We start from the raw sequence: 114,361 nt of genomic DNA, 5'->3' as shown, positions 1-114,361 counted from the left end.
GCCTCGGCGGCACCCCGAAGCCCGTCGGCTTCCCGCTGCGGGTGCAGGACCCGGTGGAGTACGCCCCGCGCGGCTCCGCCACCGTCACGGACGGCCGCGTGTCGGTGACCCTGGACGGCGTCCGGCACACCTTCGACCTCGCCGCTCTGCCGGACGGCACCTGGCTGGGCCGGGACGGCGACGCCTGGCACGTGCGCGACCACGACCCGGTCGCCGCGTCCCTCACCGGGGCCGCGCACTCCGGCGCCGACTCCCTCACCGCGCCGATGCCGGGGACGGTGACGGTGGTGAAGGTCGCCGTCGGGGACGAAGTGGCCGCCGGGCAGAGCCTGCTGGTCGTCGAGGCGATGAAGATGGAGCACGTCATCTCCGCCCCGCACGCCGGCACGGTCGCCGAACTGGACGTCACACCCGGTACCACCGTCGCCATGGACCAGGTCCTGGCGGTCATCACCCCGGTGAGCGACCCCGCACAGGAGGAGCGATGACACTGCCCATGGTCGTGCCGGCGCCGGGTCTGCCCGCCCGCGTCCGCATCCACGAGGTCGGGGCCCGCGACGGCCTGCAGAACGAGAAGTCGACCGTGCCGACCGAGATCAAGGCGGAGTTCGTGCGCCGCCTGGCGGAGGCGGGGCTGACGACGATCGAGGCCACCAGCTTCGTCCACCCCAAGTGGGTGCCCCAACTGGCCGACGCGGAAGAGCTGTTCCCGCTCGTCAGCGACCTCCCGGTGGCGCTCCCCGTCCTGGTCCCGAACAACCGCGGCCTGGACCGCGCCCTGGCCCTCGGCGCCCGCCGGGTCGCCGTCTTCGCCAGCGCCACGGAGTCCTTCGCCAAGGCCAACCTCAACCGGACGCTCGACGAGTCACTGGCGGTCTTCGAGCCGGTCGTGGCCCGAGCCAAGGACGAGGACATCCATGTCCGCGGCTATGTCTCCATGTGCTTCGGCGACCCCTGGGAGGGCGCGGTCCCGATCCACCAGGTGGTCCGCGTGTGCAGGGCGCTGCGCGACATGGGCTGCGACGAGCTCAGCCTGGGCGACACGATCGGCGTCGCCACGCCCGGCCATGTGCTGGAACTCCTCTCCGTGCTGGGCGAGGAGGGCGTGCCCACGAACGTCATCGGCGTCCACTTCCACGACACCTACGGCCAGGCACTGGCCAACACGTACGCCGCGCTCGAACACGGCGTCACCACCGTCGACGCCTCCGCAGGCGGCCTCGGCGGCTGCCCCTACGCCAAGTCCGCCACCGGCAACCTCGCCACCGAAGACCTCGTGTGGATGCTGCAGGGTCTCGGCATCGACACCGGAGTCGACCTCGACCGCCTAGTCGCCACGAGCGCGTGGATGGCCGAGCAACTGGGCCGACCCAGCCCGTCCCGCACCGTACGAGCCCTGTCCCACAAGGAGCAGTGAACAGCCATGGACCACCGTCTCTCCCCCGAACTGGAGGAACTCCGCCGCACGGTGGAGGCGTTCGCCCACGATGTCGTGGCGCCCAAGATCGGCGACTTCTACGAGCGCCATGAGTTCCCGTACGAGATAGTGCGGGAGATGGGCCGCATGGGCCTGTTCGGCCTGCCGTTCCCCGAGGAGTACGGCGGTATGGGCGGCGACTATCTGGCGCTTGGCATCGCGCTGGAGGAGCTGGCCCGCGTGGACTCCTCGGTGGCCATCACCCTCGAAGCGGGCGTCTCTCTCGGCGCGATGCCGATCCACCTCTTCGGCACCGACGCCCAGAAGCGGGAGTGGCTCCCCCGCCTGTGCTCCGGCGAGATGCTCGGCGCCTTCGGCCTGACCGAGCCCGACGGCGGCTCGGACGCGGGCGCGACGCGCACCACGGCCCGCCTGGACGAGTCGACGGACGAGTGGGTGATCAACGGCACCAAGTGCTTCATCACCAACTCCGGTACGGACGTCACCGGCCTGGTCACGGTCACGGCGGTGACGGGCCGCAAGCCGGACGGCAAGCCGCTCATCTCGTCCATCATCGTCCCGTCCGGCACCCCGGGCTTCACGGTCGCGGCGCCGTACTCCAAGGTCGGCTGGAACGCCTCCGACACCCGTGAGCTGTCCTTCGCGGACGTCCGCGTCCCGGCGGCCAACCTCCTGGGCGAGGAGGGCCGCGGGTACGCCCAGTTCCTGCGCATCCTGGACGAGGGCCGCATCGCCATCGCGGCACTGGCGACGGGCCTGGCGCAGGGCTGTGTGGACGAGTCGGTGAAGTACGCGAAGGAACGTCACGCCTTCGGCCGCCCCATCGGCGCCAACCAGGCCATCCAGTTCAAGATCGCCGACATGGAGATGAAGGCCCATACGGCCCGCCTTGCCTGGCGCGACGCGGCCTCCCGCCTGGTGTCCGGGGAACCCTTCAAGAAGGAGGCGGCGCTGGCCAAGCTCTACTCCTCCACGATCGCGGTCGACAACGCCCGCGACGCGACACAGGTCCACGGCGGCTACGGCTTCATGAACGAGTACCCGGTGGCCCGGATGTGGCGGGACTCCAAGATCCTGGAGATCGGCGAGGGCACGAGCGAGGTGCAGCGGATGCTGATCGCGCGGGAGTTGGGGCTGGTGGGCTGAGTCCCACGGCCGGGCGGGCCCGCTGTCCCGGGAGCCTCAGCTCTCTTCGACGATTCGGCGGGCCCCGCCCGGGGACGGTGCCGACGGCGTGCCGGGAAGCCGGACCGTGACGAGGAGTCCGCCGGCGGGGCGGGGGACGAGGTCGAGGGTCCCCTCGTGGGCGCGGACGATGCTGTGCACGATGGCCAGCCCGAGGCCGACCCCGGCGTGCTCGTCGGCGCGTACGCGTTCCGTGCCGCGCTGGAAGGGCTCGGTGAGGGTCGGCAGCAGCTCCGGCGGGAGCGTACGGCCCGTGTTCTCGACCCGCAGCACGCTCGTGTCGCCGTGGGTCCCGGTGTGGACCGTCACGGTGCCGCCGGCGGGGAGGTTGTGGACGATGGCGTTCTGGACGAGGTTCGTCGCCATCCTCAGCAGGAGCTCCGCGGAGCCGCCGGTCCGGGTCGCCCCGCCGGTGACGTCGAGCGTGATCCCGCGCTGTTCGGCGAGGGGAAGCAGGGTTTCGGCGGCCTCTTCGGCGACGAGGGAGAGGTCGACGCTCTCGCGGCTGACGTGCCCGCGGTCGCTGCGGCTGAGCAGCAGAAGGGCCTCGGTGAGGTCGATCGCGCGCGTATTGGCAGCCTGTAGGCGTTCGATGAGTTCGCCCCGGTCCCGCGTCGGGTCCTTGCGGGCGACGTCGAGGAGCGTCCGCGAGATGGCCAGCGGGGTGCGCAGTTCATGGGAGGCGTTCGCGGCGAATCTCTGCTGTTCGGCGACATGGGACTCGAGTTGACGGAGCATCGAGTCGAACGTGTCGGAGAGTTCACGGAACTCGTCCTGGCGGCCCTTCATGCGGATCCGGTGGGACAGCGACCCGTTCCCGGCCCTCCGCGCCGCGTCCGTGATCTGCGTGAGCGGTGCGAGCATCCGTCCGGCGAGGATCCATCCGCCCAGGAGGCCGAACACGAGGAGGAGGGCCAGGGCTGCGGCCGCGGCGGGAGCGAAGCCGCGCAGGAGCTCGGAGCGGTTGGGCCCGACGATGATCACGGGGCCGAACGTCTTCTGGAGGGCCCTCGGGTCGTTGGCCGGCAGCCAGCGCAGCACGAACACCCACATGACGGCCAGCAGGAGAGTGCCGGCGACGAAGAGGAATCCGGCATAGCTGAGGGTGAGCTTCAGCCGGACGCTGCACCCTGGTCGTCTATTCATGCGTGCCGCCGGGGTGGGTGGTGTCCGTGCCGGTGTCGATCCGGTAGCCGACGCCGGGCACCGTGGCGATGATCCATGGTTCGCCGAGCCGTTTGCGCAGTGCGGAGACGGTGATGCGCACGGCGTTGGTGAGGGGGTCGGCGTTCTCGTCCCAGGCCCGTTCGAGCAGCTCTTCGGCGCTGACGACCCCGCCCTCGGCGGCGACGAGCACTTCGAGGACGGCGAACTGTTTGCGGGTCAGCGCGACGTAGCGTCCGTCGCGGAAGACCTCCCGGCGGAAGGGGTCGACCCGTAGGCCCGCGATCTCGCGGACCGGGGGCCGGACGTACGCCCGCCTGCGGTCGAGCGCCCGCAGCCGCAGCACGAGCTCCCGCAGCTCGAACGGTTTGGTGAGGTAGTCGTCGGCGCCGATCTCGAACCCGGAGGCCTTGTCGTCGATCCGGTCGGCAGCGGTGAGCATGAGGATCGGAATGCCGCTGCCGGAGGCGACGATGCGCCGGGCGACCTCGTCGCCGGAGGGGCCGGGGATGTCACGGTCGAGGACCGCGAGGTCGTAGGAGTTGACGCCGAGCAGCTCCAGGGCGGTGTCGCCGTCGCCTGCGATGTCGGCGGCGATCGCCTCCAGCCGTAGACCGTCACGGACGGCTTCGGCCAGGTAGGGCTCGTCCTCCACGATCAGTACGCGCATGGCTGGAGCCTAAGCAGCGGAACGTATCGCGGACGTATGCAAGGACATGTGCAAAGACCTGTGCACACCGGACACGCGCCTCAGCCCGTCGGAACCGGCGCGGGGCGAGGCCGGTCCGACGGCGCGTCCGCCGTGGTGCGCCACCAGCGGCGCGATGCCAGCGCGGCCAGCACGGCGCCGGCGGCGTTGACCAACACGTCGTCCACGGACGACACCCGGTCGAGGCGCAGCACGTACTGTGCGGTTTCGACCAGGACCGAGCAGCCCGTCCCGAGCGCCAGGATCCGCGGCACGGACGCCAGCGCCGCGAACCGCATCGGGGCGAAGAACCCCAAGGACGCGAAGACCAGCAGGTTGCCGACGATCCCGAGCGGCCCCATCGTGACCAGGTCCCGCAGCGGCACCAGGCTCACCCGGGCGGGGGCGATGCCGGGCAGGGCGCCCGGCATCATGGTCAGCCACAGGAACGGCACCGTCCCGTGGACCATGCCCACCTCGGCCAGCGACGTCCGCCACGCCGACGGGACCCCGGCGCCACGCCGACGCCGTGCAAGCGCCCACGCGACCAGCACGGCCAAGGGCAGCGCGACCAACGTCATGAGCACCACCCCGTTGAAGGTGTCGAAGCAGCCGTGCCACCGCCCCGCCATGCACCTCGGAGCCGACATCATGAGCGGCCCCCGCACGACGAACAGGGCGCTCGCGATGCCGAGGACCGCCGGACCGAGGAGCACGATCCTGCGGGTGTGGCGGGGCGGTGCCGACTGGGATGCGTTGGGGTTCATGCCCCCATTGGAGACGGAGGGTCCGTTGCCGCGGCGTATGCGATTTTCGATACGCCCGCGATACGCGCGAAGAGCGCCAACAAGCCCTCAATGCAAGGGCGTTGAACCTTGTTGGTTCAGGTACACATCTCTCAGGTCACGCACAGCTTCGATCACAAGGGACCCACCCCTGGGAGATCAGCTCAGGTTAGGCTAACCTACCTTCGAATTGTCCGGCCGGTGATCAGCCCTGTTCGAAAGCAGCGTACCCATGTCCAACGCAAGAGCCACCCACCTCACCCGTCGCGGCATCCTCGCCGCGGGCGGCGCCCTCGGCCTCGGCGCCGTGCTCGCAGCCTGCGGGGACGACGACGCGAAAAACGGTGGCTCGGACGACGCCACGACCGCTGCCAAGTCCGGTCCCTGGACGTTCAAGGACGACCGCGGCACCACCGTGAAGCTCGACAAGGTCCCCACGAAGATCGTGGCCTTCGTCGGTGTCGCCGCCGCCCTCCACGACTACGGCATCGAGGTCAAGGGCGTCTTCGGCCCGACCAAGACGCAGGACGGCAAGGCCGACGTCCAGGCCGGCGACATGGACATCAGCAAGCTGACCGTCTTCGGCAACGTCTGGGACCAGTTCAACGTCGAGAAGTACGCGGCGTTCGCCCCCGAGGTCCTCATCTCCACGACCTTCGACAGCGCGGGCACCCTCTGGTACGTCCCGGAGGCCTCCAAGGACAAGATCGCCAAGCTCGCCCCGAGCGCCGCGGTCTCCGTCTACGACCGCCAGATCACCCAGCCGCTGCAGAAGATGTGGGAGCTGGCGGAGTCCCTCGGCGCGGACATGAAGGCCGGCAAGGTCGCCCAGTCCAAGAAGGAATTCGAGGCCGCGGCCGAGCGTCTGCGCAAGGCCGCCAAGGCCCGCCCCGAGATCAAGGTGATGGCCGGTTCCGCGAGCCAGGACATCTTCTACGTCTCCGGCACGAACCTCTCCATCGACCTTGAGTACTTCAAGGCCCTCGGCGTGAACTTCGTCGAGCCGCCGGAGAGCGCCAAGAAGGAGGGCGGCGGCTGGTTCGAGAGCCTCAGCTGGGAGAACGTCGACAAGTACCCGGCCGACATCATCATGATGGACGACCGCTCCTCGACGATCCAGCCGGCCGACATCACCGAGGCCACCTGGAAGAAGCTGCCCGCGGTGAAGGCGGGGCAGGTCATCGGCCGCTCCCCCGAGCCGATCCTGTCCTACGACAAGTGCACGCCGCTGCTGACGAGCCTGGCCGAGGCGATCGAGAAGGCCAAGAAGGTCGCGTAGGCGCTCCGCTGGGAGAGCCGGTTCATCGCCGTAGACCCACCGCACCGTGGTGAACTGCGAGTCCGCCGTGGCTGGTCGCGCAGTTCCCCGCGCCCCTTTGGGGCGCGTCACCTCAGGAGCACATATGACGACCGCCGTAGCCGCCCCGTTCCGCTTCTTTTCCCTTCAGGTCGTACGGACGCGGCGGCTCGGGCCGTCCCTGGTCCGGGTGACCTTCGCCGGGACCGATCTGCACGCCTTCCACTCCGACGGGTGTGACCAGAGCCTGTCGGTCTTCCTGCCGCACCCCGGCCAGACCGAGCCCCAGGTCCCCCTCGAACTCGGTGACGGCTGGTGGCAGGGATGGCGTGAACTCCCTGACGACGTCCGCGCCGTGATGCGGTCGTACACGCTCCGCGCCCTGCGCCGGAACCCCGACGAGATCGACATCGACTTCGTCCTGCACGAACCCGCCGGGCCCGCCTCGCACTGGGCCTCCCGCGCCGCCGCCGGTGACCGGGTCCTGCTGCTCGGTCCGGCCGTCGCCGACAACCGGGCGATCCGGTTCCGGCCGCCGCAGGACACCGACCTCGTGGTGATCTGGGGCGACGACACCGCCGTGCCCGCCGTCTCCGCCATCCTCGAAACCCTGCCCGCCGGGACCCGCGCCCGGGTGTGGCTGGAGGTGCACGACGCCGGGGACGTCCAGGACCTGGTGACCGAGGCCGATGCCGAGATCACCTGGCTGGTCGAGGAGGACGGCCTCGATGCCGTCCGCACCGCCGAACTGCCGCCCGCCGAGCGTCCGTACGTCTGGATCGCCGGTGAGTCCGGCCGTGTGAAGGCGTTGCGCCGGCACTTCGTCGGTGAGCGCGGGATCGACCGGCGCCGGGTGACGTTCGTCGGCTACTGGCGCCGGGGGATGACCGAAGAACAGCTGCGCGCCGCCGAGTAGTTACCGCTGGGAGCCACGTGATCACAGTCACGGCCGAGGCTGCCCTGAATTCGCGTCACTTAGGTTAGGCTAACCTAAGTTGACGCACGCCCCCGCACCCCGCACCACACGGCCCGTCCCCACCGGAGGACCTCCCCATGCGCTCGCACCTGCTCAATGACACGACCGCGGAGCGGTACCGCAGCTCCGTGACCGAAGGTATAGAGCGGGTGGCAGCCAAACTCGCCGCCACCGACCGTCCGTTCACCGGTGTCACCGTCGACGCCCTCGCCCCGGCCATCGACGCGATCGACCTCGACCAGCCGCTGCACGACACCGCCGCGGTCCTCGACGAGCTGGAGGACGTCTACCTCCGGGACGCGATCTACTTCCACCACCCCCGCTACCTCGCCCACCTCAACTGCCCGGTCGTCATCCCGGCCGTGCTCGGCGAGGCGATCCTCTCCGCCGTCAACTCCTCCCTGGACACCTGGGACCAGTCGGCCGGCGGCACGCTCATCGAGCGCAAGCTCATCGACTGGACCACGGACCGAATAGGTCTCGGCGAGAACGCCGACGGTGTCTTCACCTCGGGGGGCTCACAGTCCAACCTCCAGGCGCTGCTGCTGGCCCGCGAGGAGGCCAAGTCCGACAGCCTGGCGAAACTGCGTATCTTCGCCTCCGAGGTCAGCCACTTCAGCGTGAAGAAGTCCGCGAAGCTCCTCGGGCTCGGCCAGGACGCCGTCGTCTCCATCCCCGTCGACCACGACAAGCGCATGCAGACCGTCGCGCTCGCCCATGAGCTGGAGCGCTGCAAGAAGGACGGCCTGGTCCCCATGGCCGTCGTCGCCACCGCCGGCACCACCGACTTCGGCTCCATCGACCCGCTGCCCGAGATCGCCGAGCTGTGCGAGCAGTTCGGCACCTGGATGCACGTCGACGCCGCATACGGCTGCGGGCTGCTCGCCTCCGTGAAGTACCGGGGCCGCATCAACGGCATCGAGCGCGCCGACTCCGTCACCGTCGACTACCACAAGTCCTTCTTCCAGCCGGTGAGTTCGTCGGCCGTGCTGGTCCGCGACGCCTCGACGCTGCGCCACGCGACCTACCACGCGGAGTACCTCAACCCGCGCCGCATGGTCACCGAGCGCATCCCCAACCAGGTCGACAAGTCCCTCCAGACGACCCGCCGCTTCGACGCCCTCAAGCTGTGGATGACCCTGCGCACGATGGGCGCCGACGGCATCGGGCAGCTCTTCGACGAGGTCTGCGACCTGGCGGTGGAGGGCTGGAAGCTGCTGGCCGCCGACCCGCGCTTCGACGTCGTGGTCGAGCCGTCCCTGTCCACCCTGGTCTACCGCTACATCCCGGCGGCCGTCACCGACCCCGCCGAGATCGACCGCGCCAACCTGTACGCCCGCAAGGCCCTGTTCGCCTCCGGCGACGCGGTGGTCGCGGGCACCAAGGTGGGCGGCCGCCACTACCTGAAGTTCACCCTGCTCAACCCCGAGACGACGACCGAAGACATCGCCGCCGTCCTCGACCTGATCGCCGGCCACGCCGAGCAGTACCTGGGAGAGTCCCTTGACCGCGCGTCCTGAAAACCCGACCAAAACCCATGACTTCGTGGGGATCGGGCTCGGCCCGTTCAACCTCGGCCTCGCCTGCCTGACCGAGCCGATCGACGAGCTCGACGGCGTCTTCCTGGAGTCGAAGCCGGACTTCGAGTGGCACGCGGGCATGTTCCTGGACGGTGCCCACCTCCAGACCCCGTTCATGTCGGACCTGGTCACCCTGGCCGACCCGACCTCGCCGTACTCCTTCCTGAACTACCTGAAGGAGAAGGGCCGCCTGTACTCGTTCTACATCCGGGAGAACTTCTACCCGCTGCGGGTCGAGTACGACGACTACTGCCGCTGGGCCGCGAACAAGCTGAGCAGCATCCGCTTCGGCACGACGGTCGCCGAGGTGACGTACGAGGACGAGCTGTACGTCGTGACGACGACCGCCGGTGACACCTACCGCGCCCGTCACCTGGTCCTCGGCACCGGCACCCCGCCCTTCATACCCGAGGCCTGCCAGGGCCTGGGCGGCGACTTCATCCACAACTCCCGCTATCTGCAGAACAAGGCGGAGCTGCAGAAGAAGGAGTCGATCACGCTGGTCGGCTCCGGGCAGTCCGCGGCGGAGATCTACTACGACCTGCTCAGCGAGATCGACGTCCACGGCTACCGGCTGAACTGGGTCACCCGCTCCCCACGCTTCTTCCCCCTGGAGTACACCAAGCTCACGCTGGAGATGACGTCGCCGGAGTACGTCGACTACTTCCGCGAGCTGCCGGAGGCGACCCGCTACCGCCTCACGGCCGAGCAGAAGGGCCTGTTCAAGGGCATCGACGGCGACCTGATCAACGAGATCTTCGACCTGCTCTACCAGAAGAACCTCGGCGGCCCGGTCCCGACCCGACTGCTCACCAACTCCTCGCTGAACGGGGCGACGTACGAGAACGGTACGTACACCCTGTCCTTCCGCCAGGAGGAGCAGCAGAAGGACTTCGACCTCGACTCGCAGGGCCTGGTGCTGGCCACCGGTTACAAGTACGCCGAGCCGGAGTTCCTCGCGCCCGTCAAGGACCGGCTGGTCTACGACTCCCAGGGCAACTTCGACGTCGCCCGCAACTACGCCGTCGACGTCACCGGCCGCGGCGTCTTCCTCCAGAACGCCGGCGTCCACACGCACAGCATCACCAGCCCGGACCTGGGCATGGGGCCGTACCGGAACGCGTACATCATCCGCGAGCTGCTCGGCACCGAGTACTACCCGGTCGAGAAGACCATCGCGTTCCAGGAGTTCTCCGTATGAGCATCGGCACTTTCACCGTCCGCGCCCTCGATCCCCTGAAGGACGCCGAGCTGCTGCACGGCTGGGTCACCGACCCCAAGGCGGCCTTCTGGATGATGCAGGACGCCAAACTCCAGGACGTCGAGCGCGAGTACATGCGCATCGCGGCCCACGAGCACCACCACGCGTACCTGGGCCTGCACGACGGCGAACCGGCGTTCCTGATGGAGAGGTACGACCCCCGGTACGTCGAGCTGGTCGGCCTGTACGAGCCCGAGCCCGGCGATGTCGGCATGCACTTCCTGGTCGCCCCCACCGACCGGCCCATCAGCGGCTTCACCCGCGCCGTCATCACCGCCGTGATGGACGAGCTGTTCGCCGACCCGCGCACCCGCCGGGTCGTCGTGGAGCCCGACGTGGGCAACAAGGCCGTACACGCGCTGAACGAGGCCGTCGGCTTCGTGCCCGACCGTGAGATCGACAAGCCGGAGAAGCGCGCGCTGCTGAGCTTCTGCACGCGCGATCAGTTCTTGTCCGCCCGAGGAGTAGCTGTATGACCCTGTCCGACGCCGTAGCGCATCTGTCCCCCCACCGCTGGGCGCGGGCCAACCGCCTCCTGATCCGCAAAGCCCTCGCCGAGTTCGCGCACGAGCGGCTCATCACGCCGGAGGCCACCGGCGCCGGCGAGTACGCCGTCCGCAGCGACGACGGTCTGACGCGGTACACCTTCAAGGCGGTGATCCGGGCCCTCGACCACTGGCAGGTCGACGCCGACTCGATCACCCGCCACCGGGACGGCGCCGAACTCCCGCTCGCCGCCCTGGACTTCTTCATCGAGCTGCAGAAGTCCCTGGGCCTGAGCGAAGAGGTCCTGCCGGTCTACCTGGAGGAGATCTCCTCCACCCTCTCCGGCACCTGCTACAAGCTCACCAAGCCGCAGGTCCCGGTCGCCGAGCTCGTGAAGGCCGGCTTCCAGGCCATCGAGACCGGCATGACCGAGGGCCACCCCTGCTTCGTCGCGAACAACGGGCGGCTCGGCTTCGGCATCCACGAGTACCTGTCGTACGCCCCCGAGACCGCGAGCCCGGTCCGCCTGGTGTGGCTCGCGGCCCACCGCTCGCGTGCCGCGTTCACGGCCGGCGTCGGCATCGACTACGAGTCCTTCGTACGGCAGGAGCTGGGCGAGGAGACCGTCGAGCGCTTCAACGGCGTCCTGCGCGACCAGGACCTCGACCCCGCCGACTACCTCCTCATCCCCGTCCACCCCTGGCAGTGGTGGAACAAGCTCACCGTCACCTTCGCCGCCGAGGTCGCCCGGGGGCACCTCGTCTGCGTCGGCGAGGGCGACGACGAGTACCTGGCCCAGCAGTCCATCCGGACCTTCTTCAACCGGTCCAGCCCCGAGAAGCACTACGTGAAGACGGCCCTGTCCGTCATCAACATGGGCTTCATGCGCGGCCTCTCGGCGGCGTACATGGAGGCCACCCCGGCCATCAACGACTGGCTCGCCCAGCTCATCGACAACGACCCGGTACTGCGGGACACCGGCCTGTCGATCATCCGCGAGCGCGCCGCCGTCGGCTACCGGCACCTGGAGTACGAGGCGGCCACGGACCGCTACTCGCCGTACCGCAAGATGCTGGCCGCGCTCTGGCGCGAGAGCCCCGTCGCCTCCCTCCAGGAGGGCGAGTCGCTGGCCACCATGGCCTCCCTCGTCCACGTCGACGACGAGGGCGCGTCCTTCGCGGGCGCGCTGATCGAGCAGTCGGGGCTGACGCCGGTGGAGTGGCTGCGCCGCTACCTGAAGGCGTACTACACCCCGCTGCTGCACAGCTTCTACGCCTACGACCTCGTCTACATGCCGCACGGCGAGAACGTCATCCTGGCCCTGAGGGACGGAGTCGTCGAGCGCGCGATCTACAAGGACATCGCCGAGGAGATCGCGGTCATGGACCCGGACGCGGTGCTGCCGCCGACGGTCGAGCGGCTGCGCGTGGACGTCCCCGAGGACAAGAAGCTCCTGTCCATCTTCACGGACGTCTTCGACTGCTTCTTCCGCTTCCTCGCCGCGAACCTCGCCGCCGAGGGAATCCTGGCGGAGGACGACTTCTGGCGCACGGTCGCCGAGGTCACCCGGGACTACCAGCACTCGGTGCCCGAACTCGCCGACAAGTTCAAGCAGTACGACATGTTCGCCCCCGAGTTCGCCCTGTCCTGCCTCAACCGCCTCCAGCTGCGCAACAACAAGCAGATGGTCGACCTCGCGGACCCGGCGGGCGCCCTCCAGCTGGTCGGCAACCTGAAGAACCCCATCGCGGGGCTGTAGTCCACGGCCCCCACAAGACAGGCGTGCACCCCCGGAGTACGGTCCTCCGGGGGTGCACGTCTATACGACCGGGGCGTGCGCGCCCTTTGCTTTCAGGGGCGCGGGGAACTGCGCGACCAGCCCCCACCGGCCCGCAGACGACGAATCACCAAGGAACCTGCGGCGACCGATAGAAGTTGATCCCCAACGCCTCCCACCGCGGCCCCTGCGAAGCCAGCCGGACCTTGTAGGCATCCCAGTCATGCGTGGCAGCCGGCGACCACCCGAGCTCGGCCACACCCGCCAGCCTCGGGAACGCCATGTACTCGATGTCGTCCGACTTGGTGATCGTCTCCGTCCACAGCGGAGCCTCCACCCCCCGGATTGCCGAGGCGGGGGCACCCGGGAGGTACGCGGCCGGATCCCAGTCGTACGACCGCTTCACCTCGACCAGACCGGCCCAGTCCAGCCCCAGCGGCGTGTCCGCCGTGTACTTCATGTCGAGGTAGATCCGGTCGGCCGGGGACAGCACGATCCCCGTCCCGTTCTGCGCGGCCTTGGCGACCTGCGCCTTCTCCTCGGCACTCGTACCGTCCAGCCCCCAGTACTGGGCGATCGCCCCCTTCGCCGGAGTCGCTCCGGTCAGCTGATGCCAGCCCACCACCGTCTTGCCGTACTTGGCGACGAGCGGCTGCACGCGGTCCATGAACTTCACATAGTCCTCGTGGCTGGTCGAGTGCGCCTCGTCCCCGCCGATGTGGAGGTACTTGCCCGGCGTGAGCGCGGCGAGCTCCCGGATCACGTCGTCCACGAAGTCGTACGTGATCTCCTTGTTGACGCACAGCGAGCTGAAGCCGACCTCGGTGCCGGTGTAGAGCGGGGGCGCGACGCCGTCGCAGTTCAGCTCGGCGTAGGACGCGAGGGCGGCGTTGGTGTGGCCGGGCATGTCGATCTCGGGGACGACCTCCAGATAGCGGGAGGACGCGTACCGGACGATCTCCTTGTAGTCGGCCTTGGTGTAGTATCCGCCGGGACCGCCGCCGACCTGGGTCGAGCCGCCGTACGTCGCCAGACGCGGCCAGGAGTCGATGGCGATGCGCCAGCCCTGGTCGTCGCTGAGGTGCAGATGCAGCTTGTTGATCTTGTAGAGGGCGAGCTGGTCGATGTAGCGCTTGACCTGGTCGACGCTGAAGAAGTGCCGGGAGACGTCGAGCATGGCGCCGCGCCAGCCGTAGCGCGGGGTGTCCTTGACCGTGCCGCCCGCGACCAGCCAGGGGCCCCGCTGGACGGAGTCCTTCTCGACGGCCGCCGGCAGCAGCTGGCGCAGGGTCTGGACGCCGTGGAAGAGCCCGGCGGGCCGGGCCGCGGTGATGGTGACGCCCTTGCGGCCGCTGTCGAGGCGGTAGCCCTCGTCGCCGTACGAGCCCTTCGCCAGGCGCAGTTGGATGCCGCCGCCACCGTGGGCGGTGACGGGGAGGCGGTAGCCCGTGGAGGGGCGCAGGACGGCCGCGAGGTAGTCGCCGACGCGGCGGGCCTCGCGGGAGTCGTCGACGCGTATGTGTGTGTCGCGGGTGATGCGGTAGGGGGATCCGCTCGGGGCGACCGAGGCGGGCGCGGGGACCACCCGGTCGAGCGGGGTGGTCGATGCCGCCGGTGCGGGGGCCGCCCCTGTCACGGAGACGCCCATCGCGACGAGGAGCAGGGAACCGAGAAGGCGAAACGATCTGTGGCGCTGTCTCACAAGGCCGTCCCTTCCATGGGCCAAGAGGTCTGGACCACTCTCTCGTGAGACTGGTGGAACAATCCACCCCATGGCGGAAATCATCCAGAAGGACGGCACGTGGGTCTTCGACGGCGACGCACTACGGCTGACTCCCGGGCGGGACAAGAACGTCAGCCTGTTCCGCAAGACGCTGGGTGAACTGGTCCTCCCCCTGGGGGCGTTGGCGGGGGTCTCCTTCGAGCAGGGCAAGAAGGCCGGGCGGCTGCGACTGCGGCTGCGGGACGGCGCCGACCCGCTGCTGCACGCCACCGGCGGCCGGCTCACCGAGCCCAACGACCCGTATCAGCTGATCGTCGAGTCCGACCGCTACGGCGTCGCCGAGTACTTCGTGGACGAGGTGCGAAACGCCCTGCTGCTCGACCAGGTCCCGGCCGACCCGGTCGACGCGTACCTGCTGCCGGGCCCCTCGGTGCCCCTGTCGGTCTCCGCCGGGGACGGCACCGCGACCTTCGACGGCGAGAACATCCGCCTGGAGTGGAACTGGAAGACGGAGGACGCCAAGGCCGCCGCCGGCAGCCGCTCCCTCACGGTCACCGACCTCACGGCCGTGGAGTGGCATCCGGCGGCGGGCCTGGAGAACGGCCACCTCCGCTTCACCGTCAGGAACGCGCCCACCAAGGCCCCGCCCAAGTACGACCCGAATTCGGTGGAGCTGTGGGGCTTCAAGAAGGACCCGCTGATGGCCCTGGTCGCGGCGGCGGTCCAGGCCCGCCTCCCGCATCCGGCCAGGGCCACCGGTACGGACGTGGCGGACGCGCGACCGGAGCTGCCTTCCCCTCCGGCCGCGGCCGCCGAGGACGACCACGACGCCCTCCTGCGCCGCCTGCGCGAACTCGGCGAGCTCCATCACACGGGCGTGCTGACGGACGAGGAGTTCACCTTGGCCAAGCAGGCGGTCCTCAAGCGGATGTAGCGCACTTGCCGGGCCCTGCGTGGACCTACTTGGCCCGGCGGGCCACCGTGAAGTGGTCGATCCGGTCACCGGTCTCGGCGATGCCCTGGACCTTCAGGGTGGCGTAGCGGCCCCGCGAGGCGGGCTGGACGTCCACCCGCAGGAACGAGTAGTTGAGGTAGCGCACCCGGGACCAGGCGACCGTCTCGTTCTGCTTGCCGTCCTTGAGATTGACGAAGGAGGCCACGGAGTCGACCTCGTTCTCGTGCCCCTCGTAGGAGTCCGGGGCGCTGAACGCGTACAGGCTGCGGCCCGCCGCACCCGCGGTCACGTACACCACGCCCTCGGTCTCGGGGTACGCCGTGCCGCCGATCTCCAGCTTCTTCGTGACCTTGTCGCCCTTGATCACGTCCGTGCGCTCGTACTGGTGGTTGTGGCCGTTGATGACCAGGTCCACCTGGTACTTCTCGAACAGCGGCACCCACTCCTGGCGCACACCCCCCTCCGAGGCGTGCGCGGTGGAGGTGCAGTACGCGCAGTGGTGGAAGAACACGACGACGAAGTCGATGTCGTGGGCCGCCCGGAACTTCTTCAGCTGCGCCTCGAACCACTTGGTCTGCGTGCCGCCGGAGATGCCGAGGTTGGCGGGGATCTCGTACGACACGTCGTTCGGGTCGAGCGAGATGACCGCGGTGTTGCCGTGGACGAAGGAGTAGACGCCCGGCAGGTTCTTCCGGTCCGGCCCGTTGTCGGGGAGCGTGAAGCGGGCCTCCTCGCCGCCGTAGCCGTTGGGCGAGTACCAGGCCTCCATGTCGTGGTTGCCGTAACTCACCATCCACGGCACCGACTTGGCGACGGACTCGGTCTGGGCCAGGAACTGGTCCCACACCCGCGAGTCGAAGCCGGTGTCGGCGGACTTGCCCTGGCCGGCCGGGTCGGCGTACGCGATGTCACCGGCGTGCAGGTGGAACGCCGGGTTCTGGCCGAGAAGCAGGCTGTCGTTGGCGAGGCCGTGGTAGCTGACGCCCTGGTCGCCGAAGGCCGTGAAGGTGAACGGCTCCTTGTGTCCGGGCGCGGTGGTGAAGGTGCCGAGGGTGCCGAGCAGGTGCGACTCGGCGGGGTCGAAGCCCTGGTGGCCGACGCCGTAGTAGTACGTCCGGCCCGGGCGCAGGTGGCTGAGCTTGGCGTGGACGTAGTACTGGGTGTGGTCGGCACTCGCCCCGACGCCGGCCGGGGTGTGGAGGGTGCGGACCTCGGCCTCGATCTTGCGGGAGAGGTCCCAGGGGTGGGCGCCGATCCGCACGAACGGCTTCTTCACGGCGACCGGGACCTGCCACGAGACGGTCATCTCGGTGCGCGCGTCGTTGCCGTAGGCGAGGTGGCGGCCGAAGGGGGCGACGAGGGCGCCGTCGACGGTCTCGGTGTGCGGGGCCGTCCGCGTCGGCACGGCGGCCTGTGCGGTGGCGCCTGGTACGAAGGTGCCGCCCGCGACGGCGCCCAGCGTGACGGCGCCGCCTCTGATCATCGTGCGCCGCGAGAACTTGGCGCGCAGGTACTCGTGCTGCTCGGCCATGCTCATGCGCTCGGCCAGCTGCTGGGGTACTCCCATGCGAGGAATGTCCATGGCGTCCGAAACTCGTCCCCTCAGGCAACGGGATACGGGCCACGGTATGGACGGCTCCGGAACAGGCTCCCATGAGACCCTCAATGTTCTTCCAAGGAGTTTCAACAGCCCATTGCCAGCCGATTACCAGGCAGCTGCCCGAAATCGGGCAGGATTCTTGCGAAGCGCCCCCTCATACCCCAGGATCTACCGAGTGCACGACGACCTTGTTGATCACCTGACCCGCAGCACGCCCCTCAGCCGGGGCGAGGCACTGCGGGTGATCCAGGACGTGCTCGCCTACTTCGACGAGACGACCGAGGAGGTCGTCCGTCGCCGCCACCGCGAGCTCCAGGCCCAGGGCCTGGTGAACGCGGAGATCTTCGAACGGATCGAGGCGGACCTGAAATACCGGGCGGTGGCACCACCGGAGCTCACGCTCCGCCAGCTGCGCCGCATCGTCTACGGCTAGGGATACCTATATATATGTGCGGAATCGTCGGATACATCGGGAAGCGTGACGTGGCGCCCCTGCTGCTGGAGGGCCTGCAGCGCCTGGAGTACCGCGGCTACGACTCGGCCGGCGTGGTCGTCTCCTCCCCGAAGTCGCCCGCCCTGAAGATGGTCAAGGCCAAGGGCCGGGTGCGCGACCTGGAGGCCAAGGTCCCGGCGCGCTTCAAGGGCACGACCGGCATCGCCCACACCCGCTGGGCCACCCACGGCGCCCCCTCCGACGTGAACGCCCACCCGCACCTGGACGCCGAGGGCAAGGTCGCCGTCGTCCACAACGGCATCATCGACAACGCCTCCGACCTGCGCCGCAAGCTGGAGGCGGACGGCGTCGAGTTCCTCTCCGAGACCGACACCGAGGTCCTCGTCCACCTCATCTCCCGCTCGCAGGCGGAGAAGCTGGAGGACAAGGTCCGCGAGACGCTGCGGCTCATCGAGGGCACGTACGGCATCGCGGTCCTGCACGCCGACTTCCCGGACCGTATCGTCGTCGCCCGCAACGGCTCCCCGGTCGTCCTCGGCATCGGCGAGAAGGAGATGTACGTCGCCTCGGACATCGCGGCCCTGGTCGCCCACACCCGGCAGATAGTGACGCTGGACGACGGCGAGATGGCCACCCTCAAGGCCGACGACTTCCGCACCTACACGACCGAGGGCACCCGTACGACGGCCGAGCCCACGACCGTCGAGTGGGAGGCCGCGTCGTACGACATGGGCGGCCACGACACGTACATGCACAAGGAGATCCACGAGCAGGCCGAGGCCGTGGACCGCGTCCTGCGCGGCCGCATCGACGACCGCTTCTCCACCGTGCACCTCGGCGGCCTCAACCTGGACGCCCGCGAGGCCCGCAAGATCCGCCGCGTGAAGATCCTGGGCTGCGGCACCTCGTACCACGCGGGCATGATCGGCGGCCAGATGATCGAGGAGCTGGCCCGCATCCCCGCGGACGCCGAGCCGGCGTCGGAGTTCCGCTACCGCAACGCGGTCGTCGACCCCGACACCCTGTACATCGCGGTCTCCCAGTCCGGTGAGACGTACGACGTCCTCGCCGCCGTCCAGGAGCTGAAGCGCAAGGGCGCGCGGGTCCTGGGCATCGTGAACGTGGTCGGCTCCGCGATCGCCCGCGAGGCCGACGGCGGCATCTACGTGCACGCCGGCCCCGAGGTCTGCGTGGTCTCGACGAAGTGCTTCACCAACACGACGGTCGCTTTCGCCCTGTTGGCGCTGCACCTGGGCCGCACCCGCGACCTCTCGGTCCGCGACGGCAAGCGCATCATCGAGGGCCTGCGCAAGCTGCCCGCCCAGATCGCCGAGATCATGGAGCAGGAGGGTGAGATCGAGAAGCTGGCCCAGAGCTACGCCGAGGCCCGCTCGATGCTCTTCATCGGCCGTGTCCGCGGCTACCCGGTCGCCCGCGAGGCATCCCTCAAGCTCAAGGAGGTCTCCTACATCCACGCCGAGGCCTACCCGGCCTCCGAGCTCAAGCACGGCCCGCTGGCCCTGATCGAGCCGGCCCTCCCCACGGTCGCGATCGTCCCCGACGACGACCTCCTGGAGAAGAACCGCGCCGCCATGGAGGAGATCAAGGCCCGCAGCGGCAAGATCCTCGCAGTGGCCCACCAGCCCCAGGAAAAGGCCGACCAGACGATCATCGTCCCCAAGAACGAGGACGAACTCGACCCCATCCTGATGGGCATCCCCCTCCAACTCCTCGCCTACCACACGGCCCTGACCCTGGGCCGAGACATCGACAAGCCCCGCAACCTCGCCAAGTCGGTAACGGTCGAGTAGAGGCTTTGGCTTTTAGGCTTTTAGCTTTTAGGGGCGCGGGGAACTGCGCGAGCAACCCCCACAAACCCGCACAGGCCAACGAAACAGGAACGGACCCCCACGTGATGCCACCATGCACGGGGGGTCCGTTCTGATCGCCGGGGAGCCGCCCAACCCCCCAGCCGGCGCAGCTAACCGGTGGCCGTCACCCCCCGGCCCGCAGCGCGTCGCGGAAGTGCGGTGGGCCAGTGCGCGAGAGCCGCCGTCGCGGCGTACCAGGCCACCGCACCCGCGGCGACGGCGAACCAGCCGCCCACCTTGGTGAGCCCGTCGTTGTCCGCGAAGCCGGCGATGGCCATGAGCAGCAGGGACACGAAGAACAACCCGTACGCGGCCTGACCGAGTTGGTCGCCCCCCGCGAGGGTCAGCGTCAGCGCCACGAGGGCGAACAGCAGCAGGAACAACCCGGCCGCGTTGGCGGACACCTGGTTGTCGGCGGAGACGGCCCAGGTGAACCACAGGGCGCCGAGCGCCACGAACGCGGTCCCGTTCGCGGCGTCATGGTCGCGCAGGGCCATCAGGCCGGCGACGAAGAGGGCAATGCCGCCCACGTACTGGGCGATTGATACGGCGTCAGCAGCTGACACGCCGTCGATCACATCGGCGTACCCCAGCCCGAAGGCCAACAGGGTGACACCGAGGGCGAGTCGGCCGACCACGGTGGTTATTCCGCTTCCCGCAGAGACGTCGTTGTCCACGGCGGGCTCCCTTCATGCATGTGCACTTGTGCAGTGAGCGATATATGCCCTTCACAAAGGCACAAACACCTCTACGCGCGAGTAAGTTCACGTATCGCAAGAAGGGGGGCGGCGTCCCGGACGGCTCATCTCACCTGGGACAACGGCGAGTTACGGAATGACAACGACGGGACGCTTGGCCCGCTTGGCGAGCCGCCCGGCGACGGAGCCGAAGATCCGTCCGACGATGCCGTGCGTGGAACCGACGACGATCGCGTCCGCCTCGTACTCCCGCCCGACCTCTTCGAGTTCGTGGCAGATGTCTCCGCCGCGCTCGACGAGGATCCAGGGCACCTCGGCGAGATACTCCGCGCAGGCGAGTTCGAGGCCGAGCACCTCGGTGCGGTGGTCCGGCACGTCGACGAAGACCGGCGGCTCACAGCCCGCCCACACCGTGGTGGGCAGCCGGTTGGCGACGTGGACGATGATCAGGCCCGACCCGGAGCGATGAGCCATACCGATGGCGTACGCCAGGGCGCGCTCACTGGAGGTGGAGCCGTCGAAGCCGACGACGACGCCGTGCTTGAAAGCGGGGTCGCAGGAATGGCGTGGCTGTTCCGCCGCCAGGGGCTCGGCCGCCGTGGGGTCGGCGACGGGCCGCTTGCGGTCCGCGGGTTCGAAGAATTCGTGACCGGCCATGGCTGTCTCGGCGTATTGATCCTTTATGGGTGGGTCCGCGAGCGGAGCTCGCTGACGGATCCAGCAGTCTGCGGCGGAGCTGTGTCCGGGAATGGTCTTCCCAACCCCATACCCCAAGGGTACGGCGGCACGCCTCCTTAACCCAGATCCCCGCTCTCGGTCGTTGCGGGTTCCAGGGAGCATGCACGAGGGGGCGCCCGTCACGCAATGGTTGCTGCGGTGTACAGGCGGTTTGCACAGGGTTCACCCGCGTCGGGAGGTCATGACGGCCGCGCACCAGTGACCGACCGCACGAACATGCGTTGATCACCACGAGCCACCGCCCAGGGAGCCCAGGGAGCACGCACCCAATGTCCGCACCGCGCACACCCACCGAGGACAGCGTCACCGACGTGGTCCGCTGGGCGGCCTTCAGCTGCGTCCTCGTCCCCGTGGTGCTCCTCTGGTACGGCACCTCGCTCGCCGGCGCCGCCGGCACCGCCTTCGGGCTGGCCGCCGTGACGGGCGTGTGCCGCCTGCTGCTGCGCCAGTCGGAACGCGGCGCGGCACGCCTGAAGGCCGGGGAGCAGTTCGGCCCGACGCCCCGGCGCCGCGGACGTCATCACAGGACCGGAACAGGCGCCCATAGAGGCGGACGTCACACTGGGGGAAATACACCGGTCGGTTGACCGGTTTCCGCGCAGGGGCACGCTGCTTTTCAGCCAACTTCTGGCGCGCATGCATCCCCCACCCAGAACACCCCCCAACCCCCGTTCCACCTGCACGGAAAGGGCCTCAGGGGCCCTGCGCACCCTACGTGGATTGGCCACTGCGACAAGGCGCACTTCCCTGCACGGCCCGTGAGTGCAACGCTTCGTGATCGAATGCTTCACGCCAAGTTGCCAAGTCGACAATCTACCGAGTGCCGAACCGGCCACTCAGGCGTGACGCGACACAGTAGATTCGATCTTGACTGTCTACGGCGGGGGACTCGTGCAGGACCAAGGGGAAACGTGCAGGAGCGACACAACCGAGGAGCCGCGACCACCGAGGGGGGCTTAGCAGTATGAGCCACGACTCCACTGCCGCGCCGGAAGCCGCGGCCCGGAAGCTTTCCGGGCGACGCCGCAAGGAGATCGTCGCGGTGCTGCTGTTCAGCGGCGGCCCCATCTTCGAGAGTTCCATACCACTGTCGGTGTTCGGCATAGACCGCCAGGACGCCGGCGTGCCGCGCTACCGCTTGCTCGTGTGCGGCGGCGAGGAAGGCCCTCTGCGGACCACAGGGGGCCTGGAACTCACCGCACCACATGGCCTGGAGGCGATCTCAAGGGCGGGCACGGTCGTAGTACCGGCCTGGCGCTCGATCACTTCGCCACCGCCCGAGGATGCGCTCGACGCTCTGCGCCGGGCGCACGAGGAAGGCGCCCGCATAGTCGGACTGTGCACCGGCGCCTTCGTCCTCGCCGCGGCGGGCCTGCTGGACGGCCGTCCCGCGACGACACACTGGATGTACGCACCGACGCTGGCCAAGCGCTATCCGTCGGTGCATGTTGATCCGCGAGAACTCTTCGTGGACGACGGCGACGTACTGACATCGGCCGGCACCGCGGCCGGAATCGATCTCTGTCTCCACATCGTGCGGACGGACCACGGCAACGAGGCGGCCGGGGCTCTGGCCCGCCGCCTGGTGGTCCCGCCGCGCCGGACCGGCGGTCAGGAGCGCTACCTCGATCGATCTTTACCAGAGGAGATCGGCGCCGACCCGCTGGCCGAGGTCGTCGCCTGGGCGCTGGAGCACCTGCACGAGCAGTTCGACGTCGAGACGCTGGCGGCACGCGCGTACATGAGCCGCCGCACCTTCGACCGCCGCTTCCGCTCTCTCACCGGGAGCGCGCCGCTGCAGTGGCTGATCACCCAGCGGGTGCTGCAGGCGCAGCGGCTGCTGGAGACGTCGGACTACTCGGTGGACGAGGTGGCGGGCCGCTGCGGCTTCCGCTCCCCGGTGGCACTGCGCGGCCACTTCCGCCGGCAGCTCGGCTCGTCGCCGGCCGCGTACCGGGCGGCGTACCGTGCGCGCCGTCCGCAGGGCGACCGGCCGACGGAAGCGGAGCCCACGGCCGGTCCGGGGGCGGTGCCCTCGGGTCCCCCGCCCAGCCCGTACGCGGAGGGCGGCCCGGTCCCGCCCCAGACCCGCCGCACCCCGGCACCCGTAGGCCCGCCCGCGCCCTCGGAGAACGGGCGGGAGCTGTACATCGGAGGCCGGGCGACCCTGCCGGGGCAGCGCAGCGGAGCGTGACCTCATGAACGCCGGGCGGGCGTCTCAGCCCGCCCGGCGTTCGTGCACACCCACTGCGACGCGGGGCACCCAAAGACGGACGTCAGCCTTAGGGTGGTCGCATGAACGATCGCATGGTGTGGATCGACTGCGAGATGACCGGCCTCTCGCTGTCCGACGACGCGCTCATCGAGGTTGCCGCCCTCGTCACCGACTCCGAGCTGAACGTCCTCGGCGAGGGCGTGGACATCGTCATCCGTCCGCCGGACGCGGCGCTGGAGACGATGCCGGAGGTGGTGCGTCAGATGCACACCGCGTCCGGACTGCTCGACGAACTCGCCGCCGGCACGACGCTGGCGGAGGCCGAGGAGCAGGTCCTGACGTATGTACGCGAGCACGTGAAGGAACCCGGCAAGGCCCCGCTGTGCGGCAACTCCGTCGGCACCGACCGCGGCTTCCTGCTGCGTGACATGCCGACGCTGGAGGACTACCTCCACTACCGCATCGTCGACGTCTCGTCGGTCAAGGAGCTGGCCCGCCGCTGGTACCCGCGCGCCTACTTCAACAGCCCCGAGAAGAACGGCAACCACCGCGCCCTCGCCGACATCCGCGAGTCGATCGCCGAACTCCGCTACTACCGCGAGGCCGTCTTCGTACCGCAGCCCGGCCCGGACTCGGACACCGCGAAGTCGATCGCCGCGAAGCACGTTCTGCCTGCTCAGTAGCGGTCCGGGAGGGGTGCGAGGGGGTGGCTCGAGGCCACCGCGAAAAGCTGTGCGCGAGCACCCCTTCGGACCCTGTACACTTTTTCTCGGCCGGTCGGGGATTCCACGGAAGACATCGCCGGTCATGGTGGGTGTAGCTCAGCTGGTAGAGCACCTGGTTGTGGTCCAGGATGCCGCGGGTTCGAGTCCCGTCACTCACCCTGAGCAGTCAGCCGGTGACCTCGACACAGAGGTCACCGGCTGATCGCGTTCTGCGGCACCGACAGGACCCGGCACGCTGAGGCGAGTTGAGAGGACCCCCCGTGCTGACCGAACCCATCCGCACGCCACGCATGGATCTCCTCCCCCTCCGGGCCGACCACGCGGCGGAAATGACCCCGGCCCTGTCCGACCCGGCCCTGCACACCTTCATCGGCGGCTCGCCGCTGTCCGCCGAAGCCCTGCGGACCCGGTACGAACGCCTGGTCGCCGGCTCCCCGGACCCGTCCGTCACGTGGTGCAACTGGGTCCTGCGCCTGCGCACGGACTCCCGCCTCATCGGCACGGTCCAGGCCACGATCAGCGATACGACCGCGGAGATCGCCTGGGTGGTGGGCACCCGGTGGCAGGGGCGCGGATACGCCCGCGAGGCGGCGCAAGGGCTGGTGGCATGGCTACGGCAGCGGGCCGCCGTGCGTTTTGCGCATGCCGCCCTGCCTCCGGTCCGCACCGTCGTGGCCCACATCCACCCCGACCACCTCGCCTCCGCCGCCGTGGCCAGGGCCGCGGGGCTGCTCCCGACGGACGAGGAGCAGGACGGCGAGACCAGGTGGCGACGGGTGCTACGCCCCTGACGTCACCACGCCGGCGACTTCACCGCGTACCCGACGCCCGCTACGACGACGCCCGCTCCACCAGCTCCGTGGCCAGCACCACCTGTCTCCTCTCCAACCCCCGTGACACCGCCGGCCGGCGGTCCGCGATCTCGGTGAGGAGCAGGTCGATCATGCGGCGGCCCATCTCCTCGATGGGCTGGCGGACGCTGGTGAGGGGCGGGTCCATGTGGCGGGCGATGGCGGAGTCGTCGTAGCCGACGAGGGCCACGTCGTCGGGGATACGGCGGCCCACCTCGCGCAGGGCCTGACGGGCGCCCGCCGCCGTCACGTCCGACGCCGCGAAGACCGCGTCCAGGTCGGGGCAGCGCGCGAGAAGGGCCTCCATCGCGCGCCGGCCGCCCTCCTCCGTGAAGTCCCCCGGCTCGATCAGCTGCTCGTCCACGCCGGACCCCACGTCCCGCAGGGCGTCGCGGTAGCCGTCGACACGGCGCTGGGCGCCGTAGACGTCGACCCGGCCGGTGATGTGGGCGATCCGGGTGCGGCCGTGGGCCACCAGGTGCTCGACGGCCGAGCGGGCACCGCCGTAGTTGTCCGAGTCCACCGACGTCAGGGTCTCGGCGGCCGAGCGCGGGCCGCTGATCACCGCCGGGATCTCCAGCTGGGCCAGCAGGTCCGGCAGCGGGTCGTCCGCGTGGACCGAGACCAGCAGGACGCCGTCGACGCGGTGTGCCGCCAGGTACTGGGCCAGGCGGCGGCGCTCCTTGTCGCTGCCCGCGAAGATCAGCAGCAACTGCATCTCGGTGTCGGAGAGTTCGGCGCCGACGCCCTTCAGCATGTCCGAGAAGTACGGTTCCGCGAAGAAGCGTGTCTCCGGCTCGGGCACGACCAGGGCGATCGCGTCCGTGCGGTTCGCGGCCAGGGCACGGGCCGCCGTGTTGGGGACGTAGCCGAGTTCCGCCACCGCCGCTTCCACCACCGCGCGGGTCGCGTCACTGACCCGGGGCGAGCCGTTGATCACCCGGGAGACGGTGCCGCGGCCCACCCCTGCGCGGGCCGCCACCTCTTCGAGGGTGGGCCGCCCGCCGCTCCGGCCCCGCGCTCCGTGGGTTGCCATGGGCTCCGCCTTCCCGCGTTGTCTTTGCGCCGGCCTGGAATTTAACAGTCCTGCCAGGAAGAGTGACCGTTGCTGGAGGCCGCCGCCCCCAGCCCCCCGCTTCGGCCCCGAAAGGGCCCCGTCCTCCATCGCCGGACGGGCTCAACTTGGTCCAGTTAACGGCCCGATAACTGAACGCAGAACTCCGCGTCCGCTCCCTTGACACCCCCGCCCGGACCGACGACCCTTCAACACATCACTTGTGGGAGCGCTCCCACAGTACCTGACACATACACATCCCGCACGTTCCCCGCCCGAGCCGCAGCGATGCAAGATGACGAACTAACGGGCCCAACAATGCCGTTGGCCGGGGGGTCGGCACGTCAGGCAACAGGAGGACGCAATGCGCACGAGTACCCGCGGGTCCCGCCGGCTGATGACCCTCGCGGTCGCGGCCGCGCTGACGACAGGGCTGCTCGCCGGCTGCGCCGAGGACTCGGACGACGGCTCTTCGGGCGAAGGCGGAGGCAACGGCGGGGGCGGCAAGACCACGCTCACCATCGGCACCTTCGGTGTCTTCGGCTACAAGCAGGCCGGCCTCTACGACGAGTACATGAAGCTCAACCCCGACATCACCATCAAGGAGAACGTCACCACCCGTACCGACGTCTACTGGCCCAAGACCCTGACGCGCCTCCAGGCCGGTTCCGGCACCGACGACATTCAGGCGATCGAGGTCGGCAACATCACCGAGGCCGTGCAGACGCAGGCCGACAAGTTCGTCGACCTCGGCAAGGAGGCCGACAAGTCCCAGTGGCTGGACTGGAAGAACGCCCAGGCCACCACCAAGGACGGCAAGCTGATCGGGCTCGGGACGGACATCGGGCCCATGGCGATCTGCTACCGCAAGGACCTGTTCGAGAAGGCCGGTCTGGAGACCGACCGCGCCAAGCTCGCCGAGCAGTGGAAGGGCGACTGGGGCAAGTACGTCGACCTCGGCAAGGAGTACATGAAGAAGGCGCCCAGCGGCACCAAGTTCGTGGACTCCGCCTCCTCCGTCTACAACGCGGCCCTGGGCGGCGAGGTCGAGCGGTACTACGACAAGGACGGCAACGTCGTCTGGGACAAGTCCGCGGGTGTGAAGAAGGCCTGGAACGTCGCCATGGAGGTCGCGACCAGCGACATGTCGGCGAAGCTGAAGCAGTTCGACAAGCCGTGGGACCAGGGTTACGCCAACGGCACGTTCGCCACCGTGGCCTGCCCGGCCTGGATGATCGGCTACATCCAGGAGAAGTCCGGTGACTCGGGCAAGGGCAAGTGGGACGTGGCGGCGGCGCCGACCGCGGCCAACTGGGGCGGTTCGTTCGTCGGCGTGCCGACGGCGAGCAAGAACCAGAAGGAGGCCATCAAGCTGGCGAAGTGGCTGACCGCGCCCGAGCAGCAGGCGAAGGTCTTCGCCAAGCAGGCCAGCTTCCCGTCGACCCCGTCGGCGTACTCCGGTCTGAAGCCGGCGACCGCGACGCAGGCGTACTTCTCGAACGCCCCGATCACCGAGATCTTCTCCGCCTCCGCCGAGACCATCCCGACCCAGTACCTGGGCACGAAGGACCAGCCGATCGGCACCGCGATCACCGACATCGGCATCCTCCAGGTCGAGCAGAAGGGCAAGTCCGCCGACCAGGGCTGGGACGCCGCCACCCAGGAGATCAAGGACGTGCTCGGCCAGTGACCAGCTCCAAAGAGGCCCTCGCGCACCCTGCGTCGAGCGCCGACGCCGCGCCCGGTGACCAGCCGGGCGCGGCCGGCCGCGCGCACGGTCGCGGTACGCCGCCGCCGGGGAGCAGTTCCTGGCGGAGCCGGCTGTACCGCTGGGACATGAAGGCGTCGCCGTACGCGTTCATCGCCCCCTTCTTCATCGTCTTCGGGGCGTTCTCGCTGATCCCGCTCCTCTACACGGCCTGGTATTCGCTGCACAACGTGCAGCTGGCGAACCTGGACGGCCAGACCTGGACCGGCCTGGACAACTACCAGAACCTGCTGTCCTCGGACTTCTTCTGGAACGCGCTGTGGAACACCTTCACCATCGGCGTGATCTCCACGGTGCCCCAGCTGCTGATGGCGATCGGGCTGGCGCACCTGCTCAACTACAGGCTGCGCGGCTCGACCATGTGGCGGGTCGTGATGCTCACCCCGTACGCCACGTCGGTGGCGGCGGCGACGCTGGTGTTCGTACTGCTGTACTCCTGGGACGGCGGCATGATCAACTGGCTGCTGGAGTTCGTCGGCATCGATCCGGTCAACTGGCGTGAGTCCGACTGGGGTTCGCAGTTCGCGGTCTCGTCGATCGTGATCTGGCGCTGGACCGGCTACAACGCGCTGATCTACCTCGCCGCCATGCAGGCGATCCCGGCCGACCTGTACGAGTCGGCCGCCATCGACGGCGCCAACCGCTGGCAGCAGTTCATCCATGTGACGATCCCGCAGCTGCGGCCGACGATCCTGTTCACGGTCGTCGTCTCGACGATCGGCGCGACCCAGCTCTTCGGCGAGCCCCTGCTGTTCGGCGGGGTGAGCGGCTCGAAGGGCGGCTCCGAGCACCAGTACCAGACGCTCGGCCTGTACATGTACGACCAGGGCTGGATCATCGGCAACCTCGGCAAGGCGTCCGCGATCGCCTGGTCGATGTTCCTGATCCTGCTGATCGTCGCCGTGATCCAACTGCTGGTGTCCCGACGGCTGAGGAAGTCCCAATGACAACAAGTGAACTGACGACTCCTCAGGTCTCGACCCAGAAGGTACGGCAGCCCCGGCGCCCTCGCGTGATGGGCGCGGGCAAGCAGCTGCACGCCGGCCCGCTCACCTATGTCGTCCTGGCCGTTTTCGCACTCGTCTCGCTGGCCCCGCTGGTGTGGACGGCGATCGCGGCCTCGCGCACGGACCGACGGCTCGCGGAGACTCCGCCGCCGCTGTGGTTCGGCGGGAACCTGTTCAAGAACATGGACCGGGCGTGGGAGGAGGCCGGGCTCGGAAAGGCGATGTTCAACACCATGTTCGTCGCGGGCACGATCACCATCAGCACGGTGCTGTTCGCGACGCTGGCCGGGTTCGCCTTCGCCAAGCTCCGCTTCCGGTTCTCCGGGGTCCTGCTGCTGCTGACGATCGGCACGATGATGATCCCGCCGCAGCTGGCGGTCGTACCGCTGTATCTGTGGATGGCGGACCTCGGCTGGTCGAATCAGCTGCAGACGGTCATCCTGCCGACGCTGTGCACGGCCTTCGGTACGTTCTTCATGCGGCAGTACCTGGTGCAGGCGCTGCCGAGCGAGCTGATCGAGGCGGCACGGGTGGACGGCGCGAGCAGCCTGCGGGTCGTCTGGCATGTGGTGTTCCCGGCCGCCCGGCCCGCGATGGCCGTCCTCGGCCTGCTGACCTTCGTGTTCGCCTGGAACGACTTCCTGTGGCCGATCATCGCCCTGAACCAGGAGAACCCGACCGTGCAGGTCGCCCTCAACTCGCTCGGCACCGGTTACGTTCCCGACCAGGCGGTGATCATGGCGGGCGCCCTGCTCGGCACGCTGCCGCTGCTGATCGCCTTCCTGCTGTTCGGGAAGCAGATCGTGGGCGGCATCATGCAGGGCGCGATCAAGGGCTGACCTGCGGTCATATCGCCCTTCCAGTACGTCTCTCGGGGCCGGGTCATTGCCGCCTCGGCCCCTCATCCCCTCGGCCCTCTCCCCCTACTCCCCTCCTACCCGTCGGTCTCCACGACCCCCTATGGGAGCGCTTCCATGCCTGAGCCCATGACCTCCGTGTCGTTTCCGCCCGCCTTCCTCTGGGGCGCCGCGACGTCCGCGTACCAGATCGAGGGGGCGGTGCGCGAGGACGGCCGTACCCCGTCGATCTGGGACACCTTCAGCCACACGCCGGGGCGCACCACCGGCGGTGAGCACGGTGACATCGCTGTCGACCACTACCACCGCTACCGCGACGACGTGGCGCTGATGGCCGAGCTCGGCCTCAGCGCGTACCGCTTCTCGATCTCCTGGTCGCGCGTGCAGCCCACGGGCCGGGGCCCGGCGGTCCAGCGGGGCCTGGACTTCTACCGCCGGCTGGTGGACGAGCTGCTCGCGCACGGCATCAAGCCGGCCGTCACCCTCTACCACTGGGACCTGCCGCAGGAGCTGGAGGACGCGGGCGGCTGGCCGGAGCGCGACACGGCGTACCGGTTCGCCGAGTACGCGCAGATCGTCGGCGAGGCGCTCGGCGACCGCGTGGAACAGTGGATCACGCTGAACGAGCCGTGGTGCAGCGCGTTCCTGGGCTACGGGTCGGGCGTGCACGCGCCGGGCCGTACGGAACCTGCGGCCTCGCTGCGGGCGGCCCACCACCTCAACCTCGCGCACGGCCTGAGCGCCTCGGCCCTGCGCTCGGTGATGCCGGCCCGCAACTCGGTGGCGCTCAGCCTCAACTCCTCGGTGGTCCGGCCGCTTTCGCAGGACCCGGCGGACCTGGTGGCGGCCCGGAAGATCGAGGACCTGGCCAACGGGGTCTTCCACGGCCCGATCCTGCACGGCGTCTACCCCGAGACGCTCTACGCGGCGACGGAGCTCGTGACGGACTGGTCGTACGTCCTCGACGGCGACCTCGCGGCGATCAACCAGCCGCTGGACGCCCTGGGCCTGAACTACTACACGCCGGCGCTGGTGTCGGCGGCCGAGACGGACGTCAGCGGGCCGCGGGCGGACGGCCACGGGGCGAGCGCGCACTCGCCGTGGCCGGGCGCGGACGACGTGCTGTTCCACCAGACCCCCGGTGACCGCACGGAGATGGGCTGGACCATCGACCCGACCGGCCTGCACGAGCTGATCATGCGCTACTCCCGGGAGGCTCCGGGCCTGCCGCTCTACATCACCGAGAACGGCGCGGCCTACGACGACAAGCCCGACCCCGACGGCCGCGTCCACGACCCCGAGCGCATCGCCTACCTGCACGGCCACCTCTCCGCGGTTCGCCGCGCGATCGCCGACGGCGCCGACGTCCGGGGCTACTACCTGTGGTCCCTGATGGACAACTTCGAGTGGGCGTACGGGTACAGCAAGCGGTTCGGGGCGGTGTACGTCGACTACTCGACGCTCGCCCGGACGCCTAAGTCCAGTGCGTACTGGTACGGGGAGGCGGCTCGGACGGGGACGTTGCCGGCGGTGGACCCGGAGATCTAGACGGATCGGCCCCGGCCGGATGGGGGGAAGACCGGCCGGGGCGCGCCCCCGTGGGCTCGATGGATCCGGTTGGTGGGTCAGTTGTAGGCCGCGAACGCCTTCGAGAACGCGAACTTCTCCTGGAGGATCGAGCTGCACGTCGCGTCCGCCGCCGGCTTCTCGCCGCCCGCGCACTGCTTGTCGCGGGTCGCCGACCACATGGACAGCCAGCCGAGGCCCTTGGACTTGGCGAAGTTCACCAGCTGGGTGGCGTCGTCGACCTTGAAGATCTCGGTGACGACGTCGTTGACGCCGATCATCGGGGTGACGGCGACCGTCTTCCAGGCGGCGCTGTCGGAGAGCCCGAGCACGCTCTTGACCTGGGCCTGGGTGGCGGTGGCCGCCTGCTCGGCGTAGGTGCCCATGTCGTCGCTGTACGCGGGGCCGTAGTCCATCGCCATGATGTTCACGGTGTCGATCTGCACACCGTTCTTCTTGGCGTCGGCGAGGAGGTCGACGCCGGGCTGCGTCAGGCCCTCGGGCATGACGGGGAGGGTGAAGGAGACGTCCAGGTCGGGGTGGTCCGCCTGGAGCTCGGCTATCGCCTGGGCGCGGCGGGTGTTGGCCGCCTTGTCCGGCAGCGCGCCGCCCTCGACGTCGAAGTCGACCTTGGTCAGCTTGTACGCGCTCACGACCTTCTCGTACGCCGCCGCCAGCGCGTCCGCCGAGGAGCAGGTCGTCGCCAGCTCGCTGCCTGCGGCGCCGCCGAAGGAGACGCGGACGTCGCCGCCCTTGGCACGCAGGTCACCGATCTGCGCGGCCACCGCGTCGGTGCCGAGGTCGGTGACGCCGCCCCACTTCGGGGTGCAGCCGCCGCCGTCGGTGACGAAGGCGAGGTTGTAGTCCTTCACGCCGGTCGCCTCGGCGCTCGCGACCATGTCGAAGGCCGGGTAGAGGGATGTGTCGATGTACGGGGCGAAGCCGGCGGTGGCGGCCGTCCCGGAGCCGGGGGTCTGCGAGGGCTTGGCGGTGGGGGTCGCGGACTGCGTGGGGGTCGCGGACTGGGTGGGGGTGGCCGTCGGCTTCGGCGGGGCGGATTCGGTGGCCGTCGGGCGGCCGCTCGGCTCGGGTGTCGCGCTGTCGTCCGCGGAGCACTTCGCGTCGTCGATCAGACAGCCCGCCGGGGCGCCCGTGCCGTTGACGACGAAGCCGACCGTCACCGACTCGCCGGCGGCCAGCCCGTCCTTGTCCCACTTCGGCGGCGTCGCGGTGACGTGCTGCCCGCTCACGCTCGACTCGGCGTTCCACAGCGAGCTCAGCTTCGAGCCCGACGGCAGGTCGAACTCCAGCTTCCAGTCCTGCTGCGCCTGACCGCTGTTGTTCGTGACGACGTACTGCGCGGTGTACCCCGTCGACCAGTCGCTGGTCTTCGTGTACGCCGCTCCGATCCCGGCGGCCTGCGCGGTGCCGGTGAACACGAGCGCGGCGCCGCCGACCACGGCCGCTGCGACGAGACCGCCGATCGCCTTGTTCCTGCCGCTGACCTTGCGCCGGTGGGTGCTCATCGCGTGTCTGCCTTTGCTGTTCGGGGTGGGGGGTGCGGCAGCACGCTAGCGATCTCGAATCGGACAAAGCGCCCGATCCGGGCTGGGGTTGGGGACCTTAGGGTGCGCTTAAGGAAGGGATCGGGGCCGGTTAAAGGTCGAGACCAATCTGCCCGGCCGGCGACGGCGCATCGAACCCCGGTGGCCCCTGCGCACCGGCGCCCGCGCGTCCAGCTGGATCCAGATCCGCACCTCGGTTCCGCCGAGCACCGACGAACCGATCCGTACGTCCCCGCCCGTCGACTCCGCGAGCTGCCGCACGATGTCCAGCCCGAGGCCGGTCGACCCGGCGCTGCCCGAGCCCCGCCCGCGCGCCATCGCCGCCTCGGGGTCGGTGATGCCGGGCCCCGCGTCGGAGACGAGCACGATCACCGCGTCCTCGCCGTTGTGCACGTCGACCGCGAACGCGGTGCCCTCGGCCGTATGCCGGAAGACGTTGCCGAGCAGGGCGTCCAGCGCGGCCGCCAGATCCGCCCGGGCCACGGGTATCCGCACCGGCCGGTCCACGCCTGCCACCCGCACTTTGCGGTCCTCGTCCTCCGCCAGCGCCGACCAGAACGTCATGCGCTCACGCACCACCTCGGCCGCGTCGCACCCGGCGCCCGGGCCCGCCGCCACCGTCTGCGGCTTGGCCTCCCGGGCCGTACGGATGATCGTGTCGACCTCGCGCTCCAGTTGGGCGACGGCGGCCCGGGTCTGCTCGGCGGCCGGACCGTCCCCGAGCGAGGCAGCGTTCAGCCGCAGCACCGTCAGCGGCGTCCGCAGGCGATGGGACAGGTCGGCCGCCAGCTCACGCTCGTTCGCGAGGAGTTGTACGACCTGGTCGGCCATCGCGTTGAACGCGACGGCCGCCAGCCGCAGTTCGTTCGGCCCCTCCTCCGGCACCCGGGCGCCCAGCTTGCCCTCCCCCAGCTCGTGCGCGCCCTCGACCAGTCGCTGCGCCGGCCGCACCATCCGTACGCCGAGCCGGTCCGCGACTGCGACCGACCCGACGATCAGGGCGAGGCCGACCCCGGCGAGCACCGCCCAGGCCGTGGTGAGCCCGTTGGTGACCTCCGCCTCGGGGACGTACACCTCGACGACGGCGATCTCGCCGGAGCTCAGCGCGACCGGCTGGAGCAGCGTGGACCCGCCCTCGACCTCGGTGGTCGAGGCGCGGCCCAGCCGTCGTACGGTCGCGATGTCGTCGGCGACGGCGCGCTGCCGGCCGAGGTCGACGGCGGCCGCGTCACCGGAGGCCGGTATGTGCACGGCCATGCCCGCGTCCGACCCGGCCGAGGCGACGACCCGCTCCAGCTGGTCCCGGTCGGTGGTGATGGACAGCGCCGGGGCGACGGCGGCGGCCTCGCGCTCCGCGTTGGAGAAGGCGCGGTCGCGGGCCATCTCCCTGATGACCAGGCCGAGCGGGACGGCGAAGGCGACCACGACCATGACGGTGACCGCCAGGCAGACCTTGACCAGTGCCCATCTCATCGCGGCGGCTCCAGCTTCACGCCGACGCCGCGCAGGGTGTGCAGATAGCGCGGGCTGGCGGCGGTCTCACCCAGTTTGCGGCGCAACCAGGACAGATGGACGTCGATGGTCTGGTCGTCGCCGTACGACTGCTGCCACACCTCGGCGAGCAGTTCCTTGCGCGGGACGACGACCCCGGGCCGTCCGGCCAGGAAGGCGAGCAGGTCGAACTCACGGCGGGTGAGGTCGAGGCTCGCGCCGTCCAACTCGGCCTGGCGGCGCAGTGGGTCGACGGTCAGGCCGCCCACGCGCAGCACGCTGGAGGGGGCCGCCTCGCCGCCGCTCGACCGGGCCCGGCGCAGAACCGCGGACATCCGGGCCGACAGGTGCTCCACCGAGAAGGGCTTGGTCAGATAGTCGTCCGCCCCTGCGTTCAGCAGCCGGACGATCTCCGCCTCGTCGTCCCGTGCGGTGGCGATGATCACAGGTACGTCCGTGATGCCGCGCAGCATCTTCAGGGCCTCGGAGCCGTCCAGATCGGGCAGACCGAGGTCCAGGATGACGACGTCGAAGCGGAAATGGGCGACCTCGCGCAGCGCCTCCAGTGCCGTGCCGACGCTGCGCACCGTGTGGGTGGCGTCGGTCAGGTGCCGGATCAGCGCCGAGCGTACGAACTGGTCGTCCTCGACCACGAGCACACTTGCCATGCGCCGCACCGTACGCCATGCGGCCGAGCCCGGTCCGGGCCTGTGGACAACTCGCCCCCTGTGGACAACTCGGCATCCATGGCCGCCCGTGCGGCAACGGCGCGACACGTCCGGGACGTGTGAGGCAGTATGGCCCGCGATGCGCAGAGGACTCGTACACGTACTGGCTTGGTCGCTCGCCACGGGCGCGGCGGTCACGCTGTCGTGGTGGGGTGTCCACACGGTGATGGCCGGCACGGTGTACGACCGGCCGCGCGCCCTGCCCATCACGGCGGCCGACGGGACGACACAGGAGTCGAAGCCGCTGGCGTCGTCCACGAACCGGCCGACTCCCTCGACGGCTCCCACCAGTCCCTCGCCGAAGCCGACCGGGACGCCCCGCACTCCGGCCCCGTCGAAGACGCCGCCGAAGAGCACCAGTTCCTCCCCCACCACGTCCGGCCGGGTCAAGAGCTATGACACCGACGGCGGCCACGCGGTCTTCGACATCGGCGAGACCTCCGCGACGCTCGTCTCGGCCACCCCTGGTGCGGGCTGGTCGATGCAGGTGTGGAAGACGGAGACGTGGATCCGGGTGGAGTTCGGCTCCGGCGCGGACCGGGTGTCGGTGTTCTGCACGTGGCACGACGGGCCGCCGCGGGTGGAGATCGGGACCTACTGACCGCCCCTGCGCTTGCGCCGGCTCATCTGAAGACGGAGGCCGGCGGCGCCGGTGAGGCGACTGCCGCCGCGTCGGTGACGGCTACGGCACCGCCGGTGAAGTCGGTGAGGGACCTGCCGTGTTCGACCCGGCCCGGGTGCGGGTCGGATGCGGCGAGGCGGGTCAGTTCGGCGACCGGGAGGGGCCGGTCGGCGGCGACGAGAACCGCGTTGCCGAAGCGTTTGCCGCGCAGCACGGTCGGGTCGGCGACCAGCGCGCACTCGGCGAACCGGGCGGCGGCGGTGGCGATCTGGCCGCGCAGATGCGCGAGCGGCGGCCCGTCGGCGAGGTTGGCGGTGAAGACGCCGCCGGGTCTCAAGACCCTGCGTACGTCGTCGAGGAACTCCGTCGAGGTCAGGTGGGCGGGGGTCCGGGCCCCGCTGAACACGTCGGCGATGACGAGGTCGGCCCACCCGTCGGGCACCTTGGCGAGCCCGTCCCGGGCGTCCACCGACCGCACCCGGATCCGGGCGTTCGGATCCAACGGCAGCTCCCGCCTCACCAGTTGGACGAGGGCGCCGTCCCGCTCGACGACCTGCTGGGTGGACCGGGGGCGGGTGGCGGCGACGTAGCGGGCGAGGGTGAATGCGCCGCCGCCGAGGTGCACGGCCTGCACGGGTTTGCCCGGTGGGGCCACGAGGTCGATGACGTGGCCGAGGCGGCGCTGGTATTCGAAGGAGAGGTGGGCGGGGTCGTCGAGATCGACGTGCGACTGGGGAGCGCCGTCGATGAGGAGCGTCCAGGCCCTGGCACGGTCCGGGTCGGGTATCAGCTCGGCGAGCCCTCCGTCGACGCGTTCGACGACGGCATCGACTGCGGCCGACCGGCGCCGGGCTTTCCTGGGCTTGCTCATTGGGTCATTGTCGCAAGTGGGAGGCGGTGCCGCCCGGGCAGCGGCGTCAGCTGCAGTTGTCGGCCGCCTCGATCAACCGCGCGGCCTCCCCCAGCGCCGCCCGCAGCACCGCGGGATCCGTCGCCAGGTCGGCGTCGCCGGGCGGCAGGAGCCAGTCCGAGCCCTCGACGGGCGGCTCGGGGTTCAGGTTCAGGCTCATCCCCCTGCCGTCGGTCTCCGTGCAGGTGCTGCCGGGCACGTCCCAGGCGGCCGCGGTGCCCGGCGGGACCACGAAGCCCAGGGTGTCGCAGTCGTCGTCGTGCAGGACGGGGCCCACGGCCTCCCCGGTCGCGCCCCGCCGCAGGATGTCGACCGCCTCCAGGCCCTGCCGCGCCGGAACCGTGACCACGTCGCAGCCCGTCTCCGACGGCTCGCTGCACTGTGCGGTCGGTGCGTGCCCCACCGTCGTCGACGGCGTATGCGGAGCGATGCTCTGGCTGGTCTTCATCCCGACCTCCACCACGGAACCCCTTTTGCAGTCCGAAGAGTTCAACGCGGCGCGGCGTCAACGGCTACGGCGGAAGTCCGCCGCAAAGGATGGCAGTTCATGGCAGATCCTGTATGAGATATCCGTTTTGTAGCCAAACACTGCGTGGCGGCTCCGCTACAGCAGGTACGTTCTTGCCCGCCGGAAGCAAGGGCACCACACGGATATTCGGTACGGATACCCGGCACGGACATTCCGTTCAACTCGCCCGGATTCCGGCATGGTTCGACGGTTCGCACGAGAGGACCCGGCCATGGCGTCGTCAGAGCTGACCACGTCCCAGTCCCCCAGGCCGCCACGGCCGAATCTCGCGTTCCGGCAGTTGCGCGGACAGCGCTCGCCGGCCGAGTTCGCCGCGGCGGTACGACGGGCCGCGCGCGAGATCGGCGAGCGGGTCAGCTGCGACGCGCGTTACGTCGGGCGGGTCGAGGCAGGCGAGATCCGCTGCCCCAACTACGCGTACGAACGGGTGTTCCTGCACATGTTCCCCGGCCGCACGCTCACCGACCTCGGCTTCGCGCCCCGCTCGTCCGTACGCGGACGCCGGGCGCGCACCGACGAGGACGCGCCCCTCGTGCACCTCACGAGCCCGGTGTGCGTCACGAGTGAGACGTGGGGGACCCACGAGCCGTATGACCAGAAGGACTCGCTGAACCCGCAGGACCCGTACGCCGCGTACGGAGCAGAGCAGAACCACGAGAACGACGAGATCCACGAGGAGAGCGACGTGCTGCGTCGCGCATTCATGACCGGCGGGGGCGCCACAGTGGCCGCCGCCTCGCTGGGCCCCCTGGGGCTCACCTTCGACGCCGCGGCCGCGGAGCGTCCCGTCAGACGTGCCGGGGGCCGCGAGGCGGACGCGCTGGAGGAGGCCGTACGCCGTATCCGGCTGCTCGACGACCGGCACGGGGCCGACGGCCTCTACCGGCGCGCGGCAGCTCCGCTGCGTGCGGCGTACGAGCTGCTCGACGCCGGTACGACCCGGCAGGCGACCGGCGACCGGCTCCACTCGGGCGCCGGTGAACTGGCCATCTCGGTGGGGTGGCTGGCGCACGACTCGGGGCGGTTCGACGACGCGCGGTCGCACTACGCGGAGGCGTTGGCCACGGCCCGGATGGCGGGCGACCCGGCGCTGGAGGCGCACGCCTTCTGCAACACGTCCTTCCTCGCGCGGGACGCGGGCCGGCCGCGGGAGGCCGTGCGGGCGGCGCAGGCCGCGCAACGCGTCGCGCGGCCCCTGGGCTCCTCGCGCCTGATGTCGCTGCTGGCGCTGCGCGAGGCCGGCGGCTGGGCGGGGCTCGCCGACCGCGTCGGCTGCGAACAGGCCCTCGCCCGCGCGCACGCCCTCTACGACCGGGGGCACGCGGACGCCGACCCCGAGTGGATGAGCTTCTACGGCGAGGCCGAGCTGGAGATCCTGGAGGCGCAGTGCTGGTCGATGCTGGGCAACTGGCAGCGGGCCGCGCGGCACGCGGGGCGGGCGGCGCAGCTCCAGGACCCGCACTTCACGCGCAACATCGCCCTCTACACGGCGGAACTGGCGGACGACCTGGCCCGTGGGGGCCGACCCGATGAGGCCGCGACGGCCGGGATGCGTGTGCTGGACCTCTTGGACCAGGTGCAGTCGTCGCGGGTCCAGACGATGCTGGCCGGGACGGCTCGGGTGCTGCTGCCGCACCGGAGGGCGCGTGGGGTGTCGGCGTTCCTGGAACGCCACGCGAGCGTGCCGCGCACGGCGTGACCGCCCGCGGGCCACACCGCCGGGCGCACTATCCGGCCAGGTGCCCCAGGTCGTTCCAGCTCTCGATCGCCGGCTCTCCGTAGGCCCATCCGAGCACCGACAGTGACGTCGGGTTGAGCCGTATCCGTGCCGCGAAGTCGAGCGGCAGCCCCAGCCAGCGCGCGCCTATGGACCGCAGGATGTGCCCGTGCGCGAAGACCAGCACGTCCCGGTCCTCCTCGCGCGCCCAAGCCACCACCTCGTCGGCCCGGGCCGTCACCTCGGACAGGGTCTCGCCCTCGGGCACGCCGTCGCGCCAGATGAGCCAGCCGGGGCGGACGGCCTGGATGTCCGCCGGTGTCATGCCCTCGTAGGCGCCGTAGTCCCACTCCAGGAGTGTGTCCCAGGTACGCGCGCGGTCCCCGAAGCCGGCGAGTTCGCACGTCTCACGCGCGCGTGACAGCGGGCTGGTGCGGATCTCGACCCCCGCCAGCCCGTCGTACGGCGGCCGGTGCAGGCGTTCGCCGAGCAGTTTCGCGCCCTGGCGGCCCTCGTCCAGGAGCGGCACATCGGTCCTGCCCGTGTGCTTGCCGGACAGCGACCACGCCGTCTGTCCGTGCCGGGCGAGCAGGATGCGCGGTGCCATGAAGGGACCTTTCCGGGAGATACGAGCAGCGGAATGTGTCCATCATCGCGCACGCCGTACCCGGGCAACCCGGTGGGCGATCTCTGCGTCTTGAGGGCCGGGGCGCCCGAAGGGGGCTCGCGCATACACCGTAAAGTGGTACGGCCGGTCAACCGGGCGCTGACAAGAAGGGGGAGGCGATCGGATGCCACACGCCGAAATAGCTGGCGTGGAGGCGACGCCGCGGACCCGCCTGCGCTGGTGGACCGAGCTGCCGCTGATATTGCTGGTCTACGCCTGCTACTCGGCGGGCCGGCTGCTCGCCCGGGGCGATGTCTCGCACGCCGTCGACCACGGCCTGGCGATCCTGGACATCGAAAAGGCCCTGCACCTGAACGCGGAGCACCCGCTCAACCGCCTCTTCACCCGCGAGCCCTGGATCGGCGTCCCGGCGGACTTCTGGTACGCGTCGCTGCACTACCTGATCACGCCCGTGCTGCTGGTCTGGATCTTCAGGTCCCGCACCGTGCACTACCGCGCGGCCCGCACCTGGCTGATGACGTCGACCTTCATAGGCCTGATCGGCTTCACCCTGCTGCCCACCTGCCCGCCGCGGCTGCTCGCCGAGAGCTACGGCTTCGTGGACACGATGGCGCAGTACAGCTCGTACGGCTGGTGGGGCGGCGAGGCGAGCGCGCCCAAGGGCCTCGGCGGCATGACGAACCAGTACGCGGCCATGCCGAGCCTGCACGTCGGCTGGGCGCTGTGGTGCGGGGTGATGCTGTGGCGGTACGGCGGGACGCGCCTCACGAAGGTCGCGGCCGTCGCCTACCCCCTGATCACGACGATCGTGGTGATGGGCACCGCCAACCACTACTTCCTCGACGCGGTGGCGGGCGCCGCCGTGATGGGCGCCGGCCTGCTGCTGACGCCGTACGTCCTGCGCACCGCGGACCGGGTCCGGGCGCGCTTCGCGGTGGTGGCCGCACCCGTCGCGCCGGCCTCCGTCGGCACGGTCGCGAGGAGCGCCGACGCCATGGCCCCGAGCCGCGCCGGTGCCACGGTCACGAGCGGCTCCGGCGCCTCGGTCGGGAGCGGCTCTGCCGACGCTTCTTCCTCAATTGTCAGTGGCGGATGCCAGACTTCCGCGGGTGAGCGAATTCCACGGCAGCGCGAGTCCCGGTTCGGATCCGGAGCCGAGCCGAGTGCCTCTCCCCAGGACGCGGGGGACGGCGCTCCGGCACCGGCTCGCTGAGCTGCGCGGTCCCGAAGTCCCGGCCAAGGCGCTGGACGCACGCGCCCTGGCCGCCCTCGCCGCCAACCCCGGCTGCAAGCGCAGAGCGATCCTGGACGGCGCCGGGGTGAACAAGGCCGCGCTGGCGAGCGCGCTGGGCTCGCCGGCGGTCTTCGGGCAGTCACAGTTCGCCTTCACACGCGGCAACGCCTTCGAGGCCAAGGTCAAGGCGGACGGCGGCGCGGAGCTGCTGCGCCTGGTCCACGAGAAGCTGGACCGCGGTGCCGAACCGCCCGCCCACGCGCGTGTGCCCGAGCTCGTCGCGTCAGGACCCGAGGGCCGCACAGCCCGTACGGCACTGGCGCTGCGCGAGGCCACCGAGGCACGCGGCGAGTGGACCCTGCTCGACCACCCCATGCTCGCGCTGGACGTCGCCGGGTCGCCCGCCTTCCTGGAGCCGGACGCCGTGGTCGTGCACCCGGACGGCAGCTGGACGGTCGTGGAGATCAAGTCCTTCCCGATGCTGGACGGTTCCGCGGACCCGGCGAAGGTGGGCGCGGCGGCGCGGCAGGCGGCGGTGTACGTGCTGGCGCTGGAGCAGATCGCCGGCCGGCTCGGCGCGGAGCCGGAGACCAAGTCGCCCGAGCCGGGGAGTGCCTCGGACAGCGCACCCGCCCCGCGCGTGCGCCACCGGATCCTGCTCGTCTGCCCGAAGGACTTCTCCAACCTCCCCACCGCCTCGGCCGTCGACGTCCGCAAGCAGCGCGCGGTGACCGCCCGCCAGCTGGCCCGCCTCACCCGCATCGAGGACATCGCCGACACGCTCCCCGACGGCACCTGCTTCTCCCCCGAGCTGCCCGAGGCCGACCTGACGACCGCCGTCGAGTCGGTCCCGGCGACCTACGCGCCCGAGTGCCTGTCCGCGTGCGAGCTGGCCTTCCACTGCCGCTCCCGCTCGCGCGCGTCCGGCGCGGTGACATCGCTGGGCCGTTCGGTGCGGGCCGAGCTGGGCGACCTGACGACGGTCGAGGGCGTCCTTTCGGCGGCTCGCGGCGAGTCCGGCGACCCGGACGACCCGGCGGTGGCGGCCCTGCGCAGGGCCGCGTGGCTGCGGGCCGAGGCCCTCGGCCGGGACGCCCGGGACCTCGGCCGGGATGCCGGTGCCTTCGGCAAGGAGGCGGTGGCCGCGTGTCACTGATCTCCACCCTCGCCCGCCTCGAAGCCGTCAGCACGGGCAGCGCCCAGCCCGCCGCCACCGTCCGTCACCGGCGCCTGTCCGAGCGGCCCCTGGTCTTCGTGCCCCTGACCACCGCCGGTGAGGCCGGCGCCCCGCTCGGCGCGCTGGTCGGCACGGACCGGGACGCCCCGCACCTGCTGGTCGTACCGCAGCCGCGCGACCGGGACCTCAGGTTCGGCTTCCTGTCCGAGCTGGCGGACGTCGTCCTGCCCTACCTCGACGCCTTCGCCGAGGACGTCGAGGCCGCCGAGCGCAGCGAAACCGATCCGGAGACCGGCAAGCGGGTCAAGGTCGAGGTCGAACTGTGCGCGGACGCCCCGCAGTTGATCGTGCCGAGCCGCGCGGGCGTCGACTTCGTGCGCCTCCTCGGCCGCTCCATGCGCTTCAGGCGTACGGCGGAACAGGACCCGGAGACGCCGTATCCCGCGCCCCCGCGCGTGCCGTTGCTCGGTCGCTGGCTGACCCACTTCGGCGAGCGGGCCCGCGTGCCGGGCTCCTCGCTGCTGCTGGCCATGACGGACGTGCTGACCCGGCACTGGGCGACCGGCCAGTCCACCCTGGAGGACCAGCACTTGGGCGCGCTGCTCGCGTGGATCGCCCCGCCGGAGGGTGAGACGGGCGCCGAGGCGGCCCTGCGCGCGGAGCTCGCGCGGGACCGGGACGGCCAACTGCTGTGCCCGCCCGCCGGTCCCGCCACCGACCCGGCCTTCGACAACAAGCTGCTCGCCCCGGCCATCGAGCGCTACGACCGCGCGCGTACGGCCCTCGCCGCCGCCGAGGACGGGCTGGAGGCCGACGACCGGCTCGGGGACCTGACCGCCGCCGAGCGGGAGATCCGGGCCCTCGTCGCGAGCCGGACCCGGCCCACCTGGGACGCGGTGTGGCGGGGCCTCGACCTGGTGCGGGAGCTGCCCGAGGCCGGGCGGGTCGAGGAGCGGTGGACCCGGGACCGCTGGTCGTTCACCGGCCACCGCGACCGCGTCGTGGCCGGCGAGCCGCCGCAGCCGCGCCGCGACGACGCGGTCACCGCGGCCAACAAGCTCGCCGCGCGCGAGCGGGAACAGGCCCGGCTGGAGGCGCAGGAGGCGCTCGACGACCCGCTGGTGATGGCGGGGCGGCGGCTGGCCGGGGAGGCGTTCGCGGGCGAGGTCACCGATGTCGTCATGGCGTACAGCGAGGGCAAGCGGCCCAGTCCGCGCCCCCTGGTCACCGTTCGCACGGATGACCGGCCGCATTTGGGCGAGCGCGCGAAGGTGTTCCGGTCGCTGGGTGGGAAGCCTCAGTCGGCGGAGTTCGTCGGCTACGAGGGGGACTTCGGGGATGACGGCGCGCTGATGGTGCTGCGGGTGCTCGACAAGATGGGCCGCGGCAAGGAGCCGGAGGAGGGGTCGGTGCCGGAGAAGGGCGACCTGGTCTGCTTCACGCTGTTCGAGCACGAGCAGCGCGGCGGCGCGAAGCTGCCCGACCCGGAGGAGACGCCGTGGACGCACGGCGGGCCGCCCGGGGAGCAGGTGTCCGAGGCCGCCGATCCGCTGACCCAGGAGGACGTCCTGTGACGGCCGTGTTCAACCCCGGCGCCGCGGCGACCGAGGCCACCGACGCGATCCTCCACGACACGCTGCACGGCACCGCGCGCGGTGTCGTCGTGGACTCCCCGCCGGGCGCCGGAAAGTCCACGCTCGTCGTCCGCGCGGCCCTCGAACTCGCCGACGCCGGGCGCCCGCTGATGGTCGTCGCGCAGACCAACGCCCAGGTCGACGACCTGGTGCTCAGGCTCGCGGAGAAGAACCCCGAGCTGCCGGTGGGGCGCCTGCACAGCAGCGACGCCGACCCGTACGACAAGGCGCTGGACGACCTGCCGAACGTACGGAAGTCGGCTAAGGCGGGCGACCTGAGCGGCCTGTCGGTCGTCATCTCGACGGCGGCCAAGTGGGCGCACGTCAAGGTCGACGAGCCCTGGCGGCACGCGATCGTCGACGAGGCGTACCAGATGCGCTCGGACTCGCTGCTCGCGGTGGCCGGCCTCTTCGAACGGGCGCTGTTCGTCGGCGACCCGGGTCAGCTGGACCCCTTCTCCATCGTCGGCAGCGAGCAGTGGGCCGGCCTGTCGTACGACCCCTCCGGGTCTGCCGTGACCACTCTTCTGGCCCACAATCCGGAACTGCCCCAGCACCGGCTGCCGGTCTCCTGGCGTCTCCCGGCCTCCGCCGCGCCCCTGGTCTCCGACGCCTTCTACCCGTACACCCCCTTCCGCAGCGGCACGGACCACGGCGACCGCAGCCTGGCCTTCGCGGTCCCGTCGGACGGCTCGGGCCCGGACCGGGTGATCGACGAGGCGGCCCGGTCGGGCTGGGGCCTGCTGGAGCTGCCCGCCCGGCACACCCCGCGCACGGACCCCGAGGCGGTACGGGCGGTCGCGACGGTCGTACGGCGCCTCCTGGACCGGGGCGGCGCGGCGACATCGGAACGCTCGCCGGATCCCGCGCCCCTCACGGCCGACCGGGTCGCGGTCGGCACGGCCCACCGGGACCAGGCGGCGGCGGTCCGGGCGGCCCTGACCGAGCTGGGTGTGACGGACGTCACCGTGGACACGGCGAATCGACTACAGGGCCGCGAGTACGACGTGACCGTGGTCCTCCACCCCCTCTCCGGCCGCCCCGACGCCACGGCCTTCCACCTGGAGACCGGCCGCCTGTGCGTCCTCGCCTCCCGCCACCGCCACGCGTGCATCGTGGTGTGCCGGGCAGGGGTGAGCGAGCTGCTGGACGACTATCCGTCGACGGAGCCGGTGCAACTGGGGACGGTGGTGAAATTTCCTGATGGTTGGGAGGCGAATCATGCGGTGTTGGCTCGGCTCGCCGAGCACCGGGTGGCGTGGCGGCCGTGAACGAAACAGCACCCGCACCACCGCACCGGGACCGCAACACCGCCCATCCGCCGGACGGAGTCCGGCACGCCGCCGGAGGCGGCCAACGAATACAGCCCTGATGGCTGGGAGGCGAATCATGCGGTGTTGGCGCGGCTCGCCGAGCACCGGGTGGCGTGGCGGCCCCGGTAGAACCCGGTGACCGTGCCTCTGACCTGCGCCCGATGCCCACTTGCGTGGACGCGGGACAATGGACGGTGGGCCGGTCCGCTGGGGATGCCTCCGCTTGCGGGGGCGGGACGGTGACCTACGAGATCGGTGACGTACGAGGAGGACAAGACATGGCGGAGCCCACGCCGCGTCGGAACGAACCGCGGCTACGCCCCGCGCCCCTGCTCTTCGAGCCCGCGCAGGCGGCCTCCGACCCGGAGCACTTCTTCGACCTGGAGTCGATCGACGACCCGCAGGCGCTGCTGGCACGGGCGACCGAGCTGACGCAGGCGTTCCGGGCGGCGACGGACCGTGCGATGGAGTTCCAGGCCATCGCGGCGGCCCAGCTGGCGGATCCCCGGCGCTTCGACCGGCTGACGCCCGCCGACATCGCCGCGCAGGCCGAGTGGACCGAGGACTACGCCAAGAAGATGGTGGAGTTCGGCAGGGATCTGATGCGGGGGGTCGAGGGACCGGGGCACGTCGATCCGGTGTGACCCCCATGGCATATGCCAGGTGGGCGGGCAAGATACGCCCTGCCAACCCGCCGTGTCCCGGTTTCCGGGAACTCTCGGCGAACAAGCCCTCACCGTCGGTAGATGTATCTGCCATGAGCAGCACATGTAACGCCCCGTTATCGCCCGCCTCCCTCACCGCGGACGGCGCCGCCTGGCTCGCTTCCGCAGAACCGTATCCGCGCAGCACCCGGGCGCTCTGGGACGAGCAGCCGACAGCCCCCGTGGTCCTGGGCTGCGGTTCCGTCTTCGACGTCGTGAGCGCACCCTCGATCTTCGGCCGGCGCATGGTCGACCGGCTCTGGGAGGAAGGCCCGGGATCGGGGCCGGTGGCGATGCTCCGGGGCCGGATGCTGCTGTTCGCCGCGCCCGGCACGGCCCAGCGGCTGCCCTCGCTGCTGCGGTGGGAGGAGTTCGGCCGTGTGGGCGACGTCCCGCCGCTCCTGTGCCACGGCACCGGAGACGCGGTGACCGTCCCGGGCGGGTCCGCCTCCGACGCCCACTCCGGCTCCCGCTGGCTGGTCGCTCCCGACACCCGTAATCCCTGGTTGCCGGGCCCCGAGGTACTGGTCTGGGCGGCCGTGCGGGCGGCTCGCGCTGCCGTTCGGATATCGATTTTTCCCCACCCCGATCAGGGTGCTAAGGTCTACGACGTCAGCAGGCGCCGCTAGCTCAGTTGGTTAGAGCAGCTGACTCTTAATCAGCGGGTCCGGGGTTCGAGTCCCTGGCGGCGCACAGACAGTGAAGCCCCTCGCGGAAGCGGGGGGCCTTCGCATTTGAGGGAGCTCCCGCGGTCCCGCAGGGGCGGCTGGGGGCCCGGGGGTCACCCCCGGGGAATGCAGCATCAGCGGGTCCGGGATTCGAGCCCGGGATTCGAGTCCCTGGCGGCGCACAGACGGTGAAGGCCTCTCGCGGAAGCGGGGCCTTTTCGCGTGCTACCCGGCGCACAACCCGTTCGCCGGGCGCACAACCGGCCCACGACACGTACAGCTACCGCCCCGGCCCACCACCGAGCACCAGGCGTGCCCGTACCACCCCGGCGTACAGCAGGCCCGCCACGCGACCCCGCACTCGGCGCACGCGCTACCTGACCGCCGTGATCTTCACCGTCCACGCCCCCACAGCGGTCCGCCCCTCCACGTCCACCCGCACACCCTCCTCCCGCACCGTGAAGCTCTCACCGAGCCCCACCGGCGCGTCCGCGAGCGGCGGATACACGGACTCCTCCCAGCAGGCCTCACTGTGCGGATGGGCGTCGATCACCTCGACCGGCCCGCCCCCGGACTCGGTCTCGCTGCGCACCCGGTAGACCAGCACCCCCTGACGGCAGCCCTGCGCGTCGTTGCCGACCGAGCCGCGCACCTCGAAAGCGAGGGCGCTCTCCGGCCCGGTGGGGACGACGGCGAGCTTGATGCCGTGGCCCAGCCCGAAGCCCGGGACTGCGGCGCCCTGAGCGCTGCCGTACGAACTGCCGTAGGCGCCTGCGTACGCCCCGTACGAACCGTACGAACCGTACGAACCGACCGCTCCGAACGGGCCGGGCGACCCCGCCGCCCCCGTCTGTACCGGGACCCCGGGCCCCGCCGACAGCGGCTCCAGCGTCAGCCGCGTGGAGCCGGCGCCCTGCCCCTGCACGCACACCACCTGGCGGGGCTCCAGCCATCCCAGCTTCCACTTGTGCCAGCCGAACAGATCCGGCGCCATGCCGAACTGGCTGCCCATCAGGTCCCAGTCGCCGACATAGGTGTCCCAGTCGCCCTTGCCGTCCACGGGGCGGTGGTACAGGTCCGGCAGGTCGAAGACATGGCCGGTCTCGTGGGCGAGGACCAGCCGGTCCGGCGGATGGTTCTCGAACACCGTGACGACGCGCCGGATGTCGGTGCCGTCGGCCCGCAGCGGGGCGTCCAGGTTGACGACCTTCGTGGCGTCGGAGTCGACGCCGGGCGCGTCCGGGTCGGCGACGAAGTAGACGATGTCGTAGCGGGAGAAGTCCACCTCCCGGTCCGCCACGGCGAGGGCGTCGCGCAGATAGGCGGCCCGGTCGGTGACGCGCCAGTCACGCTGTATGGCGTACGCCGTCGACGGACGCGGCATGCGGAGCCAGTGCCGGAGCGGATGCGGGCGCAGGGTGAATCTGCCGTAGGAGGCGCGTTCGAAGAAGCGGGTGGTGGCCGGGAAGTGGTCGGCCGTCAGTTCGGCGGGTGTCGTCAGGGGGGCCGAGTCCGGGAAGGACAGGAACACCATGACCGCGTCGAGTTCACGGTTCGGGCGCGGGTAGGCGGCGTTCCAGGTGTTCAGGCCCTCGGAGTGGTGGGCCGCGGTGCGCCTGAGGGCACAGGGCGCGGGGTCGAACGGTTCGGCGACCGACGGGCCGGCGAACAGGGAGGTCGCGGCGAGCGCCGACATCGTGGTGAACACCGCGGCGGTGCTGCGCAGTCGGGGCCGGTCCCGCAGCAGGCCCAGCCCACGGAGCAGGGGGAACTGACGCGGCACGTGGACCTCCGGGTGCGGTTCGCGGGACACCGCACCCAGCCTGTGTCGGATTGTCGTACTACGTCCTGTTCAGCTGCACCAGACGGGTGAGAGCGCCGAGGGATCGTCAGAACCGACACCCCCGAATCGCTCACGGAACGTCACAACTGGTCGGGGGTCCTAAGAAGCCGTCCACGTGCGGGCAGAAACGATCTGTCACAAGCGCGCGTCACGCGGGAACACTGAACAGTAGGTGGAAGGCCCTCGGGCCAGCCTCTATGATCGGCACACTTTCCTGACACTTTCCTGCACGGACACGGCCCGGTGGCCGCCCCCAGGGCTCGGCTTCGGTCGAGCAGGGGGGCACCCCCCTTCACCCGGCCGGCCATTCCGATGAGACCCATCCGAAGAACGAGTGCACTGCGGGAGCGAGCGGTGAGCGGAACGTCCGAAGGGCCGACGCCCGCGGCAGACCTCATCAGGGCAGCCGTGGCAGAGAGTAATCGACACCCATCCCCCGGTACTGCGGCGCCGCCCCACCCCGCCGCCTACGCAGCCTTCTCCGCCGCCCCCCTGGCGATGGCCGTGGTCGACCGCGAGGGCCTGGTGACCGGCGCCAACCCGTCCTTCGCCGACCTGCTCGGCACGACCCCCGAGGACCTCCCCGGGGCGGTCGCCGCCGATCTGGTGGACCTCGCGTCGGACGCCCGCACCTGGCACACCTACCGCGAGGTGCTGCGCGGCCGGCAGGCCGAACTGAGCTGCACGCGCCGCATCAAGCACCAGGACGGAAGCTCCCTGTGGGCGCAGGTCACGGTCGCGCCCCTGCCCGGCGCGGAGCCCGGCGGCGTTCTGCTGTCCGTCGCCGACATCAGCTCCCAGCGCGAACTCCAGGCGCGACTGCGGCACTTGCAGATGCACGACCTGGTGACCCGGCTGCCCAACCGCACCCTGTTCTTCGAGCGCCTGACGGCCGCGCTGGAGGTGGAGTCGTACGACGAGAGCGGCACCACCGGCCGAATCGGCCTGTGCTACCTGGACCTTGACGGTTTCAAGGCGATCAACGACACCCTCGGCCACCGTGTCGGCGACAAGTTGCTGGCCGCCGTGGCCGAGCGGCTCACGCACTGCGCCGAGGAGGCGGGACACACCAGGTCGATCCCGCCCCTGGTGGCCCGGCTCGGCGGTGACGAATTCGCCCTGCTCATCGAGGACTCGACGGGCACCGAACAACTGGCCGACCTCGCCGAGTCGGTGCTCGAGTCCCTGCACGCCCCCTTCGACATCTCCGGCCGGCGGCTGTCGGTGTCCGCCTCGATCGGCGTCGTGGAACGCCACGCGGCCGGCACCACCCCGACCGCTCTGATGCAGGCCGCCGACACGACGCTGTACTGGGCGAAAGCCGACGGCAAGGACCGCTGGACGCTCTTCGACCCCGAACGCAACGCCCACCGCATGACCCGCCAGGCCCTCGCCTCCACCCTCCGGCCGGCGATCGAGCGCGGTGAGTTCGCCCTGGAGTACCAGCCGTTGGTGAGCATGGACGACGGCCGGCTGCGCGGTGTCGAGGCGCTTGTCCGCTGGAATCATCCTCAGTTCGGCGTACTGGCGCCGAATCGGTTCATCGGACTGGCCGAGGAGGACGGTTCGATCGTGCCGCTCGGCCGCTGGATCCTGGAGACCGCCTGCCGCCAGGCGCAGTCCTGGCAGGTGGCCCACCCCGACGAGCCGCCGATCTTCGTGAGCGTGAACGTGGCCGTCCGCCAGGTCTGGGACTCCGACCTGGTGGCGGACGTGGCCCGGATCCTCGACGAGACCGGACTCGCCCCGCATCTGCTCCAGTTGGAGCTGACGGAGTCGGCGATCATGGGCTCGTCCGGACGACCGCTCCAGGACCTCCAGGCCCTCAGCGACATGGGCGTACGCATCGCGATCGACGACTTCGGCACGGGCTACTCGAACCTCGCGTACCTCAGCCGGCTGCCGGTCTCCGTGCTGAAGCTGGACGGCTCCTTCGTACGGGGCTTCCAGTACGAGAGCGACAACAGCGCGGCCGTTCCCCCGAACCCGGCCGACGAGGTCGTGGTCGAGGCGATGATCCAGCTGGCCCACCGGCTGGGTCTGACGGTCACCGCGGAGTGCGTGGAGACGCTGGCGCAGGCCTCGCGGCTGCAGCGGATCGGCTGCGACACCGGTCAGGGGTGGCTGTACTCGCGGCCGGTGTCGCCGGATCGTATCTCCGAGTTGCTGGGCGTACGGGTGTAGCCGGTCGGGTCAGGCGGCCGGCAACCCGTAGGCGTCCGCGATGAGTTCGTAGGAGCGCAGGCGTACGTCCATGCCGGGCGCGTTGCTCGTGATCATCAACTCGTCGGCGCCGGTGCGCTTTTGGAGGTCGTCGAGGCCGGAGCGGACCTCGTCGGCGGTGCCGTGGATGACGTTGGCGTTCCAGGAGTCGGCGAACTCGCGCTCCATCGGGGTGAATTCGTAGGCCTCGGCTTCCTCGGGCGCCGGGATGAGGCCAGGGCGGCCGGTGCGCAGGCGGACCATGCCGAGGGCGGCTGCCTCGACCTGGCGACGGGCCTCCTTCTCCTCGTCGGTGGCGAGCGCGGAGACGCCGATGAGGGCGTACGGGCGGTCGAGGACGGCCGAGGGCCGGAAGGACTCGCGGTACAGGTCCAGGGCCGGGATGGTGTTCCGCGCCGAGAAGTGGTGCGCGAAGGCGAAGGGCAGGCCGAGGACCGCAGCGAGGCGGGCGCTGAAGCCGGAGGAGCCGAGCAGCCAGAGCGGGGGACGGTGCGGGGACTGGACGCCGCCGGGTGACGTCGCCTGGACCGGGCCGGGGACGGCGTGGATACGGCGGTAGGGGTGGCGGTCCGGGAAGTCGTCGTCGAGGAAGCGGGTGAGTTCCGCGAGCTGCTCGGGGAAGTCGTCGGCGCCCTCGTTGAGGTGTTCGGTGCGGCGCAGGGCGGCCGCCGTGGCGCCGTCCGTGCCGGGGGCCCGGCCGAGGCCGAGGTCGACGCGGCCGGGGGCCAGGGCCTCCAGGGTTCCGAACTGCTCCGCGATGATCAGCGGGGCGTGATTCGGGAGCATCACGCCGCCCGAGCCGAGGCGGATGCGGGTGGTGTGGGCGGCCAGGTGGGCGAGGATCACCGCGGGGGAGGACGAGGCCACGCCCGGCATCGAGTGGTGTTCGGCGACCCAGTAGCGGTGGAAGCCCCGGGCCTCCGCGAGGCGGGACAGCTCGACGCTGGTGCGCAGGGCTTCGGTGGCCGTGTGTCCGGAGCTGACCGTGACCAGGTCCAGTACGGAGAGGGGGACGGGGGCGGTGCCTTGTGCTGTGCCCCGGATCTCGTCCGCCGTGCCCCGGGTCTCGTCTGCCGCCACGTGTGCCTCCTGCGGTTGTGCCGTGCGGTGTCCGTCCGGCGTTAACAGGAGGGTGGCTCCGGTTTATTCCCTCACCCGTGTCCCTGGGGGCGGAACCCCCAGGGACGGTGGCCGAGGGGGCACTACGCCTGGACGATCGGCTCCCTCGTGAACAGTGCGCCCAGCGCCGGAGCGTTCACGCGGCGGGCCGTGAGCCGCAGGGCCTCCCAGACCGTGACCTGGTTGGCGGTGAGGACCGGCTTGGAGAGGTGCTGCTCCAGGGCCGGGATGTGGGACGCGGTGTGCAGGGCCGTGTCCGGGAGGAGGACCGCCTCGGCATCGGGGTGGTCGGCCTCCTTCGCCAGGGCGAACACTTCCTTCTCGCCCCAGGTGCCGACCTCCGCCGCCGTGATGATGCCGGACCCCCGGACCGACACCACCTCCACATCTGCGGCGCGCAGGAAGTCCGAGAAGAGACCCGCCACGTCGTCGGGGTACGTCGCGCCGATCGCCACCCGCCGCACCCCGAGCTCGCGGACCGCGTGCGCGAAGGCGAAGGACGTCGACGACGCCGGCATGCCCGCCGCGACGGCCAGGGTGCGCACCTGCTCGTGGGCGCCCTCCCAGCCGTAGACGAAGCTGCCGCTGGTGCACGCCCACACGACCGCCTCGGCGCCCGTCAGCCGCAGTTCCTCCACGCCCTTCGCGAGGCGCTCGGCAGAGCCCATCTGCAGCAGCGCGTCCACCCGGTGCGCGTCCTCGCCGATGTCGGTGTGCACCAGGTCGAGCCGGATGTCGCTGGCGAGCAACTGCTCGATGCGTGGATAGTCGTCCTCGGCGGAATGGCCCGGGTAGAGGAATCCGAGTGCCGTCATGTCAGCCTTCCTGCTGCTTGCTGCTCCTATTGCTGTTCCTGCTCTGGTACATCCGGTACTTCCGGAAGTGCCGCACCGCCACGCGCCGCCGGATCGATCAGCGCCTGATACGGCCCCACCGCTCGGGTACCCAGTCGGCGCAGCGCAGCCCACATGGTCACCTGGTTGGCCGAGAGCACCGGGATGCGCAGCTCCGCCTCCAGCTGGGGGATCACGTCGTAGGTGGGGAGGTTGGTGCAGCTGATGAAGAGGGCGTCGGCGGCATGGCGTACGGCCTGGCGGGCCATGTCGGCCACATCGCGGTACGGCACCTTCCAGATGTGCCGGGTCAGCCCCATGAACGCGCACCCCGTGACCACGGTCCCGGCCTCGGCGACGTACTCCTCCAGCGCCCGCGTCACCGACACGGTGTACGGCGTCACGAGCGCCACCCGCCGTACCCGGAGCTCGGCGAGCGCCTCCAGGAGCGCGCCGGACGTGGTGATGGACGGCACCGCGCCGGCCCGGGTCATCGCCTCGCACATCGCCCGCTCGCCCGCGATGCCGCCGACGAAACTGCCGGAGGTGCAGGCGTAGGCGATGACCTCGGGGGCAATCGCGTTCAGGGTACGGACGCCCTCGCTCAGCGTCTCGTGCTCGCTGACCAGACGGGCCAGATCGAGGCTGACCTCGACCGGGACGAACGGTGTTCGGGTCAGGTGCAGCGAGACGTCGTCCGGCACCCAGCGCCAGAGTTCGCGGTCCAGCGCGAAGTCGAAGGGGGCGACGACTCCGACCCCACGCTGGGGTAGAGGTCCGCCGAGGAAGGAGATGTCCAGGGAGCTCATTGCAGGCACCGCCCTCACTACGAGAAACAGGTGAGCAACGGACCTCACGCACGCCCGTGTTGACGAAGGTAGGTTCGGGTGCGAGCGTGGTCAAACCTCGCATGTCAGACGGCCATCCGATCCAGCAGAACTCCGAGAATCGCCCCCGCAGACCCCGGAGAGACGACCCCGTATGACCGCACCCACCCCCGGTCCGACACCCGCCTCCGACCCCCGGCCCGACCGCCGGCCCGACGCCCCGCCCACGCTCCTCGTCCTCGACGCCGAGCCCCTCCCCCGCCTCGGCCGTCTCACCGGTCGCACCCGCGTCGAACACGCGGACGAGTCGACCCTCGCCGAGCGGCTGCCGCACGCCGACGTGCTGCTGGTCTGGGACTTCACCTCCCACGCCGTACGGCACGCGTGGCCCGGCGCGGGACCCCGGCCGCGCTGGGTGCACACCGCCAGCGCCGGCGTGGACCATCTGATGTGCCCGGAACTCACCGAGTCCGACACCCTGGTCACCAACGCGCGCGGGATCTTCGACCAGCCGATCGCCGAGTACGTCGCCGCGCTGGTGCTGGCGATGGCGAAGGACCTGCCGAGAACCCTGGAGTTGCAGGGCGCCCGGGAGTGGCGGCACCGGGAGGGGCAGCGCGTCGCCGGCACACGCGCGTGCGTGGTCGGATCCGGCCCCATCGGCCGTGCCATTGCCCGCACGCTCAAGGCCCTGGACATCACCACCGCGCTGGTCGGCCGGACCCCGCGGACCGGCATCCACGGTCCCGACGACCTCGACCGGCTGATCGCCCGAGCCGACTGGGTGATCGCGGCCGCGCCGCTCACCGACCAGACGCACGGCATGTTCGACGCCCGCCGCTTCGGCGTCATGCAGCCCTCCGCCCGGTTCATCAACGTCGGGCGCGGGCAACTGGTGGTGGAGGACGACCTGGCCCAGGCCCTCGCCAAGCGCTGGATCGCGGGGGCCGCGCTCGACGTCTTCGAGCAGGAACCCCTCACCCCCGAGAACCCGTTGTGGCAGGTCCCGAACCTGATCGTCTCGCCGCACATGAGCGGGGACACGATCGGCTGGCGGGATCAACTCGGAGTTCAGTTCGTGGAGTTGTACGAGCGGTGGGAGGCGGGCAGACCGCTGCTGAACGTGGTCGACAAGCAGCGTGGGTACGTACCCGGACGCTGATGTCTACGGCTGGAGGGCGACGCATGACGGATCTCACCGAACTGACCGCCGTACAACTCCTCGACGGCTACCGCAAAGGAGAGTTCAGCCCCGTCGACGCCACCCGCGCGACCCTGGAGCGGGCCGAACGGATCCAGCCGGAGGTCAACGCCTTTGTGCGCCTGACCGCCGAGGAGGCGCTCGCGCAGGCCGGCGCGTCGGCGGACCGTTGGCGGCGCGGCGAACCGGCCGGGCTGCTCGACGGGGTTCCGGTCACCGTGAAGGACATCCTGCTGATGCGCGGCGGGCCGACACTGAAGGGCTCGAAAACCATCTCCGAGACGGGGAGCTGGGACGAGGACGCCCCCTCCGTGGCCCGGCTGCGCGCCCACGGCGCCGTCTTCCTCGGCAAGACGACGACCCCGGAGTTCGGCTGGAAGGGCGTCACCGACTCACCCCAGTCCGGCGTCACCCGCAACCCGTACGACCCGACCCGCACCGCGGGCGGCTCCAGTGGCGGCGCGGCGGCGGCCGTGGCGCTCGGCGCGGGGCCGCTCGCGCTCGGCACGGACGGCGGCGGCAGTGTCCGCATCCCGGCGGCGTTCTGCGGCATCTTTGGCCTGAAACCGACGTACGGCCGTGTCCCGTTGTACCCCGCGAGCGCCTTCGGCACCTTGGCGCACGTCGGCCCGATGACCCGTGACGCGGCCGACGCGGCCCTGCTCCTGGACGTCATCGGCACGCCCGACTCCCGCGACTGGTCGGCCCTTCCGTCGGCGCCGGGTTCCTTCGTGTCGGGCCTGGCCGGCGGGGTGCACGGGCTGCGGGTCGCCTACTCGCCCTCGCTCGGCGGGCAGGTGGCGGTGCGCCCGGCGGTCGCGGCGGCGGTACGGCGGGCGGTGCAGCGACTGGCGGGGCTGGGCGCGTTCGTCGAGGAGACCGACCCCGACTTCACCGACCCGGTGGACGCCTTCCACACCCTGTGGTTCACCGGCGCCGCCCGGGTGACCCAGCATCTGGGCCCGCATCAGCGGGAGTTGCTCGACCCGGGCCTCAGGGAGATCTGCGACACGGGCGCCCGCCTCTCCGCGCTCGACTATCTGGCCGCGGTGGACGTCCGTATGGAACTGGGCCGCCGTATGGGCCGCTTCCACGACACCTACGACCTGCTCGTCACTCCGACCCTCCCGCTCACGGCCTTCGAGGCGGGCGCCGAGGTCCCGAAGGGCTCGGGGCATCGCAGGTGGACGGGCTGGACGCCGTTCACGTACCCCTTCAACCTGACCCAGCAGCCGGCGGCCACCGTCCCTGTCGGCACGGACGGGGACGGTCTGCCGATCGGGCTGCAACTCGTGGCCGCCCGGCACCGGGACGATCTGGTGCTACGGGCGGCTCACGCGCTGTACGAGACCGGTTGGGCCGGGCTCACGCCCTCCGGGACCTGACCGCCGTACCGGTCTCGATCACCTCGAAGGGCGCGCCCGGGCGACGCGTCACTCGAGCCGCCGGAACCTCAGGGACTCTCCCAGCGCCCCCGACCGCCACAGGTCGTTGCAGCCCTGGGCCAGTTCCTCCAGGCCCTCCACGATCTGGCCCCAGACGATGCCGGGCACCCAGCCCACGTCGCCGTTCAGGAGCAGGTTGTTGCGCTCGTAGAACAGGGCCAGGTCGACCACCGTCGTGCCGGGGCGGACCTCACGGTCGTAGCCGTAGGACTTGGTGCCCAGTTCCGTCCCCGAGAAGGCGAAATAGCACAGATCGCCCGGAATGGGGGTGACTGTCGGGTTTTCCAGCGGCGGCTCCGTTTCCGCGAAGGGCGGGAAGAGGGCGTAGATCTCGTTGCGGGCGTACTTGGCGTGGTAGACGTCGCCGGTCAGGGGCAGGGCGTCCCAGACGGCCGCGCAGGTGAGCGGGGCTCGGTCGTCCAGGAGTTTTGCGGTGCAGTGGATGCCCCGCTTGACCAGCGACACCTCGATGAACCGTTCAGTCATGCATCCAAGGGTGCATACATCGCATGGTCTCGGGTAGCCGCGCCGCCATGGCTCCACCTATGGAACATGTCCGAACACAAGTCGAACACAGATCCGGGACCACACGCCGGTCGCTGCTCGCGGGGGTGGCGGCGCTCGGCGCGCTGGGCGCGGCGGGCTGCTCGCGCGTGGCAACGGCCTCCACCAAGGAAGGCGGCGAGCTGCTCGACCGGCTGCGCGCCGCCGGCGTCGTACGGCTCGGCATCGCGGGTGAGATTCCCTTCGGGTACATCGACACGAACGGTGAACTCACCGGTGAGGCGCCCGAGCTGGCGAAGGTCATCTTCAAGCGCCTCGGCGTGGACCGGGTGCAGCCCGTGCCCACCGAGTTCGGGTCGCTGATCCCCGGGCTGAACTCCCAGCAGTTCGACGCCGTCGCCGCCGGGATGTACGTCAATCCCGAACGCTGTGAACAGGTCATCTTCTCCGACCCCGACTACCAGATGCTCGATTCCTTCATCGTGCGCAAGGGCAACCCGAAGGGGCTGCACGACTACAAGGACGTCGTCGAGAAGAAGGCCAAGTTCGCCACCGGGACCGGCTATGCCGAGATCCAGTACGCCGTCGAGGCGGGGTACAAGGAGAGCGACATCCTCATCGTCCCGGACCAGGTCGCGGGGCTGAACGCGGTCGAGGCGGGACGCGTGGACGTCTTCGCCGGTACCGCGCTGACCACCCGTGAGGTCGTCAAGAAGTCGGCCAAGGCGGAGTCCACCAAGGCCTTCGCGCCCCTCGTCGGCGGCAAACCGCACGTCGACGGCGGCGCGTTCGCGTTCCGGCAGACCGAGACCGCGCTGCGGGACGCCTTCAACGTCGAGCTGCACAAGCTGAAGAAGAGCGGCGAACTGTTCCGCATCCTCAAGCCCTTCGGCTTCACCGAGGCCGAGATGACCGACCTCACCGCGAAGGAGCTGTGCGGCGGAGGGAAGAGCGGATGACCTCGGGACTCTGGGAACTCGTACTCCAAGGAATCTGGATCACCGTCCAGCTGCTGGTGCTGAGCACGCTGGTGGCAACGGCGGTCGCCTTCGGGGTCGGCATGGCCCGCACGCACCGGCTGTGGATCGTCCGCTTCCTCGCGGGCGTCTACACCGAGGTGTTCCGCGGGACTTCCGCCCTGATCATGATCTTCTGGGTGTTCTTCGTGCTGCCGGTCGCGTTCGGCTGGCAGTTGGTGCCCCTGTGGGCGGGCACGCTGGCACTCGGGCTGACCTACGGGGCGTACGGCGCCGAGATCGTGCGCGGCGCCCTCAACTCCGTCGACCCGGCGCAGCGTGAGGGCGGCATCGCGCTCAGCTTCACGCCGTGGCAGCGGATGCGGCTGATCCTGCTGCCGCAGGCGATACCGGAGATGATCCCCTCCTTCAACAACCTGCTGGTGGAGCTGCTCAAGGGCACCGCACTGGTGTCCGTCATGGGCATGGGCGACCTGGCCTTCAGCGCCAACCTGGTGCGCCTCGCGCTCCAGGAGAGCGCGGAGATCTACACGTACGTCCTGGTGATCTACTTCGTCATCGCCTTCCTCCTCACGCGGGGGATGCGCGGACTGGAACGCAAGCTCAAGGCCGGTGTGGGCAAGTCCGTCGGGCGCACACCCGACCAGGAGCTGCACCGTCCTGAAACGACCGGCGTCGGCGCGGGAGGTGCTCTCTGATGACCTGGGACTGGGGCGCTGTCGCCGACTTCATGCCGCGATTCTGGGACGGACTGCTGCTCACCCTGCAGATCCTGGCCCTCGGCTCGCTGATCTCGTTCGGGCTGGGCCTGGTGTGGGCGCTGCTGATGCGCGCACCGAGCCGCTTCGTGCGCTGGCCGGTCGGGGCGGTCACGGAGTTCATCCGCAACACCCCGCTGCTGGTGCAGCTGTTCTTCCTCTTCTACGTGCTGCCCGAGTGGGGCATCACCGCCTCGGCGCTGACCACCGGCGTCTTCGCGATCGGGCTGCACTACTCGACGTACACGATGCAGGTCTACCGGGCCGGCATCGAAGCGGTGCCCGTCGGCCAGTGGGAGGCCGCGACGGCACTGAACCTGCCGGTGACCAGGACGTGGCGGGTGGTGATCCTCCCGCAGGCGATCCGCCGGGTCGTGCCGGCACTCGGCAACTACGTCATCGCGATGCTCAAGGACACACCCATCCTGATGACGATCACGGTCATGGAGATGCTCGGCCAGGCGCGGCTGTTCGCGCAGGACACCTTCCAGTTCACCGAGCCCCTGACGGTCATCGGTGTGGCCTTCATCCTCATCGCCTACCCGGCCTCCCTTCTCGTACGAGCCCTGGAGCGACGCCTTGTCCGCTGACACCCCTCTCATGAAAGATCCCGACGCGAGCGCCAACCCGCCGGTGGACGGCAGCGAACTGATCCGCTTCGACCACGTCACCAAGCGCTTCGGGTCCAACACGGTCCTCGACGGCCTCGACTTCTCGGTCGAGTCCGGCAAGCACGTCACCCTGATCGGCCCGTCCGGCTCCGGCAAGACGACGATCCTGCGGCTGCTGATGACCCTGCTCAAGCCGGACGAGGGCAGCATCACGGTGGCCGGGGACAAGCTCTTCCCGGCGCCCGAGAAGCAGGTCCGCGAGGTCCGCAAGAACATCGGGATGGTCTTCCAGCAGTTCAACCTCTTCCCGAACATGACCGTGCTGCGGAACATCACCGAGGCCCCGGTCACCGTCCTCGGTCTGTCCAAGGACGAGGCGGAGGCACGCGCCCGCGAACTGCTCGACCTGGTCGGCCTCGCCGACAAGTGCGACGCCCGCCCGACCCAGCTGTCCGGCGGCCAGCAGCAGCGGGTGGCGATCGCGCGGGCACTGGCGATGCGGCCGCAGGTGCTGCTGCTCGACGAGGTGACCTCCGCGCTGGACCCGGAGCTGGTCGTGGGCGTCCTCGATGTGCTGCGGGACATCGCCCGCACCACCGACATCACCATGCTCTGCGTGACCCACGAGATGAATTTCGCCCGGGACATCTCGGACCAGGTCCTGATGTTCGACTCCGGCCGGGTGATCGAGTCCGGCAGCCCGGAGAAGATCTTCAACGACCCCGAGAACAACCGCACGAGGGAGTTCCTCAGCGCTGTGCTGTGACTTCGGGACCGGCCAGTGACGTGGGCATATGCCAGAGTGCTGGTACGCAGTTGAGGGCGTCGCAATCTCGTCAACAACCGCTCACTACCAGCCTCTTGCCCGTTATCGTGAAGGAGATTGGCTGACACGAACCCGGCCCAATGAGAAGCGACGTGCGACCGCAGGGGGAACCGTGGCGCTGCAGCACGAGCCGACGACGCCGTACCACTCGGCCCAGGACGCCCTGCGCGTCCTGGAGACCGTGGCGCGGCACAGCACCGGAGTCACCGACGCCGAGCTCGCCCGGCACACGGGCATCGAACCCGAGCGCCTGACCGGCCTCCTGCTGATGCTGCGCCGCGAGGGCTACGTCGAGCAGGTGGCCGACGGCGCGTACGTCACGGGCGAGGCCCTGGCCCGCCTCGGCTCCGCGCAGGGCCGCGAACAGGCCCTGCGCGAGAACCTCCAGCGCACCCTGGACCGGCTGCGCGACTCGGTCGGCGCCGCCGTCTACATCAGCCGGTACATCGACGGCGAGGTCAAGATCGACCAGTACGCGGCGGGGCCGGCCACCCCCGTGGTCAACGAGTGGGTCGACTTCCGCTTCTCCGCCCACGCCACCGCGATCGGCAAGAGCCTGCTCGGCCAGCTCGATCACAACGGCCGGCGCGATCATCTCTCCCGCCACAAGATGGCCCGCCTCACCTCGCGCACGATCACCAGCGACCGGGTCCTGCTCTCCCGCCTGGAGTCCCAGCCGCCGACGGTCCCCCACCTCGACCTCCAGGAGTACGCGGTGGGCACGGTCTGCGCGGCGGTCCCGATCACGGCCGGGTCGTCGGTGGGCTGCCTGGCCCTGTCGCTCCCCGTCGAGCACGCCCACCGGCTGCGCCAGGCGGCGGACGCCCTGAACCGGAACGCGGCGCCGGTGCTGCTCAGCCTCGCCATCTGACGGTGGTCGGAAGCACCCCCGCGGACCAGGTAGTATTTTCTCCGTCGCCAGCCGCGAGAGCACGAAATGCGCGGTCGGCGCGAGTCATGCGCCGCTAGCTCAGTTGGTTAGAGCAGCTGACTCTTAATCAGCGGGTCCGGGGTTCGAGTCCCTGGCGGCGCACCGGTGAAGGGCCTCTCGTGGGAGCGGGAGGCCCTTCGGCGTTTTCCAGTCTCCGATACGTCCGCTCGCCGGGCGGCCGCCACCACACCGGGTCGGCGCACCGCACGCCGTCCGTCCGCAGCCGCGCCCGGTGAATCTTGTTCGTGGCCGTGACCGGCATCCGCTCCACCACCCGCACGAACCGGGGCGCCATCTTGGTCCCGAGATCGGGCTGAGCGGCCAGGAAGTCCGCGAAGGCCACCGGATCGAAGGTCCCGGCGATCGTCGCCATCACCTGGTCCCCGGTCACCGGATCGGGCACGGCGTACACGGCGACGGCCACCGCCCCCTCGTACCGCGCGAGGATGTTCTCGATCATCGCGGCGGCCAGGTTCTCGCTGTCCACGCGGATCCGGTCGTCCGTGCGGCCGGCGAAGTAGAGATAGCCGTCACGGTCCCGGTAGAAGAGATCACCGGTCCAGTACCAGCCGTCCCGCCGCCGCTCGGCCTCCGCCTCGGGATTGCGCCAGTACCCCTCGAAGGGGTTCGGCCCCCGGTTCACCAGCTCCCCTATCGCCTCCTCGCCGTTCAGCAGCCGCCCGGCCGGATCGAAGACCGCGGGCGGGCACTCCTTCCGCGTCCGAGCGTCCAGGACGACGAGCCCGGGCCCGGCCCGGCCCACCGCCCCCCGGGGAGCCCCGGGCACCCACGGGATCGCGGCCCCGCCCTCGGAGGAGCCGTACCCCTCCACCAGCCGCACCCCGAACCGCCGCTCGAAAGCCATGGCGTCCTGTGCCCCCGCCTCCGTCCCGAAGCCGAGCCGCAGCGGATTGTCGCGGTCGTCCGGACGGGGCTCGGTGGCGAGGAGGTACTGGATCGCCCGGCCGACGTAGGTGAAGTACGTCGCCCCGTACGCCCGCACGTCCGCCAGGAATCCGGACGCCGAGAACCGCCGCCGCAGCGCCACGCCCGCGCCGGCCGTGAGGGCGGGTGCCCAGTCGGCGATCACGGCGTTGCCGTGGAACATCGGCATGCAGACGTAGTGCACGTCGTCGGGCCGGACGCGGAACTGGTCGGCCAGCGAACGTCCGGCGGCGGCCAGTCGTCCCTGGGTGCAGATCGCGGCCTTGGGGGCGCCGGTCGATCCGGACGTGAAGTAGAGCAGGAGCCGGTCGTGCGGGGCGGCACGGGAGGCGTCGGGCCGCGCGCCGGCATACGGGGCGAGCAGGGCGTCGTACTCCGCCGAATCGGTCAGCAGCAGGCGTACGCCGGGCAGGTCGAGGCCGGTGAGGAGGGGCAGGTGGGCCCGCTCGGTGACCAGTACCCGGCACTCGGTGTGCAGGATGTCGCGGGCGAGTTCGGCGCCGCGGCGGGTGGGGTTGATCCCGGCGACGGCGGCCCCCGCGAGGGCGGCCGCGCTCAGCCACAGGGGGTACTCGGGGGTGTTGTCGAGCAGCACCCCGATGTGCGGCTCGGCGCCGGGCGGCAACAGGTCGGCCAGCAGCGCCGCCCGGACGGCGGCCCCGGCCGCCATCTCGTGCTGCGTGAGCGTCCCGCCCTCGAACCACAGCCCCGGCCGGTGGTCGTCCCACCGTGCCGCCACGAGCTCCGCGACCGTGCGTCCCGTAGTGGACTCCATGGCGGCGCACGGTAGTTGATGGTCCGTCAGATGTGGAGGGTCAGAAGCCGCTCATCGGGTCCATGCCCGAGGACATGTCCGAGTAGGTGCTCATGAAACCGGCGCAGAACACCACGACCACCCCGAGGAACACGAGGATGCCGACGGTGGCCGCCGCCTGCCTGGCGTGGCCCGGCGCATGGGCCGTGGCCACCACCTGAGCGCCCTCGGCGTAGTGGACGGTGACGAGGTCGCCCTCGACCCTCGTCCCCGGCCCGCCCTCCTCCTCGAACCGGACGAGGCGGCCGTCGCGCGCGACGAACTCGTACACATGGTGCAGGGTGGTGTGCACGGACGTGTTGCCGTGACCGCCGCTCACGGTCGTGTACGACCGCAGACAGCGCGCCTGCGCGGTCAGCCCGCTGTTCCACGCCCTGCGCATCTGCAGTGAGCGGAAGACCACCCGGTACGCCACGAAGAGGGCCACGGCCATGATGAGGCCGGGTATGACGTAGAAGATCGCGTCCATGGTTCGTCCCCCGAGGTCGGTGCGCCGACCCCGATGGGCCGGCGTGGGAGTGATCTACCCACGCCGGCCGGGGTTCTGACTCAAGAGAACCTCAGAACGTGACGTCCGAGCAGGCGTAGAACGCGTTGCTCGTGTCGGCGATCGTCCACACCGCGAGGATGACGTGGTGGCCGCTCAGCCCGGACGGCAGCCTGCCACTGTGCGAGAGCGTGGACGGCGGCCGCTGCCCGTTGTACGGGACCGTGAAGAACGGCGTGAGGTTGAGGTCGGACCGGGACAGGTTGTGGTTCTCGTTCCAGCCCGGCTTGGTGACGTAGTACCGGAAGTCGGTCGTGGCGTGCATGGCCGTGAACTGCCACCGGAAGGTGTAGTTCTGACCGCCGGTCACCCTGGTGGTGGGCCAGGCGCCGCCGGACGGCGCCTTCGGCGCGCTGAGCTGGCTGAACTGGCCCAGCCCGCCGTTGCATATCGACCCGTCGGCCGGGCCGGAGCCCGGGAAGCCCTTGGGGCCCTCGACGCTCTGCGGCTCCCACTGGATGGAGCCGCAGTTGGCCACGGTGCCGTTCTGACAGAGCTTCTGACGGCTGATGGGGAGGTCGGTGTAGCCGTGGCTGGACGCGCCTCCGGCGGAGAGCACGAGGGCTCCGGCCGTGGTCAGTCCGAGTGCGGCGGCGGACAGCTTGGTCTTTCTGCGCATGCTGCTGCTCCTGGGAACGTGGGGGAAGTTCGGCGAGCTTGCAGGTCTAGACCAAGTCTCAGATTATTGCTGACTGTTGAACATGTCCATACCAATCGAGGAACACGTTCGACGTACCGTCACGTTCGCGCCGTCAGACGGCCGTCTCCCCCCGCCCCGCGCAGAACGCCACCGTCAAGTCCTTGACCAGTGCCTTGCGTTCGTAGTCGTCGAGATCGACCAGGCCCCGCATGGTCAGTGTCGTCACCGTGTCCTCCACCGAGTCGACGACCGAGGTGAGCATGGTCGCCCGGGCCTGCGCGTCCAGCGCGGCGAGACGGCGGCGGTGCATGGCGGCGGCGACCTCGGGGGCGTACTCCACCCGCACCGGCCGCACCGAGAACACCTCCAGCCCGACCATGCCCGCGTCCCGCACGACCGTCCGGGTCAACGCGTCCGCGGTCACCTCGGCGGAACCCCGCGTGGCACCCGGCATCTCCACCGGCACCCGGGCGAGCGCCGCCTCGACGCACTCGCGCAAGTAGAGCTCGTGGTCCTCCACCCCGAGCGTCGCCCGCGCGGTGTCCTTCACCCGCCACACCACCAGGACCACCGCCCGCAGCGCGACCCCGTTGCCGTCGGCCGCCTGCATCGGCTCGCTGCGCCAGTGCCGCAGCCGTACGTCGACCCGGCGGCGCAGCAGCAGCGGGTTGACCCACAGCAGGCCGGTGCGCCGGACCGTCCCCTGATAGCGGCCGAACAGCCCGAGCACCCAGGCCCGCCCGGTCCGCCCCCGCGCGAGCCCGCCCAGGCCGGCGCACCCCAGAACTCCGGCCCCCGCGTACGCCGCCCACTGCGCGGGCCCCAGTCCGGCACCCGCGGACGCGGGCAACCGCAGTGCCTCCACCGCCAGCTGCGGCAGCACCCCGGCCCACCACGAGGTGGCCAGGCATCCGGCCGCCCCGCAGGCACCGGCGAGCACCCCCGCCGCCCCGGGCAGCACCCGCGCGGGCCGCTCCACCAGGTCGGGGTCGACCTCCGGCCCGGGACGCGGCTTCGGCTGCATCGGACGGCGCAGGCGCGGCTGTTCCCCCGTGCCCTGCCGACGCGCCACGACGGTCGGCCGGAGCGGCACCGACACCGGTCCCGCTTCGTCGCGGAACAGCAGATGGACGGGGATCTCGGTGGTCACCTCGTTCTGGATCAGCCGCGCGGGCCGGGCAGGCACGTCGGCCGGCCCCTCGAATCCCGCGAGCCCCTCGGGTTCGGGCGTGTGAGAAGTGGTCGTGGTCATGGGTGCCTCCAGCCTCCGCGCCAGATGCGTCACAGCAGTGGTTGTCGGATTGCGGCGTTACGAGAAGAGCCGCCGCCAGGTCTCGGGCCCCGGAAGGCCGTCCGCAGCGCCGCCCCGCCAGCCCTGGGCACGCTGGAAGGCCTCGACGCCCCGCCGGTCCGCCTCGCCCCAGCGCGGTCCCGGCCCGGTCTTGTAGTGCTTGCCGAACCCCTTCTGCACCAGCTGCCTGCCGAGCCGGATGACGTACTCGTTGTCGGCGCCCGGCCGGAACATCGCCCGCCCCGGATAGCCCGGCACGCCGTGCGACGCCGGCTGCGCGGGCTGCGCGCGCCCGGCCCCGTCCGGCACGTCCTTGCCCTTGCCCGTCACCAGCAGCAGCCACGTCTGCGGCCCCGGCAGCCCGTCCGCGTCCTGGCCGCGCCAGCCCTGCGCCTGCTGGAAGGCCTGCGTGGCCCTGCGGTCCGCGTCCGTCCAGCGTGAGCCGGGGCCGGACGTGTAGTACCGGCCGGCGCCGCGCTCGACGAGGAGGCGGCCCAGCCGGTCGACGTGCTTGTTGTTGGCCCCCGGGCCGAAATACGCCCGTCCCGGGTACGGCGTCGCACTCTGCGGGGCCCCGGGCATGGGGGTGGCCGGCTGGGTGATGGTCGGCTGGCTGGTGGCCGACTGGGTGGTGTCCTGCTTCGTGGTGTCCTGCTTCGCGGTCTCCTGCTTCCCGGTCTCCTGCTTCCCGGTGGCCGGATTCGTATCCGTCGTGGCGGTCTTGAGCCCCTTGTAGCGGTAGGGCACATAGCGGTCGGAGTGGCTCGAGTAGGCGTACGGAGTGGTCTTCCGGCGGGCGTGCGGCGGTGTCGACTCGTAGGCGACGTAGTAGGTGTGCGTGTGGTCCGTCCAACCGCCGAAAATGACGACGTGCGAGCCTTTCTCGGGGTTAGCCGGATTGTGGAACAGCAGAATGTCGCCGGGCTGCAGATCCTTCTTGGCGATGCGTACGCCGTACTCGTGGAGGCTGCCGGTCCATTCGTTTCCGGGCAGGTTCCAGGCCATCGAGACGAAGCCCGAGCAGTCCTGCCGGTATCCGTCCGACCAGTACTTGGACATGCTGTACGGAACCTTCGCGGTGACCCATTTCTTGGCCCGCGTGATGATCTCCGCGCGGGTGGTCGCGGGTGTCTTGACCGGGCCGACCGGGGCGACCGGGGTGACCGGCTGTCCACTCGGCCCGTGCAGCGGGGCCCGGGCTCCCTGGGGTGTAGGGGGCTCGTCACCTGCGGGAACGCCCGGACGTTCGGTGACGTGGGGGGCGGCCAGAGCCGGGGCCGTATGGCCTACGGCGAGGGTCGTGGAGGCGGCTGCGGCCAGGATCAGCGCCCGGTGGGCGGCCGGGTGGCGGCCGGTCGTGGAATGCGGCAGAACGCGTCTCCAGTGAACGCATCCCGGGCAGTCGCAGTCACTCGCAGGATCGAATTCCTCGAATACCGGAGTCCGAGTCTCCATGCGATTCCCCTCACACTCCAGTTGGATATCTCCGCGGCAGTACACCCCGTCAGTCTCACAACTGTCTTCCGGACTCGCATGTTGACGGTCCGAATGGTTTACGCCCGCCCCGGAGCCCCCGGCCGCCCCGTCCTCACGGGCCGGACCACCCCCGCAGGTCATGTAGAGTTACGCCGTCAGCAAGCGCCGCTAGCTCAGTTGGTTAGAGCAGCTGACTCTTAATCAGCGGGTCCGGGGTTCGAGTCCCTGGCGGCGCACAGACGGTGAAGGCCCTTCGCGACTGCGGGGGGCCCTTCGCATTTGAGGTGAGTCCGCCCGGACCCTCCGGGGTGCGGCTGGGGGTCCGGGGGTCAGCCCCCGGAAGATGCAGCATCAGCGGGTCCGGGGTTCGAGTCCCTGGCGGCGCACCGACAGTGGAAGCCCCTCGTGCAAGCGGGGGGCTTTTCGCGTGTTTGGCCGGATACTCTCTGGTCATGGCAGCGCGTGACCTCCAAGAGCGGATCAAGAAGCTCATCATCGACCGCCGGCTGGCCTCCGGGGCCCCGCTGCCGACGGAGCCCGAGCTGATGGCCCATCTGGGTGCCAGCCGCAACTCCGTGCGCGAGGCGCTCAAGGGGTTGCAGGCGATGGGCATCGTCGAGATCCGGCACGGCTTCGGGACGTATGTCGGGACCATGTCACTGGCGCCGATGATCGAGGGCCTCGCCTTCCGCACGGTCGCCGGGCACTACCGGGGCGAGGACACCCTGCTCCAGCTGGTGCAGCTGCGGGAGGCCGTGGAGACGGGGCTGGTGTCCCGGCTCGCGGGGCGGCTCCCGGATGCCGACCTCGTTGAACTGGATGCGCTCGTCGACCGTATGGAGGAGCAGGCCGCGCGCGGCGGTGACGGCATCGCCGACACCGACCGGGCGTTTCACGCCACCCTCTACCGGGGGCTGGACAACGCGCTGCTGGGCGAGGTCATGGAGGCGTTCTGGGACGCCTTCCACCGCGTCCACACCGATCTCGGGGGTGCCCCACAGGATCCGCTGGTCACGTGCCGGCAGCACCGGGAGATCGTGGACGCGGTGCGGTCGGGCGATGCGATACGGGCGGAGGGAGCCATACGAGAGCACTTCGGCAACATCCGCGCACGGGTATCCACGACGGGTACACAACACCCCCACAGGTGCCACAATGAGCGCGTATGACCGGTAAACACCTCGTTTCGCATCTTGCGATCATGCGGAACGGCGTAGAACTCTGGTGATTGGTTTTTCAAGATGCTGCGCATACGCGGCAGTTGGGGGGCAAGGAGCCGGTTGCCGGTTTTCGCCGGGGGGTAGGGGCCCCGTTCATGACCGCATGCCGAGGGGGGCATGATGCAACCGGAAGGTCGCTGTTCCATGTCTAAGGTGTGGAAGACGTGGTGACTGCGGCCCACCACTGATACGTCTGTGAAGGTCGAGGGGGACCGGAGCAGCCGTCAAGGAACCGACAGACACGTGGGGTTACCCGCGTGTGGGGGGATGACTCATGACGTCGACGCCGACGGGCGCCCGGCAGAACTTCGACCCGTCTCAGACCACCCAGCTAAGGGTGCCTTCGCATACCCGGACCGGCGCGTTCCGCCGGATCAAGAAGACGCTGCCGAAGTACGACTACGAGCACTACAGCCGGCTGGCCGGTCCCCTCACCCAGCCCGACCCGGACAAGCCGTACCGGGTCGAGTACCGCTCACTGATCTCGCAGGAGCCGCACCGGATCAGGGTCGCGCTGATGCTGGCGGCCGCTCCGCTGCTGTCGCTGGTCCTGCTGTTCTGGCTGCTGCAGCCGGAGCACTGGACCGAACGCGACTATCCCGCCTTCGACTTCCTGCCCGCGCTCGACATCGTGATGCTCGTCTCGATCGGTCTGATCGAGTTCTTCCGCTGCATGAACGTGCTGTCGAACGCGCACGCCACGCTCGTCGCCCGCGACCCGATCCCGGTGGTTCCCGAGACCGGCACGAGAGTGGCCTTCCTGACCTCCTTCGTGCCCGGCAAGGAGCCGCTGGAGATGGTGACGAAGACCCTGGAGGCGGCCGTGAAGCTGCGCCACCGGGGCCTTCTGCACATCTGGCTGCTCGACGAGGGCGACGACCCGGAGGTCAAGGAGGTCTGCAAGCGGCTCGGCGTGCACCACTTCTCCCGCAAGGGCGTCGCCAAGTGGAACCAGGCCAAGGGCCCGCACCGCGCCAAGACCAAGCACGGCAACTACAACGCCTGGCTCGACGCCCACGGCGACGACTACGACTTCTTCGCCTCGGTCGACACCGACCACGTGCCGCTGCCGAACTACCTGGAGCGGATGCTCGGCTTCTTCCGCGACCCGAACATCGGCTTCGTCATCGGCCCGCAGGTGTACGGCAACTACGACAACTTCGTCACCAAGGCCGCCGAGTCCCAGCAGTTCCTCTTCCACGCCCTCATCCAGCGCGCCGGCAACCGCTACGGCGCACCGATGTTCGTGGGTACGTCGAACGCCGTACGCATCAAGGCGCTCCAGCAGATCGGCGGTCTGTACGACTCGATCACCGAGGACATGGCGACCGGCTTCGAGATCCACCGCCACAAGAACCCGGCGACAGGCAAGAAGTGGCGCTCGGTCTACACGCCGGACGTGCTCGCCGTCGGTGAGGGCCCCAGCGCCTGGACGGACTTCTTCACCCAGCAGATGCGCTGGTCGCGAGGGACGTACGAGACGATCCTCAAGCAGTACTGGAAGGGCTGGTACTCGCTGCCGCCGAGCAAGCTCTTCAACTACACGATGATGATCATCTTCTACCCGATGTCGGCCCTGAACTGGATCCTGGCGGCGCTGAGCTGTGCGCTGTTCCTGGGCCTGGGCGCCTCGGGTGTGAACATCGACCCGACGATCTGGCTGATGCTCTACGGCAACGCCTCCGCGCTCCAGATCGGCCTGTACGTCTGGAACCGCCGCCACAACGTCTCGCCGCACGAGCCCGAGGGTTCCGGCGGCGTGGCCGGCATGGTGATGTCCGCGCTGTCGGCGCCGCTGTACGCGAAGGCCCTGATCGACTCCGCGCTGCGCAAGAAGAGCAAGTTCGTGGTCACTCCCAAGGGCGACTCCGCGAGCCCCGACAGGTGGTTCGGGACCTTCCGTTACCACTGGTACTTCATCGGAATCTTCGGCGCCTCGATCACCGCCGGTTTCATGTACGGCCACTCGCACCCGGCGATGATCATCTGGGCGACGTTCGCCATGCTGATCACCGCGACGCCGATCTTCGCCTGGCGCTACATGCTGCGGCAGGAGAGCAAGAAGCCCGCCGCGACGGTCCCGGCGCAGCCTGTGCCGGCCCAGCCCGCGCCGTACCAGCCGGAGACGCAACCGCTGCCCGCGCAGCACGCGTCCCATGCCCCGCACGCGGCCCACGCGCCGCAGCACAAACCGAGTTGGGCCGCCTCGTCCGGCAGCGGCACCGACCAGACCATGCAGATTGCCCTTGGTGGACTTGGGGGACGTAAGGAATGAACGACCGTGCAGGCCGCCGCCGCGCCCGTCGACTCGCGATAGGTACGGCGGTGGTGCTCGCGCTGGCCGGAATGAACGGGCCGTGGCTGTATCGCGTCGGCACCGAGAAATACCACCAGTACCAAATCAACAGACCCGAGTACAAAGCCGAGAACGGCAAGTGGGAGATCGTCGAATTCCCCGAGGAGTACCGCCTCAACACGATCCACGCGGCGCTCCTGCACACCGGCAAGGTGCTGCTGATCGCGGGCTCGGGCAACAATCAGGACAACTTCGACGCGAAGAAGTACGACACCCGGATCTGGGACCCGGTCAAGGGCACGATCAAGAAGGTGCCGACGCCGAACGACCTGTTCTGCACCGGCCACACCCAGCTGTCCAACGGCAACCTGCTGATCGCGGGCGGTACGAAGCGGTACGAGAAGCTCAAGGGTGACGTCACCAAGGCCGGCGGCCTGATGATCGTCCACAACGAGAACCCGGACGAGCCGATCACGCTGCCCGCGGGCACCAAGTTCACCGGCAAGGAGAACGGCAAGACGTTCGTCTCCAAGGACCCGGTGCTGGTGCCGCGCGCGAAGAAGGTCTTCGACAAGGCGACCGGCGAGTTCCTGCGCAACGACCCCGGTCTCGGCCGGATCTACGTCGAGGCGCAGAAGAAGGGCGCCAAGCACGAGACCGGCACCCAGGACAACTACCGGGTCCAGGGCCTGTCCGGCGCCGACGCGCGCAACACGTACGGCATCGCGCAGAAGCTCGCCCTCGACAAGAAGGACTTCCAGGGCATCCGGGACGCCTACGAGTTCGACCCGGTCGCCGAGAAGTACATCAAGGTCGACCCGATGCACGAGGCCCGCTGGTACCCGACGCTCACCACGCTCGGCAACGGCAAGATCCTCAGCGTCTCCGGCCTCGACGACATCGGCCAGCTGGTACCGGGCAAGAACGAGGTGTACGACCCGAAGACCAAGAAGTGGACGTACCTGACGAAGGTGCGGCAGTTCCCGACGTACCCGGCGCTGTTCCCGCTGGAGAACGGGAAGATCTTCTACTCGGGTTCGAACGCGGGCTACGGTCCCGACGACGTGGGCCGCGACCCCGGCATCTGGGACGTCGACACCAACAAGTTCAGCAAGCTGCCCGGGCTGAGCGACCCCAAGCTGCTGGAGACCTCCGGCACGGTGCTGCTGCCGCCCGCGCAGGACGAGAAGTACATGGTGATCGGCGGCGGTGGCGTCGGCGAGTCCAAGGAGGCGAGCGAGAAGACGCGGCTGATCGACCTGAAGGCCGACGGTCCGAAGTTCGCGGACGGGCCTTCGCTGGAGAAGGGCACGCGGTATCCGCAGGCCTCGGTGCTGCCGGACGACACCGTGCTGGTGTCGGGTGGCTCCGAGGACTACCGGGGCCGTGGCGACTCCAACATCCTCCAGGCGCACCTCTACCGGCCGGGCGCGAAGGAGTTCGACCGGGTCGCCGATCCGCTGGTGGGCCGTAACTACCACTCGGGGTCGATCCTGCTGCCCGACGGCCGTGTGATGTTCTTCGGCTCGGACTCGCTGTACGCCGACAAGGCCAACACCAAGCCGGGCAAGTTCGAGCAGCGGATCGAGATCTACACGCCGCCGTATCTGTACCGGGACGCGCAGCCGTCGCTGTCGGGCGGTCCGCAGACCATCAAGCGGGGCGGGACGGGCACGTTCACCTCGCAGCACGCCTCGTCCATCGAGAACGTACGGCTCATGCGGCCGAGCGCGTCGACGCATGTCACGGACGTGGACCAGCGGTCGGTGAAGCTGGACTTCAAGAAGTCCGGTGACAAGATCACGGTGGATGTGCCGACGAACCGGAATCTGGTTCCGTCAGGCTGGTACATGCTGTTCGTGACGGACGATCAAGGGACTCCGTCGAAGGCGCAGTGGGTAAGAGTGCCGTAGATGCCGTAGCGCTCCCGCACCTTGTTCTTCGGGTGCGGGAGCGCTGTGGCTTGTCGCGCAGTTCCCCGCGCCCCTAGGACGTTGCCTTCGCGAGACCCAAGGCGTACTGGGCCCACCACTCGCCCGCCTTCGGGCCGCCCTTGCACTCGCCGTCGGACTCGCCGGGGCGTTTGACCCAGACGTACGCGTCCACCAGCGGGTCCGACGTCTTGGTGGTCGGGGTTTCGCCGAGCGCGCGGCCCGGCGGGTTGCACCAGCGCTCGTCCGGGTTGCCCTCGGTGTAGGGGCCGTTGCCGTTGCGGCTGGTGTCGATCAGGAACGGCTTGTTGCCCACCTTGGCGGAGAGCTCCTTGCCGTACTCGATCGAGTCCTCGGTCGTGTAGAAGTTGGAGACGTTGACGGAGAACCCGTCGGCCTGGTCGATGCCCGCCCGCTTCAGGGGCTCGAAGATCTGGTCGGGGTGACCCCAGCCGACGTTGCCCGCGTCCACGTAGACCTTGGTGTTCTTCAGGGACTTGAGCTTGGTGATGGCGCCCTTGAGGAGGTCGTAGCGCTCCTCGTGGAACTCGCCGGGGGTGCAGCCGTCGACCAGGTGCAGTACCGCGTCCGGCTCCAGGATGACCGTCGTGTCCCGGTCCCCGATGCCCTTGGCCACGCCGTCGATCCAGGTCCGGTAGGCGTTGCCGTCGGCGGCGCCGCCCTGGGAGTACTGGCCGCAGTCGCGGTGCGGGATGTTGTAGAGGACCAGCAGGGCCGTACGGCCCGCCTTGTCGGCGGCCTCGGTGAAGCCGAGTGCCTCCTGCTCGGGGCTCTCCGGGCCGATCCACTCGCCCGTCGGCTGCTCCGCTATCTTGCGGATCTCCTCGGCGTCCTCCTTCTTGCCGGCCTTCACGTAGGCCGCCACCTGCTCGGCCGCGTTCCCGTCCGGGTTCACCCAGAACGGGTCGGTCTCCTTGGGCTGTTGGCTGATTCCGGCGCCGGCGTTGTCGTCGGGGTCGTCGCCGTCCCCGGAGGACGAACAGCCCGCGATCAGCAGCGCCGCCCCCAGCACCACCGCGGACGTCCGCGCGCGAGCCCCCCGCCAGGCCCCCCTGTTCAGGTACATCCAGCTCCCCCTCGGGTGCACTGTTCCAAGTCTCAATCCTGACATACGTGTCGTGGGGCACACGAGTTCGCCGAGCCTTGTCGGGGAGCTGTTACAGCCACTATGACGGCTGCGACATCGACAGGGGACACAGGGGAAGGGGAGGGCGCGGTCATGCACCGGAGGACCCGGGAAATACGGCTGGCAGAGGCGTTGGTGGAGTCGGCGGACACGCTCGTCGACGGCTTCGAGGCCGCGCACTACTTATCGGGCGTCGCCGACCACTGCGTGGGGTTACTGGCCGCGCGGGGCGCGGGGTTCATGCTGATCGACGACGGGCGGGCGGTGTCGCTGGCGGCGGGCGGCGCGGACCGGGAGATCGCCTTGGAGCTGCTGCGGGCCCAGTACACCGGCGGGCCCTGTCCGGACAGTTACAGCTCCGGGCGGCCGGTGCCGCCGGTCTCGATCAGGGCGGCCCGGACGGACTCCCGCTGGCCCGAGTTCACGGAGCGGGCGCTCGCCCACGACATCGCCACGACGTACGCGGTCCCGCTGCGCCGCCGGGGCCGGCTGCTCGGCGCGCTCAACGTCTTCGGCGCCGCCCGCGCCGGCGACTCCCCGTCCGAGGACGGTACGACGCTGCGGCTGGCGCAGCTCCTGGCCGACTGCGCGGCCCTGGGGCTGGAGAACAACACGACGTACGTCCAGTGCCGCACCCTCGCCGGTCAGTTGCAGCAGGCGCTGTCCAGCAGGGTGCGCATCGAACAGGCCAAGGGCATGCTCGCCGAGCGCTGGAGCACTCCCGCGGACCACGCCTTCGTGGCGATGCGGCAGTACGCACGCCGGCGCCGACTGCCGCTGGACCGGGTCGCGCAGGAGGTCATCGACCGGGTCGCGGACGACGCCGAACTGCGCCGGGAGGCGGGCCGTGCGGACGACGAGGGACGCGCGTAGCACCCCCGCGGACTTTCTCTGGGCCCCGGCCGCCATCCGCTCTGGAGTCGTTTCCGGACGACCCCAGCCCCCGGTCGGACGAGCCCCCCAGGCCGTCACAGCCCCGACCCCGTGAGGTACGCCGAGACGATCACGTTCGCGGTGTAGGTGCGGGTCGTTCGGTCGAAGGTGCCGCCGCAGGTGAGGAGGCGTAGTTCGGCGCGGCCCTGGTGGTGCGTGCCGTAGGCCTGGTGGGCGTCGAAGCGGTTGCGGGGGACGACGTCGACGTCGTCCACGGTGAACTCGGCGACCTTGCCGTCGTCGCGGAGCACCCGCACCGTCGCGCCCGGCTTCAGCGTGCGGAGACGGTGGAAGACGGCAGGGCGGCTGTCGGTGTCGACGTGGCCCACCATCAGGGCGGCTCCGACGGCTCCGGGCCTGACGCCGGCCGCGTACCAGCCGACCTCGCCGGCCTGGGCGTAGGGCGGTGGATCGATGGCTCCGTGCCGGTCGAGGCCCCGGGCGGCCACCGGTGCCTGGATGCCGAGCCCGGGGATGTCGAGGCGTTGCGGCAGAGCGTCTCCCAGCGGCCTTGCGGCGGGCGGCAGGTCCACCTGCGGAGGCCGGCCGACCGCGGCGACGTCGCCGGCCACGGGTGCGGAAATGCCCTGTTGTACGTCGGTGACCTCGCGCCCCCACAGCCACAGTCCGAGCAGCAGCACGGTCCAGGCCACGCCCATGAGCAGCCGGCCCCCGTAGGCGGGGCGTTCGTGCTCGGCCATGGTCAGTGCGGCCTGCGCTGCTCGCGGCTGCGGCGGGCGCTGCGCAGCGCCACGGCGGTCGCGGCGACGCCGGCGAGGATCAGCCCGGTCACGGTGTGCGCCGTGCCGGGTCCGGCCTCACGGGCGTCCACGACGGCGAGCCGTGCGGTGCCACCGCCGCCGGCGGGGACGGGCGCCACGGGCGAGGCGTGGCCCGACGGCTCCGCCCCGTGCCGCGCGCCCTGCGGCCCGGCGACCGTGACCGGGCCCGTGCGGGACGCCTCCCCGCAGGCGACCTTGACGTCGTACGTGCCCGCCCCCAGCGTGGAGCGGATGCGGCTCTCGCCGGTGAGGGTGCCGTCCGCGCCGACGGTGAGCCGGGCGTCGGCGACGAACGCCTCGGAGACGGCCTTGGCGGCCCGCTCCGGGCATCCGCTCACTCGTAGCGCGACGTCCCCGCCCGGGCGGGGAGACGACGGGCTGACCGAGACACCCCCGTCCGCCGCGTATGCCGCCGGAGTGGCCGCGACCGCGCCCAGAGCGGCCATCGCACAGAGAGTGACCCGCAGTGATCCCATCGTGAACCTCCAGTTACCTGGAGACTCCCCCCGGGGCACCGGCCCCGCATCCTCAGCGGGGCCGCACTGCTCCGTACGGGTCGTGTTGCACCCCGTTTCCCCGTCCCCGGGTTTCAGATCCGGTCGACGAGGTCCGCGATGGACTCCACGACCTTGGACGGCCGGTACGGGAAGTTCTCCACCTGCTCGGGCCGGGTCAGCCCGGTGAGCACCAGGAACGTCTGCATCCCGGCCTCCATGCCGGCCAGCACGTCGGTGTCCATGCGGTCGCCGATCATGGCGCTGGCCTCGGAGTGGGCCCCGATGGCGTTCAGGCCGGTCCGCATCATCAGCGGGTTCGGCTTGCCCGCGAAGTACGGCTGCTTGCCGGTCGCCTTGGTGATCAGCGCGGCGACGGCGCCGGTCGCGGGCAGCGGGCCCTCGGTCGAGGGACCCGTCTCGTCGGGGTTGGTGCAGATGAAACGGGCGCCGGCGTTGATCAGCCGGACCGCCTTGGTCATGGCCTCGAAGGAGTAGGTGCGGGTCTCGCCGAGGACGACGTAGTCCGGGTCGTGGTCGGTGAGGATGTACCCGATGTCGTGCAGCGCCGTGGTCAGGCCGGCCTCGCCGATGACGTACGCCGAGCCGCCCGGGCGCTGGTCGTCGAGGAACTGGGCGGTGGCCAGGGCCGAGGTCCAGATGTTCTCGATCGGCACTTCCAGGCCCATGCGGTTCAGCCGGGCGTGCAGGTCGCGTGGGGTGTACATCGAGTTGTTGGTGAGGACGAGGAAGGGCTTGCCGGACTCGCGCAGCCTCTTGATGAAGGCGTCGGCGCCGGGGATCGGTACGCCCTCGTGGATGAGCACGCCGTCCATGTCGGTGAGCCAAGAATCGATGGGCTTGCGGTCTGCCATGTTGCTGTGCTCCTGGCCTGCGTACGGGATGAGCTGGGGGCGCCGGAACCACGGCGTACCGACGCCCCCAGAGTAATCAGGAGTGGCTGATCCTGACCCCGTCGATCACCCAGTACCAGTTGTTGGACCCGGTGTAGCGGAACCGGAAGCTCACGCCGGCGGCCCCGGAGGGGACGTCGACGGAAACGGACTGCGGCTGCGAGACGACGTCGGAGGTGTAGCTCCTGACGACGGTCGGCGTGCCGCCGTTGAAGGACGCGAGGATCTGGGCCGTCTGGGCGCCCTCCTGCCGGTAGAGGGTCGTGAAGTCCAGCCGCACCTTCGTCTTGCCGGTGACGTCGTACGCGGGGGTGACGAGGGTCGAGTCGTACGTACCGGAGAAGGCCTTGTCCGCCCACTCGTCGGAGTCGGCGACCGCGAAGACGCCGCGGGCGCGGACGTTGAGCTCACGCCACTGGTCGCGCTGGGTGCGGGACCAGAACTCGTCGGTGGCGAAGGCCCAGCCGCGCCACTCGGTCATGCCGCCGGTGCCCATGGCGTTGTTGATGACGGACCAGCCGCTGGGCGGGGTGTGCGTGTAGCCGCGGACGGTCGAGGGGATGCCTGTCTCGTCCGTTCGGGTGGCCAGGGTGAGCGCGTCGAAGGGGTCGCCGGAGCGCTCCTGGACCGGCTTGCCGTCCAGGCCCCAGGCCGGGTCGACGGGGATGCCGAGCTGCCCCAGGACGGTGGGGACGACGTCGACCAGCCGGGTGTCGATCGGGCGGGCGCCCGCGGCGATGCCGGGGCCGGTGGCGAGGACGAAGGTGCGGCGCTCCTCGATCGAGGAGCCGCCGTGGCCGCCCGGGTCCGTGTGGCCGTGGTCGGTGGCGACGATGACCGTCCAGCGCTCGGTGGCATAGCTGGGGCGGGCCTTGATCGCGGCGCGCAGCCGGCCGACGAACGCGTCCTGGACGGCGATCTGGTCGAGGTAGGCCTGGCTGCCCGCGCCCTGGTTGTGGCCCACGATGTCGGACTGGCCGAAGTAGACGAACAGGACGTCCGGGTTCTGGTTGCGCAGCAGCGCCTCGGTCTCGGCGGCGATGGTGGCGTCGTGCCCGGTGTAGCCGTCGGCGTCGCCGTCGAGGACCAGCTTCGCGTCCGCGCCGGGCGTGACGGTGCCCTGGGTGTCCAGGGGCTTCCAGTCGACGGCGGCGTAGGTGGACAGGGCGGGCCGGACCTGGGCGAGGCGGGCGAGGAAGCCGGGGTAGCGGGCGTAGTCCTTGCCGGTGAAGGTGTTGTCCTTCACGCCGTGCTTGTCGGGCCACACGCCGGTGGCGATGGTGGACCACCCGGGGCCGGAGGAGGTGGCGGCCATCGGGCCCGAGTACAGCAGTGAGGTGCCGTAGGTGCCCTCGCTCATCATGGCCTTCAGGTGCGGGGCGTCGGCCGCGTCGATGCGGTCGTGCCGCAGACCGTCCATGCCGATGACGAGCACCTTGTCCTTGCTGGTGCCGTTGGGGAGCGTGGGCAGGGCGTGGGCGCCGGGCGCGGTGGAGGCGCCGAGCGCGAGGGTCGCGGCGGTCGCCGTGGTGGTGGTGAGGACGGTGCGGCGGGACAGGTGTGACGTCACGTGATCCTCCTGAGCGGGTGTGAGCGGGCATGGCAACGCCCCCGGTGTGGTGCCAGGGGCGTTGCGTGGAGCGGTCCGTACGGGTGGGTCAGCTGTCGGTGGCCGACTTCCAGGCGTCCACGTACGAGGTCAGGTTCTTGTCGATGTCGTCCCAGTCGGGCTCGAAGACCTCGACACCGTCGATGATCTCGGCGAGCGCGGTGGCGTTGGCGTCGGTGGCCTTGACGTCCTGGCGGGCGCTGAAGCCGCCGCCGATCTCGCTGACCTGCTTCTGGGCGTCCTGGCTCAGCATGAAGTCGAGGAGCTTCTTGCCGTTCTCGGTGTGGGGGGCGTCGGTGACGAGACCGGCGGCGTAGGGCAGGGCGAAGGTGGTGGGCTTGCCGCCGTCCTTCGCAGGGAACCAGATGCCGAGGTTCGGCATGGTCTTGGACTGGGCGAAGTTCATCTGGACGTCACCGTTGGCGACGAGCAGTTCACCCTTGTCGACCTTGGGCGCCAGCTTGCCGGTGGAGGCGGAGGGTCCGACGTTGTTGGACTGGAGCTCGGCGAGGTAGTCCATGGCGGGCTTCTCGCCGCCGAAGTCGTGCATGGCCTTGATGAGCACGGCCGTTCCGTCACCGGCGACGCCCGGGGTGGAGTACTGGAGCTTGTTCTTGTACGTGCCCTCCAGCAACTCCTCCCACGTGGTGGGCGCCTGCTTCAGCTCCTTCTTGTTGTAGATGAACCCGAAGTAGTTGTTCACGACCGAGGTCCAGGTGCCCTCGGCGCCCTTGTCGGCGCCGCTGACCTGGTCGGAGCCCTTCGGGGCGTACTTCTGCAGCAGGCCCTTGCCGTCGGCCTGCTGGATGAAGGGCGGGAGCGTGACGATCACGTCGGCCAGCGGGTTGCGCTTCTCGCGGGCGGCGCGCTGCACCATCTCGCCCGAGCCGCCCTCGACGTACTCGGCCTTGATGCCGGTCTGCTTCTCGAAGTCCTTGAAGATCCGGTCGTACCAGCCGTCGCCCTTCTCGCCCTTGAGGCCGTCGGCGCTGTAGACGGTGACGACCTTCTCGTCGGCGGCGGCGGAGTTGCCGCCGCAGGCGGACAGGGCCGGGGTGGCGAGGAGGGAGAGGGCTGTCGCGAGCTTGAGGGTGTTTCTGGGCATGGCGAATGAACTCCTTGCGCATTGAGGGTTCGTGCGAGCTGGATCAGCGGGGCGAGCCGGGGCTGCGGGTCAGCGGTACGAGGCTCGGGTGCGGATGCGGGAGACGGCGAACAGCGCGAGCAGCGTCGCCGCCATGAGGACCACCGCGAGGGCGGAGCCGGCGAAGAGGGCACCGCGGTCGGTGGCCGCGTGGATCAGGACGGGCAGCGGGGTCCAGTCGGGCGGGTAGAGCATCATCGTGGCGCTCAACTCGCCCATGGACAGGGCGAAGCAGAGGCCGGCGGCAGCGGTGAGGGACGGCAGGAGGAGGGGGAGCCTGACCCGCCACAGCACGTACGCGGGCCGGGCGCCGAGGGAGGCGGCGGCCTGTTCGTACGCCGGGTCGAGGCGGGCGAGGGCGGCGGACACGGACTGGTGGGCGAAGGCGGTGACCAGGACGGTGTGGGCGAGGATCACGATCTGGCGGGTGCCGTTGAGCAGGAACGGCGGCTGGGAGAACGCCACCAGGATGGCGAGGCCGACGACCACCGAGGGCACCGCGACCGGCAGGACGAAGAGCGCGTCCAGGACCCTGCGGTACCGCTTGTTCAGCCCGGCCGCCGCGAGGGCCGCCCAGGTCCCGGCGGCCAGGGCGATCAGGCTCGCGGCGGCGGCCGTGACCAGGCTGGTGGTGAGGGCGTGGAGGGCCTCGCCGCGGGTGGCGGCGCTGTAGTGGCCGGTCGTGAAGCCGGAGGGCAGCACGCTCGACCAGTTGGTGGCGAAGGAGGCGCCCAGGACGACGAGGAGCGGAAGGGCGAACAGGGGCAGGAACAGGACGAGGAACAGGGCCCATACGGCCCACTTGGCCCCGCGGCTATGCACGAGCACGGCGGCTCACCACCCGGTAGAGGCCGTAGAGACCCACGGAGATCAGGACGTTGACGACGGCGACCACACACGCGCCCGGGTAGTCGGACTCCAGGATCGCCTTGCTGTAGACGAGCATCGGCAGGGTCGTGACGCCTTTCGCGCCGGTGAACAGGACGATGCCGAACTCGTTGAGGCACAGCACCAGCACGAGGCTGCCGCCGGCCGCGAGGGCGGGCAGCGCCTCGGGGAGGATCACGCGGCGGATGATGCGCAGCGGGCGCGCGCCGAGCGAACTGGCCGCCTCCAGCTGGGCGGTGTCCAGCTGGGAGAAGGCCGCGAGCAGGGGCCGTACGACGAACGGCGTGAAGTACGTGATCTCGGCGAGCAGGACCCCCCAGGGCGTGGTGAGGAACCGGAAGGGGCCGTCCTGGGCGCCGGTGACGTCGGTCCACAGGCCGTTGGCCATGCCGACCGTGCCGTAGATGAACAGCAGGGCCAGCGTGATCAGGAAGGACGGGAAGGACAGGAAGACGTCGATGAAGCGGGCCACCGCCCGTGCCCCGGGGAAGGGCACGAAGGCGATGACGAGCGCGATCACGAACCCGAGGACCAGACACCCGACGGTCGAGCCGGCCGCCAGCCACACCGTGGTCCACAGGGCCTCACGGAAGGCTTCGGAGGCGAAGACGTCGGCGTACGGCTCCAGCGAGGTGCCGCCGGTGTCCGGCTGGAGTGACTGCCGGACGACGAGGGCGAGCGGGTAGAGGAAGACGAGGGCGAGGAGGGCGACGGGTGGGAGGGCCCACAGCAGCGTTCTGGTCGTACCGCCGGTCCTGCCGGTGGTCACCGCGCTAGTCATGGGTGACTCCGGCGGTCAACAGCACCGCGTCCTCGGGCGCGAAGTGCAGCGTCACCTCGTCGCCATGGGCCGGCGGGTCCTTGAGTTCCCGCAGGTCCGCGATGACCCGGTGGCCGTCGATCTCGACGTACAGCCGGTGCGTGGACCCGCGCCACTGGATCTCCGTCACGGTCCCGGCGAGCCGGTTGGGTCCGTCGCCGAGGCCGACGAGGTGGGGACGTACGCACAGCGTCGCCTGCGCGCCCCGCGCCGCGCCCTCCGTGTCCACCTTCAGCTCGCCGCCCCCGAAGGCGACGCCGCCCGAACCGACCGTCACCGGCAGCAGGTTGGCGTTCCCGACGAAGGAGGCGGTGAACTCGTTGGCCGGCGCCCGGTACAGCTCCCGCGGGGTGCCGCAGGCCTGGAGGCGGGCGCTGTCCATCACCGCGATCCGGTCGGCGAGGGTGAGGGCCTCGACCTGGTCGTGGGTGACGTAGAGGATCGTGACGTCGGGCAACTCGCGGTGCAGACGGGCCAGTTCGGCGAGCATGCCGGAGCGCAGGCGGGCGTCGAGGGCGGACAGCGGTTCGTCGAGGAGGAGGACGCCGGGGCGGATGGCGAGCGCGCGGGCGATGGCGACACGCTGCTGCTGGCCGCCGGACAGCTCACGCGGGTAGCGGCGGGCGTAGGCCGCCATGCCGGTCATCTCCAGGGCCTCGGCGACCCGGGTGCGGATCTCGGCCTTGGCGACCTTGGGCGCCTTCTGTGCCCTATGCGCCCTCTGCGCCTTCAGCCCGAAGGCGACGTTCTCCTCGACCCGCATGTGCGGGAACAGCGCGTACTGCTGGACGACCATCCCGATGCCGCGCCGGTACGGCGGCAGGTCGGTGACGTCCTGACCGCCCAGGAACACCCGCCCGGAGGCGGGCCGTACGAACCCGGCGACCGCCCGCAGCGCGGTGGTCTTGCCGGATCCGGACGGCCCGAGCAGCGCCATGACCTCGCCGGGCTCGACGGTGAGGTCGAGGGAGTCGAGGACGACGTTGCCGTCGTAGGCGACGCTGACGGAGTCGAAGCGGATGCCGCTCATGTCAGCACTCCTGGCAACTCCGCGACGGAGCCGAGGACATGGGTCGCGCCGGCCGCCCGCAGTGCGTCGGAGTCGTGCGCGCCGGTCAGGACGCCGGCGACGAGGCCCGCGCCCGCGCGGACGCCGCTGAGCATGTCGTAGGAGGTGTCGCCGACGACGGCGATCTCCCGGACGTCGTCGGCGGCAGCCGTCCGCAGGAGCGCGGTGAGGACCATGTCCGGGTACGGCCGCCCCCGGCCTCCGGCGTCGGCCGGGCACAGGGTGAGGGGGACGAGGTCCTGCCAGCCGAGCGCGTCGAGGATCGCGTCCTGGGTGACCCGGGCGAAGCCGGTGGTGAGGACGACGGTACGGCCGCCGGCCTGGAGTTCCTCGATGGCCTCGCGGGCGCCGGGGATCGGCGCGACGAGCCCGCCGTCGACGAGTTCGCCGTACGCCTTCTCGAAGGCCGCGTTGGCGCGCCGTGCCCGCTCCTCGTCGCCGAACAGATGCCGGAAGACGGAGATCTTGGACTCGCCCATGGTGGCGCGGACGTAGGCGAGCTTGTCCGCGTGGTCCGGGGAGCCGGGCTCGACGCCCAGTTCGGCGGCGGCCGCCGCGAAGGCGCGCTCGACGAGGCCGCCGTCGGCGACGGTCGTGCCGGCCATGTCGAGCACGACCAGCCGCGTCTGCTGCTTGACCGACTGATTGACCGACTGATTGATCGACTGATTCATCATCAACTTCCTCACCAACCCAGTTCGTTCGCGGTCGTCTCGGCTATCGCGGGCGAGCAGGTCATCCCGCGCCCGCCGGGCCCGGTCACCAGCCACACCCCGTCGCGCACCTGCTGCCGGTGCACGACCCGGGTCGTGTCTGTGCACTGCGCGTACACCCCGGCCCAGCGGCGCCGGATCTTCGGCAGCGGGCGGCCGAGGAAGGACTCGACGACCTCGGTGAGGTGGTCGTAGGGGTCCTCCAGGGTGTCGAAGGCGAAGGGGTGCTCGTACTCGTGGGTGTCGCCGATGGTCAGCCCGCCGTCGGCGCGCTGCACCATGAGCAGCTGCATACGGTGGGCCGCGGCGGTCTCGGCCTGCGGCTGCCCGGCGCCGAGCGCGTCCAGGGCGGCGGAGGCGTACGCCGGGTAGTAGCGGAAGCTGTCCGCGTCGGCGACCGAGGTGGTCAGCGGTTCGCCGAGCGGGGCGGTCTGCATCATCTGGAGGCGGACGCGGCGCACGGGCAGGTCGGGGCCGGCCAGCTCACGGACCAGGCCGCCGAGCCAGGCGCCGGTGCACAGGATGACCACGTCGCCGCGGTGCACGTCGCCGTGATCGTCACGGACGGCGCCGGCGCCGACGACCTCGCGGACCTCCCGGCCCGGCCTGAACGTGTAGTTCGGGGACTTCAGCAGCTCCTCGCGCAGGGCGAGCTGCGCGGTGCGCGGCTCGACGGCCGCGTCCCGCTCGCAGTACAGGGCGGCGGTGAAGTCGCCGCGCAGGGCGGGGTTCACGGCGCGCGCCTCGTCGGGCGTCAGCAGCTTGTGTCCGCGGGCGGCGGCGTCCTCGCGTGCCACGGCGGCCTCGGCGACGGCGAGCTCCAGATCGCCGCGGACCGGGGTCAGGGAGCCGTTCGGCCGGAAGCCGAGGCCCGGTACGCGGGCTCCGATCTCCTCCCACAGCTCCCGTGCCCGAAGCGCGGTCCGCAGCTCCTCGCCGCCCGCGCGTCCGCTCACCCAGATCTGTCCGAAGTTGCGCAACGACGCGCCGCGAGCCTCCGCCTCGCGCTCGATCTGTACGACCTCGTGGCCGCGTTCCACTGCTTGCCAGGCGTGCATGGTGCCCACCACGCCGGCTCCGACGACTATCACTCTCACGACGGCAACGCTCCTCGGGATCGGGTAACCGGAAGGGTCCGGCTGACAACGAGAGCGTGAACTGGCCATCACGTTTGGGCTAGACCCGTTATCTCTTCGTGACAATCGGCGCCGTGACGAACAGGCCGGATTCCGGACTTTTCAGCCGCGCAGATGGGTGGTGAACGAGAACCGGTCCCCCCGGAACAGCGTCCGCACCCGCTCCAGCGGCTGCCCGTCCGTGTCCCGGGAGACCCGGTGGATCAGCAGCATCGGCAGGGCGGGCGGCGTCCCGATGAGCAGGGCCTCGCGCGGGGTCGCCAGCACGGTCTCCAGGCGCTCGTCGGCGTCGCCGAAGACGATGCCCTGTCCGTTGAGGAAGGCGTAGAAGGAGGAGTCGGGGTCGAAGTCGGCGTCCAGCCGGGGCACCCGGGCCACGGCGACGTACGTGCTCTCCAGGCCGACCCGCTCGTCGTCGGCGAGCAGAAGGCGCTCCATGTGCCAGACGGGTTCGCCGCGTACGAGGCCCGTCTCGGCGGCGAGGGCCGCGGGGCAGGGGAAGCGGTCGAGCGTGACGAGGCCACGGCCGGGGGTGCGCCCCTGCCGCCGTACGCCCTCGGTGTAGCTGGCGAGGGAGAGGGGCTGTTCGAGCTTGGGCCCGGCGACGACCGTGCCCCGTCCCCGCCGCCGCAGCTTGCCCTCCAGCACCAGCTCGCGGATCGCCTGCCGGACCGTCTCGCGGGCGACCTCGTACTCCTCGGAGAGATCGCGTTCGGTGGGGAGGGGGTCGCCCTCACCGAGTTCGCCGACCAGGAGGTCGAGCCGGGCCTTCACCGCGTAGTACTTCGGGATCCGGCCGTGCTCCGGGATGCCCTGGCGCACGGGGGCGCCGGGAGCCTGGTTGTTCGGGTAGTCCACGCAGGGATCGTCGCAGACGGGGCGGGCGTCCTCAGCGGCGCCTCCGCGCGACCAGCAGCGTGATGCCGGCCAGGACGAGGGCCGCGGTGGTGGCGAACGTGGCACCGGGGGGTGTGAGGCCGGTGCGGGCCAGTTCGTCGGCGAGGGTGAGATGGTCGCGGGGGTTGTCGGCGCCGGGGGTCGCCGAGGGGTTCGCGGCGGCGGAGGCGCCGGGGGAGGCCGAGGAATCCGAGGAATCCGAGGAGTCGCGGTCGGCCGGGTCGGTCGGCGAGGTCGTGTCGGCCGCCTCGCCCTTACCGGTCGGGCGGGCCGGGTCGGCCGGGTCGGCGTCGATGGTGAAGCGGTAGTCGTTGGACTGGCCGACCCAGTCGCCGTCGCCCTCGTGACGCTGGACGACGGCCGCGTTGGCGGTGACCTTGTTCGGTACGGCGTCCGAGGTGACGGCGAGCCGGACCTTCACGGTGACGGTCTTGCGGGGGCCGACGGTGAAGCCGGGGAAGTCGCCGGAGTCACCGGACCCGCCGAAGGCGCCGACGAGTTCGTCCTCGTCGGTGGTCTCGAAGCGGACGGGGTGGGGGCGGGCACTGTCCGCGCCGCCGTCCGCACCACCCTTCGGACTGCTGCTCGGACTGCCGTCCGGGCTGCCGCTCGGGCTGCCGTAGAACTCCAGGCGGGGCTGGGACGGCTTGAGGGCTCGCTTGGCGTCGATGAGGACGACGACGGGATGGATGCCGGTGCAGGTCCGGCCGGTCTTGTTGGTGAGGTCCAGGTACCAGGTGCCGAATCCGCCGCCGGCCACGTAGGTGTCGGGTCCGCCGTGGAGGCGGGTCGTGAGGGGGAAGGCCCGGTCGTCGGTGGCGCAGCTGGGCAGCTCGGCCTGGGGCTCCGCGCGCACCGGGGGCGCCACGGCGAGGAGGGCGGCTGCTGCGAGGCAGAGGGAGGCGGGTGAGTGCAGTCGCATGAACACATGACCATGCCGGGTCGGGACGGGTTCCCGGCGGTGCCATTCCGTACGGCTTCGCAAATCCGCTCGATCAGCGCACGCCGCGGACGCATCCGGCCCTCGATCAGCGCACGCGCGCCGCGGAGCCCGAGGGCACGACCACGCCCCTCAACGCCTCCGACTCACCCCTCGGCCCGCCCGAACAACGGCGCCAGCAGCAACTGGGCCGCCCCCTCGGCGACCCCGCGCTCCCCGCCGGCGGCGACCCGCACCGGCACGGCGTCCTCGCCCGCGCGCCGGGCACGCTCGTCGAGGACGGCGGCGACCCCGCGTACGAAGGTCTCCGGGGCGGCTGCGACCGTACGGCCGCCCAGCAGCACGAGGTCTACGTCCAGCAGCGCGACCAGGTTGCCCGCGGCGGTGCCCAGCACCCGGGCCGCCTCCGCCAGGTCACCGCGCGCCACGGCGGCCAGGCACAACGCCTCGACACAGCCGCGATTTCCGCACCCACAGGGCGGGCCGTCCAGCTGAACGACCTGATGCCCGAACTCCCCGGCTCCGGTCCGGGTCCCCCGGTGCACCGCTCCCCCGATGACGAGACCGCCGCCGAGTCCTGCACCGAAGTGGAGGTAGGCGAAGGAGGCGGCGGAGGGGATGGGTGGGGTGGTGCCGGTCGCGGCGCTGACGGGTGGGGTGGTCCCCGTCGCGGCGGTGACGGGGGCCGTGGTGCCGGAGGCGGCGGTGACGGGGGCCGTAGTGCCGGAGGCGGCGGTGACGGGGGCCGTGGTGCCGGAGGTGGGGGTGATGGGTGCGGCGGCGCCCGAGGTGGAGGTGACGGGCGCGGCGGCGCCCGAGGTGGAGGTGACGGGCGCGGCGGCGCCCGAGGTGGAGGTGACGGGCGCGGCAGTGACGGGCGCGGTGGCCCCGGAGGTGCTCGTGCCGGACCCGGCAATCGTGGGCGCGGCGGCGCCGGACGCTGCTGTGCCGGAGTCAGTCGTGCCGGACGCTGCTCCGCCGGAGACGCTCGTACCGGACCCGGCAATGGTGGGCGCGGCGGTGCCGGACGCCATCCCTCCCCCGACCGAACCCCCGCCAGCACTCCCGCCCGCACTCCCGACCGCACCCCCCACCGCCAGCCCAAGCGCCGCCGCATTGGTGTCCTTGTCGACCACGACCGGCAGCGCGAGCCGGCGCGCGAGCACGTCCCGCAGTGGGAAGCCGTTCCATTCCGGGAACCCGGTGACCCGGTGCAGCACACCGCGCCGGTGGTCGAGCGGCCCCGGCAGCGCCACGCCGACGCCGAGTACCGCACCGGGCCGACCGCCCCCGGCCACCAGCTCCTCCACCTCCCGCACGGCCCGCTCGACGACCGTCTCCGCACCGGCCCCCAGGTCCAGCGGGGTCCGGCGCTGGGCGATCACGGCGCCGGTCAGGTCGCAGAGCACGGCCGTCAGCTCGTCCCGGTCCAGATGGACTCCCACGGCATGCCCGGCCTCGGGTACCAGCCGCAGCACCGTGCGCGGCTTGCCTCCTGTCGACGCCCGGCGCCCCGCCTCGGCCGCGAGCCCGTCCTCCCGCAAGCGGGCGGTGATCTTGCTGACCGCCTGCGGGGTGAGGCCGGTGCGCTCGGCGAGTTCGAGCCGGCTGATGCCCTCGGCACCGGCCGTGCGCAGCAGGTCGAGCACGAGCGCGGTGTTGTGACTGCGCAGGGCGCCCAGGTTGACCCCGCCGAGTCCGACACCGCTGCCAGTACCGGTACCGGTGCCACCCTTCGACCTGTTCACGCCACCAACCACGCCACCAACCACGTCATCGTCCGGGCCACTGTCCACACCACGCTTCACGCACCCATTGTCCCCGGCGCTTGCACTTTGGCAACAGCGTTGCGAAAGTGGGATTCATGAGTGCTACTCCCCTCCGCGTCGGCCTGGTCGGCTACGGCCTCGCAGGCTCCGTCTTCCACGCCCCGCTGATCGCCACCACCGAGGGGCTCACCCTGGACACGGTGGTCACGTCGAACCCCGAGCGGCAGAAGCAGGCCCGCACCGAGCACCCGGACGTACGCGTCGCCGCCACGCCCGACGAGCTGCTCGCCCGCGCCGACGACCTCGACCTGGTCGTCATCGCGTCCCCCAACAAGACGCACGTCCCGCTGGCGACCGCCGCCCTGAAGGCGGGCCTCCCGGTCGTCGTCGACAAGCCGATCGCCGGCACGGCGGCCGAGGCACGCGAGCTGGCGGCGCTGGCCGAGGAGCGCGGCCTGCTCCTGTCGGTCTTCCAGAACCGCCGCTGGGACAACGACTTCCTGACGCTGCGCCGACTCCTGGCCAAGGGCGAGCTGGGCGACGTATGGCGCTTCGAGTCCCGCTTCGAACGCTGGCGTCCGCACCCCAAGGGCGGCTGGCGGGAGTCCGGCGACCCGGCAGAGATCGGAGGTCTGCTGTACGACCTCGGCAGCCATGTCGTCGACCAGGCACTGGTGCTCTTCGGCCCCGTCACGCAGGTGTACGCCGAGGCGGTCGTCCGCCGCGCCGGCGCGGAGACGGACGACGACACGTTCATCGCGCTCACCCACGCGAACGGTGTCCGCTCCCACCTGTACGCCTCCGCGACGACCGCCCAACTGGGCCCGCGTTTCCGGGTGCTGGGCTCGAAGGCGGGCTACGTCAAGTACGGCCTGGACCCGCAGGAGGCGGCACTGCGGGAGGGGCAGCGCCCGGACACGACTGCCGGCTGGGGCACGGAACCCGAGTCGCTGTGGGGCCGGGTCGGCTCCGGCGAATCCCCCCTGACGGGCGGCGGCCGCGCCGAACCCACCCTCCCCGGCGACTACCCCGCCTACTATGCGGCCGTGACAAAGGCCCTGCTGGGCGGCGGCCCCAACCCGGTGACGGCCCTGGAGGCGGCATCCGCCCTCGACGTACTGGAAGCGGCAGCCCGTTCGGCACGCGACGCAGTGGTGGTGAAGCTGTGATGACCAGCAAGACGCACAACCCGGAGATCACCCCCAAGTTCCACCCGGAGATCACCCCGTCCCTGGAGGAGCTGGAGGCCCAGGAGCGCCGCCTGGTCTTCCACCAGTTCACGTATGAGGACGCCTGGGCCCTGGGCTCGCTGCTGGTCGAGATGGCCCGCGAGCGCCAGGCCCCGGTCGCCATCGACATCCACCGGGCCGGCCAGCAGCTCTTCCACGCGGCCCTGCCGGGCTCCACCCCCGACAACGACGCCTGGATCGCCCGCAAGCGCCGGGTGGTGGAGCGTTACGGCACGTCCTCCTACGTCGTCGGCGCCCGCTTCCGCGCCAAGGGCACGACCTTCGAGGACTCCTCCCGCCTGGACCCCGACACCTACGCGGCCCACGGCGGCTCGTTCCCCATCAACGTCGAGGGTGCGGGCGTCATCGGATCAGTGACGGTGAGCGGCCTGCCCCAGCTGGAGGACCACCGGATGGTGGTGGAGGCCCTGGAGCACTTCCTGGCGAAGCAGTAGGGGCAACGCTCTGCCTTTGAGGGGCGCGGGGAACTGCGCGACAAGCCACGGACTACCCGCAGCTGACAAACCGCCCGCAGTTCCCCGGCTCTCCCAGCGGAGCGCTCACGCGTCCTTGAATTCCTGCCGCTGCCGACCGAGCCCCTCGATCTCCAGCTCGACAACATCCCCGCCCCGCAGGAACGGCTTCGGCTCAGGCTGCCCCAGCGCAACCCCCGCCGGCGTACCGGTGTTGATGACGTCCCCGGGGTACAGGGTCATGAACTGGCTGACGTACCGGACGACTTCGGCGACCGGAAAGATCTGCTCGGCCGTGGTGCCGTCCTGCTTCAGCTCGCCGTTGACCCACAGCTTCAGCGCGAGGTTCTGCGGGTCCGGCACCTCGTCCGCGGTCACCAGCCAGGGCCCCAGCGGGTTGAACGTCTCGCAGTTCTTGCCCTTGTCCCAGGTCCCGCCCCGCTCGATCTGGAACTCCCGCTCGGACACGTCGTGCGCCACGGCGTACCCGGCGACGTACGCGAGCGCCTCCTCGGCCGACTCCAGATACCGGGCCGTACGTCCGATGACGACCGCGAGCTCGACCTCCCAGTCGGTCTTCGTCGACCGGCGAGGGACCAGCACCGTGTCGTTCGGCCCGACGACCGTGTCCGCGGCCTTGAAGAAGATGACCGGCTCGGCGGGCGGCTCGGCGCCGGTCTCGCGGGCGTGGTCGTGGTAGTTCAGCCCGATGCACACGACCTTGCCGATGCGCCCCAGCGGCGGCCCGACCCGCAGCCCGGCCGCGTCCAGCTCGGGCAGCTCACCGGCGTCCGCCGCGGCGCGGATCCGGCCGAGCGCGGCGTCGTCGGCGAGCAGCGGTCCGTCGATGTCCGGCACGACACCCGACAGGTCCCGCAGGGCCCCTTCGGCGTCGAGCAGCGCGGGCCGCTCCGCTCCCGCCGTACCGACTCGCAGCAGCTTCATGATCACAATCTCCCTCGATCGCGGGCGCCCGCCGACGGGTGCAGCCATCGGAGGACTGGTCGATCCTCCAAGGTCTACGGCCAGTCCGCAATACCCGGTTCACGTACTGGACCGTAGGCGACGGATCCCCGGCGTTCAGCGATAGAGCACAGCCCGCTCCACCGCGCTCCACGTCGTACTGGTCACGACGTACAGCGCGGCCGCCAGCGGCACCACGGCCACGGTGAAGAGCGTGAAGAAGGACATGAACGGCATGACCTTGCTCACGGCCCCCATCCCCGGCACCGGCTCCCCGTCGACCACCGGCACCGCCGGATTCGCGGCCATCATCCGCTTCGTACGGCCGTAGTTGAACGCGGCGACGCAGGCGACGACCACGAACAGCCCGACGTACACGAGCCCGGCGCCCCCGAACGCGCCGCCGTCGCCGAGCGCGTCCGCCCACCGGTCCCCGAGGGGCGCGGCGAACAGCTGGTGCGACAGCAGCTCGTTCGTCTTCCCGCCGATCGTCGTGTTCGAGAACAGGTGGTAGAGGAGGAAGAAGGCGGGCAGCTGGAACAGGCTGGGCAGGCACCCCGACAGCGGCGACACCTTCTCCTTGGTGTGCAGCTCCATCACGGCCTGCTGAAGCCGCTCCGGGTTCTTCGCATGCTTCTTGCGCAGCTCGGCGATCTTCGGCTGCAGTTCGGCCCGCGCCTTCTGCCCACGTGCGGAGGCCCGGGACAGCGGATGCACGAGCAGCCGTACGAGCGCGGTGAACAGGACGATCGCGGCGGCGGCCGCGGTGGCGCCGAACAGTGGCTGGAGCAGGTCGGCGAGTTGCTGAACAAGGTCGGCGAAAACGGACATGGGTGAGCCCTCCGGGGGTCTCGTCGTGCCGGTGCGATGAGAGAAATGCCGGAATTCGGCATGGCGGCATGACGACCCGCGCGGGGTCACACGTGGGAGGTGCTGGAGGTGCGTGCCCTACGCGACGGTCGCCGGGAGGGCGTGTCCGGGTGCCCTGGGCCGGGGCCGGCCCGAGGCGTCGGGGTCGCGTTGCGGCAGGAATGCCGTACGGCGGGCCCGGTCGCGGATGGCCGTACGCACGCGCGTGGGCGGCACCGCGGGCGCGGCGCGCGAGGCGAGGAGCGAGCAGACGGCGAACGCGGAACCGGCGGCGGCGGTCGCGGCCAGCGCGACGGTCGCGGAGAGGCTGCCGGTGTCGAGCAGCGCGATCTCAAGGAAGAGCATCACCAGCACGGCGGCGGGACGCAGACGGGTCCAGCTGCGGATCATCGGCGGCCCTCCCCTCGTACGGCTCACATCGAAACTCGTCCTGATGTTCGTTATACAGGACGCACCGGATCCGTCACGCCGCCGGTTCGGCCTCGATCGGCTGAAGCAGGCGCTTGGGCCTGAGCAGCGCCCGGCTGATCGGATCCGCCGGGTCCGGATCGAGTGCCGGTCCCGGCACCATCTCGACGTCCGGGACGGGCACGACGGTTCCGCAGGCGGGGCATTCGCCGTACGGGCCGAGTTCCGTGCCGCAGTCGGCGTGCCGGAAGACGCGCAGCTTCTCCTCGCCGAAGTGCTCGCGGCCCCACAGGCCGAGCGAGCGCAGGGTGGGCCACAGCGCGATGCCGCGGTCGGTGGGGACGTACTCGTCGCGCGGCGGCGACTGCTGGTACCGGCGCTTGTCGAGGATGCCCTCGGCGGTGAGCGCCTGGAGGCGGGCCGCGAGGACGGCGCGCGGGATGCCCAGGTGGACGAGGAAGTCGTTGTAGCGCCGGACACCGTAAAGGGCGTCGCGGACGACGAGCAGCGTCCAGCGTTCGCCGACGATCTCCAGTGCCCGGGCGATCGAGCACTCCTGTGTCGCGTAGTCCTTGCCCAGTGCCATGGCGCCCACTGTAACGCCTTTCCACCTTCTTGGTTCAATGAACGAACCTACGATGTTACGGTGGGGCACATGCCACGGTTCAATGAACGAACTCTCACTGCGGCGGCGCCCGGGACACAGGCCGCGCCCTCCCCCTCTCCCGCCGCGGAGCAGCCCGCGAACCCGCGTGCCACCCTCGCCCTCACCAGCGCCGCCACCGTCGTGGCCCTGATGACGTACACCGCGCCGATGGTCACGCTCCCGCAGACCGCCGCCGCCCTGCACACTCCGCTCTCCGCCCAGGCCTGGCTCCTGAACGGCACCCCGCTCGGCCTCGCCGCCCTCCTGCTGGTGGCCGGCAGCCTCGCCGACGACTACGGCCGCCGCCGGATCTTCGTCGCGGGCACCTTCGCCCTGGGCATCACCACGGCCCTGGGCGCCCTGACGACCACCACCTGGCTCTTCACGCTGGCCCGCGTCGCCCAGGGCGCGGCGAGCGCGGCCCTCCTCGCCAGCAGTCTCGGCCTGATCGTCCACGCCTTCCCGACCGCGCGCGGCCGCCTGCACGCGACCGGCGTCTGGGGCGCCTTCGTGAGCGGCGGCATCGCGCTCGGCCCGGTCGTCACCGGCGCGATGCCGAACTGGCGGCTCGGGTACGGCGTGCTGGGCGCCGCCGCGCTGATCGTGGCGGCCCTGTCGACGCGGGCCCTGACCGAGTCCCGCGCCCCGCGCGGCGGCCGGCCCGACCTCGCCGGAGCCGTCACCTTCGGACTGGCCCTGGTCGCCCTGGTGGCGGCGCTGACCCTGGGCCGGGACGGCTGGCTGCGGGCGCCCGTGGGCCTGCTGCTCCTGGCGAGCGTGGCCCTGCTCGGTCTCTTCGTCGCGGTGGAGCGCCGCTCGGCGACCCCGATGATCGACCTGTCCCTGCTGCGCCACTCCCGCTTCCTGGCGTCCTCCGCCGGCGGCCTGTTCACGGGGCTCGCGGTGATCGGCCTGTTCAGCTTCCTGCCGGCACTGCTCCAGCAGACGCTCGGCCTGTCCGCGATGGACACGGCCTGGCTGTTCCTCCTCTGGTCCGGCCTGTCCTTCGCGGTCGCCCTCCAGGCCCGCAGACTGTCCGGCCGGGTGTCACCGCGGTGGCAGCTGGCGATCGGCTTCGCCCTCCACGCGGGCGGCGCCCTGGCGATGCTGGGCGCGCTGGACGCGGGTTCCTGGCCCCGGCTGCTGCCCGGCCTGCTGCTGGCCGGCATCGGCAGCGGCCTGCTGAACGCCGCGCTGCCACTGCTCGCGGTGGAGTCCGTACCGGCCCAGCGCGCCGCGATGGGTTCGGGCGCCCAGCAGACCTTCCGCTACATCGGCTCCTGCGCCGGAGTGGCCCTGACCATCGCCCTCGCCACGTCCGCCGGCGGCGGCCTGGCACGGGGCGCGGACATCGCGATGACGGTGTCGGCGGGGCTGGCGCTGGTGGCGGCGGTGAGTGTGGGGGTGCTGCGGGAGCGGGCGGCGTGAGGCCCGCCCGGCGCGACCGCGTCGAGATCCGGCGGTGTGCGGCCGCCTAACGCGGCCGCATCGAGACGAGCTTGGCCCACACCACCAGCCGGTACCTCGACGTGTACTCCGGCGTGCAGGTGGTGAGCGTGAGGTAGTAGCCGGGGTCCTCGTACCCATGGCCCGGCTTGACGCCGGAGCGCGGAACGGGCCCGATGACACTGCCGTCACGGGCGGCGGTCTGCGGCAGGGTCTGGTCGACGGCGTACGTGTACGTCGCGCTCCGCGTCTCGACCCGCACGATGTCCTCGGGCGCGAGCCGGTTGATGTACCTAAAGGGCTCACCGTGGGTGTTGCGGTGCCCGGCGACGGCGAAGTTGCCGGCCTGGCCCGGCTGCCCGGTGCCGGGATAGTGGCCGACGTAGCCCTTGTTGAGCACACCCGCCTTGCTGACGCCCTCGGCGACGGGCACGCGGAGGCCGAGGCGCGGGATGCTGAGGATGGCGTAGGCCCGGGACCAGTCGGGGGCGGGCGGGTCCGCGGACCGGCGCCGGGTGCCGGGGGCCGGCTCGGACACCCCGGGGTCCGCGGAGGCGTCCGCGGGCGCGGGTTCAGCCGTGGCCGACGGTGCCGATACGGCCGTACGGGAGTCGCCGCCCGCTACGTCCCAGGCCCGCTCCAGGGCACGGACCTCACGCCCGGCGCCCTCCCTCGCCTCCCGGTTGGTCCACCACACCTGGTGAACGACCAGCAGCAGAAGCACCACCCCGACGGTGACGAGCACCTCCCCGCCACCCCACAGCACGCGGCGCCGCAGGGCCTGCCGCCGAAGCCCGCTGTGCTGCACGACGCGAACCCGCACCATCCGTGAGCCTCCTTCACCGGGCCGCCCGCACGACAAGGGGCGCCCGCACGATAAGGGGCGGGGCGCGAGGTCTCCAGAGCCGTACGCACACCAGTCGCGACGCCTCCCCCGACGCCGGTCCCGGCCCAGCCCTCACGCCCGCCTCAACACCCGCCCATCTCCGCCGTGTCCGACCCTCCGAACGCTTCCCCCACCCCTTCCTCCACAGGTTTGAGAAAGGGCTGTCAGAACCCTCGACAACCCCACACGCCACACCCGATGCTTCCTGACGGCACGAACGGGACAAGCCACGGAGCCGGTTCGACGACGACACCGCCGACACCGGCCGTTGAGCGAAGCGGGGAAGTCATGATCCGACGTAGAACTCTGCTGGCGGCATCGGGCGGCGCACTCCTCGGCAGCGCCCTGGCAACGGGCACCGCCCACGCGGACGCCACCATCGCCGTCAACCCCGGCACGTCGTACGGCACCTGGGAGGGCTGGGGCACGTCCCTGGCCTGGTGGGCGAACGCCTTCGGCAACCGGAACGACTTCGCCGACCTGTTCTTCACAACCAACTCGGTGACGTACAACGGCACGACCCTCCCCGGCCTCGGCCTCAACATCGCCCGCTACAACCTCGGCGCGTGCAGCTGGAACAGCGTGAACGGCGAGACGATGGTCGAGTCGCCGAACATCCCCGGCTTCAAGCAGATCGAGGGCTTCTGGCAGGACTGGAACAACGAGGACCCCACCTCCTCGGCCTGGGACTGGAGCGCGGACGCGAACCAGCGCGCGATGCTGACAAAGGCCACGGCTCGCGGCGCGACCACGGAACTCTTCGCCAACTCCCCCATGTGGTGGATGTGTTCCAACCACAACCCCTCCGGCGCGGCGGGCGGCGGCAACAACCTCCAGACCTGGAACTACCGCCAGCACGCCTCCCATCTGGCGGCGACAGCCCTGTACGCCAGGAACAACTGGGGCGTGAACTTCGCGACGGTCGACCCCTTCAACGAGCCGGCGTCGAGCTGGTGGACGGCGACCGGCACCCAGGAGGGCTGCCACCTGGACCCGGCCGTCCAGGCGGCCGTACTCCCGTACATGCGCAGCGAGTTGGACAGCCGGGGCCTCACGGGCATCCGCATCGCGGCCTCGGACGAGACGAACTACGACACGGCCCGCTCGACGTGGGGATCCTTCGGCACGTCGACGAAGGCCCTGGTCTCGCAGGTCAATGTGCACGGCTACCAGGGCTCGGGCGGCCGTAGGGACCTCCTGTACACGGACGTGGTGACGACGTCCGGCAAGAAACTCTGGAACTCGGAGACGGGCGACAGCGACGGCACCGGCCTCACCATGGCCTCCAACCTCTGCTACGACTTCCGCTGGCTGCACCCGACCGCCTGGTGCTACTGGCAGGTCATGGACCCGTCGACGGGCTGGGCGATGATCGCGTACGACGCGAACACCCTCCAACCCACCACAATCCAGACCAAGTACTACGTAATGGCCCAGTTCAGCCGCCACATCCGCCCCGGCATGCGGATCCTCGACACGGGCGTGAGCTACGCGGCGGCGGCCTACGACGCGTCGGCACGCCGCCTGGTGATCGTGGCGGTGAACACGTCGACGTCGGCCCAGACATTGACCTTCGACCTGTCCCGCTTCACGACGGTGAGCGGCGGCTCGGGCGGCCTGGTCCCGCGCTGGAACACGGTGACGACGGGCGGGGACCAGTACCGGGCGTACGCGAACACGTACCTGAGCGGGAAGTCGGTGGCGGTGCCGTTCGCGGCGCAGTCGGTGCAGACGTTGCAGGTCGACGGGGTGGTGATCTGAGGGGGGGTGAGGGGGGTGAGGGGAGGGGTGATCTGAGGGGGCGATCTGAGGGGGATCTAGGGGTTGCCGGAACGATGCTGCTGGTCGCGCTGCCGACGGTGAACGTCCGCGGCCCCGCCGCCGCAACGACGCCCGCCCGGCCCGCCGGCCGGCCGGCCATGGCGCCCTTGATCACGGCCCCCGGTAAGCCACGCCCCGTTACCTTTCTCATGGCCCTGCAACGGGGCGCCTGGCCCCCGGGTCCGGTATGGCTGTTTGCCCCCTGTCGAGGTGATGACCTGGGGGGTGTTGCCGCCGGGCTTCGGGGCACCGCTTGACCGCTGATGAGGGGCCTGACGACCGCCCGGGTCCGGTGCAACGCCGGGCCGCTTGCCGGGTGGCATGTCTGCGTAACGTGGTTGCCGGCGTGTGGTGCCGCAGGGACGGCCAGGAACTGCACATCGAGTACGCGTAGAAGGATCTGGGGGCACGTGAGCATGGTCGACACCGTCGATATACGTCTGTTCCTCGGTCTGGACCTGGGCAAGGAGTTCCACCACGCCCATGGTCTGACCGAGCAGGGCAAGACCGTCCACGACAAGCGGCTGCCGAATACCGAGCCGAAGCTGATCGAGCTGTTCACCAAGTTGGTGGCGAAGTTCGGCACCGTTCTGGTCGTGGTCGACCAGGTCGCCAATATCGGTGCCCTGCCGATCACCGCGGCCCGCGCGGCGGGCTGCCGGGTGGCCTACCTGCCCGGACTCTCGATGCGGCGGGCTGCCGACCTGTATCCCGGCGAGGCCAAGACCGATGCCCGCGACGCGTTCGTCATCGCCGACACCGCCCGCACCCTGCCGCACACCCTGCGCGCGATCGACCGCGACGACGAGACGCTGGCCGCGCTGACCATGCTCACCGGCTACGACAACGACCTGGCCGGCGAGGTCAACCGCACCACCAACCGGCTGCGCGGCCTGATCTCCCAGATCCACCCCTCCCTGGAACGCGTCCTGGGCAAGCGCCTGGCCTACCCATATGTCCAGGCCCTCCTGACCCGGCACGGCTCCCCCGCGAAGATCAGGAAGCTGGGCCGGGCCCGCTGCCAGGCCCTACTCACCGCGCATGGCTCGCGCAAGGCCAAGCACCTGACCGAGGAGATCTTCGAGGCACTGGCCGAGCAGACCCTGATCGTCCCGGGCACCGAGACGTCCGCGCTGATCGTGCCCGGCCTGGCCGCCCAGCTCGCCGCCGCCCACAGCCGGCGGCAGGCCACCGAGCGGGAGATCGCCGCCCTGCTGGAGGCCCTCCCTCTTTTCCACCTCCTGACGTCGCTGCCCGGCATGGGCGTCAGGACCACCGCTGCCGTGATCGTCGCGATCGGTGACGGCACCGGCTTCCCCACCGCCGGACACCTCGCCTCCTACGCCGGACTCGCCCCCGCCACCAAGTCCTCGGGCACCTCCATCCGCGGCGAGCACGCACCCCACCGCGGCAACCGGCTCCTCAAACGCGCCTTGTTCCAGGCCGCGTTCGCCGCGATCGGCTGCAAGTCCGATCCGTCCTCGCGGATCTACTACGACCGCCAACGCGCCCGCAACAAGACCCATACACAGGCGATCCTGCGACTGGCCAGGCAACGCGTGAACGTCATCCACGCGATGATCCGCACCGGCACCCTCTACGAACCCCGCACCCTAGGTCTCGCCGCCTGACACCCGCACCACCCCCTACCTGTTCCAGCCCGCTCCACCCCGCCACCGGCACGTCCACCCCTGCCAGGCGGCCACCAGGCTGCCCGCACCGCACCCGATTCACCGGGAACGTCCCGCTTCGCGGAACGTTCCCGAAAACCATCACGAACCCCTACAAGTCAACCCCGCCAGGGTTGACGAAACAGATAGGGGCACCCCCCCAGCGCCCGGCGCCCGGGAACAGCCTGGACCAGGCAATATCTGCCCCCTCTTCCCCCTCTCCCCTCCGCTCGGCCATCCACGGGCAGTACGGTGTCCCCCATGCGCCCCGACACGCCTGCCGAAAACGTCGACCACACCGCCGAGGCGGCACGCCTGGAGCGAACCGCCGGCCTCTACCCCGAGGACGCCGAGGCCCTGCTCCTCCAGGCCGCGGCCCACCTGGAACTGTCCGGCGACCGCCCCGCCGCGACCGCGCTCTACGACCGCCTGCTGTCGTCGTCGACGCCCTTGGACAACCCCCATCTGGTACGAGCCCTGAAGGCATCGAACCTGTGGGAGTACGGCCACGAGGCAGAGGCCCGCGCGATCATCGAGGGCGTCCGCTCGTCCTCCCCCCGGGACCCGGCAGCGTGGGTGATCGTCGCCGAGGCCCTGGAGTCCCACGACGAGTTGGAACAGGCGCAGGAGGCCTTCACGGAGGGCGTACAGCTCCTCCTGACGGACGTGGCGGAGCCCCCGTACTCCGCCCATCCCCTCCTCTTCGGCCGCCACCGCGTACGCCGCATGCTGGGCGTGGCCCACGACGAGTGGGACACCTTCGCGGACACCCTCCACTCGATGCCGATCTCCCTGGACGAACTCCACGACCCGAAGCGCGTCTGGTCCCTGGGCTCGGACAACCCGGCGGAGCTGGAGGCGGAGATCTCGCGGCTGCGGGCGGAGCTGGGCGCGTACCGGGAGGCGTTGTCCCGCCCGTTCCCGGTGGCGGTACTGCACTGGACGGCGGACGAGCTGACGGAGTTGGTGTCGGCGTACCCCTCGCTGTCGGCCGAGTACCCCTCCCACGAGGAGCACCTGGCGACGATAGAGGGCTCCCTGAGGGAACTCTCCTCCTCCGGCACCCCGAACCTGGGCATCGTGACGGGCACGCTCCCGTCCTACGAAGCCTTCGCCGCCTCGGAGCTCTCGTCCCCGGAGGACACGACCCTGCTTCCGCAGTACGCGACGACGCTGGCGGCGCGGGGGCGGGCGGTGGCTTGGCCGCCGCAGCGGGGGGCTGGGTGCTGGTGTGGGTCGGGGCGGGGTTATGGGGAGTGCCACGGGGCTTAGTCGTGCCACGGCCCCATCTTGCTGCCCGAGCACTCGCCGTTTACAAGTGAGGCTGGACGACCAACACACGGCAAGCCGCTTGAGGCTAAGGAAGTGCATAAGCCTCGGCCGACGCCCCACACGCCGGCAGAATACTCATGTGCCAGATGCCGTCCCGTCCTCCCCCTCCGTCTCCGCTCGCATGAGCCGACAGGTCTCGCGCGACACGGCACCCGAGGTCGCGGTCCGGCGGCTCCTGCACGCGGCAGGCCTGCGCTATCGGGTGAACGTGCCCGTCCCCGGTGCGCCTCGCCGCACGATCGACATCGTCTTCGGCAAGGTCAAGATCGCAATCTTCATGGACGGTTGTTTCTGGCACGGATGCCCCCAGCACGCGACCCAACCCAGGGCGAACGCGGAATGGTGGCGCGCCAAGCTGGACAGGAACATGTCTCGTGATCGTGAGACGACTGATCATCTACGTGCTGCCGGCTGGACCGTCCTGCGGTTCTGGGAGCACGAGTCCGCCGTCGATGTCGCACGCCAGATCGCAGACGCTGTCGCAGCGCGGCGTCCCCCTCCCGGACAACCCTGAGATCGAGGCACCGTCTCCGGTTCGAGTCACCTCGGGCACCTGCACCATAGCGGCTGGAGCGAGTGCTGCGACGCAAGCCCCGCAACCTCTTCGGCATGACGCACGATCGTTGCTCTGGTTTCCTGTGTTGGCGCTCAGCTCACCTAATAGTGTGTAGGCCTCAAAGGGCAGGGGGTGCCAGCGCTCGCCCAGGTGCCTGTGCCGTTCACGGAGCAATCCACGGATTCGGGCAGGCGCTGCGGGTCGGCTGGCCTCAGCGAGCAGGAACGGGGAACGGTCGACTCTCATGACCGACGAATTCGACGGTATGTATGAAACGTTCAAGGCGCTCTTGGACATGTTTCCTCCTTCGGAGGGCGTCAAGCGCTTGGAGCAGCTCGGCGTCAGCCCGGAAATCGTCGAGCGGATTCGGGAGCGGCACGAGCAGCAGACCATACGCATCAAGGAGATGGACGAACCGCACGCGGTGGTCATGGACAACCGCGACACCTGGTACACGGGCCCGCAACCGAAGGACAAGTGTTGGCCGGCCGTCGTCGATCTCCTTCGCCAGGACGGCTGGCCCCAGGATCCCGCGATCAACAGTCTCGACGACTCCTCCACTCGCGTCGTCTCACTTCTGAACCATCCGAAGGAAAAATCATTCTCCACCCGGGGCCTCGTGGTCGGCTATGTACAGTCCGGCAAGACGACCAACTTCACCTCGGTCATGGCCAAGGCCGCCGACCGCGGGTACAAGTTGTTCATCGTCCTCGCAGGCATCCACAACGGTCTGCGCCGCCAGACCCAGGCGCGCCTGGTGCAGCAACTCGTTGAGCCGAAACCCTCGATGTGGTCACAACTGACCGGGCTCGAAAAGGACTTCACACCGCAGGAGAATCCGGCCTCCTACTTCGGAAAGAGCAACAAGACACGCGTGCTGTGCGTGGTGAAGAAGAACGCGGCGGTGCTTCGCAAACTGGCCCGATGGCTCGAGAAGGCGTCCGACTACCTCGAGGACTGCCCCGCACTGGTCATCGACGACGAGGCCGACCAGGCCACGGTGGCAACGAATTCGATCAACCCGCTGATCCTCGACATCATGGGCACCCTGCCGAGATGCGCGTATGTCGGGTACACGGCCTCGCCGTTTGCGAACCTGCTGATCGACCCGAGCGCCAAAGACCTGTACCCCGAGCATTTCGTAGTCAATCTGCCCAAGCCACAAGGGCACTTCGGCACCGAGGTCCTCTTCGGGCGCTACGCGCTGGACGGCGAGGACCCTGAGCAGGTCGACGACGGTTACGACATGATCAGGTCCGTCCCCGTTGAAGACATACCGCTCGTGCGCCCTGGGACGAGAGCCGACGTAGAAGGCTTCGAACCCGTCATCACCGACACCCTTCGCAGGGCAATTGAGTATTTCTGGCTGGTCGCCGCCGCGAGACGCGTACGCGGCACCGGCAACCCACACAGCACGATGCTGATTCACACGAGTGTCAACACGTCCGTGCACAACAGTTTCGGAAGGCCGCTGAAACACCTGCGCGACCGGTCGGCACGCTCTTTGGCAGACCCCAAGTTCCTCTCGCGCCTGCGTGGCCTGTGGGAAGGGGAAACCGATCGTGTCCCAGCTGAGGACTTCGGTGAGGCAAGAGTGCCGTTCGATCATCTGGTGCCCGAGCTACCGCACGTTCTCGGCAACTGCCGCATCATCATGGACAACTCCAGCAGCGAGGACCGCCTCGACTACGAGAACGGCCCGGTCGTGGCAATAGCCGTGGGTGGCAACACCCTCTCGCGGGGCCTGACTCTCGAAGGCCTTTCTGTCAGCTACTTCGTCCGCGCCGTCTCCGCCTACGACACACTCCTGCAGATGGGCCGGTGGTTCGGCTTCCGGGGCGGCTACGCCGATCTGCCCCGGATCTGGATGACCGACGAGTTGGCCGAGTGGTTCCGGCATCTGGCCACCGTCGAGACCGAGATGCGTCGCGACATCGACATCTACATGACCGAGGACGAGACACCTCTCACCTTCGCCGTGCGCCTGCGCACGCACCCTGCGCTGCGGGTGACCGCGGCCGCCAAGATGCGCGGTGCCGTCAGAGCAGCTGCGTCCTACGGCGGCAAGCGGGTCCAAACCCGCTACTTCCACACCAACGCCCACTGGCTGCGCGGGAACATCAATGCCGCACGCACCCTGGTGACTTCCTCGGTTGCGAACGCTGTGAGGGTGGAAGACCGCGCAGGAGAAGGCCGCTACGTCTTCCGTGACGTGCCGCACGACGTGGTGATCACCTTCCTGGAGTCCTACAAGTTCCACGAGAAGTCCCCGGAGAACGACGCCGATCTGATCGCCGGCTACATCCGGAAACGAGTCGCAACGGCCGGCTCACTGATGCGGTGGAACATCGCCATCGTCGGCAATCCCCGTGGCAAGGGCGAGGATTTCACCTTCGCCCACAACGTGGCCGTGGGGCTCAATGCGCGTGCCCGTCTCGCCATCGCCGGTGCGGACCCGGACTTCGCAGACATCAAGACGCTCATGAGCCGTCGCGACGCCGCCGTCGATTTGGACGGCGACACCGGGAAGCTGACCGAGAAGGGCATCAAGGACATGCGCCGTGACAAGCTTCCGGACACGGGCCTGCTGGTGGTGTACCCGATCGACAAGGTGTCGGAGCCGAGCCCGTCGAAGAAACTGCGTGCGCCTCTGAACGCCGACGACCACGTGATCGGCGTCGGCCTCGTATTCCCCGAACCGTGGGACTCGGACAGCACCGTGGAGAACTACATCTCCGCCGACCTCTCCAACGTACGCATAGAGGACGAGGACTACAGCCTCCTCGACAGTGAGGACGCATGAACGAGGAGGCCCTTCGCAAGCTCATAGAGGATCGTTGGACCGCCCTCGAGGCCGAACAGACCACTGGTGAACGAAGGCTGAGAGTCTCGCAGTTGCCAGGAGCCGGTGAGAGCGGGGCGCTGGCCGTGGCCGTCGACCACAGCGGACACCGCCATGTCCTGGTGCCGATCCACGCCCACCGCAAGGTTCGCCCCGGCCTGGACGGACCCGTACTCCGCCTGGTCAGGCGGGCTCTGGAGGACGAGGAGACCTACCAGGCCTATGCCGACCTCGTCTGCCTGCGCAACGACCTCAGCGATCTGTTCACGGAGCTGTGCGTCGACGTGCTGGGCGCGGTCAATGAGCTGCCCGGCAACCCGACCAGGGCCCTTTATCGCGTTCTGGACCGATGGAAGGCCCTTTTCCAGACAGAAGGGACACTGCTTGGTCCCGATCAACTTGCGGGTCTGTTCGGCGAATTGCTGGTACTCAATCGGCTTCTTCAGGAAGACCCGAGTGCGCATCGACTTTGGCGCGGCCCCGAAGGGCATTGCCATGACTTCGCGGCCGGAGCCACCGCTGTCGAAGTGAAAACCACCACCGCCAGTGCGGGGCGAAGAGCACGAATCCACGGACTGGACCAGCTTGCGGCACCGGAGGGCGGAACCCTCTGTCTGTCCTGGTTCCGCCTGCGACGCACAGCCGGGAACGAGGCAGGCATCGCGTTCCTGGACTTGATCGAACAAACACTTCGGCTCTGCGACGACGAAGGAGCAGTGCTCGATCTGCTCGGCGCCGTCGGCTATCGCTCTTCGGACTCCGACCGCTACCAGGACGTGCGCTTCCTGATCAGCGAGGAGCGGTGGTACGAGGTCGGTCCCGGCTTTCCAGGACTGACGGGCCGGGCACTCGTCGCGGCCGGTGTACCCATCTCAGTACTGGACGTCGAGTACACCATCGACCTGTCCGGTGAGGCCCCCGCCCCTCTGCCGTCCGACGAGGTGTCCCAACTGATCGAGAGCCTGATCCAGGAGTCTGCATGACGGAGCCGCGCTGGTTCTCCCAGCCCTATCCTCCGGAGGGCGCGAGCGCCGCCGAAGGAATCCGCAACCAGCTGGGACGTCCGGAACTCGACCTGCTTACCATTCTGGTGCGCGAGTCTGCTCAGAACAGCTGGGATGCCCGTATCACACGGTCCTCCTCTCCTGTGGAATACCGCATCGACGTGTGGACGGTCGGGCCGGCTCATACCGGCGCGTGGCGAGAGCTCCTGCTCAACCACGCACCCGCGAGCGCAGAGATCTTTCCGTTGCGCGACACCCTGAGGCACGGTGCGGTCCAAGTCCTGGCCGTCTCCGATCGTGGTACGCGAGGCCTCGGAGGCCCCACTCGCGCAGACGACGCAGTGGGCTCCGACCGAGACTTCGTCTCCTTCATCCGCAACATCGGTGAACCGCGCGACACCGCCCTCGGTGGTGGCACCTACGGCTTCGGCAAAGGCATCTTCTACCTGTTGTCCAAGTCCGGAACCGTCCTTGTGCACTCTCGGTGCCGCACCGCGGAGGGAGGCCACGAGACCCGACTGATCGGCTGCACTCTCTGGAAGAGCTACGTGGCCGGTGAACCCGGAGGAGACCGTCGCTACACCGGTCGGCACTGGTGGGGAGACACGTCGGGGGAGGTCGTCGAGCCCCTGGTCGGGCGGGAGGCAGAAGCCACGGCCCAACGTCTGGGCCTCAGCCCCTTCGAACCCGACGAGACAGGGACGACGGTCTTGGTCATCGATCCGAACCTGGATGAACTCCCGACGCATGCGGCAGCCGACTACCTGGCGGAGACCATCACTTGGCACCTGTGGCCGAAGATGATTTCCATCGGTGGCGGGCCGCCCGCCATGAACTTCGCCGTGAGCTGTGACGGCGTCGAACACGCCGTGCCGGACCCCCGGGAAACGCGCCCCCTCAACATGTTCGTCGCCGCGTACGAGTCAATGGTCGGCCCGGACGGCAAAGTCCTGCACTGCAGGAAACCCAAGCAGTATCTCGGGCGCCTCGGGCTCGTGAAGCGCATCATGCCGCCGTTGGAGCCGACGCGGGCCTCACGCATGCTCGACATCGAGGACGTCGTTCATCACGTGTGCCTGATGCGGCCGGCAGAGCTCGTGGTCACGTACCACCCCGGGCCCAAGCCCCCCAGTGTCAATCAGGGATACGCCGGAGTCTTCCGCGCCGACGAAGCAATGGACGAGATCTATGCGAAGGCCGAACCGCCGACACACGACGCTTGGCATCCGCAGTCGCTCGTGAGGCCCGAGAGCACCTTCGTTCATACGACGTTCCGGCGCATCCACGAGGCTCTCGACAGTCTGCTCTCCCTGGGCGGTGGCGCCCGCACCGGAACCAGTAACATCGCGCTCGGCGCGGCCAGTTCACTGTTTTCAGGGCTGGTCGGTGGGGCGTGGGGAATCGGTGGGGCCACAGCCTATTCCAAGCCCGGCAGTACCGTCGCACGAGCCTCGAAGTCGGACAGCACAGAGGAAACAGCACCTCGTCCGGTACCCAGCCGTTCCCTCCTCACACCGGCGCCTTCCACTACGGATCGGCCCACCGCCGGCGGAACGACCGCGCCGGTTGGACTCGACTCCGACATCGAGTCGTCCATCGATCTACCAGGGACCGGCGTAGCGGGTGCGCCGCGCCGACGTCCACGGGTGCAGTACGTCGGCGAGCCCTACTACGACGATCGCGGCGAAGCTTCCGTACTGGTCCAGGAGTTTCGACTGCCTGTGCCCGGACCACAGCAGATTCGAATCGATCTGGCCGTCACTCTTCCCGGGACCGGCGGGCGTGAGACGGATCCGCCCATTGGGGCAAGTATGCCTGTGCTCATCGGATGGGAGGACGAAACCGGACGCGTGTATCCGGCCGAGCCATGCGTCGTCGAGGGCAGTGAATCCGTCTGGCGGGCTCTTGTCAGACCGGCGCCGGACACCATGACCGAGATCGGCATCAAGGTCGAGGCGGTAAGAACCTCGTGACTCGGCGTGTTCTTCCCTATCGCATCCCTTCCGAGGACGTAGTCACCACCGCGGCATGGCTGCTGGTGACCCCGGACGGTGAGATCGACCTGCCTGAAGCCCTGCCGGACTGGGACTACCAGATGGACCTGCACCTCCGCAGGACCGTGCGTGTCGACCTGGACCGAGCACGAGCACAATGCGGTCTGCCGGCCGAGGCAGCGCTCGTACTCGCAGCTGTGTGGACGGCCACCGGATCCAACCTCAGTGGACCGGCTCAGCGTCTGCGCCTGACCGAGGGCGGCACGAGCAGCGTGGAGCTCGAGGTGCGGCTACGGGGCGCCGATCTGGGCGGGCTGCTCATGCTCGACACCGTGCTTGTGCTGGCCGAGCGCAGGAGCGATGCCCGCCCCTCGTCCCCCCGGCGAGCGGGCTCCGTATTGTGGAGCGACCGGACTTTTCTGCGTCTCCAGGGCGACGCACCGCAGTTCCCCATGGCCGTGATCGACTTTGCGCTGACCTCCTTCCCCGACCACGCCGCCTGGCACCTGCAGATCAGTGGAAGCCTGGAGAGCGCGACGATGGGCTCCCTGCTCCTGCTCGTCAACGAGCGGAACACGGTCACCGCCACCGCGTTCGAGAACGCGGGCAAGCCTCGCCCTGTGGATCGGATCGTGCTCTCAGCCGTGTATGCAGACGCTGCCCGGATCATGGTCGAACACGCGCTGCGCAACGACGATTTCGCTGAGGACTCCGACTTCCCCGAGGGCTCGTTGGGCGCCACCATGCTGAGCCTGTTCGACCAACTGTTCCCAGGGCAGTCGATCACCGACATTCGTCTGCGCCAACGGCAGTCCCCAGCGCTGTTCGCCTCGGATCTGCAGGCGGCGGTCAAGATCTTCGAGGTGTCCTGATGAGCTTCCTCTACCCCCGCTTGCTGGCCGCACAGGCAAAGCCGCTGTTCGACGAGTACCGGCACCTCGCAATCGAGGAACTGACGAGTCGAGTGGCCACGTCCCACGACTCCGCGGTGTATGTAGCCACTGGTGGCGACCGAATCTCCTCGGCTCGGCTTCAAGAACTACGCTCGGGAGTCGTCGACCTCGCCAAACAGGCCGGTTTCCCCGACGACTCCGATCGCGTCCGCAATGCCGACTTCGACCTTCGGCTCGCCGCTCTGTTGCACGCCGAGACGGGCATGGTGCCGGCCGAGGCCGCCTCCCGGGACGTCTGGGCCTTTCTGGCACTGGTCCTACTGCCCGATGTCGCCTTCTGGCGTTATCCCCAGCCGCCCAAAGACCGTGTCTTGGGCACGGACCTCACTCGGCACGTCTTCGGCCGGCTGTGGTGGCGGGCCCAACTCGTGCGTTCCTCCGACGCCCCGGAGCCGTACGGCGCCCTCAGCATTCTCGGTGAGGCCGCCTTCGACCAGATCTACGCCCGCCGGGCAGCGCTCGGCGGAAGTCCGCACATGGTCCGAGCCATCCTCCGCGTTTGGAAAGACCTCGATCTGACCGGTCTGAATGAACGCGAGACGTTGCGTGACTTCCTCAAGCGGCTGTTGCGGCTTGCACCCTTCGTGCTCTTTGACGGGATCGAGGAGCACGCCCTGGACCAGGAATTGCGCGCGGTTGCCGAGGAATCCGTCAACGCCCAGCGCGCAGCGTCCACGTCTGCGCCGCTTGAGGAGGAGCTCACGACGCCCAGCACGACTCCGGCTGAGACAGCTGAGCCACGTCGATTCCGCTCGGTCGAGATCTGCGCCGGGGCCGGAGCGCAGGCGCTGGGACTGGAGCAAGCCGGATTCGACCCCGTCCTACTCATCGACAGCAAGGCCGATGCCTGTTTCACGATCGATCTGAATCGGCCCGAGTGGGACGTGATTTGCATCGACGTCGCGCAGTTCCGTCCCAGCGAGCGCCCTGAAACCATGGGTGTCGACTTGGTCAGCGGGGGGCTCCCGCGTGTGAAGTCTCCTGCCAGTGTCGGGCGAGCGGAGGACCTGGAGGAACGCGGCGTACTCCGAGCAGCGATGGCGCTGGTACGCGCCATCAGACCAAAAGCCGTGCTCCTGGAGAACGTTCCCGATCTGGTCGAGAGCCCAGCCTTCGCGTCCGACCGCGCATGGATTGAAACCGAGCTCAGGAATGTCGACTACCACTGGAGTTGGCGAGTCCTCAATGCCGCGGACTTCGGCGTTCCACAAAACCGCAGCAGCGGCTTCCTGGTCGCACTGCAAGAGCCCTACTTCTCACGATTCTCCTGGCCTGAACCGAATGAGATGCCGCCGCCGTCCGTCGGCCGGGTCCTTGGAGCTTCCATGTCCGCACACGGGTGGCCCGGCGCCGAGCGCTGGATCAAGGGCGCCGACCGCATCGCACCCGCCCTCGTAGGCGGGTCCGACCGCCGGGGAGGCGCCGATCTCGGTCCCACCGGCACCAAGAAGGCGTGGGCCACGCTCGGCGTGAACGGCAACAGCCTTGGTGACGAGCCTCCAGGAGCCGACTTCCCGGCGGACGGCCAACCCAAGCTGACGGTCGAGCAGGCCGCGTTGATCCAGGCGTTCCCTCAGGAATGGCGGTTCTCCGGTGGCAAGACGTCCAGGTACCGTCAGATCGGTCACGCGATGCCACCGCCCCTGGCGGCTGCCGTCGGCCGCTCCATCTCGGCCGCCCTGCGCGGCTAAGATCCCACCATGAGCACGCCCCGTCTCGTCGCCCCCGAGCCCATCACCGTCCTTGATCTTTTCAGTGGATGCGGTGGCTTCACTCAGGGGTTCCATGAGTTTCGCCCGAAGGTGGCGGAGGATGACGGACCCGTGTTCCGCAGCGTCGCAGCAGTTGAACACGATCGCGCTGCAGCGGCCACGTACGGAGTCAACTTCGGCAGCAGCTCGGACAGCGGGCTCCCGGGTGCGCGTGTCCACCTCGAAGACATCGAGGACTGGAAGCCGACAGAGGAGGCCCTCCACGCGGAAGTGGTGGTCGGAGGGCCTCCCTGCCAAGGCTTCTCAGCCCTGAATCGCCACAAAAAGGGCGTCGAACGAAACCGACTGTGGGAGGAATACGTTCGCATTGTCGGCAGAATTCGCCCCAAGGTTTTCGTCATCGAGAATGTCGACCGATTCCTCAAGTCGGACGAGTTCCACAATCTACTCAGCGAAGTAAAAGAGGGCGGCCGACTTTCGGAATATCGGCTCGTCGATCCGCCCGGCCATGAACCGGCCGATACAGATGAGCAAAAGCATCGGCGCTACCTTTTGAATGCTGCCGACTACGGCGCAGTCCAAGCACGTCGACGGGCGATCGTGATTGGTGTCCGCAAAGATGTCGACACCGGTCGCACGATGACGTATCCCTCGACCACACACGTCCGACGCCCAAAACGCAGCACCAGCATCCCGGCTCAGCCGCTCGACGGCGTCGACTTGGAGCCGTCGTACTGGCAGGCGGTCGACGGTGTTTTCGATGAATCGGAGCTACTCGAACTCCGAGGCACTGAACTTCCGGACGGGAAGGAATACGTCCTTGACGTGGATGCCGTCCTTCCCGGAATTTTCACGACCACCGACCTCCACTTCGGCCGCAATCCGGAGACACTCTCGAGGGCTCGCTACCGAGCAATTCCCAAGGGCGGCAACCGTAAAGACCTGAGTGGCAAGTGGTACACGCTGGACCGGGACGGCGAAATTCGAATCTTTGACACCTCGAACCCGGCAGGGGTGAGGACGCCGGTCAAATACCTCTCGACCGAGAGTTGGGACAACCACAACACCGGTACTGGCGACGTCATGGGCCGGCTTCGATTGGGTGAGCCTTCGGTGACCATCCGCACCGAGTTCTTCAAGCCGGAGAAGGGCCGTTACCTCCACCCCACCGACGCTCGCCCCATCACCCACTACGAAGCTGCCCGCATCCAGGGCTTCCCGCTCGGCTTCCGCTGGTGCGGATCGAAGACCGACATCGCACGCCAGATCGGCAATGCCGTACCCATCCCGTTGGGGACGGCCATTGCCTCAGCAGTCCACGCCTACTTGCGCGGCTGACCACAACCGCGCGCTCGCATTTCGTCGAGCTTGAGCCACCTCACTGTCGATCACGTCGATCACCACCTCTTCGACCATCATCGCGTCCGTCCACGACGGGCCCGAATCACGAGGCGGCCTTGCAGCCCTGGAAAGGGTCAACGGCGGCTTCAGCCTCGTAACGCCGGGGCCGCCCACGTGACCGTTCGGCGCTGCGAGGCTCGTTGCCAGCTCACACCAAATCACCTTTCGGTCGGGATGGAGTAGGAGACTCCCAGCGGTCGGCGAAAGCATCAATCAGTACCATGCCGCTTCCACAGCCAGAGTCGGAAGCAGCGTCGACGAGGACAGGGAGGGCACGCGTACAGGGGGCGTGGACCTCTTTCTGCAGACGAGTTCCGTTCATGGTGACCATGAGGGTGGTCGGGTCCCGACGCCGAGATGTGCGACGAATTTGGACACCAACTCACATACACAGAGCTGGGCTTCGTCGCCGATGTCATGCAACCCCAGATGCCCAGACGCAACCGCATGATGCGGCGCTGCGCCGCCGAGGTGAGCGTGGCCCCCATCCCCGGCTTCAACCTGCATGGCGATGACCGCGCCCACTATGAACTCGTCTCCACCGGGGTGGACATCACCGATCCGGACGAACTCGCCCTCCACGACAAGGCGTTCGGTGCCCTGCGCAATGCAGCGAGCTATGGCGACGCGGCGAAGGAGCTGATCCGTAAGGCTTCGGCCTTCTGGAGTGGCCGGTAGCCGGCGGCGGCTCGCGGGGCGGGACGAGCCGGAAGGGCCCGGGTGGGATGGACAGAGCCGTTCGTCGCCCTGAGCAAGTGTCAGCCCCCGGCAGGCTGCGGCCAGCTGATTGGGTCTCATGCCCCCGTATGGCAGCCCCAATGAGCGCCCCGGCGCATATCGGATTAGCCTCCGAATTGAGCGCAATATGGATCTTTAGGTGTGCGCTCCAATCGACCCAAGGAGGAGACATGCGCAAGCTTCAGAAGGCCGCTGTTGCGGCCGCGATGGTCGGGACCCTCAGCCTCATAGCCACCGGCACCGCCTCCGCTCAGCCTGCCTACGACGGTCACGGTTGCCGGTCTCACGACCAGAACATCGCCCTCCTCAACAACATCGGAATCGCCAACGGCCTGGCGGGCAATCTGCTCAACGGCGAGGGCGATCCAGGCGGGCAGAACGACAACCACATCGGCTCCAGCTGCGGACACCACTGATCAACAGGAGTTGTGTTACGTAGCTCGCTGATATGGGTCTCGGCGCCTGGGCTTCATGCCTGGGCGCCGAGAACTGTTTGGGTACCAAAGTTGCAGGTGCCGTAGACCATCGGCCGACGGCAGGGGCTGTGGCTTGCCTTCAGACTCGGCGAGGGTCCATACGGCACTGGCCACCGTCCGGTGGCCGGGGTGGGGCTTCGTCGGGGACAGCGGAAGCGGTGGTGTGGGGGTATGAGGGGTACGGGGGATCTTTCGAAGAAGGGGCGTCCGTCGGTTGGCGGAGCTGAGCGGGATGCCGTCGAGATCGCCGAGTCGGTCTGGTTTCTGACGCTGTTCTGTGTTGTGTGCGGGGCCGGTGTCGGGTGGTTGGTCACCCTTCTGGCGAAGTGGCTCGTGACGTTGGCCTGGGCGCCGTTGCAGGGGCCGGCCGAGCTGCTGACGTCAGTTCCGGAGCCGTGGCTCAGCGTTGGTGGCGTTGGGGTGGGGGGCCTGGTGGGGCTGGTGGTGGGGTTCATCGCCGTGCATGAGTCGTTGGCGGTGAGGGTCTGCGCCGGTCGTGTCGTCCTCATTGTCAGGGACTCTTCGCAGGAGTTCGGGCGGGATGAGATCGCCCTGGTGGTGCGGGACGGTAAGCAGCTCGTGCTGCTCGGGGCGGACGGTATGGAGATCGCTCGGGAGGAGTGCGGGCTGTCCTGGCAGCGGGTCGCCGATGCCTTCGTCGAGCACGGCTACCGGTGGGCCGATGAGGATCCGCACCGGGAGGAGTTCCGGCGGTGGGTTCCAGGGATGCCCGGGCTGCCCGTCGGGGCGGACGCGCTGCTCAGAGCTCGGGCGGCGGCTCGGGAGAAGGACGAGGGTGCCGAGGACGCCCGGGAGCTGCGTGGGGAGCTGCTGCGGCTCGGCGTGGTCGTACGGGACGAGAAGCGGCGGCAGTACTGGCGTACGCCCAGGATGCCTCAGGCGCCTCAGGCGCCTCAGCAGTCCTGACGCACCCAAGCACCGCAGCACCGCAGCACCTGGGCCGCCCGGCCGGGGCCCAGCATCGGCTGGGAGGATTGCGCGGACCACAGAGGAAGAAGGGGGATGAGCATGATCGTGCTCGTCTTGGTCGGCGTTCTCCTGCTCGCCGTCGCGGGGTGCGTGTGTGTCGTGTGGGCGTCTCGGGGCGGCCCTCGCTGGGTGCGTGGGGTGGCCGCCGTGACCCTGGGACTGGGCGAGGTGGTGCGGGTGTTGGGGCGTTCCGGAAGTGGGTCGAGGTCCGGCTCGAACTCCGGCTCGGACGACTGACGCCTTACGGCCGCGAGGCGAGCGCGGGCCGCGCCGACGTGGGTGACGGTCGGCGCGGCCCGCGCGATGTCAGCCGGTCGCTCTTGTCGACGGCGGGCCGGTTGTCGTCGCCTCTCCCTTGCCCTCCGTCAGGAGCCACTCACGGTTCAGGGCCCCCAGCGGGATCTTCTTCTGGAAGATGGGCGTGCCGAATATGGTCAGTTGCAGCTGGAGGGAGCCGGTGAGGTCCACGCCGCCGTACAGGGCGTAGGAGCCGGCTGCCGAACCCGTGCCGTCGGAGGAGCCCTCTGCCGATGCCTCGGCGTGGGCACGGACGTACGGGGCCAGGTCGGCGGTGACGCCCACGGTGCCGTAGAGGCCGACGGTGGCCTCGGCGCCGAGCGCGGCCTTGACGTCGCCGGCCGCGGTGACCGTGGCCTTGAGGGGCTCGCCCGTCATCTCGGACTCGCTGACCGGGGTCCAGCCCTTGGCCCAGGAGAAGGTGCCGCCGACGCGGAAGTCGCCCTTGATGTCCTGTTCGACGTCGACCGTGACTCGGCCGTCCGCGTTCACCTGGATGTAGCAGGTGAGGTCCAGGTTGACGACCACGGGGATCGGACCGACCTGGATCACCGGGTCGGAGTGGAGCTCGGCGAAGGGGATGCGGATCGGCTGCCCGTTCGTCGAGCCGGCAGCGCGGCCCTTCAGGGACCACTTCGAGGCCCAGTCACCCGACAGGCCCAGGAAGGCACCGCCGGGCGAGGCACCCGTGCCGTCGCCGGAACCGTCGTACGAGAACGCGACCTCGGGCGCGAGCTGGACGAAGCCCTCCACGGACGCCGCCGCCGACGCCGGGGCGCCCTCGGCCGTGGCGACCGCCGCACCCACGTCGATACGGAGGCTGCCCAACGGGAGTTTCGCGCCCTCGGGGCCGAAGTGCAGGTCGCCTGTCTTCGCCCAGGAGACCTTCACCCCCTTCAGGAGAGGCTCGACCTCCATCGCCGACGGGTCCACCGGGACCGTGCCCTTGGCCTTGCTCTCGCCGAGCACGGAGTTGAGCTTCGCCGGTTCCGTGTCGACCGTCGTATCGCCGTCCCCCGTGGCACCTACGACCTGCGTGACCTCGGCCAGCACGCCGTCCGGGGCGCCGGGGGCCGGGGCGCTGGCAATGAAGTCGCCTACGGATACGGAGGGTTGGGCGGCGGCGGAGGCGGAGGCAGAGGCGGAGGAACTGGTCGAGGGCTTCGCGGGCGCGGTGGGCGCGGGGGGTGAGGGACTGGTACCGGTCGATGGGCCGGCCGTCGGGTCGGTCGACGGGGCGGCGGGCGGCTTCGGCGCGGGCGGCGACGAGATGACGGCCCGTCCGGTCTTCCGGTCGTACGAGGCGACCTTGAGGGACGACTTCTTCGCCGTGCCTCCCTCACCTCCGTCGGCGACGGCGGTGGGAGTGGCCGTACCGGAAGGGGCCGATACGACGGCGAGTTGTTCCTGGGCCGCGGCGGGGTCGGGGGTCTCGGCCGCCGCCCTGGCCGCCTGGTCGGTCGTGGTCGGGGAGTTGGTCGAGCAGCCCGTGATGAGCACGGCCGCGAGGGTGGCAGCCGTCAGTAAGGCATGCCGCTTGAGCTTGGGTCTGTGCACGCGTGTTCCTCGGGAGCGGGGTATGGGGGTGCGCTTCAGGAGGTGACGCATGGGGAGCGGGCACGCCGATCATCCAGGCGTGTCTGTACGGCCGTTGCTGCGCTGTGCGCAGACGGTGGTTACCCCCCAGTAGTCACGCATGAGCATGCCAGGGCCGCGGGGGTAGCACCCGCTTTCTTTCCCGGGCGTGGCGGTGACGTGAGTCACAGCCGATTGCCGGTCAGTTCCCGCAGTCGTCGCCGGGGTTCCGGGGGTTCTCCGGGGACGGCTGCGGGTTCTCCGGAGACGGCTGGGGGGCGGGAGCCGGGGCAGGTGACGGGTCGATAGGGGCGGGCCGACGCGGGGTCGGCGCGGGGTCGGTCGGCTCCGGAGAGGTGGGGGTCTCCGGGGGTTCGGGAGCGCTCGGGGCGGGGTGGGGCGGTATCGGGTGAGGCGGAATCGGATCCGCCGGTGCCGGATCGGCCGGGGCTTCACCCCCGGGCTTCGGCCCGACCGGCGGCGGCGCCGACTCATCGGCATCCGGTACGTCGACGTCCGGCACCTCGTCCACCGGCGCCTCGGCATCCGGCGCCTCGGCATCCGGCTCCTCGCCCCCCTCCCCCCGGCTCACCCGCAGGGGGCCGCCTCAACCACCGTCACCGGCCGAGCGCAGCCCCAACCCCACCTCCGCTCCCACTCCCCGACCGCCGCCCCGGCTCGGCGCCCTTCACCTCGGGCGCCTCCACATCCGCGAGGTCAGGACTCGTACCAGAACACCCCGTTGAGGCCCTGCTTGGCGATGGTCTGCGCCATGACGTTGCCGTCCAGGGCGTAGCGCCTGTGCTTGTCCGTGAGGAAGAAGTCGAGGGCGGCCACGGGGGTCGTGGCGTCGCACGCCAGGTCGCCGCGGATGCAGAAGCGGGCGACCGGGACGCCCTGGAACTCGTCGGGGCCGGGGCCCGTGGAGGTGAAGCCGAGGGCGCCCAGGCCCTTGGGGACCTTGGCCCACATGCCGGTGCCGGGCTGCTTCGGGTCGGCGTACAGCTTGCCGTCGACCAGCTCGCGCGGGATGGCGGTGCCGCCGTTCGCGATCGTCTCCAGTACGGCGTCCGCGGCCTGTGCGCCCTGGGAGTAGCCGACGATGGTGAGGCGCGCGGTCGGGTTCTTGCGGTGGGTCTCCTCGGCGGCGGCCAGGAGGTTGCCGTAGCCCTGCGCGACGCTGTTGTCGTAGCTCGGCGCGGTGATGTCCGGGGCGTTCTGGCCGTTGAGCCAGGGGCCGGCGCTGGCCGGGTAGCAGACGGGGACGACCTCGGCGCCCTCCTCCAGGTGCTGGTTGGCGTAGTAGAACGTCCCGGTGCAGGCGGGCGCGGGCTGCGCGGAGCCGGTGCCGCCGAGCTCGATGTAGTAGTGGTCGGGTGCCTCGTCGGCCTGCGCGACGGTGGGTGTGAGGGCGGCGGCGGCCGTCATCGCCGCCGCGATGGCGACGGTCCTGGCGCGGCGGATGAGTCGGTTCGCTTTGGGCATGGGTGTCCCCCTGTGTCCGTGGTGCCGATGACGTGACTCCGATGCCGTGACTCAGGTGGCCTGACTCCGGCGACGTGACTCCGGTGACCTGACTCCGATGGCGTTGGCTGTCATGGCGTTGGCTGTCATGGCACGTACTGGCTGGCTGGTGCTGTGTCGCGAGACGCTAGGGAGAGGCGATGAAATCGTCGTGAAAGCCGGAGCGACGGCGTTGGCGACGCCGATCGCGGTGGCGAGGGCGATCCCGATGGCGTCGGGCCAGGTGATGCTGCAGGCGGGCGTGCCGGAACTGGTAGACCGCGCCTGCCTGACGCAGCACGCCGCGCTGATAGGCGTCCTCCAGGAACGTGATCACGGACCAGGGCAGGCGTCCGGTCAACGGCAGCCAGATCCGGGTGAGGACCAGCCACTGGCCCCAGGCGGTCAGGGTGAGGGCGTATCC

General features: G+C 70.1%; 103 protein-coding genes and 4 tRNA genes (2 of these 107 only partly in view). 61 read left to right on the top strand and 46 right to left on the bottom strand.

Going from position 1 to position 114,361, the window contains the following annotated elements; translation table 11 throughout:
* The 3 genes in view from OG331_RS31285 to OG331_RS31275 are tightly spaced (at most 6 nt apart) and all read left to right on the top strand, a layout consistent with a single transcriptional unit that may run on beyond the window.
* Positions 1-488 carry the 3' portion of an acetyl-CoA carboxylase biotin carboxylase subunit gene (locus OG331_RS31285; protein ID WP_406202351.1) on the top strand. The gene continues 1,477 nt to the left of window position 1, outside the view, so 488 of the gene's 1,965 nt are visible here — the last part of the coding sequence; the start codon falls outside the window, past its left edge; its stop codon occupies positions 486-488.
* A complete protein-coding gene (locus OG331_RS31280; protein WP_406202349.1) occupies positions 485-1,417 on the top strand; it encodes a hydroxymethylglutaryl-CoA lyase in 933 nt (310 codons plus the stop codon). Before OG331_RS31285 ends, OG331_RS31280 begins: the two co-directional genes overlap by 4 nt.
* Positions 1,418-1,423: 6 nt before the next feature.
* Complete coding sequence (locus OG331_RS31275) at positions 1,424-2,584, top strand: acyl-CoA dehydrogenase family protein (RefSeq protein WP_406202347.1); 1,161 nt, start codon at positions 1,424-1,426, stop codon at positions 2,582-2,584.
* 36 nt (positions 2,585-2,620) lie between these two features.
* Here OG331_RS31275 and OG331_RS31270 read toward each other — a convergent pair whose 3' ends face one another.
* The 3 genes from OG331_RS31270 to OG331_RS31260 all read right to left on the bottom strand — a co-directional run bounded on the left by OG331_RS31270 (position 2,621) and on the right by OG331_RS31260 (position 5,242).
* Positions 2,621-3,769: a sensor histidine kinase gene (locus OG331_RS31270; protein ID WP_406202345.1), complete on the bottom strand. Its 1,149-nt coding sequence runs from the start codon at positions 3,767-3,769 to the stop codon at positions 2,621-2,623.
* Positions 3,762-4,457 (bottom strand): response regulator transcription factor, encoded by a 696-nt coding sequence (locus OG331_RS31265; protein ID WP_406202343.1) that lies wholly within the window; start codon positions 4,455-4,457, stop codon positions 3,762-3,764. Before OG331_RS31265 ends, OG331_RS31270 begins: the two co-directional genes overlap by 8 nt.
* 80 nt (positions 4,458-4,537) lie before the next feature.
* Positions 4,538-5,242 carry a VanZ family protein gene (locus OG331_RS31260; RefSeq protein ID WP_406202341.1) on the bottom strand — a complete coding sequence of 235 codons (705 nt, stop codon included), beginning with the start codon at positions 5,240-5,242 and terminating at the stop codon, positions 4,538-4,540.
* 250 nt (positions 5,243-5,492) lie between these two features.
* Between OG331_RS31260 and OG331_RS31255 the strand changes: the two genes are divergently transcribed.
* From OG331_RS31255 to OG331_RS31230, 6 genes are all read left to right on the top strand, one after another.
* Complete coding sequence (locus tag OG331_RS31255) at positions 5,493-6,539, top strand: ABC transporter substrate-binding protein (protein WP_406202339.1); 1,047 nt, start codon at positions 5,493-5,495, stop codon at positions 6,537-6,539.
* 124 nt (positions 6,540-6,663) lie between these two features.
* Positions 6,664-7,473: a siderophore-interacting protein gene (locus tag OG331_RS31250; protein WP_406202337.1), complete on the top strand. Its 810-nt coding sequence runs from the start codon at positions 6,664-6,666 to the stop codon at positions 7,471-7,473.
* Between the two features lie 137 nt (positions 7,474-7,610).
* The gene (gene desA / locus OG331_RS31245; RefSeq protein ID WP_406202335.1) at positions 7,611-9,053 is read left to right on the top strand and encodes a lysine decarboxylase DesA; all 1,443 of its coding nucleotides are present in this window, start codon (positions 7,611-7,613) and stop codon (positions 9,051-9,053) included.
* On the top strand, positions 9,037-10,314 hold the full coding sequence (locus tag OG331_RS31240) for a lysine N(6)-hydroxylase/L-ornithine N(5)-oxygenase family protein (RefSeq protein WP_406202333.1): 1,278 nt from the start codon (positions 9,037-9,039) through the stop codon (positions 10,312-10,314). Before desA ends, OG331_RS31240 begins: the two co-directional genes overlap by 17 nt.
* Positions 10,311-10,850, top strand: a complete 540-nt coding sequence (locus OG331_RS31235; RefSeq protein WP_406202331.1) for a GNAT family N-acetyltransferase — start codon at positions 10,311-10,313, stop codon at positions 10,848-10,850. Before OG331_RS31240 ends, OG331_RS31235 begins: the two co-directional genes overlap by 4 nt.
* A complete protein-coding gene (locus OG331_RS31230; RefSeq protein WP_406202329.1) occupies positions 10,847-12,619 on the top strand; it encodes an IucA/IucC family protein in 1,773 nt (590 codons plus the stop codon). The genes OG331_RS31235 and OG331_RS31230 overlap by 4 nt, the downstream gene beginning before the upstream one ends.
* Before the next feature lie 145 nt (positions 12,620-12,764).
* Here the strand turns inward: OG331_RS31230 and OG331_RS31225 are convergent, their stop codons facing one another.
* A complete protein-coding gene (locus OG331_RS31225) occupies positions 12,765-14,339 on the bottom strand; it encodes a beta-N-acetylhexosaminidase (RefSeq protein WP_406202327.1) in 1,575 nt (524 codons plus the stop codon).
* A gap of 70 nt (positions 14,340-14,409) precedes the next feature.
* Between OG331_RS31225 and OG331_RS31220 the strand changes: the two genes are divergently transcribed.
* On the top strand, positions 14,410-15,294 hold the full coding sequence (locus tag OG331_RS31220) for a DUF4429 domain-containing protein (protein WP_406202325.1): 885 nt from the start codon (positions 14,410-14,412) through the stop codon (positions 15,292-15,294).
* A gap of 25 nt (positions 15,295-15,319) precedes the next feature.
* On the opposite strand, the gene OG331_RS31215 is transcribed toward OG331_RS31220, so the two are convergent.
* Positions 15,320-16,882 (bottom strand): purple acid phosphatase family protein, encoded by a 1,563-nt coding sequence (locus tag OG331_RS31215; protein ID WP_406202323.1) that lies wholly within the window; start codon positions 16,880-16,882, stop codon positions 15,320-15,322.
* Positions 16,883-17,090: 208 nt separating this feature from the next.
* Between OG331_RS31215 and OG331_RS31210 the strand changes: the two genes are divergently transcribed.
* Entirely contained in the window at positions 17,091-17,348 is a 258-nt protein-coding gene (locus OG331_RS31210) for a hypothetical protein (RefSeq protein ID WP_328427477.1), read from the top strand.
* Positions 17,349-17,362: 14 nt separating this feature from the next.
* Positions 17,363-19,180, top strand: a complete 1,818-nt coding sequence (glmS, locus tag OG331_RS31205; RefSeq protein ID WP_406202321.1) for a glutamine--fructose-6-phosphate transaminase (isomerizing) — start codon at positions 17,363-17,365, stop codon at positions 19,178-19,180.
* A gap of 170 nt (positions 19,181-19,350) precedes the next feature.
* Here glmS and OG331_RS31200 read toward each other — a convergent pair whose 3' ends face one another.
* Both OG331_RS31200 and OG331_RS31195 read right to left on the bottom strand, forming a co-directional pair.
* Positions 19,351-19,917, bottom strand: coding sequence for a GPR1/FUN34/YaaH family transporter (locus OG331_RS31200; protein WP_406202319.1), 567 nt, complete (start codon positions 19,915-19,917; stop codon positions 19,351-19,353).
* Positions 19,918-20,067: 150 nt separating this feature from the next.
* On the bottom strand, positions 20,068-20,595 hold the full coding sequence (locus OG331_RS31195) for a universal stress protein (RefSeq protein WP_328881464.1): 528 nt from the start codon (positions 20,593-20,595) through the stop codon (positions 20,068-20,070).
* Between the two features lie 350 nt (positions 20,596-20,945).
* On the opposite strand from OG331_RS31195, the gene OG331_RS31190 reads away from it, so the two are divergent.
* The 5 genes from OG331_RS31190 to OG331_RS31170 all read left to right on the top strand — a co-directional run bounded on the left by OG331_RS31190 (position 20,946) and on the right by OG331_RS31170 (position 24,407).
* Complete coding sequence (locus OG331_RS31190; RefSeq protein WP_406202317.1) at positions 20,946-21,263, top strand: hypothetical protein; 318 nt, start codon at positions 20,946-20,948, stop codon at positions 21,261-21,263.
* Between the two features lie 377 nt (positions 21,264-21,640).
* Complete coding sequence (locus tag OG331_RS31185) at positions 21,641-22,870, top strand: helix-turn-helix domain-containing protein (protein WP_406202315.1); 1,230 nt, start codon at positions 21,641-21,643, stop codon at positions 22,868-22,870.
* A gap of 101 nt (positions 22,871-22,971) precedes the next feature.
* Positions 22,972-23,574, top strand: coding sequence for an oligoribonuclease (orn, locus tag OG331_RS31180; protein WP_406202313.1), 603 nt, complete (start codon positions 22,972-22,974; stop codon positions 23,572-23,574).
* Positions 23,575-23,701: 127 nt separating this feature from the next.
* A tRNA-His gene (locus OG331_RS31175) sits at positions 23,702-23,774 on the top strand.
* 132 nt (positions 23,775-23,906) lie between these two features.
* Positions 23,907-24,407, top strand: a complete 501-nt coding sequence (locus tag OG331_RS31170) for a GNAT family N-acetyltransferase (protein ID WP_406210397.1) — start codon at positions 23,907-23,909, stop codon at positions 24,405-24,407.
* A gap of 40 nt (positions 24,408-24,447) precedes the next feature.
* On the opposite strand, the gene OG331_RS31165 is transcribed toward OG331_RS31170, so the two are convergent.
* Positions 24,448-25,503 carry a LacI family DNA-binding transcriptional regulator gene (locus OG331_RS31165; protein WP_406202311.1) on the bottom strand — a complete coding sequence of 352 codons (1,056 nt, stop codon included), beginning with the start codon at positions 25,501-25,503 and terminating at the stop codon, positions 24,448-24,450.
* Positions 25,504-25,885: 382 nt separating this feature from the next.
* Here OG331_RS31165 and OG331_RS31160 point away from each other — a divergent pair, with 382 nt between their 5' ends.
* The 4 genes from OG331_RS31160 to OG331_RS31145 all read left to right on the top strand — a co-directional run bounded on the left by OG331_RS31160 (position 25,886) and on the right by OG331_RS31145 (position 30,701).
* Positions 25,886-27,211, top strand: coding sequence for an ABC transporter substrate-binding protein (locus OG331_RS31160; RefSeq protein ID WP_406202309.1), 1,326 nt, complete (start codon positions 25,886-25,888; stop codon positions 27,209-27,211).
* Positions 27,208-28,236, top strand: a complete 1,029-nt coding sequence (locus OG331_RS31155) for a carbohydrate ABC transporter permease (protein WP_406202307.1) — start codon at positions 27,208-27,210, stop codon at positions 28,234-28,236. Before OG331_RS31160 ends, OG331_RS31155 begins: the two co-directional genes overlap by 4 nt.
* On the top strand, positions 28,233-29,135 hold the full coding sequence (locus OG331_RS31150; RefSeq protein ID WP_406202305.1) for a carbohydrate ABC transporter permease: 903 nt from the start codon (positions 28,233-28,235) through the stop codon (positions 29,133-29,135). Before OG331_RS31155 ends, OG331_RS31150 begins: the two co-directional genes overlap by 4 nt.
* A 147-nt stretch (positions 29,136-29,282) precedes the next feature.
* Positions 29,283-30,701: a GH1 family beta-glucosidase gene (locus OG331_RS31145; RefSeq protein ID WP_406210394.1), complete on the top strand. Its 1,419-nt coding sequence runs from the start codon at positions 29,283-29,285 to the stop codon at positions 30,699-30,701.
* 77 nt (positions 30,702-30,778) lie between these two features.
* Here the strand turns inward: OG331_RS31145 and OG331_RS31140 are convergent, their stop codons facing one another.
* From OG331_RS31140 to OG331_RS31130, 3 genes are all read right to left on the bottom strand, one after another.
* A complete protein-coding gene (locus OG331_RS31140) occupies positions 30,779-32,245 on the bottom strand; it encodes a cellulose binding domain-containing protein (protein WP_406202303.1) in 1,467 nt (488 codons plus the stop codon).
* A gap of 108 nt (positions 32,246-32,353) precedes the next feature.
* Complete coding sequence (locus OG331_RS31135) at positions 32,354-33,757, bottom strand: ATP-binding protein (protein ID WP_406202301.1); 1,404 nt, start codon at positions 33,755-33,757, stop codon at positions 32,354-32,356.
* Complete coding sequence (locus OG331_RS31130; protein ID WP_362382853.1) at positions 33,754-34,443, bottom strand: response regulator transcription factor; 690 nt, start codon at positions 34,441-34,443, stop codon at positions 33,754-33,756. The genes OG331_RS31135 and OG331_RS31130 overlap by 4 nt, the downstream gene beginning before the upstream one ends.
* Positions 34,444-34,582: 139 nt before the next feature.
* Between OG331_RS31130 and OG331_RS31125 the strand changes: the two genes are divergently transcribed.
* The gene (locus OG331_RS31125) at positions 34,583-35,104 is read left to right on the top strand and encodes a hypothetical protein (protein ID WP_406202299.1); all 522 of its coding nucleotides are present in this window, start codon (positions 34,583-34,585) and stop codon (positions 35,102-35,104) included.
* 22 nt (positions 35,105-35,126) lie between these two features.
* Here the strand turns inward: OG331_RS31125 and OG331_RS31120 are convergent, their stop codons facing one another.
* Together OG331_RS31120 and OG331_RS31115 are read right to left on the bottom strand one after the other, a co-directional pair.
* Positions 35,127-35,996: a fused MFS/spermidine synthase gene (locus tag OG331_RS31120; protein WP_406202297.1), complete on the bottom strand. Its 870-nt coding sequence runs from the start codon at positions 35,994-35,996 to the stop codon at positions 35,127-35,129.
* 46 nt (positions 35,997-36,042) lie between these two features.
* A complete protein-coding gene (locus OG331_RS31115; protein ID WP_406202295.1) occupies positions 36,043-36,483 on the bottom strand; it encodes a hypothetical protein in 441 nt (146 codons plus the stop codon).
* A 292-nt stretch (positions 36,484-36,775) separates the two neighbouring features.
* Between OG331_RS31115 and OG331_RS31110 the strand changes: the two genes are divergently transcribed.
* On the top strand, positions 36,776-38,263 hold the full coding sequence (locus OG331_RS31110) for a hypothetical protein (protein WP_406202293.1): 1,488 nt from the start codon (positions 36,776-36,778) through the stop codon (positions 38,261-38,263).
* A gap of 28 nt (positions 38,264-38,291) precedes the next feature.
* Here OG331_RS31110 and OG331_RS31105 read toward each other — a convergent pair whose 3' ends face one another.
* A complete protein-coding gene (locus OG331_RS31105) occupies positions 38,292-38,888 on the bottom strand; it encodes a histidine phosphatase family protein (protein ID WP_383239111.1) in 597 nt (198 codons plus the stop codon).
* 184 nt (positions 38,889-39,072) lie between these two features.
* Here OG331_RS31105 and OG331_RS31100 point away from each other — a divergent pair, with 184 nt between their 5' ends.
* From OG331_RS31100 to OG331_RS31070, 7 genes are all read left to right on the top strand, one after another.
* Positions 39,073-40,122: a phosphatase PAP2 family protein gene (locus OG331_RS31100; protein ID WP_406202291.1), complete on the top strand. Its 1,050-nt coding sequence runs from the start codon at positions 39,073-39,075 to the stop codon at positions 40,120-40,122.
* Entirely contained in the window at positions 40,073-41,299 is a 1,227-nt protein-coding gene (locus tag OG331_RS31095) for a hypothetical protein (protein WP_406202289.1), read from the top strand. Before OG331_RS31100 ends, OG331_RS31095 begins: the two co-directional genes overlap by 50 nt.
* Positions 41,290-42,894, top strand: coding sequence for a hypothetical protein (locus tag OG331_RS31090; protein WP_406202287.1), 1,605 nt, complete (start codon positions 41,290-41,292; stop codon positions 42,892-42,894). Before OG331_RS31095 ends, OG331_RS31090 begins: the two co-directional genes overlap by 10 nt.
* Positions 42,891-44,225, top strand: coding sequence for an AAA domain-containing protein (locus OG331_RS31085; RefSeq protein ID WP_406202285.1), 1,335 nt, complete (start codon positions 42,891-42,893; stop codon positions 44,223-44,225). The genes OG331_RS31090 and OG331_RS31085 overlap by 4 nt, the downstream gene beginning before the upstream one ends.
* Positions 44,226-44,545: 320 nt before the next feature.
* Positions 44,546-44,911, top strand: a complete 366-nt coding sequence (locus tag OG331_RS31080; RefSeq protein ID WP_383239126.1) for a hypothetical protein — start codon at positions 44,546-44,548, stop codon at positions 44,909-44,911.
* A 113-nt stretch (positions 44,912-45,024) separates the two neighbouring features.
* Complete coding sequence (locus OG331_RS31075) at positions 45,025-45,600, top strand: bifunctional DNA primase/polymerase (RefSeq protein WP_406202283.1); 576 nt, start codon at positions 45,025-45,027, stop codon at positions 45,598-45,600.
* A tRNA-Lys gene (locus OG331_RS31070) sits at positions 45,591-45,664 on the top strand. Before OG331_RS31075 ends, OG331_RS31070 begins: the two co-directional genes overlap by 10 nt.
* Before the next feature lie 348 nt (positions 45,665-46,012).
* Here the strand turns inward: OG331_RS31070 and OG331_RS31065 are convergent.
* Positions 46,013-47,452, bottom strand: coding sequence for a M6 family metalloprotease domain-containing protein (locus OG331_RS31065; RefSeq protein ID WP_406202281.1), 1,440 nt, complete (start codon positions 47,450-47,452; stop codon positions 46,013-46,015).
* Between the two features lie 384 nt (positions 47,453-47,836).
* Between OG331_RS31065 and OG331_RS31060 the strand changes: the two genes are divergently transcribed.
* Positions 47,837-49,666 (top strand): putative bifunctional diguanylate cyclase/phosphodiesterase, encoded by a 1,830-nt coding sequence (locus OG331_RS31060; protein WP_406202279.1) that lies wholly within the window; start codon positions 47,837-47,839, stop codon positions 49,664-49,666.
* A gap of 9 nt (positions 49,667-49,675) precedes the next feature.
* Here the strand turns inward: OG331_RS31060 and OG331_RS31055 are convergent, their stop codons facing one another.
* The 3 genes from OG331_RS31055 to OG331_RS31045 all read right to left on the bottom strand — a co-directional run bounded on the left by OG331_RS31055 (position 49,676) and on the right by OG331_RS31045 (position 52,457).
* On the bottom strand, positions 49,676-50,785 hold the full coding sequence (locus tag OG331_RS31055) for an LLM class flavin-dependent oxidoreductase (protein ID WP_406202277.1): 1,110 nt from the start codon (positions 50,783-50,785) through the stop codon (positions 49,676-49,678).
* 122 nt (positions 50,786-50,907) lie between these two features.
* Positions 50,908-51,639: a decarboxylase gene (locus OG331_RS31050; protein ID WP_406202275.1), complete on the bottom strand. Its 732-nt coding sequence runs from the start codon at positions 51,637-51,639 to the stop codon at positions 50,908-50,910.
* Between the two features lie 26 nt (positions 51,640-51,665).
* Positions 51,666-52,457: a decarboxylase gene (locus OG331_RS31045; protein WP_406210391.1), complete on the bottom strand. Its 792-nt coding sequence runs from the start codon at positions 52,455-52,457 to the stop codon at positions 51,666-51,668.
* 181 nt (positions 52,458-52,638) lie between these two features.
* Here OG331_RS31045 and OG331_RS31040 point away from each other — a divergent pair, with 181 nt between their 5' ends.
* Together OG331_RS31040 and OG331_RS31035 are read left to right on the top strand one after the other, a co-directional pair.
* Positions 52,639-53,646: a D-2-hydroxyacid dehydrogenase gene (locus tag OG331_RS31040; protein WP_406202273.1), complete on the top strand. Its 1,008-nt coding sequence runs from the start codon at positions 52,639-52,641 to the stop codon at positions 53,644-53,646.
* 23 nt (positions 53,647-53,669) lie between these two features.
* Complete coding sequence (locus OG331_RS31035) at positions 53,670-55,070, top strand: amidase (RefSeq protein ID WP_406202271.1); 1,401 nt, start codon at positions 53,670-53,672, stop codon at positions 55,068-55,070.
* A 48-nt stretch (positions 55,071-55,118) separates the two neighbouring features.
* On the opposite strand, the gene OG331_RS31030 is transcribed toward OG331_RS31035, so the two are convergent.
* Positions 55,119-55,616: a DUF3830 family protein gene (locus tag OG331_RS31030; protein ID WP_406202269.1), complete on the bottom strand. Its 498-nt coding sequence runs from the start codon at positions 55,614-55,616 to the stop codon at positions 55,119-55,121.
* A gap of 47 nt (positions 55,617-55,663) precedes the next feature.
* On the opposite strand from OG331_RS31030, the gene ehuB reads away from it, so the two are divergent.
* From ehuB to OG331_RS31000, 6 genes are all read left to right on the top strand, one after another.
* On the top strand, positions 55,664-56,593 hold the full coding sequence (ehuB, locus tag OG331_RS31025) for an ectoine/hydroxyectoine ABC transporter substrate-binding protein EhuB (protein ID WP_406210389.1): 930 nt from the start codon (positions 55,664-55,666) through the stop codon (positions 56,591-56,593).
* Entirely contained in the window at positions 56,590-57,309 is a 720-nt protein-coding gene (gene ehuC / locus OG331_RS31020) for an ectoine/hydroxyectoine ABC transporter permease subunit EhuC (RefSeq protein WP_383239146.1), read from the top strand. Before ehuB ends, ehuC begins: the two co-directional genes overlap by 4 nt.
* Positions 57,309-57,959 carry an ectoine/hydroxyectoine ABC transporter permease subunit EhuD gene (gene ehuD, locus OG331_RS31015; RefSeq protein ID WP_406202267.1) on the top strand — a complete coding sequence of 217 codons (651 nt, stop codon included), beginning with the start codon at positions 57,309-57,311 and terminating at the stop codon, positions 57,957-57,959. The genes ehuC and ehuD overlap by 1 nt, the downstream gene beginning before the upstream one ends.
* Positions 57,960-57,969: 10 nt before the next feature.
* On the top strand, positions 57,970-58,746 hold the full coding sequence (ehuA, locus tag OG331_RS31010; RefSeq protein ID WP_406202265.1) for an ectoine/hydroxyectoine ABC transporter ATP-binding protein EhuA: 777 nt from the start codon (positions 57,970-57,972) through the stop codon (positions 58,744-58,746).
* Positions 58,747-58,918: 172 nt separating this feature from the next.
* On the top strand, positions 58,919-59,677 hold the full coding sequence (locus OG331_RS31005; protein WP_406202263.1) for an IclR family transcriptional regulator: 759 nt from the start codon (positions 58,919-58,921) through the stop codon (positions 59,675-59,677).
* A gap of 88 nt (positions 59,678-59,765) precedes the next feature.
* Positions 59,766-59,839 (top strand) — tRNA-Lys (locus tag OG331_RS31000).
* Here the strand turns inward: OG331_RS31000 and OG331_RS30995 are convergent.
* From OG331_RS30995 to OG331_RS30975, 5 genes are all read right to left on the bottom strand, one after another.
* Complete coding sequence (locus tag OG331_RS30995) at positions 59,805-61,457, bottom strand: long-chain-fatty-acid--CoA ligase (protein ID WP_406202261.1); 1,653 nt, start codon at positions 61,455-61,457, stop codon at positions 59,805-59,807. The genes OG331_RS31000 and OG331_RS30995 overlap by 35 nt on opposite strands.
* A 40-nt stretch (positions 61,458-61,497) precedes the next feature.
* Positions 61,498-61,965: a hypothetical protein gene (locus tag OG331_RS30990; protein WP_406202259.1), complete on the bottom strand. Its 468-nt coding sequence runs from the start codon at positions 61,963-61,965 to the stop codon at positions 61,498-61,500.
* A gap of 91 nt (positions 61,966-62,056) precedes the next feature.
* The gene (locus tag OG331_RS30985) at positions 62,057-62,662 is read right to left on the bottom strand and encodes a lytic polysaccharide monooxygenase (protein WP_406202257.1); all 606 of its coding nucleotides are present in this window, start codon (positions 62,660-62,662) and stop codon (positions 62,057-62,059) included.
* A 133-nt stretch (positions 62,663-62,795) separates the two neighbouring features.
* Positions 62,796-63,935, bottom strand: coding sequence for an SPFH domain-containing protein (locus OG331_RS30980; RefSeq protein WP_406202255.1), 1,140 nt, complete (start codon positions 63,933-63,935; stop codon positions 62,796-62,798).
* Between the two features lie 57 nt (positions 63,936-63,992).
* A complete protein-coding gene (locus OG331_RS30975) occupies positions 63,993-65,429 on the bottom strand; it encodes a peptidoglycan-binding protein (RefSeq protein ID WP_406202253.1) in 1,437 nt (478 codons plus the stop codon).
* A 183-nt stretch (positions 65,430-65,612) separates the two neighbouring features.
* Between OG331_RS30975 and OG331_RS30970 the strand changes: the two genes are divergently transcribed.
* From OG331_RS30970 to OG331_RS30955, 4 genes are all read left to right on the top strand, one after another.
* Positions 65,613-65,686 (top strand) — tRNA-Lys (locus OG331_RS30970).
* 216 nt (positions 65,687-65,902) lie between these two features.
* Positions 65,903-66,619: a FadR/GntR family transcriptional regulator gene (locus tag OG331_RS30965; protein WP_363037603.1), complete on the top strand. Its 717-nt coding sequence runs from the start codon at positions 65,903-65,905 to the stop codon at positions 66,617-66,619.
* A 325-nt stretch (positions 66,620-66,944) separates the two neighbouring features.
* A complete protein-coding gene (locus tag OG331_RS30960; RefSeq protein ID WP_406202251.1) occupies positions 66,945-68,945 on the top strand; it encodes a glycosyltransferase family 2 protein in 2,001 nt (666 codons plus the stop codon).
* A complete protein-coding gene (locus OG331_RS30955) occupies positions 68,942-70,879 on the top strand; it encodes a galactose oxidase-like domain-containing protein (protein WP_406202249.1) in 1,938 nt (645 codons plus the stop codon). The genes OG331_RS30960 and OG331_RS30955 overlap by 4 nt, the downstream gene beginning before the upstream one ends.
* Before the next feature lie 73 nt (positions 70,880-70,952).
* Here the strand turns inward: OG331_RS30955 and OG331_RS30950 are convergent, their stop codons facing one another.
* On the bottom strand, positions 70,953-71,984 hold the full coding sequence (locus OG331_RS30950; RefSeq protein WP_406202247.1) for a glycoside hydrolase family 6 protein: 1,032 nt from the start codon (positions 71,982-71,984) through the stop codon (positions 70,953-70,955).
* A gap of 153 nt (positions 71,985-72,137) precedes the next feature.
* Here OG331_RS30950 and OG331_RS30945 point away from each other — a divergent pair, with 153 nt between their 5' ends.
* Complete coding sequence (locus OG331_RS30945; protein ID WP_406202245.1) at positions 72,138-72,917, top strand: GAF and ANTAR domain-containing protein; 780 nt, start codon at positions 72,138-72,140, stop codon at positions 72,915-72,917.
* 95 nt (positions 72,918-73,012) lie between these two features.
* Here OG331_RS30945 and OG331_RS30940 read toward each other — a convergent pair whose 3' ends face one another.
* The 13 genes from OG331_RS30940 to OG331_RS30880 form a co-directional block, all read right to left on the bottom strand.
* The gene (locus OG331_RS30940; protein ID WP_406202243.1) at positions 73,013-73,678 is read right to left on the bottom strand and encodes a class F sortase; all 666 of its coding nucleotides are present in this window, start codon (positions 73,676-73,678) and stop codon (positions 73,013-73,015) included.
* 2 nt (positions 73,679-73,680) lie between these two features.
* Positions 73,681-74,235: a hypothetical protein gene (locus OG331_RS30935; protein WP_406202242.1), complete on the bottom strand. Its 555-nt coding sequence runs from the start codon at positions 74,233-74,235 to the stop codon at positions 73,681-73,683.
* 113 nt (positions 74,236-74,348) lie between these two features.
* Positions 74,349-75,128 carry an HAD-IIA family hydrolase gene (locus OG331_RS30930; protein ID WP_406202240.1) on the bottom strand — a complete coding sequence of 260 codons (780 nt, stop codon included), beginning with the start codon at positions 75,126-75,128 and terminating at the stop codon, positions 74,349-74,351.
* A gap of 76 nt (positions 75,129-75,204) precedes the next feature.
* Positions 75,205-76,737, bottom strand: coding sequence for an alkaline phosphatase family protein (locus OG331_RS30925; protein WP_406202238.1), 1,533 nt, complete (start codon positions 76,735-76,737; stop codon positions 75,205-75,207).
* Between the two features lie 88 nt (positions 76,738-76,825).
* On the bottom strand, positions 76,826-77,881 hold the full coding sequence (locus OG331_RS30920; RefSeq protein WP_406202236.1) for a 2-aminoethylphosphonate ABC transporter substrate-binding protein: 1,056 nt from the start codon (positions 77,879-77,881) through the stop codon (positions 76,826-76,828).
* 69 nt (positions 77,882-77,950) lie between these two features.
* Positions 77,951-78,748, bottom strand: a complete 798-nt coding sequence (locus OG331_RS30915) for an ABC transporter permease (RefSeq protein WP_406202234.1) — start codon at positions 78,746-78,748, stop codon at positions 77,951-77,953.
* Positions 78,735-79,589 (bottom strand): 2-aminoethylphosphonate ABC transporter permease subunit, encoded by an 855-nt coding sequence (locus OG331_RS30910; RefSeq protein WP_406202232.1) that lies wholly within the window; start codon positions 79,587-79,589, stop codon positions 78,735-78,737. Before OG331_RS30910 ends, OG331_RS30915 begins: the two co-directional genes overlap by 14 nt.
* Positions 79,582-80,658, bottom strand: coding sequence for an ABC transporter ATP-binding protein (locus OG331_RS30905; protein WP_406202230.1), 1,077 nt, complete (start codon positions 80,656-80,658; stop codon positions 79,582-79,584). Before OG331_RS30905 ends, OG331_RS30910 begins: the two co-directional genes overlap by 8 nt.
* Positions 80,655-81,374, bottom strand: a complete 720-nt coding sequence (locus tag OG331_RS30900) for a phosphonatase-like hydrolase (protein ID WP_406202228.1) — start codon at positions 81,372-81,374, stop codon at positions 80,655-80,657. The genes OG331_RS30905 and OG331_RS30900 overlap by 4 nt, the downstream gene beginning before the upstream one ends.
* 8 nt (positions 81,375-81,382) lie before the next feature.
* Complete coding sequence (locus OG331_RS30895; RefSeq protein WP_406202226.1) at positions 81,383-82,507, bottom strand: TIGR03364 family FAD-dependent oxidoreductase; 1,125 nt, start codon at positions 82,505-82,507, stop codon at positions 81,383-81,385.
* A gap of 141 nt (positions 82,508-82,648) precedes the next feature.
* Positions 82,649-83,404: a GntR family transcriptional regulator gene (locus OG331_RS30890; RefSeq protein WP_406202224.1), complete on the bottom strand. Its 756-nt coding sequence runs from the start codon at positions 83,402-83,404 to the stop codon at positions 82,649-82,651.
* 31 nt (positions 83,405-83,435) lie between these two features.
* Positions 83,436-84,365 (bottom strand): hypothetical protein, encoded by a 930-nt coding sequence (locus OG331_RS30885; protein WP_406202222.1) that lies wholly within the window; start codon positions 84,363-84,365, stop codon positions 83,436-83,438.
* Between the two features lie 164 nt (positions 84,366-84,529).
* Positions 84,530-86,131 carry an ROK family protein gene (locus OG331_RS30880; protein ID WP_406202220.1) on the bottom strand — a complete coding sequence of 534 codons (1,602 nt, stop codon included), beginning with the start codon at positions 86,129-86,131 and terminating at the stop codon, positions 84,530-84,532.
* Positions 86,132-86,247: 116 nt separating this feature from the next.
* Between OG331_RS30880 and OG331_RS30875 the strand changes: the two genes are divergently transcribed.
* Both OG331_RS30875 and OG331_RS30870 read left to right on the top strand, forming a co-directional pair.
* A complete protein-coding gene (locus OG331_RS30875; RefSeq protein ID WP_406202218.1) occupies positions 86,248-87,321 on the top strand; it encodes a Gfo/Idh/MocA family oxidoreductase in 1,074 nt (357 codons plus the stop codon).
* Entirely contained in the window at positions 87,321-87,836 is a 516-nt protein-coding gene (locus tag OG331_RS30870; protein WP_406202216.1) for a heme-degrading domain-containing protein, read from the top strand. The genes OG331_RS30875 and OG331_RS30870 overlap by 1 nt, the downstream gene beginning before the upstream one ends.
* A 105-nt stretch (positions 87,837-87,941) precedes the next feature.
* Here the strand turns inward: OG331_RS30870 and OG331_RS30865 are convergent, their stop codons facing one another.
* The 4 genes from OG331_RS30865 to OG331_RS30850 form a co-directional block, all read right to left on the bottom strand.
* Positions 87,942-88,799 carry a fumarylacetoacetate hydrolase family protein gene (locus OG331_RS30865; protein ID WP_406202214.1) on the bottom strand — a complete coding sequence of 286 codons (858 nt, stop codon included), beginning with the start codon at positions 88,797-88,799 and terminating at the stop codon, positions 87,942-87,944.
* A 135-nt stretch (positions 88,800-88,934) separates the two neighbouring features.
* Positions 88,935-89,648 carry a YidC/Oxa1 family membrane protein insertase gene (locus tag OG331_RS30860; protein ID WP_406202212.1) on the bottom strand — a complete coding sequence of 238 codons (714 nt, stop codon included), beginning with the start codon at positions 89,646-89,648 and terminating at the stop codon, positions 88,935-88,937.
* Between the two features lie 117 nt (positions 89,649-89,765).
* Positions 89,766-90,077, bottom strand: coding sequence for a DUF6412 domain-containing protein (locus tag OG331_RS30855; protein ID WP_406202210.1), 312 nt, complete (start codon positions 90,075-90,077; stop codon positions 89,766-89,768).
* Between the two features lie 73 nt (positions 90,078-90,150).
* Positions 90,151-90,681: a winged helix-turn-helix transcriptional regulator gene (locus OG331_RS30850; protein WP_406202208.1), complete on the bottom strand. Its 531-nt coding sequence runs from the start codon at positions 90,679-90,681 to the stop codon at positions 90,151-90,153.
* Positions 90,682-90,750: 69 nt separating this feature from the next.
* Between OG331_RS30850 and OG331_RS30845 the strand changes: the two genes are divergently transcribed.
* Positions 90,751-92,169 (top strand): MFS transporter, encoded by a 1,419-nt coding sequence (locus OG331_RS30845; RefSeq protein WP_406202206.1) that lies wholly within the window; start codon positions 90,751-90,753, stop codon positions 92,167-92,169.
* Between the two features lie 46 nt (positions 92,170-92,215).
* On the opposite strand, the gene OG331_RS30840 is transcribed toward OG331_RS30845, so the two are convergent.
* Positions 92,216-93,013 (bottom strand): class E sortase, encoded by a 798-nt coding sequence (locus OG331_RS30840; protein ID WP_406202204.1) that lies wholly within the window; start codon positions 93,011-93,013, stop codon positions 92,216-92,218.
* 348 nt (positions 93,014-93,361) lie between these two features.
* On the opposite strand from OG331_RS30840, the gene OG331_RS30835 reads away from it, so the two are divergent.
* The 14 genes from OG331_RS30835 to OG331_RS30770 all read left to right on the top strand — a co-directional run bounded on the left by OG331_RS30835 (position 93,362) and on the right by OG331_RS30770 (position 110,799).
* A complete protein-coding gene (locus OG331_RS30835; RefSeq protein WP_406202202.1) occupies positions 93,362-94,834 on the top strand; it encodes a beta-1,6-galactanase in 1,473 nt (490 codons plus the stop codon).
* A 476-nt stretch (positions 94,835-95,310) separates the two neighbouring features.
* Positions 95,311-96,525: an IS110 family transposase gene (locus tag OG331_RS30830; protein ID WP_406209625.1), complete on the top strand. Its 1,215-nt coding sequence runs from the start codon at positions 95,311-95,313 to the stop codon at positions 96,523-96,525.
* Positions 96,526-96,825: 300 nt separating this feature from the next.
* Positions 96,826-97,836, top strand: coding sequence for an SEC-C metal-binding domain-containing protein (locus OG331_RS30825; protein WP_406202200.1), 1,011 nt, complete (start codon positions 96,826-96,828; stop codon positions 97,834-97,836).
* Positions 97,837-98,017: 181 nt separating this feature from the next.
* Positions 98,018-98,410 carry a very short patch repair endonuclease gene (locus OG331_RS30820; RefSeq protein ID WP_406210386.1) on the top strand — a complete coding sequence of 131 codons (393 nt, stop codon included), beginning with the start codon at positions 98,018-98,020 and terminating at the stop codon, positions 98,408-98,410.
* A 286-nt stretch (positions 98,411-98,696) separates the two neighbouring features.
* Positions 98,697-101,255, top strand: coding sequence for a Z1 domain-containing protein (locus OG331_RS30815; RefSeq protein ID WP_406202198.1), 2,559 nt, complete (start codon positions 98,697-98,699; stop codon positions 101,253-101,255).
* Positions 101,252-102,277, top strand: a complete 1,026-nt coding sequence (locus OG331_RS30810) for a PD-(D/E)XK motif protein (protein ID WP_406202196.1) — start codon at positions 101,252-101,254, stop codon at positions 102,275-102,277. Before OG331_RS30815 ends, OG331_RS30810 begins: the two co-directional genes overlap by 4 nt.
* Positions 102,274-104,271: a hypothetical protein gene (locus tag OG331_RS30805; protein WP_406202194.1), complete on the top strand. Its 1,998-nt coding sequence runs from the start codon at positions 102,274-102,276 to the stop codon at positions 104,269-104,271. The genes OG331_RS30810 and OG331_RS30805 overlap by 4 nt, the downstream gene beginning before the upstream one ends.
* Positions 104,268-105,164, top strand: a complete 897-nt coding sequence (locus tag OG331_RS30800) for a hypothetical protein (protein WP_406202192.1) — start codon at positions 104,268-104,270, stop codon at positions 105,162-105,164. The genes OG331_RS30805 and OG331_RS30800 overlap by 4 nt, the downstream gene beginning before the upstream one ends.
* Entirely contained in the window at positions 105,164-106,936 is a 1,773-nt protein-coding gene (locus tag OG331_RS30795) for a DUF6339 family protein (protein ID WP_406202190.1), read from the top strand. The genes OG331_RS30800 and OG331_RS30795 overlap by 1 nt, the downstream gene beginning before the upstream one ends.
* 9 nt (positions 106,937-106,945) lie before the next feature.
* On the top strand, positions 106,946-108,295 hold the full coding sequence (locus OG331_RS30790) for a DNA cytosine methyltransferase (RefSeq protein WP_406202188.1): 1,350 nt from the start codon (positions 106,946-106,948) through the stop codon (positions 108,293-108,295).
* 492 nt (positions 108,296-108,787) lie between these two features.
* Positions 108,788-109,036: a hypothetical protein gene (locus OG331_RS30785; RefSeq protein ID WP_406202186.1), complete on the top strand. Its 249-nt coding sequence runs from the start codon at positions 108,788-108,790 to the stop codon at positions 109,034-109,036.
* 230 nt (positions 109,037-109,266) lie between these two features.
* Positions 109,267-109,512: a hypothetical protein gene (locus tag OG331_RS30780; RefSeq protein WP_365059160.1), complete on the top strand. Its 246-nt coding sequence runs from the start codon at positions 109,267-109,269 to the stop codon at positions 109,510-109,512.
* A 366-nt stretch (positions 109,513-109,878) separates the two neighbouring features.
* A complete protein-coding gene (locus OG331_RS30775; RefSeq protein WP_406202184.1) occupies positions 109,879-110,499 on the top strand; it encodes a hypothetical protein in 621 nt (206 codons plus the stop codon).
* Positions 110,500-110,601: 102 nt separating this feature from the next.
* Entirely contained in the window at positions 110,602-110,799 is a 198-nt protein-coding gene (locus tag OG331_RS30770; RefSeq protein ID WP_365059341.1) for a hypothetical protein, read from the top strand.
* A 69-nt stretch (positions 110,800-110,868) separates the two neighbouring features.
* On the opposite strand, the gene OG331_RS30765 is transcribed toward OG331_RS30770, so the two are convergent.
* The 3 genes from OG331_RS30765 to OG331_RS30755 form a co-directional block, all read right to left on the bottom strand.
* A complete protein-coding gene (locus OG331_RS30765; RefSeq protein WP_406202182.1) occupies positions 110,869-112,416 on the bottom strand; it encodes a hypothetical protein in 1,548 nt (515 codons plus the stop codon).
* 735 nt (positions 112,417-113,151) lie between these two features.
* On the bottom strand, positions 113,152-113,919 hold the full coding sequence (locus OG331_RS30760) for a PE-PPE domain-containing protein (RefSeq protein WP_328881392.1): 768 nt from the start codon (positions 113,917-113,919) through the stop codon (positions 113,152-113,154).
* A gap of 166 nt (positions 113,920-114,085) precedes the next feature.
* On the bottom strand, positions 114,086-114,361 hold the final stretch of the coding sequence (locus OG331_RS30755) for a helix-turn-helix domain-containing protein (RefSeq protein ID WP_406202180.1). 2,313 nt of this gene lie beyond the right edge of the window; only the last 276 of its 2,589 coding nucleotides appear in the window; the start codon falls outside the window, past its right edge — the gene reads right to left on this strand; it ends in the stop codon at positions 114,086-114,088.

Source organism: Streptomyces sp. NBC_01017 (genome assembly GCF_045162795.1).
Classification (GTDB): domain Bacteria; phylum Actinomycetota; class Actinomycetes; order Streptomycetales; family Streptomycetaceae; genus Streptomyces; species Streptomyces machairae.
This window is presented reverse-complemented; position numbering and strand designations above follow the sequence as displayed.

Coding starts and splice junctions, on each gene's coding strand:
- OG331_RS30845 (WP_406202206.1), top strand. CDS start 90,751: ATGCCACGGTTCAATGAACGAACTCTCACTGCGGCGGCGCCCGGGACA.
- glmS (WP_406202321.1), top strand. CDS start 17,363: ATGTGCGGAATCGTCGGATACATCGGGAAGCGTGACGTGGCGCCCCTG.
- OG331_RS31220 (WP_406202325.1), top strand. CDS start 14,410: ATGGCGGAAATCATCCAGAAGGACGGCACGTGGGTCTTCGACGGCGAC.
- OG331_RS30975 (WP_406202253.1), bottom strand. CDS start 65,429: ATGGAGACTCGGACTCCGGTATTCGAGGAATTCGATCCTGCGAGTGAC.
- OG331_RS31050 (WP_406202275.1), bottom strand. CDS start 51,639: ATGACGGCACTCGGATTCCTCTACCCGGGCCATTCCGCCGAGGACGAC.
- OG331_RS31250 (WP_406202337.1), top strand. CDS start 6,664: ATGACGACCGCCGTAGCCGCCCCGTTCCGCTTCTTTTCCCTTCAGGTC.
- OG331_RS31275 (WP_406202347.1), top strand. CDS start 1,424: ATGGACCACCGTCTCTCCCCCGAACTGGAGGAACTCCGCCGCACGGTG.
- OG331_RS30820 (WP_406210386.1), top strand. CDS start 98,018: ATGAGCCGACAGGTCTCGCGCGACACGGCACCCGAGGTCGCGGTCCGG.
- OG331_RS30790 (WP_406202188.1), top strand. CDS start 106,946: ATGAGCACGCCCCGTCTCGTCGCCCCCGAGCCCATCACCGTCCTTGAT.
- OG331_RS30865 (WP_406202214.1), bottom strand. CDS start 88,799: ATGAAGCTGCTGCGAGTCGGTACGGCGGGAGCGGAGCGGCCCGCGCTG.
- OG331_RS30760 (WP_328881392.1), bottom strand. CDS start 113,919: ATGCCCAAAGCGAACCGACTCATCCGCCGCGCCAGGACCGTCGCCATC.
- OG331_RS31150 (WP_406202305.1), top strand. CDS start 28,233: ATGACAACAAGTGAACTGACGACTCCTCAGGTCTCGACCCAGAAGGTA.
- OG331_RS31140 (WP_406202303.1), bottom strand. CDS start 32,245: ATGAGCACCCACCGGCGCAAGGTCAGCGGCAGGAACAAGGCGATCGGC.
- OG331_RS31035 (WP_406202271.1), top strand. CDS start 53,670: ATGACGGATCTCACCGAACTGACCGCCGTACAACTCCTCGACGGCTAC.
- OG331_RS30885 (WP_406202222.1), bottom strand. CDS start 84,365: ATGCGACTGCACTCACCCGCCTCCCTCTGCCTCGCAGCAGCCGCCCTC.
- OG331_RS31080 (WP_383239126.1), top strand. CDS start 44,546: ATGGCGGAGCCCACGCCGCGTCGGAACGAACCGCGGCTACGCCCCGCG.
- ehuB (WP_406210389.1), top strand. CDS start 55,664: ATGGCTCCACCTATGGAACATGTCCGAACACAAGTCGAACACAGATCC.
- OG331_RS30995 (WP_406202261.1), bottom strand. CDS start 61,457: ATGGAGTCCACTACGGGACGCACGGTCGCGGAGCTCGTGGCGGCACGG.
- OG331_RS31280 (WP_406202349.1), top strand. CDS start 485: ATGACACTGCCCATGGTCGTGCCGGCGCCGGGTCTGCCCGCCCGCGTC.
- OG331_RS31125 (WP_406202299.1), top strand. CDS start 34,583: ATGCGCAGAGGACTCGTACACGTACTGGCTTGGTCGCTCGCCACGGGC.
- OG331_RS31255 (WP_406202339.1), top strand. CDS start 5,493: ATGTCCAACGCAAGAGCCACCCACCTCACCCGTCGCGGCATCCTCGCC.
- OG331_RS31165 (WP_406202311.1), bottom strand. CDS start 25,503: ATGGCAACCCACGGAGCGCGGGGCCGGAGCGGCGGGCGGCCCACCCTC.
- OG331_RS31120 (WP_406202297.1), bottom strand. CDS start 35,996: ATGAGCAAGCCCAGGAAAGCCCGGCGCCGGTCGGCCGCAGTCGATGCC.
- OG331_RS30810 (WP_406202196.1), top strand. CDS start 101,252: ATGAACGAGGAGGCCCTTCGCAAGCTCATAGAGGATCGTTGGACCGCC.
- OG331_RS30985 (WP_406202257.1), bottom strand. CDS start 62,662: ATGCGCAGAAAGACCAAGCTGTCCGCCGCCGCACTCGGACTGACCACG.
- OG331_RS31215 (WP_406202323.1), bottom strand. CDS start 16,882: ATGGGAGTACCCCAGCAGCTGGCCGAGCGCATGAGCATGGCCGAGCAG.
- OG331_RS31040 (WP_406202273.1), top strand. CDS start 52,639: ATGACCGCACCCACCCCCGGTCCGACACCCGCCTCCGACCCCCGGCCC.
- OG331_RS31130 (WP_362382853.1), bottom strand. CDS start 34,443: ATGGCAAGTGTGCTCGTGGTCGAGGACGACCAGTTCGTACGCTCGGCG.
- OG331_RS31145 (WP_406210394.1), top strand. CDS start 29,283: ATGACCTCCGTGTCGTTTCCGCCCGCCTTCCTCTGGGGCGCCGCGACG.
- OG331_RS30955 (WP_406202249.1), top strand. CDS start 68,942: ATGAACGACCGTGCAGGCCGCCGCCGCGCCCGTCGACTCGCGATAGGT.
- OG331_RS30935 (WP_406202242.1), bottom strand. CDS start 74,235: ATGGGATCACTGCGGGTCACTCTCTGTGCGATGGCCGCTCTGGGCGCG.
- OG331_RS30870 (WP_406202216.1), top strand. CDS start 87,321: ATGACCAGCAAGACGCACAACCCGGAGATCACCCCCAAGTTCCACCCG.
- OG331_RS30770 (WP_365059341.1), top strand. CDS start 110,602: ATGATCGTGCTCGTCTTGGTCGGCGTTCTCCTGCTCGCCGTCGCGGGG.
- OG331_RS30900 (WP_406202228.1), bottom strand. CDS start 81,374: ATGATGAATCAGTCGATCAATCAGTCGGTCAATCAGTCGGTCAAGCAG.
- ehuA (WP_406202265.1), top strand. CDS start 57,970: ATGAAAGATCCCGACGCGAGCGCCAACCCGCCGGTGGACGGCAGCGAA.
- OG331_RS31190 (WP_406202317.1), top strand. CDS start 20,946: ATGTCCGCACCGCGCACACCCACCGAGGACAGCGTCACCGACGTGGTC.
- OG331_RS31135 (WP_406202301.1), bottom strand. CDS start 33,757: ATGAGATGGGCACTGGTCAAGGTCTGCCTGGCGGTCACCGTCATGGTC.
- OG331_RS30965 (WP_363037603.1), top strand. CDS start 65,903: ATGGCAGCGCGTGACCTCCAAGAGCGGATCAAGAAGCTCATCATCGAC.
- desA (WP_406202335.1), top strand. CDS start 7,611: ATGCGCTCGCACCTGCTCAATGACACGACCGCGGAGCGGTACCGCAGC.
- OG331_RS30905 (WP_406202230.1), bottom strand. CDS start 80,658: ATGAGCGGCATCCGCTTCGACTCCGTCAGCGTCGCCTACGACGGCAAC.
- OG331_RS31195 (WP_328881464.1), bottom strand. CDS start 20,595: ATGGCCGGTCACGAATTCTTCGAACCCGCGGACCGCAAGCGGCCCGTC.
- OG331_RS30855 (WP_406202210.1), bottom strand. CDS start 90,077: ATGATCCGCAGCTGGACCCGTCTGCGTCCCGCCGCCGTGCTGGTGATG.
- OG331_RS30920 (WP_406202236.1), bottom strand. CDS start 77,881: ATGCCCAGAAACACCCTCAAGCTCGCGACAGCCCTCTCCCTCCTCGCC.
- OG331_RS31235 (WP_406202331.1), top strand. CDS start 10,311: ATGAGCATCGGCACTTTCACCGTCCGCGCCCTCGATCCCCTGAAGGAC.
- OG331_RS31110 (WP_406202293.1), top strand. CDS start 36,776: ATGGCGTCGTCAGAGCTGACCACGTCCCAGTCCCCCAGGCCGCCACGG.
- orn (WP_406202313.1), top strand. CDS start 22,972: ATGAACGATCGCATGGTGTGGATCGACTGCGAGATGACCGGCCTCTCG.
- OG331_RS30805 (WP_406202194.1), top strand. CDS start 102,274: ATGACGGAGCCGCGCTGGTTCTCCCAGCCCTATCCTCCGGAGGGCGCG.
- OG331_RS30910 (WP_406202232.1), bottom strand. CDS start 79,589: ATGACTAGCGCGGTGACCACCGGCAGGACCGGCGGTACGACCAGAACG.
- OG331_RS31270 (WP_406202345.1), bottom strand. CDS start 3,769: ATGAATAGACGACCAGGGTGCAGCGTCCGGCTGAAGCTCACCCTCAGC.
- ehuD (WP_406202267.1), top strand. CDS start 57,309: ATGACCTGGGACTGGGGCGCTGTCGCCGACTTCATGCCGCGATTCTGG.
- OG331_RS31115 (WP_406202295.1), bottom strand. CDS start 36,483: ATGAAGACCAGCCAGAGCATCGCTCCGCATACGCCGTCGACGACGGTG.
- OG331_RS30960 (WP_406202251.1), top strand. CDS start 66,945: ATGACGTCGACGCCGACGGGCGCCCGGCAGAACTTCGACCCGTCTCAG.
- OG331_RS31100 (WP_406202291.1), top strand. CDS start 39,073: ATGCCACACGCCGAAATAGCTGGCGTGGAGGCGACGCCGCGGACCCGC.
- OG331_RS30945 (WP_406202245.1), top strand. CDS start 72,138: ATGCACCGGAGGACCCGGGAAATACGGCTGGCAGAGGCGTTGGTGGAG.
- OG331_RS30785 (WP_406202186.1), top strand. CDS start 108,788: ATGCCCAGACGCAACCGCATGATGCGGCGCTGCGCCGCCGAGGTGAGC.
- OG331_RS31030 (WP_406202269.1), bottom strand. CDS start 55,616: ATGACTGAACGGTTCATCGAGGTGTCGCTGGTCAAGCGGGGCATCCAC.
- OG331_RS30850 (WP_406202208.1), bottom strand. CDS start 90,681: ATGGCACTGGGCAAGGACTACGCGACACAGGAGTGCTCGATCGCCCGG.
- ehuC (WP_383239146.1), top strand. CDS start 56,590: ATGACCTCGGGACTCTGGGAACTCGTACTCCAAGGAATCTGGATCACC.
- OG331_RS30940 (WP_406202243.1), bottom strand. CDS start 73,678: ATGGCCGAGCACGAACGCCCCGCCTACGGGGGCCGGCTGCTCATGGGC.
- OG331_RS30835 (WP_406202202.1), top strand. CDS start 93,362: ATGATCCGACGTAGAACTCTGCTGGCGGCATCGGGCGGCGCACTCCTC.
- OG331_RS30950 (WP_406202247.1), bottom strand. CDS start 71,984: ATGTACCTGAACAGGGGGGCCTGGCGGGGGGCTCGCGCGCGGACGTCC.
- OG331_RS30980 (WP_406202255.1), bottom strand. CDS start 63,935: ATGACCACGACCACTTCTCACACGCCCGAACCCGAGGGGCTCGCGGGA.
- OG331_RS31185 (WP_406202315.1), top strand. CDS start 21,641: ATGAGCCACGACTCCACTGCCGCGCCGGAAGCCGCGGCCCGGAAGCTT.
- OG331_RS31230 (WP_406202329.1), top strand. CDS start 10,847: ATGACCCTGTCCGACGCCGTAGCGCATCTGTCCCCCCACCGCTGGGCG.
- OG331_RS31260 (WP_406202341.1), bottom strand. CDS start 5,242: ATGAACCCCAACGCATCCCAGTCGGCACCGCCCCGCCACACCCGCAGG.
- OG331_RS30830 (WP_406209625.1), top strand. CDS start 95,311: ATGGTCGACACCGTCGATATACGTCTGTTCCTCGGTCTGGACCTGGGC.
- OG331_RS30930 (WP_406202240.1), bottom strand. CDS start 75,128: ATGGCAGACCGCAAGCCCATCGATTCTTGGCTCACCGACATGGACGGC.
- OG331_RS31160 (WP_406202309.1), top strand. CDS start 25,886: ATGCGCACGAGTACCCGCGGGTCCCGCCGGCTGATGACCCTCGCGGTC.
- OG331_RS31105 (WP_383239111.1), bottom strand. CDS start 38,888: ATGGCACCGCGCATCCTGCTCGCCCGGCACGGACAGACGGCGTGGTCG.
- OG331_RS30990 (WP_406202259.1), bottom strand. CDS start 61,965: ATGGACGCGATCTTCTACGTCATACCCGGCCTCATCATGGCCGTGGCC.
- OG331_RS30815 (WP_406202198.1), top strand. CDS start 98,697: ATGACCGACGAATTCGACGGTATGTATGAAACGTTCAAGGCGCTCTTG.
- OG331_RS30840 (WP_406202204.1), bottom strand. CDS start 93,013: ATGGTGCGGGTTCGCGTCGTGCAGCACAGCGGGCTTCGGCGGCAGGCC.
- OG331_RS30860 (WP_406202212.1), bottom strand. CDS start 89,648: ATGTCCGTTTTCGCCGACCTTGTTCAGCAACTCGCCGACCTGCTCCAG.
- OG331_RS30795 (WP_406202190.1), top strand. CDS start 105,164: ATGAGCTTCCTCTACCCCCGCTTGCTGGCCGCACAGGCAAAGCCGCTG.
- OG331_RS30875 (WP_406202218.1), top strand. CDS start 86,248: ATGAGTGCTACTCCCCTCCGCGTCGGCCTGGTCGGCTACGGCCTCGCA.
- OG331_RS31265 (WP_406202343.1), bottom strand. CDS start 4,457: ATGCGCGTACTGATCGTGGAGGACGAGCCCTACCTGGCCGAAGCCGTC.
- OG331_RS30780 (WP_365059160.1), top strand. CDS start 109,267: ATGCGCAAGCTTCAGAAGGCCGCTGTTGCGGCCGCGATGGTCGGGACC.
- OG331_RS30825 (WP_406202200.1), top strand. CDS start 96,826: ATGCGCCCCGACACGCCTGCCGAAAACGTCGACCACACCGCCGAGGCG.
- OG331_RS31075 (WP_406202283.1), top strand. CDS start 45,025: ATGAGCAGCACATGTAACGCCCCGTTATCGCCCGCCTCCCTCACCGCG.
- OG331_RS31170 (WP_406210397.1), top strand. CDS start 23,907: ATGGATCTCCTCCCCCTCCGGGCCGACCACGCGGCGGAAATGACCCCG.